Annotated in this window: 109 protein-coding genes and 2 tRNA genes (1 of these 111 running past the window's edge); 69 read left to right on the forward strand and 42 right to left on the reverse strand. The window is 38.7% G+C overall.

Annotated features, from left to right (window positions below; genetic code table 11):
- Together ABJN95_RS17330 and ABJN95_RS17335 are read right to left on the reverse strand one after the other, a co-directional pair.
- On the reverse strand, nt 1-2,179 hold a 2,179-nt coding region (locus tag ABJN95_RS17330), incomplete at its 3' end, for an alkaline phosphatase PhoX (protein ID WP_348372260.1).
- Between the two features lie 349 nt (nt 2,180-2,528).
- Nucleotides 2,529-3,017 (reverse strand): OmpA family protein, encoded by a 489-nt coding sequence (locus ABJN95_RS17335; protein WP_348372262.1) that lies wholly within the window; start codon nt 3,015-3,017, stop codon nt 2,529-2,531.
- 355 nt (nt 3,018-3,372) lie between these two features.
- Between ABJN95_RS17335 and ABJN95_RS17340 the strand changes: the two genes are divergently transcribed.
- Nucleotides 3,373-4,743, forward strand: a complete 1,371-nt coding sequence (locus tag ABJN95_RS17340; RefSeq protein ID WP_348372263.1) for a sugar transferase — start codon at nt 3,373-3,375, stop codon at nt 4,741-4,743.
- Nucleotides 4,744-5,061: 318 nt separating this feature from the next.
- On the opposite strand, the gene ABJN95_RS17345 is transcribed toward ABJN95_RS17340, so the two are convergent.
- From ABJN95_RS17345 to mutS, 8 genes are all read right to left on the reverse strand, one after another.
- Nucleotides 5,062-6,402 (reverse strand): DUF3526 domain-containing protein, encoded by a 1,341-nt coding sequence (locus ABJN95_RS17345; RefSeq protein WP_348372265.1) that lies wholly within the window; start codon nt 6,400-6,402, stop codon nt 5,062-5,064.
- The gene (locus ABJN95_RS17350) at nt 6,403-7,842 is read right to left on the reverse strand and encodes a DUF3526 domain-containing protein (protein ID WP_348372266.1); all 1,440 of its coding nucleotides are present in this window, start codon (nt 7,840-7,842) and stop codon (nt 6,403-6,405) included.
- A gap of 3 nt (nt 7,843-7,845) precedes the next feature.
- Complete coding sequence (locus tag ABJN95_RS17355) at nt 7,846-10,344, reverse strand: TonB-dependent receptor (protein WP_348372268.1); 2,499 nt, start codon at nt 10,342-10,344, stop codon at nt 7,846-7,848.
- Nucleotides 10,345-10,437: 93 nt separating this feature from the next.
- Nucleotides 10,438-11,127, reverse strand: coding sequence for an ABC transporter ATP-binding protein (locus tag ABJN95_RS17360; RefSeq protein ID WP_348372270.1), 690 nt, complete (start codon nt 11,125-11,127; stop codon nt 10,438-10,440).
- Nucleotides 11,128-11,368: 241 nt separating this feature from the next.
- Nucleotides 11,369-11,674: a hypothetical protein gene (locus ABJN95_RS17365; protein ID WP_348372271.1), complete on the reverse strand. Its 306-nt coding sequence runs from the start codon at nt 11,672-11,674 to the stop codon at nt 11,369-11,371.
- Nucleotides 11,675-11,807: 133 nt separating this feature from the next.
- Nucleotides 11,808-11,891 (reverse strand) — tRNA-Leu (locus ABJN95_RS17370).
- Between the two features lie 56 nt (nt 11,892-11,947).
- Nucleotides 11,948-12,019: transfer RNA gene (locus ABJN95_RS17375), tRNA-Gly, on the reverse strand.
- Nucleotides 12,020-12,131: 112 nt separating this feature from the next.
- Complete coding sequence (mutS, locus tag ABJN95_RS17380) at nt 12,132-14,714, reverse strand: DNA mismatch repair protein MutS (RefSeq protein ID WP_348373215.1); 2,583 nt, start codon at nt 14,712-14,714, stop codon at nt 12,132-12,134.
- 198 nt (nt 14,715-14,912) lie between these two features.
- On the opposite strand from mutS, the gene ABJN95_RS17385 reads away from it, so the two are divergent.
- Entirely contained in the window at nt 14,913-15,443 is a 531-nt protein-coding gene (locus ABJN95_RS17385; protein ID WP_348372273.1) for a TrmH family RNA methyltransferase, read from the forward strand.
- Nucleotides 15,444-15,556: 113 nt separating this feature from the next.
- Here ABJN95_RS17385 and folK read toward each other — a convergent pair whose 3' ends face one another.
- Entirely contained in the window at nt 15,557-16,702 is a 1,146-nt protein-coding gene (folK, locus tag ABJN95_RS17390) for a 2-amino-4-hydroxy-6-hydroxymethyldihydropteridine diphosphokinase (RefSeq protein WP_348372275.1), read from the reverse strand.
- A gap of 229 nt (nt 16,703-16,931) precedes the next feature.
- Between folK and sppA the strand changes: the two genes are divergently transcribed.
- The 3 genes from sppA to ABJN95_RS17405 all read left to right on the forward strand — a co-directional run bounded on the left by sppA (nt 16,932) and on the right by ABJN95_RS17405 (nt 22,215).
- Nucleotides 16,932-18,692, forward strand: coding sequence for a signal peptide peptidase SppA (gene sppA, locus ABJN95_RS17395; protein WP_348372277.1), 1,761 nt, complete (start codon nt 16,932-16,934; stop codon nt 18,690-18,692).
- 3 nt (nt 18,693-18,695) lie between these two features.
- Nucleotides 18,696-19,406: a queuosine precursor transporter gene (locus tag ABJN95_RS17400; RefSeq protein ID WP_348372279.1), complete on the forward strand. Its 711-nt coding sequence runs from the start codon at nt 18,696-18,698 to the stop codon at nt 19,404-19,406.
- A 64-nt stretch (nt 19,407-19,470) separates the two neighbouring features.
- Nucleotides 19,471-22,215, forward strand: a complete 2,745-nt coding sequence (locus tag ABJN95_RS17405) for an AsmA-like C-terminal region-containing protein (protein WP_348372281.1) — start codon at nt 19,471-19,473, stop codon at nt 22,213-22,215.
- 1 nt (nt 22,216) lies between these two features.
- On the opposite strand, the gene ABJN95_RS17410 is transcribed toward ABJN95_RS17405, so the two are convergent.
- Complete coding sequence (locus ABJN95_RS17410) at nt 22,217-23,011, reverse strand: DUF2797 domain-containing protein (protein ID WP_348372282.1); 795 nt, start codon at nt 23,009-23,011, stop codon at nt 22,217-22,219.
- Between the two features lie 112 nt (nt 23,012-23,123).
- On the opposite strand from ABJN95_RS17410, the gene ABJN95_RS17415 reads away from it, so the two are divergent.
- Together ABJN95_RS17415 and ABJN95_RS17420 are read left to right on the forward strand one after the other, a co-directional pair.
- The gene (locus ABJN95_RS17415; protein ID WP_348372284.1) at nt 23,124-24,638 is read left to right on the forward strand and encodes a GH3 auxin-responsive promoter family protein; all 1,515 of its coding nucleotides are present in this window, start codon (nt 23,124-23,126) and stop codon (nt 24,636-24,638) included.
- Nucleotides 24,639-24,911: 273 nt separating this feature from the next.
- The gene (locus ABJN95_RS17420; protein WP_348372285.1) at nt 24,912-25,481 is read left to right on the forward strand and encodes a hypothetical protein; all 570 of its coding nucleotides are present in this window, start codon (nt 24,912-24,914) and stop codon (nt 25,479-25,481) included.
- A 39-nt stretch (nt 25,482-25,520) separates the two neighbouring features.
- Here ABJN95_RS17420 and clpX read toward each other — a convergent pair whose 3' ends face one another.
- The 7 genes from clpX to ABJN95_RS17455 form a co-directional block, all read right to left on the reverse strand.
- Complete coding sequence (gene clpX, locus ABJN95_RS17425; RefSeq protein ID WP_348372287.1) at nt 25,521-26,756, reverse strand: ATP-dependent Clp protease ATP-binding subunit ClpX; 1,236 nt, start codon at nt 26,754-26,756, stop codon at nt 25,521-25,523.
- Nucleotides 26,757-26,855: 99 nt separating this feature from the next.
- On the reverse strand, nt 26,856-27,536 hold the full coding sequence (gene clpP, locus ABJN95_RS17430) for an ATP-dependent Clp endopeptidase proteolytic subunit ClpP (RefSeq protein WP_348372288.1): 681 nt from the start codon (nt 27,534-27,536) through the stop codon (nt 26,856-26,858).
- Nucleotides 27,537-27,621: 85 nt separating this feature from the next.
- Nucleotides 27,622-28,944 (reverse strand): trigger factor, encoded by a 1,323-nt coding sequence (tig, locus tag ABJN95_RS17435; protein ID WP_348372290.1) that lies wholly within the window; start codon nt 28,942-28,944, stop codon nt 27,622-27,624.
- A gap of 96 nt (nt 28,945-29,040) precedes the next feature.
- Nucleotides 29,041-29,391 carry a phage holin family protein gene (locus ABJN95_RS17440; protein ID WP_348372293.1) on the reverse strand — a complete coding sequence of 117 codons (351 nt, stop codon included), beginning with the start codon at nt 29,389-29,391 and terminating at the stop codon, nt 29,041-29,043.
- 90 nt (nt 29,392-29,481) lie between these two features.
- Complete coding sequence (locus ABJN95_RS17445) at nt 29,482-30,987, reverse strand: SGNH/GDSL hydrolase family protein (RefSeq protein ID WP_348372294.1); 1,506 nt, start codon at nt 30,985-30,987, stop codon at nt 29,482-29,484.
- A 130-nt stretch (nt 30,988-31,117) separates the two neighbouring features.
- Nucleotides 31,118-31,891: an alpha/beta fold hydrolase gene (locus tag ABJN95_RS17450; protein WP_348372296.1), complete on the reverse strand. Its 774-nt coding sequence runs from the start codon at nt 31,889-31,891 to the stop codon at nt 31,118-31,120.
- A complete protein-coding gene (locus tag ABJN95_RS17455) occupies nt 31,888-32,604 on the reverse strand; it encodes a pyridoxine 5'-phosphate synthase (protein WP_348372297.1) in 717 nt (238 codons plus the stop codon). The genes ABJN95_RS17450 and ABJN95_RS17455 overlap by 4 nt, the downstream gene beginning before the upstream one ends.
- Nucleotides 32,605-32,695: 91 nt before the next feature.
- Here ABJN95_RS17455 and ABJN95_RS17460 point away from each other — a divergent pair, with 91 nt between their 5' ends.
- The 7 genes from ABJN95_RS17460 to ABJN95_RS17490 all read left to right on the forward strand — a co-directional run bounded on the left by ABJN95_RS17460 (nt 32,696) and on the right by ABJN95_RS17490 (nt 40,153).
- Nucleotides 32,696-33,352: a CBS domain-containing protein gene (locus ABJN95_RS17460; RefSeq protein ID WP_348372299.1), complete on the forward strand. Its 657-nt coding sequence runs from the start codon at nt 32,696-32,698 to the stop codon at nt 33,350-33,352.
- 5 nt (nt 33,353-33,357) lie between these two features.
- On the forward strand, nt 33,358-34,239 hold the full coding sequence (locus ABJN95_RS17465; RefSeq protein ID WP_348372301.1) for an NAD kinase: 882 nt from the start codon (nt 33,358-33,360) through the stop codon (nt 34,237-34,239).
- A gap of 114 nt (nt 34,240-34,353) precedes the next feature.
- Nucleotides 34,354-35,052, forward strand: a complete 699-nt coding sequence (locus ABJN95_RS17470) for a DUF6089 family protein (RefSeq protein ID WP_348372302.1) — start codon at nt 34,354-34,356, stop codon at nt 35,050-35,052.
- Between the two features lie 188 nt (nt 35,053-35,240).
- Nucleotides 35,241-35,981, forward strand: a complete 741-nt coding sequence (locus ABJN95_RS17475) for an isoprenyl transferase (RefSeq protein ID WP_348372304.1) — start codon at nt 35,241-35,243, stop codon at nt 35,979-35,981.
- A gap of 4 nt (nt 35,982-35,985) precedes the next feature.
- Complete coding sequence (locus ABJN95_RS17480; protein ID WP_348372305.1) at nt 35,986-38,610, forward strand: POTRA domain-containing protein; 2,625 nt, start codon at nt 35,986-35,988, stop codon at nt 38,608-38,610.
- 93 nt (nt 38,611-38,703) lie between these two features.
- On the forward strand, nt 38,704-39,537 hold the full coding sequence (locus ABJN95_RS17485) for an OmpH family outer membrane protein (protein WP_348372307.1): 834 nt from the start codon (nt 38,704-38,706) through the stop codon (nt 39,535-39,537).
- Nucleotides 39,538-39,643: 106 nt separating this feature from the next.
- Nucleotides 39,644-40,153 (forward strand): OmpH family outer membrane protein, encoded by a 510-nt coding sequence (locus tag ABJN95_RS17490; protein ID WP_348372309.1) that lies wholly within the window; start codon nt 39,644-39,646, stop codon nt 40,151-40,153.
- A 55-nt stretch (nt 40,154-40,208) separates the two neighbouring features.
- Here the strand turns inward: ABJN95_RS17490 and ABJN95_RS17495 are convergent, their stop codons facing one another.
- The 4 genes from ABJN95_RS17495 to gcvP form a co-directional block, all read right to left on the reverse strand.
- Nucleotides 40,209-41,060 (reverse strand): glycosyltransferase family 2 protein, encoded by an 852-nt coding sequence (locus ABJN95_RS17495; RefSeq protein ID WP_348372310.1) that lies wholly within the window; start codon nt 41,058-41,060, stop codon nt 40,209-40,211.
- A gap of 65 nt (nt 41,061-41,125) precedes the next feature.
- Nucleotides 41,126-41,659, reverse strand: coding sequence for a methyltransferase (locus ABJN95_RS17500; RefSeq protein ID WP_348372312.1), 534 nt, complete (start codon nt 41,657-41,659; stop codon nt 41,126-41,128).
- A gap of 86 nt (nt 41,660-41,745) precedes the next feature.
- The gene (locus ABJN95_RS17505; protein WP_348372313.1) at nt 41,746-42,804 is read right to left on the reverse strand and encodes a ketoacyl-ACP synthase III; all 1,059 of its coding nucleotides are present in this window, start codon (nt 42,802-42,804) and stop codon (nt 41,746-41,748) included.
- A gap of 162 nt (nt 42,805-42,966) precedes the next feature.
- Nucleotides 42,967-45,819 carry an aminomethyl-transferring glycine dehydrogenase gene (gene gcvP / locus ABJN95_RS17510; protein ID WP_348372315.1) on the reverse strand — a complete coding sequence of 951 codons (2,853 nt, stop codon included), beginning with the start codon at nt 45,817-45,819 and terminating at the stop codon, nt 42,967-42,969.
- A gap of 129 nt (nt 45,820-45,948) precedes the next feature.
- Here gcvP and ABJN95_RS17515 point away from each other — a divergent pair, with 129 nt between their 5' ends.
- A complete protein-coding gene (locus tag ABJN95_RS17515; protein WP_348372317.1) occupies nt 45,949-46,803 on the forward strand; it encodes a hypothetical protein in 855 nt (284 codons plus the stop codon).
- A 197-nt stretch (nt 46,804-47,000) separates the two neighbouring features.
- On the opposite strand, the gene ABJN95_RS17520 is transcribed toward ABJN95_RS17515, so the two are convergent.
- Complete coding sequence (locus ABJN95_RS17520; RefSeq protein WP_348373216.1) at nt 47,001-47,555, reverse strand: sigma-70 family RNA polymerase sigma factor; 555 nt, start codon at nt 47,553-47,555, stop codon at nt 47,001-47,003.
- Nucleotides 47,556-47,671: 116 nt separating this feature from the next.
- Between ABJN95_RS17520 and ABJN95_RS17525 the strand changes: the two genes are divergently transcribed.
- On the forward strand, nt 47,672-48,022 hold the full coding sequence (locus ABJN95_RS17525) for a rhodanese-like domain-containing protein (protein ID WP_348372318.1): 351 nt from the start codon (nt 47,672-47,674) through the stop codon (nt 48,020-48,022).
- A 27-nt stretch (nt 48,023-48,049) separates the two neighbouring features.
- On the opposite strand, the gene ABJN95_RS17530 is transcribed toward ABJN95_RS17525, so the two are convergent.
- The 3 genes from ABJN95_RS17530 to ABJN95_RS17540 all read right to left on the reverse strand — a co-directional run bounded on the left by ABJN95_RS17530 (nt 48,050) and on the right by ABJN95_RS17540 (nt 51,914).
- Nucleotides 48,050-50,080: a M3 family metallopeptidase gene (locus ABJN95_RS17530; RefSeq protein ID WP_348372320.1), complete on the reverse strand. Its 2,031-nt coding sequence runs from the start codon at nt 50,078-50,080 to the stop codon at nt 48,050-48,052.
- Nucleotides 50,081-50,150: 70 nt separating this feature from the next.
- Nucleotides 50,151-50,642: a 5-(carboxyamino)imidazole ribonucleotide mutase gene (purE, locus tag ABJN95_RS17535; RefSeq protein ID WP_348372322.1), complete on the reverse strand. Its 492-nt coding sequence runs from the start codon at nt 50,640-50,642 to the stop codon at nt 50,151-50,153.
- A gap of 81 nt (nt 50,643-50,723) precedes the next feature.
- Nucleotides 50,724-51,914 (reverse strand): 5-(carboxyamino)imidazole ribonucleotide synthase, encoded by a 1,191-nt coding sequence (locus ABJN95_RS17540; RefSeq protein WP_348372323.1) that lies wholly within the window; start codon nt 51,912-51,914, stop codon nt 50,724-50,726.
- Between the two features lie 87 nt (nt 51,915-52,001).
- On the opposite strand from ABJN95_RS17540, the gene ABJN95_RS17545 reads away from it, so the two are divergent.
- The 6 genes from ABJN95_RS17545 (at nt 52,002) to ABJN95_RS17570 (ending at nt 57,880) form a co-directional block, all read left to right on the forward strand.
- A complete protein-coding gene (locus ABJN95_RS17545; protein ID WP_348372325.1) occupies nt 52,002-53,108 on the forward strand; it encodes an adenylate kinase in 1,107 nt (368 codons plus the stop codon).
- A 2-nt stretch (nt 53,109-53,110) separates the two neighbouring features.
- Complete coding sequence (locus tag ABJN95_RS17550; protein ID WP_348372326.1) at nt 53,111-53,635, forward strand: GNAT family N-acetyltransferase; 525 nt, start codon at nt 53,111-53,113, stop codon at nt 53,633-53,635.
- A gap of 37 nt (nt 53,636-53,672) precedes the next feature.
- Nucleotides 53,673-54,674: a GTPase ObgE gene (gene obgE, locus ABJN95_RS17555; protein ID WP_348372328.1), complete on the forward strand. Its 1,002-nt coding sequence runs from the start codon at nt 53,673-53,675 to the stop codon at nt 54,672-54,674.
- Nucleotides 54,675-54,938: 264 nt separating this feature from the next.
- Nucleotides 54,939-55,286, forward strand: a complete 348-nt coding sequence (locus ABJN95_RS17560; protein WP_348372330.1) for a hypothetical protein — start codon at nt 54,939-54,941, stop codon at nt 55,284-55,286.
- Nucleotides 55,287-56,081: 795 nt separating this feature from the next.
- Nucleotides 56,082-57,152 (forward strand): histidine kinase, encoded by a 1,071-nt coding sequence (locus ABJN95_RS17565; protein ID WP_348372332.1) that lies wholly within the window; start codon nt 56,082-56,084, stop codon nt 57,150-57,152.
- Nucleotides 57,149-57,880 carry a LytTR family DNA-binding domain-containing protein gene (locus ABJN95_RS17570; protein ID WP_348372333.1) on the forward strand — a complete coding sequence of 244 codons (732 nt, stop codon included), beginning with the start codon at nt 57,149-57,151 and terminating at the stop codon, nt 57,878-57,880. Before ABJN95_RS17565 ends, ABJN95_RS17570 begins: the two co-directional genes overlap by 4 nt.
- 61 nt (nt 57,881-57,941) lie before the next feature.
- Here ABJN95_RS17570 and ABJN95_RS17575 read toward each other — a convergent pair whose 3' ends face one another.
- The 5 genes from ABJN95_RS17575 to ABJN95_RS17595 form a co-directional block, all read right to left on the reverse strand.
- Nucleotides 57,942-58,316: a DoxX family membrane protein gene (locus ABJN95_RS17575; RefSeq protein WP_348372335.1), complete on the reverse strand. Its 375-nt coding sequence runs from the start codon at nt 58,314-58,316 to the stop codon at nt 57,942-57,944.
- 95 nt (nt 58,317-58,411) lie between these two features.
- Nucleotides 58,412-59,425 (reverse strand): transglutaminase domain-containing protein, encoded by a 1,014-nt coding sequence (locus ABJN95_RS17580; RefSeq protein WP_348372336.1) that lies wholly within the window; start codon nt 59,423-59,425, stop codon nt 58,412-58,414.
- On the reverse strand, nt 59,425-59,913 hold the full coding sequence (locus tag ABJN95_RS17585) for a carboxypeptidase-like regulatory domain-containing protein (RefSeq protein WP_348372338.1): 489 nt from the start codon (nt 59,911-59,913) through the stop codon (nt 59,425-59,427). The genes ABJN95_RS17580 and ABJN95_RS17585 overlap by 1 nt, the downstream gene beginning before the upstream one ends.
- A 134-nt stretch (nt 59,914-60,047) precedes the next feature.
- Nucleotides 60,048-66,176, reverse strand: coding sequence for an MG2 domain-containing protein (locus tag ABJN95_RS17590; protein ID WP_348372340.1), 6,129 nt, complete (start codon nt 66,174-66,176; stop codon nt 60,048-60,050).
- 151 nt (nt 66,177-66,327) lie between these two features.
- The gene (locus ABJN95_RS17595; RefSeq protein ID WP_348372341.1) at nt 66,328-66,645 is read right to left on the reverse strand and encodes a cupin domain-containing protein; all 318 of its coding nucleotides are present in this window, start codon (nt 66,643-66,645) and stop codon (nt 66,328-66,330) included.
- Between the two features lie 90 nt (nt 66,646-66,735).
- On the opposite strand from ABJN95_RS17595, the gene ABJN95_RS17600 reads away from it, so the two are divergent.
- Nucleotides 66,736-68,094 (forward strand): Mur ligase family protein, encoded by a 1,359-nt coding sequence (locus ABJN95_RS17600; RefSeq protein WP_348372343.1) that lies wholly within the window; start codon nt 66,736-66,738, stop codon nt 68,092-68,094.
- 252 nt (nt 68,095-68,346) lie between these two features.
- On the opposite strand, the gene ABJN95_RS17605 is transcribed toward ABJN95_RS17600, so the two are convergent.
- The gene (locus tag ABJN95_RS17605) at nt 68,347-68,787 is read right to left on the reverse strand and encodes a DUF1569 domain-containing protein (RefSeq protein ID WP_348372345.1); all 441 of its coding nucleotides are present in this window, start codon (nt 68,785-68,787) and stop codon (nt 68,347-68,349) included.
- 73 nt (nt 68,788-68,860) lie between these two features.
- Here ABJN95_RS17605 and radC point away from each other — a divergent pair, with 73 nt between their 5' ends.
- The 6 genes from radC to ABJN95_RS17635 all read left to right on the forward strand — a co-directional run bounded on the left by radC (nt 68,861) and on the right by ABJN95_RS17635 (nt 74,671).
- The gene (radC, locus tag ABJN95_RS17610) at nt 68,861-69,559 is read left to right on the forward strand and encodes a DNA repair protein RadC (RefSeq protein WP_348373218.1); all 699 of its coding nucleotides are present in this window, start codon (nt 68,861-68,863) and stop codon (nt 69,557-69,559) included.
- 28 nt (nt 69,560-69,587) lie between these two features.
- Nucleotides 69,588-70,883, forward strand: coding sequence for a polysaccharide deacetylase family protein (locus ABJN95_RS17615; protein ID WP_348372347.1), 1,296 nt, complete (start codon nt 69,588-69,590; stop codon nt 70,881-70,883).
- Nucleotides 70,876-71,565, forward strand: coding sequence for a YjjG family noncanonical pyrimidine nucleotidase (locus ABJN95_RS17620; protein WP_348372349.1), 690 nt, complete (start codon nt 70,876-70,878; stop codon nt 71,563-71,565). Before ABJN95_RS17615 ends, ABJN95_RS17620 begins: the two co-directional genes overlap by 8 nt.
- Nucleotides 71,566-71,624: 59 nt before the next feature.
- Nucleotides 71,625-72,173 carry a hypothetical protein gene (locus ABJN95_RS17625; protein WP_348372350.1) on the forward strand — a complete coding sequence of 183 codons (549 nt, stop codon included), beginning with the start codon at nt 71,625-71,627 and terminating at the stop codon, nt 72,171-72,173.
- Complete coding sequence (locus ABJN95_RS17630) at nt 72,170-73,600, forward strand: DUF5723 family protein (RefSeq protein ID WP_348372352.1); 1,431 nt, start codon at nt 72,170-72,172, stop codon at nt 73,598-73,600. Before ABJN95_RS17625 ends, ABJN95_RS17630 begins: the two co-directional genes overlap by 4 nt.
- Before the next feature lie 126 nt (nt 73,601-73,726).
- The gene (locus tag ABJN95_RS17635; RefSeq protein WP_348372354.1) at nt 73,727-74,671 is read left to right on the forward strand and encodes a hypothetical protein; all 945 of its coding nucleotides are present in this window, start codon (nt 73,727-73,729) and stop codon (nt 74,669-74,671) included.
- Here ABJN95_RS17635 and ABJN95_RS17640 read toward each other — a convergent pair.
- Complete coding sequence (locus tag ABJN95_RS17640) at nt 74,661-75,944, reverse strand: replication-associated recombination protein A (RefSeq protein ID WP_348372355.1); 1,284 nt, start codon at nt 75,942-75,944, stop codon at nt 74,661-74,663. The genes ABJN95_RS17635 and ABJN95_RS17640 overlap by 11 nt on opposite strands.
- Nucleotides 75,945-76,034: 90 nt before the next feature.
- Here ABJN95_RS17640 and ABJN95_RS17645 point away from each other — a divergent pair, with 90 nt between their 5' ends.
- Nucleotides 76,035-76,781, forward strand: coding sequence for a rhomboid family intramembrane serine protease (locus ABJN95_RS17645; RefSeq protein ID WP_348372357.1), 747 nt, complete (start codon nt 76,035-76,037; stop codon nt 76,779-76,781).
- A 9-nt stretch (nt 76,782-76,790) separates the two neighbouring features.
- On the opposite strand, the gene rlmB is transcribed toward ABJN95_RS17645, so the two are convergent.
- The 7 genes from rlmB to ABJN95_RS17680 all read right to left on the reverse strand — a co-directional run bounded on the left by rlmB (nt 76,791) and on the right by ABJN95_RS17680 (nt 88,677).
- Nucleotides 76,791-77,531, reverse strand: coding sequence for a 23S rRNA (guanosine(2251)-2'-O)-methyltransferase RlmB (gene rlmB, locus ABJN95_RS17650; protein WP_348372358.1), 741 nt, complete (start codon nt 77,529-77,531; stop codon nt 76,791-76,793).
- A gap of 113 nt (nt 77,532-77,644) precedes the next feature.
- Complete coding sequence (locus tag ABJN95_RS17655; RefSeq protein ID WP_348372360.1) at nt 77,645-78,400, reverse strand: hypothetical protein; 756 nt, start codon at nt 78,398-78,400, stop codon at nt 77,645-77,647.
- A 161-nt stretch (nt 78,401-78,561) separates the two neighbouring features.
- Nucleotides 78,562-79,305: a hypothetical protein gene (locus ABJN95_RS17660; RefSeq protein WP_348372361.1), complete on the reverse strand. Its 744-nt coding sequence runs from the start codon at nt 79,303-79,305 to the stop codon at nt 78,562-78,564.
- A 51-nt stretch (nt 79,306-79,356) separates the two neighbouring features.
- The gene (locus ABJN95_RS17665) at nt 79,357-82,737 is read right to left on the reverse strand and encodes an FG-GAP-like repeat-containing protein (RefSeq protein WP_348372363.1); all 3,381 of its coding nucleotides are present in this window, start codon (nt 82,735-82,737) and stop codon (nt 79,357-79,359) included.
- Between the two features lie 93 nt (nt 82,738-82,830).
- On the reverse strand, nt 82,831-83,694 hold the full coding sequence (locus tag ABJN95_RS17670; RefSeq protein WP_348372366.1) for a hypothetical protein: 864 nt from the start codon (nt 83,692-83,694) through the stop codon (nt 82,831-82,833).
- A 17-nt stretch (nt 83,695-83,711) separates the two neighbouring features.
- Complete coding sequence (locus tag ABJN95_RS17675) at nt 83,712-85,385, reverse strand: SusD/RagB family nutrient-binding outer membrane lipoprotein (protein ID WP_348372367.1); 1,674 nt, start codon at nt 85,383-85,385, stop codon at nt 83,712-83,714.
- 28 nt (nt 85,386-85,413) lie between these two features.
- Entirely contained in the window at nt 85,414-88,677 is a 3,264-nt protein-coding gene (locus ABJN95_RS17680) for a SusC/RagA family TonB-linked outer membrane protein (RefSeq protein ID WP_348372369.1), read from the reverse strand.
- A 452-nt stretch (nt 88,678-89,129) separates the two neighbouring features.
- Here ABJN95_RS17680 and rpsL point away from each other — a divergent pair, with 452 nt between their 5' ends.
- From rpsL to ABJN95_RS17875, 39 genes are all read left to right on the forward strand, one after another.
- Nucleotides 89,130-89,504 carry a 30S ribosomal protein S12 gene (rpsL, locus tag ABJN95_RS17685; protein ID WP_031445118.1) on the forward strand — a complete coding sequence of 125 codons (375 nt, stop codon included), beginning with the start codon at nt 89,130-89,132 and terminating at the stop codon, nt 89,502-89,504.
- Between the two features lie 24 nt (nt 89,505-89,528).
- On the forward strand, nt 89,529-90,005 hold the full coding sequence (gene rpsG / locus ABJN95_RS17690) for a 30S ribosomal protein S7 (protein WP_121062855.1): 477 nt from the start codon (nt 89,529-89,531) through the stop codon (nt 90,003-90,005).
- A 6-nt stretch (nt 90,006-90,011) separates the two neighbouring features.
- Complete coding sequence (gene fusA, locus ABJN95_RS17695) at nt 90,012-92,144, forward strand: elongation factor G (RefSeq protein ID WP_348372371.1); 2,133 nt, start codon at nt 90,012-90,014, stop codon at nt 92,142-92,144.
- A gap of 10 nt (nt 92,145-92,154) precedes the next feature.
- Entirely contained in the window at nt 92,155-92,460 is a 306-nt protein-coding gene (gene rpsJ / locus ABJN95_RS17700) for a 30S ribosomal protein S10 (protein ID WP_007094989.1), read from the forward strand.
- A gap of 193 nt (nt 92,461-92,653) precedes the next feature.
- Nucleotides 92,654-93,271 carry a 50S ribosomal protein L3 gene (gene rplC, locus ABJN95_RS17705; RefSeq protein WP_348372373.1) on the forward strand — a complete coding sequence of 206 codons (618 nt, stop codon included), beginning with the start codon at nt 92,654-92,656 and terminating at the stop codon, nt 93,269-93,271.
- Entirely contained in the window at nt 93,271-93,900 is a 630-nt protein-coding gene (gene rplD, locus ABJN95_RS17710; RefSeq protein ID WP_348372374.1) for a 50S ribosomal protein L4, read from the forward strand. Before rplC ends, rplD begins: the two co-directional genes overlap by 1 nt.
- Before the next feature lie 7 nt (nt 93,901-93,907).
- Nucleotides 93,908-94,198 carry a 50S ribosomal protein L23 gene (gene rplW, locus ABJN95_RS17715; protein WP_348372376.1) on the forward strand — a complete coding sequence of 97 codons (291 nt, stop codon included), beginning with the start codon at nt 93,908-93,910 and terminating at the stop codon, nt 94,196-94,198.
- 9 nt (nt 94,199-94,207) lie between these two features.
- Complete coding sequence (gene rplB, locus ABJN95_RS17720) at nt 94,208-95,032, forward strand: 50S ribosomal protein L2 (protein ID WP_348372378.1); 825 nt, start codon at nt 94,208-94,210, stop codon at nt 95,030-95,032.
- 12 nt (nt 95,033-95,044) lie between these two features.
- Nucleotides 95,045-95,323, forward strand: a complete 279-nt coding sequence (gene rpsS / locus ABJN95_RS17725) for a 30S ribosomal protein S19 (RefSeq protein ID WP_138656055.1) — start codon at nt 95,045-95,047, stop codon at nt 95,321-95,323.
- 3 nt (nt 95,324-95,326) lie between these two features.
- The gene (gene rplV / locus ABJN95_RS17730) at nt 95,327-95,734 is read left to right on the forward strand and encodes a 50S ribosomal protein L22 (RefSeq protein WP_348372380.1); all 408 of its coding nucleotides are present in this window, start codon (nt 95,327-95,329) and stop codon (nt 95,732-95,734) included.
- Between the two features lies 1 nt (nt 95,735).
- On the forward strand, nt 95,736-96,455 hold the full coding sequence (rpsC, locus tag ABJN95_RS17735; protein ID WP_348372382.1) for a 30S ribosomal protein S3: 720 nt from the start codon (nt 95,736-95,738) through the stop codon (nt 96,453-96,455).
- Nucleotides 96,456-96,474: 19 nt separating this feature from the next.
- Entirely contained in the window at nt 96,475-96,900 is a 426-nt protein-coding gene (rplP, locus tag ABJN95_RS17740; protein ID WP_348372383.1) for a 50S ribosomal protein L16, read from the forward strand.
- A 12-nt stretch (nt 96,901-96,912) separates the two neighbouring features.
- The gene (gene rpmC, locus ABJN95_RS17745; protein WP_348372385.1) at nt 96,913-97,104 is read left to right on the forward strand and encodes a 50S ribosomal protein L29; all 192 of its coding nucleotides are present in this window, start codon (nt 96,913-96,915) and stop codon (nt 97,102-97,104) included.
- Nucleotides 97,105-97,117: 13 nt separating this feature from the next.
- Nucleotides 97,118-97,378: a 30S ribosomal protein S17 gene (rpsQ, locus tag ABJN95_RS17750; RefSeq protein ID WP_348372387.1), complete on the forward strand. Its 261-nt coding sequence runs from the start codon at nt 97,118-97,120 to the stop codon at nt 97,376-97,378.
- Nucleotides 97,379-97,380: 2 nt separating this feature from the next.
- A complete protein-coding gene (gene rplN, locus ABJN95_RS17755) occupies nt 97,381-97,749 on the forward strand; it encodes a 50S ribosomal protein L14 (protein ID WP_013993867.1) in 369 nt (122 codons plus the stop codon).
- Nucleotides 97,750-97,762: 13 nt separating this feature from the next.
- Complete coding sequence (rplX, locus tag ABJN95_RS17760; RefSeq protein WP_348372389.1) at nt 97,763-98,077, forward strand: 50S ribosomal protein L24; 315 nt, start codon at nt 97,763-97,765, stop codon at nt 98,075-98,077.
- Between the two features lie 2 nt (nt 98,078-98,079).
- Nucleotides 98,080-98,631: a 50S ribosomal protein L5 gene (gene rplE, locus ABJN95_RS17765; protein ID WP_348372391.1), complete on the forward strand. Its 552-nt coding sequence runs from the start codon at nt 98,080-98,082 to the stop codon at nt 98,629-98,631.
- Between the two features lies 1 nt (nt 98,632).
- Nucleotides 98,633-98,902, forward strand: a complete 270-nt coding sequence (gene rpsN, locus ABJN95_RS17770; protein WP_138656048.1) for a 30S ribosomal protein S14 — start codon at nt 98,633-98,635, stop codon at nt 98,900-98,902.
- Nucleotides 98,903-98,969: 67 nt separating this feature from the next.
- Nucleotides 98,970-99,368: a 30S ribosomal protein S8 gene (rpsH, locus tag ABJN95_RS17775; RefSeq protein WP_348372393.1), complete on the forward strand. Its 399-nt coding sequence runs from the start codon at nt 98,970-98,972 to the stop codon at nt 99,366-99,368.
- Between the two features lie 20 nt (nt 99,369-99,388).
- Nucleotides 99,389-99,931: a 50S ribosomal protein L6 gene (gene rplF, locus ABJN95_RS17780; protein WP_348372394.1), complete on the forward strand. Its 543-nt coding sequence runs from the start codon at nt 99,389-99,391 to the stop codon at nt 99,929-99,931.
- Nucleotides 99,932-99,943: 12 nt separating this feature from the next.
- Nucleotides 99,944-100,300: a 50S ribosomal protein L18 gene (gene rplR / locus ABJN95_RS17785; RefSeq protein ID WP_348372396.1), complete on the forward strand. Its 357-nt coding sequence runs from the start codon at nt 99,944-99,946 to the stop codon at nt 100,298-100,300.
- Nucleotides 100,301-100,309: 9 nt separating this feature from the next.
- Complete coding sequence (gene rpsE / locus ABJN95_RS17790; RefSeq protein WP_348372398.1) at nt 100,310-100,834, forward strand: 30S ribosomal protein S5; 525 nt, start codon at nt 100,310-100,312, stop codon at nt 100,832-100,834.
- A 12-nt stretch (nt 100,835-100,846) separates the two neighbouring features.
- Nucleotides 100,847-101,026: a 50S ribosomal protein L30 gene (gene rpmD, locus ABJN95_RS17795; RefSeq protein WP_348372399.1), complete on the forward strand. Its 180-nt coding sequence runs from the start codon at nt 100,847-100,849 to the stop codon at nt 101,024-101,026.
- 13 nt (nt 101,027-101,039) lie between these two features.
- On the forward strand, nt 101,040-101,492 hold the full coding sequence (gene rplO, locus ABJN95_RS17800) for a 50S ribosomal protein L15 (RefSeq protein ID WP_348372401.1): 453 nt from the start codon (nt 101,040-101,042) through the stop codon (nt 101,490-101,492).
- Nucleotides 101,493-101,504: 12 nt separating this feature from the next.
- A complete protein-coding gene (gene secY, locus ABJN95_RS17805; protein ID WP_348372403.1) occupies nt 101,505-102,842 on the forward strand; it encodes a preprotein translocase subunit SecY in 1,338 nt (445 codons plus the stop codon).
- A 3-nt stretch (nt 102,843-102,845) separates the two neighbouring features.
- Entirely contained in the window at nt 102,846-103,061 is a 216-nt protein-coding gene (gene infA / locus ABJN95_RS17810; protein ID WP_013305172.1) for a translation initiation factor IF-1, read from the forward strand.
- 105 nt (nt 103,062-103,166) lie between these two features.
- Nucleotides 103,167-103,283, forward strand: coding sequence for a type B 50S ribosomal protein L36 (gene ykgO, locus ABJN95_RS17815; RefSeq protein WP_013305171.1), 117 nt, complete (start codon nt 103,167-103,169; stop codon nt 103,281-103,283).
- 2 nt (nt 103,284-103,285) lie between these two features.
- Complete coding sequence (gene rpsM / locus ABJN95_RS17820) at nt 103,286-103,660, forward strand: 30S ribosomal protein S13 (protein ID WP_348372404.1); 375 nt, start codon at nt 103,286-103,288, stop codon at nt 103,658-103,660.
- 105 nt (nt 103,661-103,765) lie between these two features.
- A complete protein-coding gene (gene rpsK, locus ABJN95_RS17825) occupies nt 103,766-104,158 on the forward strand; it encodes a 30S ribosomal protein S11 (protein WP_348372406.1) in 393 nt (130 codons plus the stop codon).
- A gap of 96 nt (nt 104,159-104,254) precedes the next feature.
- Nucleotides 104,255-104,860 carry a 30S ribosomal protein S4 gene (gene rpsD, locus ABJN95_RS17830; protein ID WP_348372408.1) on the forward strand — a complete coding sequence of 202 codons (606 nt, stop codon included), beginning with the start codon at nt 104,255-104,257 and terminating at the stop codon, nt 104,858-104,860.
- A gap of 17 nt (nt 104,861-104,877) precedes the next feature.
- Nucleotides 104,878-105,870 (forward strand): DNA-directed RNA polymerase subunit alpha, encoded by a 993-nt coding sequence (locus ABJN95_RS17835; RefSeq protein ID WP_138656037.1) that lies wholly within the window; start codon nt 104,878-104,880, stop codon nt 105,868-105,870.
- A gap of 59 nt (nt 105,871-105,929) precedes the next feature.
- Nucleotides 105,930-106,460: a 50S ribosomal protein L17 gene (gene rplQ / locus ABJN95_RS17840; protein WP_348372410.1), complete on the forward strand. Its 531-nt coding sequence runs from the start codon at nt 105,930-105,932 to the stop codon at nt 106,458-106,460.
- Nucleotides 106,461-106,555: 95 nt separating this feature from the next.
- Nucleotides 106,556-107,683: a glutamine-hydrolyzing carbamoyl-phosphate synthase small subunit gene (carA, locus tag ABJN95_RS17845; protein ID WP_348372411.1), complete on the forward strand. Its 1,128-nt coding sequence runs from the start codon at nt 106,556-106,558 to the stop codon at nt 107,681-107,683.
- Between the two features lie 102 nt (nt 107,684-107,785).
- A complete protein-coding gene (gene eno / locus ABJN95_RS17850) occupies nt 107,786-109,078 on the forward strand; it encodes a phosphopyruvate hydratase (protein ID WP_348372412.1) in 1,293 nt (430 codons plus the stop codon).
- 104 nt (nt 109,079-109,182) lie between these two features.
- Nucleotides 109,183-110,718 carry a glycogen/starch synthase gene (locus ABJN95_RS17855; RefSeq protein WP_348372414.1) on the forward strand — a complete coding sequence of 512 codons (1,536 nt, stop codon included), beginning with the start codon at nt 109,183-109,185 and terminating at the stop codon, nt 110,716-110,718.
- Nucleotides 110,719-110,846: 128 nt separating this feature from the next.
- Complete coding sequence (locus ABJN95_RS17860) at nt 110,847-112,133, forward strand: citrate synthase (RefSeq protein WP_348372415.1); 1,287 nt, start codon at nt 110,847-110,849, stop codon at nt 112,131-112,133.
- A gap of 97 nt (nt 112,134-112,230) precedes the next feature.
- Entirely contained in the window at nt 112,231-113,142 is a 912-nt protein-coding gene (locus ABJN95_RS17865; RefSeq protein ID WP_348372416.1) for an arginine deiminase family protein, read from the forward strand.
- 10 nt (nt 113,143-113,152) lie between these two features.
- A complete protein-coding gene (locus tag ABJN95_RS17870) occupies nt 113,153-114,082 on the forward strand; it encodes an arginine deiminase-related protein (RefSeq protein WP_348372418.1) in 930 nt (309 codons plus the stop codon).
- Between the two features lie 55 nt (nt 114,083-114,137).
- Nucleotides 114,138-115,265 (forward strand): hypothetical protein, encoded by a 1,128-nt coding sequence (locus ABJN95_RS17875; protein ID WP_348372419.1) that lies wholly within the window; start codon nt 114,138-114,140, stop codon nt 115,263-115,265.
- A 23-nt stretch (nt 115,266-115,288) separates the two neighbouring features.
- On the opposite strand, the gene ABJN95_RS17880 is transcribed toward ABJN95_RS17875, so the two are convergent.
- Nucleotides 115,289-115,343, reverse strand: the 3' portion of a protein-coding gene (locus tag ABJN95_RS17880) for an outer membrane beta-barrel family protein (protein ID WP_348372421.1). Its footprint extends 2,336 nt past the window's final position; the window shows 55 of its 2,391 coding nt (coding positions 2,337-2,391); its start codon lies off the right edge, out of view — the gene reads right to left on this strand; it ends in the stop codon at nt 115,289-115,291.

Consider the following 115,343-nt stretch of genomic DNA (forward strand, 5'->3'; position numbering starts at 1 on the left):
CGGTAAAGGTCGGTGCAAGTGCAGTGAGGTCTGTTCCAAAAGGAACACTGATATCTACAGTGTGTCCTACTGCATCGATAACAGCGGGTGCCGACTCCTCGGTCATGCTGAAGGTTACAATATCGTTCTCTGCACTCAATACTACCTGTTCTTCAATACTAAAACTGTCAAAACTGGTATTAAACTGTGGCGCGTTTCTGCTCGTGCTGTAAATACCGGCCAAAGTCAAGTCTCCTGTACCAACAGTTCTTCCGGTGAAATAATCAGCAGGTACTGATAAATTTCCTAATAAGGTCCTTGTACCAGTACCAATGGTGTAATAGGCCTCGGCTGTTAAAGCATTGGGATCCATTACAAGTTCGAGTTCTAAATTTTGACCAGAAATACCGCTCAATATTACCTGTATCTGATTTGCTGCTGTTGAAAGGCCACCAGATTCTACGCGCATTTCTATATTATTGTTGTTATTTACATTGAGCTTTACAAAATTATCTTCGTCGTAACCATACCAGATTCCCGCCTGGGCACCACCAGTGCCAGTTACAACATTTAATAGAGAAGATCTTATCACTATGGGGCTGCTAACATTATCTAAACCAAGACCAAGACTATTTACCTGATTGTTATTATTTGAACTGGCAGGTGGATCTAGATAAGCAATTCCTCTTTGAGAAGACAATTGCAGGGCACCTCCACCCAAAGTTAATAGCGTGGGTTCGTAACCATTAATGTTCGTATCAGATACCGGTAAGTCTCCAGCTCCTCTGGCTTCGGAATGCTCCAATACTGCCGTAAAACCTGTTCCTGATCCAGTTCCATCAAGAAGGGTATTGGCAATGGAACCATTGAAATCTAAGTTCAACGGTAAAGTCACTGCAATGTCATTACAGTCTAAGGTACTAATTGGAGAGCATAGTACGGGGCTACCTAAATCTTCCGAACGTGCCAAAACCAAGGTTGTGGAATTATTGAATGAAATCGTGTTTCCGGCTGCGTCAACTTGTGCACTATTATTTGTGCCGCTCGGATGTTGAATCGACATAAACAGGAAGCGGTAATCTGGTGAAAATGTAATTCCCGTTGGTTCAGAACCTGTAGGAACATTTCCAAAAATCCTAACATTTGGTGCTGCTTGTGTATGTGTGCTACCAACAACCCAAATATAATTTTGCGTTCCCCCATCTTGAAGTACCCACAGATTACCATCTCCATCAAAAGCTAAATTGTCATTTCCGTTACTCCAATTCACTGAAGTCGCACCATTTCCATGCGCAATCGTATAAGAAGTATTGCCGACAAAAGTTTCCATTGTAGGTACAGTAGTTCCTACAAGAGGGTCAGAATCTTGAAAACGATATACTTGGTTTTCATCCTTCACCGCGAAGTAAACCATGCCGTCAGGGCCTATCTCTACATCTTCAATACCACTAAAAACAGTAGCTCCCGCCAAGGCACTTTGGTCGATGGTTGTATTGCGTTCTGCTATTGTGGTATTGTTTAGAAGAATCCAGTTACCGGAGCCATTCTTAGCACCACTGTAAACATAAAGTGAACCACTACTTAAATCTTGTGCAACGTCAGCAACAAATTTGTACAAATAGCCGGGTGTAGAATCTGCCCCTTGGTATACCGTTCGCTCATTTGAATGAATGACTACGTTTTCATGAGCCATATTACCCATTGCCCATAATTTGTTGCCATTTATAACCGTTTTAGTAACGGGGTCTATTTCAATATTCCAACCGAAATCATTATACCCATCGGCATTAAGATCTACAAATGGGTTGTTCACTTCTTCACTTGAAATAATGGTTCCCCAAGGGGTAACCGTACCAGAACAATTCGCTATTGTATTTGCTACACCACTAAAATCAACTGCTTCTGATGCCGTTGTTTGCCATAAGTTGGTGGTGCTATTGTAATTCATATCCAAAATACTGACACCCCCCGGGGCGGTCTCCGCATTAATACTCAAGTAACCGTTTTCACTACTTCCTCCAATAGGAACGTAGCCAGCAAAATCGTTGTTGGCAGGAAGTACTCCCCCTTGTGTAAGCGGGTCTCCCGATTCAATAATTACCTGAAAAGAGTGGGTAGATGGGATAACGAAATCGCTATTTTGGGCAGCAGGAGTAATCGAGATGAAATCTCCTATTTCCTGTGCTTTTACCTTTTCCATTGAAAAAATGAAAAAACAAAGTAAAACAAATGATAATTGAGTAATTTTTTTCATATTCGGTTCGGTCTTGATTGAAACAGCTGAATCAATGTGTATTTAAAAATACTTTTTGGGGAGAAGTACTGGTATTGAAATTGCCCTCTTTTGTAAAGAATGACGAGCCGAAAGTTATTAAAACCTCTTGTATCCAATTAGTTCTAGATACCATATTTGATAAAAGGTTGTATTTAATCGATTAAGTGTAGAAAATATTGATCAAGTAAGAGGTAGTCAGGGCAAATATTAGAAGGGTTTTACTATTGAATATGGTGTGTTCAAAATCGTTCGAAAACGACAATTAACATAAAAACTAATCACTAAAAACCACGAACTCTACACGCCTATTTTCACGATGCAAGGCTGCATCACAAACGGCGGTTTCGTCACATTTGTTTTTAGGTCTATTTTCCCCAAAAGATTCTATGTAGATTCTATTTTCGGAGACTTTACCTTTTATTAAAAAACGTTTCACTATTTCCGCCCTCTTTTCCGACAGTTTCTGGTTGTATAATACGGTTCCCTTAGTATCAGAATGAGCAACAACTAAGATTTCAAAAGTTGGATGGTTATCAAGAATTTGAACCAGCTTATTTAGTTTGAATTCGTTTCTTTTGTCTAATTCAAACGATCCAGAATCAAAATATATGTTTCCGATGTCGGATACCATTTTTTCCACAGCGTAATTGACAGAGTATTGCATCAAAGAATCTTTGGAACGCGATACTGTCTCTTGACCAAATAAATCACCTGAAAAAACTAAACAGAGGCATATTGCCACTATAAATGCTAAAACTTTCATTTCGTATCAGAAATTGGTGAGCAGTCAAAACTACACTGAATTAGGGCAAATCACGAAAAAATAGCATCAGATGATAGTATTTATCGTCGAAAAACATAAACTTGGTTGTTAAAACAAGAACACTACTTTCGCTTGTTATAAAATCTAGCACTGTTTACAATGGAATCAAAATTTATGCAATTGATCGTTTAATTAACGAATTCACCGATACGAAATTCTTGCTTTTACCAGTTCAAATTTGCCATGTTTTGATCGTATATCTGATTTTTAACTACTTCTAACTAATATCAGATGATCAAGTATTGTGATTTCAATATTTATTGTATACTTACGGCAACCAAACCATATTTTTTGAATGACAAGTTCGATTATCTTAAATATAAATGAGCGAAAGTTCATTTTGTTAGTGGGAGATTTATTGATAATAGGATTGGCTCTTAGTCTTTTTGTGAATAGAGCGGTTGACAAGGAATTTTTAGAGTTAACTACGCAAGTAGTTCTTTTTATTATGGGTTTTGTGTTGTATCTGGGTTACGCCTATATACTAGAAAGCTATGATATAGAAAAGGCAAACCTGAATGCGGGTTTGACCACCATGAAATCGATAGTAACCTCACTCCTTTTTGTTGTGTCTTTGGTGGTTTTTTCAATAATCGTATTCGACCTGAGTTTTTGGAGAAAATCGTTACTTGCTTTTTTACTGTTTACGCCCTTACAGTTTTTTATCTGGAGATTACTTTTTGAGTCAGTTTTTAAGATAGTTCATCTTACCAAAAATGTAGTTTATATATATGATAAAGAGACTAGTGAAAATATACAGGGTGATGTGCAGAAGATTAATGGTGAAGACTTCCAAACGTATTATAATGTGGTAGAAACGTTTTCAATTGAAAACGATCTGCCGCAATTTAACGATAAGATATTAAGAATAGATAATCAAATTAATGCGTGGATTGTTAACATTAAAGATTATAATGAACTGCCATTGCCGTTGGAGAGTAAATTATTGAATTCAATTATTGAAGGAAAGGATTTATTAACTTTCACCTCCTTTTATGAAAATGTATATGAAGCATTGCCCATAAAATCGAGAAACGATAGTTTCTATGAGATTTTGAATTTTCAAAGCATTCGAATACGCTACCTGCAAGCCATAATGAGCTTCCTTTTAAATTTCATTTTGTCGGTTGTAGTGGGATTTGTATTTCTGCTTGTATCTCCTCTGGTTTTTATCTTAAATCTTATGTTTAACAAAGGCCCATTGTTTTATTCCCAACATAGGGTGGGCAAGTACGGTAAGGATTTTAAAATATATAAATTCAGATCAATGGTGGTAAATGCAGAGCAAGATGGGGCAAAAATGGCAACAAAGGGAGATGCTAGAGTAACAGCTTTTGGTCGTATTTTAAGAAAATATAGAATTGATGAATTGCCTCAGATTCTATCTGTAATCAAGGGCGATATGCAGTTTATTGGTCCACGGCCGGAACGAAAAATATTTGTTGATCAACTCAAGGAAATGATTCCGATCTACAATGTTAGACATCTTATTAAGCCAGGTATCACAGGTTGGGCACAGGTTAAGTTCAAGTACGGTGAAACACTTCAAGATTCTATTGGTAAACTTGAGTATGACTTGTATTATATAAAAAATAAATCTGTGATATTAGATTTTAAAATTATTTTTAAAACAGTATCCACTGTTCTTTTTTCAAGGGGAATTTAATTTTAGCAACCTCCAAGATTTTTAGGCATTAGACGGTGCAAACAGTTAAATAAAGTATCGCAATTAAGTTGATTCTGTATCAATTTATTTAGAGATTCTAGCGAAAACCAAACAAAAAGCCGGCGCATTTGCTCTGGCCTTTCCGTACTTGAGATGTGACTTGAACCTTTACAGACTAATGTACTTTCAATTTTACGTCCATCTTATTTCATGTCATTTCGGTTCAAAAGAGTTCATAATGCATTGCGTTAAACTAACCAAAGGGCGATTATCTTGGTTTTTAAAAAGGCTAGCTACGCATTCTACGTCATTTGGGATTTATAATTTTCGAAGATTCACTAATGTCAAAATTCCAATTAAGGATACCATTAAAAATAGTGGCAACAACAAAGTAGCCCAACTAAAACCAGAAGATGTCTTATAAAACTTGGCCGAGTGCATTTTCCAATTGATCGAATCTGCCTGATTTTTGTCAAAGACTTTTGGGTAAAAGTTGAGGCGTAAACCTTCGTGAAATTCTGTTAGGTTTTTCAAAAAGTCCAAATGACTTACCATATCCGTACCGGCCAAACTATTGAAACTTAGTTGTGTATGCATTGTTGGGATAAAAAGTGCAACTTTTTCACTTACCTTATTCCGCAGCATTATTTTTTCCATCATTTCCATGCTGGTATCTTCCGCCGTCAAGTCTCCAGCGTGTTGCATGCCATAATACCAAATCCAACTAAATTCGTCTTCAGGAACAGGATATTCTTTATACTGAGGATAGGCCTCAAAAAAAACAGTCATCGTAGCATCTTTCTCCAAGTCCCATTTTTCATGATAGCCATCGCGCTGTTCAACCATAGCTTCAAGCGCTTCGGGCACTTGATATCTATTGAGAACATAGTTGTTAACCGTGGCGGGAATTAAAATCGTTAAAATAACCCAGGTCGAAATTAACGCTAAAGCGTTAAAGCTAGAGTTTTTTTGAAACGACACTATAAACAAGCATAAAATACTCCAAAAGAAGACGTACAAGATACTTTGTAGCAATATGGCCCAAAAATTTTGGTTTATAGAAATGCTAAGAATCCCACCGGCTAGTAGGAATAGGAAAATCAGAACGCCGAATACAAAAAGTATTCTTACACCTAGTTTTTTAAGCAAAAATTGCGCTCTTCCCGAGGTTTGGGCTGCCAAAATTCTCCAAGTTCCCAGTTCTTTCTCTTCGGAATACAAGTTAAAAGTCATGGCAATAATTACCAAGGGGAAAAGATAAATGATGACAAACCCCAAGTCTAAATTCCCCGACATTAATAAGGATGGGTTTTCAAAATCGGTATCGTATTTCTGCCCTTCAAGCCCCCGAATAGTCACTGCCTGTAACAGAGGATTTACATCACTCTGACCAATTGAAATTGCACCAAGGTTGCTAGGTTGCTTTATCAGTGTAAAGCGCAAATAATATAACAATAAGCCCAAATCATCATTGTGGTATTCAATATTTCTTGCAATGCTCTCTTCTTGAAATGCTTGTGCGGCAATTATGGCCTTTTCTTGTTTTACCAAATACTGTTTGCCAATCAAAATACTGATTACCCCAACGGTGACTAACAAGACCAAGCTTATTAAAAATATTTTTGTTCGAAAAAATGATTTAAACAGCAAACTATACATCTAAATGGCTTTGAGGTTAGTAGACATTCTTGACAATCCGAGAAGGGCCAATAGTCCCCATAGTACCAGGGCCAAAATGGAAATATTCTCGTTCTGAACAACCGTGGAAACTGTTAGAAAGCTGTATTCGAAAGGTGGAAATTCCTTCCAATAGCTATTGGAAATCACTTCAGGTCCAGCTTTTACCATATTCGGAATCAAATCCATCTGCAATTGATTCATTTCTTGGGCCAAATGATAACGATAGGCCTCGGCTTTTGCTTTGAAATGCAGAAATGACCTAAAATCCGTTCCGGAAAAAGCCATGGACAAGTTTTTAATTGCCGTATACGGATTTACAAAGGCAGAATAGCGTTCCAAGTCGTTTTGTTTCTGATAGACTTGATACAACCGTTCCTCGTGCTTATTGTAAATTGTAGTACTTAATTTTTCGCCTTGGGCCATGATAAATCCACCGTAGTTAAAAGGTAAGTCTTCCACCTTGTCGACTTGGTGCACCAGTAATACAGAATCTTTCAAGGCTTTAAAATGTGGATCATCTGGATTATGACTATCACCTTGCTGAATTAAATCGTGCTCCACGGAAGTTTCCATTTCTATTTTAGAGGGAGTAGGATATAGATAATACCCCATAGCCTGAAGCGATTTGGGTACGATGATTACAAACAACAACCAAATACCCAAAAGTTTTACCAAGGCGCCCTTAGCTGTTTTACTAAGGGCAGATACCAAGATGGTAATAGCACTTAGAATTGCAAAAAATAGCGCATAGGAAACGAATAACACGACAAACCTCAATACGCTATCGGCGAATAAGCCACCGTGTGATTCTATAAGTACAAAAGAAAAAACAACTATAAAAATCGAAAAAAGAAAAATCATTGATAGTCCGAAAAGACCCAACCATTTGCCGAATGTAATTTCCTTTCTCTTAATACCTTGACCGATTAGTAGTTTGAGTGTGCCATTTTCTCTTTCACGGGCAATGGTCGCAAAACCCAAATAGAAAATTAAAAGCGGTACAATAACCTTCAATAGCATCGCTAAGCTCACTTCACCAAAACGCAACAGCCCGGTAGACATGCTCGCTTCTGAAAAATTAACAGTATTCTGTTTGTGGGCTTCCAAGAATACAGCGTTGCCAACAAAATTTTCCATTCCCAAATCAAAAGCACTCAGTACATGTTTTAGTCGCAAAGCGAACGAACCATAATGGGCCATCCTGTGCGGATGCTTATCAGGATTGTTCTCCCAACTTTCTTGAACCTCATCTTGAATTAGGTCACGACTGTAGTTTTGGTCATGATAGTTTTCCCAACCGCTGTAAGCCGAAAAAACCAACAAAAAGATCATTAGACCCAAAGCAACTTGCATTACTTTTGACCTAAAGGCATCTCTCCATAGTTGGGTACCTAACAAATAGATTACTCTTTTTCGCATTTTTTAAAATTTATAGGTTGCATTTAGCAAGAAATTCCTTGGTGCTCCCGGGCCTAACCTAGAGGGGTTGAGACCACCCAACCAATACGTTTCATCAAATAAATTGTTCAACTTAAGTGTTAATTGAATGCCCGTATTGTCTGGCTTGTAATATACGGCAGCATCAAAAACCGTATAGCTTGGCAATAGCACTCTATCCGTAGCGTAAGTGGGGTTGTACCAAGTAAATCTTTCGTCTACATATTGAGCACCAAGGCCGAATCCAATGCCTTTTAAGGTATTGGTAATGAAATCGTAACGTCCCCAAAAATTTGCCGTATGCTTTGGAGCTCCCCCTATAGGTTCTCCAATGAACGCTTCAATGGCATCTTCTACAATTTCAGCATTAGCAAAGCCATAAGACGCAGTAAGGTTAAAGTTTGGCGTTACATAACCAGAAATATCCATTTCAAAGCCGGTACTTTTTTGCTCTCCTCGGGTTGTTAGGTTATCTAAATCATAGGTGTCACCCAATAATATGTTCTTTTGAGTGATATTAAAAATGGAAAGGTTGGCAAATATTTTTCCGTTTAAGAATTCTCCTTTTGCACCTACCTCAGTTAGGCTACTTTCTAGAGGGTCAAATCTGGCCGGTGAAGCGGCCCAAAAGAAACCTTCAGCCGTTGGGGATAATGAAACTGTATTGGTATGTGGTTGAAACCCTTCCAGATAGGTGGCATATGCGCTTATACTATTTGAAACTTCATAGGTTATACCTATTCTGGGCACAAATGCATTGGTTTTAAATTCTTCTTCATCACCTTTATAATCAAAAATATCTGTGAACGATTCATATCGCAAGTTCAATAAGGCTGAAAATTTACCGACTTTAAATTGGTTTTGAATATAGAAACCGCTTGAAGTATTCAAATTTGCAGGTATTGATAATTCAGAAAGATTGTAATCACTGACATCTCTAGCACCATTAAAAGGACTTTCTAAATTAAAGAAAGCTGCAGCTGGTTTTGGTATCGTAACACCGTCAACTACGATTTGTTCAAAATTATCCGCATTAGCTGGGTCAAAATTAGATTGACCCCCACTGACGGTTAAATATCTTCTGGCACGCAAGAATCCCGCTCCGATTTTTCGTTCCCAACGCGAAGCATCATAGCCAATTAATATTTTATTAGTAACCTTATCACTTTTGATATCATATGTAAAGTAGGTGCTGAAATTATCTGTTTCCCAAAATTGTTGTCTTTCATCATATCGCAACCTTGCCAGGGTAGGAATCACATTACCATCAATATCTACTACGGTACCACCAACTCTATGTTCGGCTAAATCTTCATCCCAAGTTTGTTTCATAAACTGGGCATTGAAACCAAAGTTGTCAGCAAACTTTTTACTGAAATTGGCCATGAAAATAAACTCCTTATTTTTGTAATGGTCACTAGATGCACCAACATTTCTTGTAACAGGGGTACTATTCAAATCAAATTCACCATTGATTGAACCAAAAATAGGTTGTCCTCTATCTAAATTGCCTTCAGCATCACTATAAATCATTTCTACATTCAATGATGTACTTTCATTAGGAATATAGCTTAAAGATGGCGCAAATAGAACCGCATTGTTGTTTACAACATCTCTAAACGAATCTGCCTCTTGAAAAGCAGCATTGAAGCGGTACAAAAGCGTTTTTGACTTATTTAAAGGCCCCGTAAAATCGGCCGTAGCTCTTAAGGTTCCAAAACTTCCTGTCGTTAAAGACACTTCACTGCGTTTTTCCGTCAACGGTTTTTTGGTTACCATATTTACTGTACCTCCTGGATCTGCACTGGAAAAAGTTACCGATGATGGCCCCTTTACTACTTCAACACGCTCTAAATGAGAGGTAATTGGCTGTAGAAAGTAGTATTGGCGGGTTCGCATTCCATTGAGTACTTGACCGTCGTCAGCCTGGGTAATACCACGTATGTTATAATGATTATATAAACCTGTTGCTGTAACATTACTAACCGTCTTAACCGCATCTGGTAGCTGAAAAGCTAATCGGTCTGCTATCAGTTCTTTAGTAACTGAGGTTATTGCTAGTGGCAATTCTTTATTGGCTATGGCCACTTTTGTTGCTGAAAACGAATAGTCACTATTGTAATCAGTTCGGGCTCTACCGATAACTTCGACCGATTGAAGTTGTTCAACGCCTTCTTCCAATACGAGCGTACCTAAATCATAGGTCTGATTTTGGTCAAATGGTTGCTGCAAACGCAATGACCGTAACCCCACATAACTGACATCAATTTGATAATTTCCGCTTTGAGAAAGTTCAAAAGTAAAGCTTCCATCGTCTTGAGATACCGTGCCGTTCCTTGTTCCTGAATCTTGGTTTGTAAATGAAATGGTTGCTCCCAAAATGGACTGACCATCGGTATCGACTATTTTACCCTCAATTGCAATTTGGCCAAATGAGGTATGAATTGTAATTAGTATTATTAGTATTGATATATAGTGTTTCATCTGTTTATTTTTAATGTTTTTTATCTGTCAGATGTAATTCGCCAATAACCATCACGATTAGAATCGAGCATGTTTATGGCTCATTTCATGATTCTAAATAGTTTCTAAGTAAAGTTGATTTAATTGTCCAGCGTCTATGTCACTAGCTTTCAGTTGTTGTGCAAGTACGCCTTCCTTCATTATGCCTATAGTAGTACCCAGTTCTACAGCATTGAAAATATCATGGGTAGCCATAAATATGACCTTGCCCATATTGGCCAATTCCTTGCAGATTTTTGTGAATTCAGAAGTGGCTTTTGGATCTAAACCAGAGGTAGGCTCATCCATAAAAATAACTTCGGCGTTTTTGGCTAGTGCCACTGCAATACCGACTTTCTGCCGCATTCCTTTGGAGTAGGCCGATAGCCTTTTGTGCTGCGCATCTGATTGCAATCCTGTTTTGGTTAGAAATGCCTCTAATTCTGCTGTTGTGTATTTGAATCCCGCCAGACGACTAAAGAAATCGAGGTTTTCTACACCACTAAGATTGCCATAGAGTTGCACCGTCTCAGGTATATACGCCGTGAGTTGGTTGGTATCGTCTTTACCTACTTCTTGGGTGCCAATAAAAGCTTGACCTCCATCCTTATCGATAAAACCAAGAAATATATTGATGGTTGTTGTTTTTCCCGCACCATTCTGTCCGAGTAAGCAGAAAATTTCGCCTTTGGATACTTCAAAGGAAACATCTTTTAAAGCCACTTTTCCCTGGTAGGACTTGCCTATGTTTGTTGCTTTCAACATAAGGTTTATTGAATTTAAATTATTAGTAAATCTTACAAACACCCATACATACTGTGGTTAACAATAATTGGAAGTTTGAACTTGTTGAAGACGAACCCTGCAAAAAGGGAGTAGCCCATAGCATGTCAAATACCTAGAAAACCTTGATAAACCCACAAAGAGGGAGTCACCAAATCATTCAAAGGGTGAGTTAAAAGCACCTATCCCATAAAAGGGAGTAGGGTACTACATTTACAATGGACTATGAGAATTGTGGGGGAGGGCGAGTAAATTGATTACTCGATAAAAATTTGTTATTAAAAACAACCTTGGGAGCTGTACTATTGAGTTTTTGTTCTAATAATAAATGCTCTTTTTGAGGAACAACAGTGGCATCTGATTCAATAAGTGGTATAAAACTAACCGCTGTAGTGATGTGACAAATCTCACAGTGTTGCACATCGGTATCATCATTGTGCGGGGTAAGTGCATGTAAGCCAGCAACCTTGAAGAATAAAATCAAGGCAACATAAAATAGGGCGATATGGTGCTTACTATTTTTAATCACGAGGATAAAAATAGATAATATTTTGAACCCTGATGCAATAAAATACAGCTATTTATTAGCAAGGCTTGAAAAAGCAGAATTTGTTGTAGCTGAATAAAAAAGCCAAGATTCTAAAATCTTGGCTTTCCTTTTGTACTCGAGATGGGACTTGAACCCATACGGACTAATGTCCATTGGATTTTAAGTCCAACGTGTCTACCAATTCCACCACTCGAGCCTCAATGTACTCGCTAGTACATGAATAAAAAAAACGCTGACCAGCAGCGTTTTCTGAGCGAAAAAAGGGATTCGAACCCTCGACCTCCACCTTGGCAAGGTGATGCTCTACCCCTGAGCTACTTTCGCGTATGGTAATTTCAATTTAAAAAGAACTTGCATTAGTGGCTAATGCGGATGCAAATTTAATACATTTCTATAAAATCCAAAGGAATTTCTTTTAAAAAAAGCTTGGCTAGCTTCAACTCGTCGCCTTTTTGTTTTTTGTCAGTAAACGCTTTATTTCATTCAATTTCATCAATGCCTCTACTGGGGTTAGGGTATTGATGTCAAGATGCGTTATCTCCTCTTTTATCTGCTCTAAAAGGGGGTCATCTAAATTGAAGAAACTCAATTGCATTTCGTTTTGTGCAGCATTTAAGGTATCGGTAAGTTCTTCATTGGAATGTGATTTCTCAAGCTTTTTTAAGATCTTATTTGCCTTTGTAATCACGGCCTGGGGCATACCAGCCATTTTAGCGACATGTATTCCAAAACTGTGTTCACTTCCACCTTCGGTAAGCTTGCGCAAGAAGAGCACATTGTCTTTCAATTCCTTTACGGAAACGTTGAAATTCTTGATACGCTCAAAAGTGGCCGCCATTTCGTTCAACTCATGATAGTGCGTAGCAAAAAGGGTTTTCGCGCGTGCAGGATGTTCATGTAAGTATTCCGAAATCGCCCAAGCGATTGAAATGCCGTCATAGGTGCTGGTTCCGCGTCCAATTTCATCGAGCAACACTAAACTTCTTTCTGAGAGATTGTTTAAGATCGATGCGGTTTCGTTCATTTCAACCATAAAGGTTGATTCACCCATTGAAATATTGTCACTTGCACCAACTCTTGTGAATATCTTATCGACGTAACCTATTCGAGCATACTCGGCAGGAACAAAGCTTCCCATTTGAGCCAATAGAACGATAAGGGCCGTTTGTCTCAGAATAGCCGACTTTCCACTCATGTTTGGCCCTGTAATCATAATTATTTGCTGATTGTCACGATTCAAAATAACATCGTTAGCTATGTATGCCTCTCCCAATGGTAATTGCTTTTCAATAACAGGATGTCGACCATTTCGAATTTCGATTTCCGTGGAATCATTTAGAATTGGTTCAGTGTATTTGTTTTCCTTCGCCAATTGGGTAAACCCGCATAGGCAATCGAGTTGTGCAATTTGATGGGCATTGTTTTGTACAGGAGCGATGTATTCTTGCATCCAAACCACCAATTGCGAAAACAATTGTTGTTCAAGACTTAAAATACGTTCCTCAGCACCTAATATTTTTCCTTCGTATTCTTTTAGTTCTTCAGTTATGTATCGCTCTGCATTGACCAAAGTCTGTTTTCGAATCCATTCTTCTGGCACTTTGTCTTTATGGGTATTTCTTACCTCAATATAGTAACCAAATACATTATTGGACGCTATTTTTAAAGAGGTAATACCAGTTCGTTCGGTTTCTCGATCTAACATTTTAGACAAATAATCCTTTCCTGAAAAGGCCAAGGCACGCAAGTCGTCAAGTTCTTCCGAATAACCATCAGCAATCGTTTTTCCTTTTGAAATCTGAATCGGTGCTTCTTCGTTCAGCATCTCCTTTATCTTCGAGCGTAAGCTATCGCAAGAATGCAATTGATCTGCAATTAATTGTAGGGCATCGCTATCTTGCTGTGAAGCCACTTGCTTGATAGGAACAATAGCCTCCAGCGAATTCTTCAACTGAACAACCTCTTTCGGATTAATTTTTCCTGTAGCAACCTTTGAAATTAGACGCTCAAGATCACCCATTTGTTTGATATGGTGTTGCAGTTTTTGTAATACCGGGTCTTCTGTGGTCAAATGCGCAATTACTTGATGTCTTCTCCTGATTTTCTCTACATTCTTCAAGGGGAGTGCCAACCATCGTTTCAACAACCTCCCACCCATAGGCGAAATGGTTTTATCGATAATATCACATAAAGTAACGGCATTTAGGTTGGTGGAATGATACAATTCAAGATTTCGAATTGTAAAACGGTCCATCCAAATATATTCCTCTTCGGCAATCCGTTTTAAAGAACTAATATGCTGAAGTTGTCGGTGCTGAGTTTCAGACAAATAATGCAAAACCACGCCAGAGGCAATGATTCCATAGGTCAAATGATCAACACCAAAACCTTTTAAAGTCTTCGTTTTGAAATGATTTTTAAGGGTTTCTTGGGAATAGTCTTCCTGAAATACCCAGTCTTCTATAAAGAAAGTATGGAAGCGTTTTCCAAAAAAATCTTGAAAGTCTTTTTTGTGCGCTTTGGAAACCAAAACTTCATTTGGGGCAAAGTTCTGAAGCAATTTGTCTATCTGTTCGGCATTGCCTTCAGCGGTTAAAAACTCTCCAGTTGAAATATCAACAAAAGACACCCCAATTAGATTACGACCAAAATGTACAGCAGATAGAAAATTGTTTGTTTTGGTGTCAAGAATATCGTCGATCATCGCTACCCCAGGAGTCACTAATTCTGTTACCCCTCGTTTAACGATTGTTTTCGTCATTTTTGGATCTTCTAGCTGATCACAAATGGCGACGCGTTGCCCGGCTTTCACCAACTTCGGTAGATAGGTGTTTAAAGAATGGTGCGGAAAACCTGCCAGTTCGGTTCTATCGCCGCCATTATTTCTGTGGGTAAGAATGATCCCCAAAATTTTAGATGCCTTAATCGCGTCTTCTCCAAAAGTTTCGTAAAAATCACCAACACGAAACAATAATAAGGCATCAGGATACTTTGTCTTGATGGTATTATATTGTTGCATTAAAGGGGTTACCTTCTTGGGTTTTTGCGTTTTTTTCAACAGACAGTTTTTAAGACGATTTAATGTAAATAGCGCTTAAAACGAATGTACTATTTTTGCTAAGGAATTTACCCAATTGTTGATATTATGGGGATAACTTTTAAAGTTGAAAAGCAAGTGTAAATTCAAAATAATTGTTTCTAACTACGAATCTTTTTCATGCGAAAATTAACGAACGAAGAGTTACCGCGATTGGATGTTGATGCCTTTAGAAAAGAGAAAAAAACGCCTATTGTGATTGTTTTAGATAATATTCGAAGTCTTAATAATATCGGCTCGGTGTTTCGAACTGCTGATGCTTTCTTGATCGAAAAAATATACCTCTGTGGCATTACCGCAATACCTCCCCACAAAGACATTCGGAAAACGGCTTTGGGAGCCACGCAAAGTGTTGCATGGGAATATCGAGAAAACACCCAAGCGCTAATTGAAGAATATAACGCAAAGGAATACGAAACGATAGCGATAGAGCAGGTTGAAAAGGCGATGATGTTAAATGACTTTAAGATCGATGCTTCAAAACGGTATGTTTTGGTTTTTGGCAATGAGGTAAAGGGGGTAGCTCAGGGCGTAGTTGATGTTTGTGGACAAGTCGTTGAAATTCCTCAGTTTGGAACTAAACACTCTTTAAATATATCGGTCAGTGCGGGCGTGGTAATCTGGGATTTTTGGCAGAAATTGAACGCATAAAAAGGCCCGAAACAATCGGGCCTAAGGTATAGTTTGAGTTAGTTAGTTGCGTTTTAGCAATTGCTAATTAAACAAATCCATTGGTTCTATGCAACATTTTCCTTAAAATTAACTTAAAATGGCAGTTGAACCGCGAATTTTAAAATTTGGTCCACGATGCGATCATAGTCATCTGAGTTTTGAACAAAATCCATTTCACCCAAATCGATGACTAAATTATTTTGCTCAGGGTAACTCTTTATGAAATCGAAGTATCCTGAATTGATTTTTTCTAAATATGCGGGTTCAATATTTTGTTCGTACGCTCTACCGCGATTTTTAATGTTCTTTAACAGCTGCTCGGTAGTTTGGTATAAGTAAACGTAAATTTTAGGCTTCTTTACTTCCTTATACATCAAATTGAACAGCTTCCGATAGAGCGCAAATTCTTCCTTTTGTAAGGTGACATGAGCAAAAATCAATGATTTATAGATATCGTAATCGCTGACCATAAAGCTTTTGAATAAATCGTATTGCGAGGTGTCATCGGTAAACTGTTGATATCGATCTGCTAAAAAAGACATTTCCAAAGGGAAGGCATAACGGCTTTGGTCCTCGTAAAATTTCGGTAAAAAGGGGTTGTCGGCAAAACGTTCGAGTACCAATTTGCCGTTGAAATCTGCAGCTATTTTGTTGGCCAAAGTGGTTTTCCCGGCACCAATATTACCCTCGATCGCGACAAAATTAGTGTGGGCAAAGAGATCACTCTTGTCCTTAAAAAGGCGATATGCGGTTTTTTCGAGTTTTCCCTTATCTCTACATTCCTGTAACAGGTTGCGGGTATCTTTACTTAGTACAGGATGATAGAACTGCGGAGCAATGTCGGCCAAAGGCCTCAGTACAAATTTGCGGAAGGGAAGCTCAGGATGTGGAATGACCAAATGCTCATTGAATACCGTTTCTTTATCATAATACAAGATGTCGATATCTATTTTACGGGCTTGGTAACCCTCTTCTTCAAAACGTGCCCTCCCCAAAGTAGTCTCAATTTTCAAGAGGACTTCTAGTAGTGCCTCTGGAGGTAATTCGGTTTGAATTGACATACAGAGGTTGAAAAAATCTTCCGCTTCAAAACCCCAGGCACTCGTTCGATATACGGGTGATATGCGTAGCACCTTACCAGCTTTTTGATGAATCGCAAAGATGGCATCCTGAAGGTTATTCAGTTTGTCGCCAATATTGCTTCCTAAGGAAAGGTATATGGTTTTGGTTGAGTTCATAATCGGGATTAACAAAGTAAATAAAACAAAATCACTTTCATTGAACTCGCTAAGACTTTTTGTTGTGAACCGATATTTTCAGCTCAATGAAGGATTATTCGAACGACATAACCTTAGCTTAGGTTTGAGAATAAGACAAAATTTGTATGCAAAAGGTAAAAATAGAGGTAAAATAAAAAATCAATAGGAGTTCATTATCTTTGAAGGATATTTATAACACAACATTTTTATGAACTTTTTGCGAAATTTTTTGGCAGCCATTTTAGGTTGTCTTGTTGCCTTCGGCATTATTTTCTTTATGTTTTTCTTGTTTGCGAGTTTGCTGAGTAGTTCAGAGGATACCGTTGTGGTTAAGAAAAATTCCGTTTTAGAACTTCAGCTGCAACTCCCTATAACAGATTATGTTGGTGCCAATGCTGACGACCCTTTTGCGAGTTTGTTCAAGGCATCTCAAGGCCTAGATGAAATTCTGAATGCTATTGAAGTGGCCAAAGAAGATGACGATATCAAAGGTATTAGCATAAATAACAATTTTACGCTCGCAGGATATGCCCAAACACATGAAATTCGAAGAGCGCTGCAAGATTTTAAGAAAAGCGGCAAATTCATCTATACCTTCGCCGATTTTTATATGCAGAAAGACTACTATTTGGCAAGTGTTGCTGATTCTATTTTTATTAACCCCGTTGGGGCATTAGATTTTAAAGGTTTAGCTTCTGAAGTCTTATTTTATAAAGATCTTCAGGAAAAAACGGGTGTTAAGATGGAAGTTATACGACACGGAAAATACAAAAGTGCTGTTGAACCGTTTTTGGAAAATGAGATGAGTGATGCCAACCGAACTCAAATTAAAGAATTGATAAGTTCTTTATGGAATTCAATCATTGAAGAGATTTCTGATGAACGCAATATTCTTCCACGAGATTTGAACAGTATCGCTGATACCCTTGGTGGAAGAACTCCGCAAATGGCGAAAACAGCCGGACTTATTGACGAGATTGTTTTCTACGATCAGTATGAACAAAAATTAAAATATGCTGTTGACCCGGTTTTAGATAACGGTTTGAATATTATAACCCTTGAAGATTATTTTGTTCGTTCAAATCGGAAAATGAAAAGAAAGGGAAAAGATAAGATTGCCATTATTTTTGCACAAGGTGAGATCATTTATGGAGAAGGTGGTCCTGACATGATTGGTCAAGGTTTAATGAATGAGGCGATAATCAAGGCAAAGGAAGATGACCAGGTCAAAGCGATAGTTTTGAGGGTAGATTCTCCTGGTGGAAGTGCACTTTCATCCGATATTATTTGGCGAGAGCTCGAATTGGCCAAAGAAAAGAAACCGGTTGTTGTTTCTATGGGTAATGTTGCAGCTTCCGGGGGGTATTACATAGCCGCTGGTGCCGATAAAATTTATGCAGAACCAACCACAATAACCGGTTCAATAGGTGTTTTTGGTACAATTCCGAATATAAGTGAATTGGCTGCGGATATAGGTATTAATGCTGAGCAAGTAGGTACCAATAAAAATTCCGTTGATTATTCGCTTTTTGAACCGATGACCGATGGTTTTAGAAGTACGGTGCAAGAGGGTATTAAAAAAACTTACGATACCTTTCTAGACCGTGTTTCTCAAGGAAGGAATATGTCGATTTCAGAGGTTAATGATGTGGCTCAAGGTAGGGTTTGGAGCGGAGTCGATGCCAAACGTATCGGTTTAGTAGATGAATTGGGCAATCTTAATGATGCCGTTCAAGAAGCTGCTAAAATGGCGGAGATTGAGGAATTTGGAATCAAAAAATATCCTCGGTATAAAACCGGTCTAGAACGTTTCATGGAAGATTTTGGTGGAGCAAGCGCCAAAACAAAAAAGAGCCTTATCGAACAAGAGATAGGGGTAGAGGCTTACACTATCATAAAACAGGTAAAATCTGCAATGGAACAAAAAGGCCCTCAGACAAGAATGCCATTTGTTTTGAATATCAAGTAATTCATGACCCCTGAAAACAAAAAACTGGCTTTTAGAATATACCTCTATCTAGGTGCCTTGTTCATTACCTCCTTAGTGGTGTCAAACCTGATTTTTCAAAAGTTCTTTTACTGGAATCCCTTTGGTGATGTCAAGGTTTTTGGTGCTCCTCTTTTTGAAATATCTGTTGGTATTTTACCCTATCCTATAACCTTTTTGATTACAGATTTGATTTCTGAAATTTTCGGAAAGAAAAAAGCGAATCAAATTATTATAGCAGGGATTTTTGCTTCTGTGTTCTCTATGGGTATTGTTTATGTAGCTTCTGTTGTTCCTGCAACAAGTTGGTCTCCAATTGAGGATGATATATTTCTTGAAGTATTTGGCAAGACTATTTTAGCTGTGGGAGCTTCAATGATCGCTTATTTATTGGCTCAGTTTGTTGATGTTCATTTATTTCATTTTTGGAAAAAACTCACAAAAGGAAAGCACCTATGGCTTCGGAATAACTTTTCAACGTTCTTATCTCAGTTCGTAGATACATTTACTGTTCTGACCTTACTTTGCTATTTTGGTGAAATAGAATGGCAGAGATTTAGCGGCTTACTTGTAGGAGGCTTTTTATTTAAAGTTTTAGTTGCCTTCTTCGACACCCCTTTCCTCTATTTCTTCGTATATCTCTTAAGAAAACGATTTGGTCTTAAAATGGGGGAGGAAATTAACTTGGATATTTGATTCAAGTTTTAAAATATTCTGTCTTCCCGAGAGTTATAGTTATACACTAAATAAGCACGGAGGTATGGGAAAGAAAATCTTAAAAATTTTTGGTGTTCTTTTGTTGTTGGTAATCGGAGTTTTAATCGCTGCACCTTTTATTTTAGAGGCTAAGATTGGCGATATCATCAAGAACAATGTGAACAATAATGTCAATGCTTCTTTAGATTTCTCGAATGCCAGTCTGAGTTTGATACGAAGTTTCCCAGATGCTGAAGTTTCCCTTGAGAACCTTTCTTTGATCAATAAGGCACCATTTGAAGGCGATACACTCTTTGCAGCTCAACAGGTAGATTTAAGAATGGGCATTCGTCAACTTTTAAAAAATGAAAACGAATCTATTGCTATCGAAAGCTTATTTATCGATGGAGCTAATCTTAATATCATAGTAGACGAGACGGAAAGCGCCAATTATGACATCGAGAAAGATTCGGGTGTTCAAGGCCAGGCCAAGGAAGAATCTACCGGATTTCAGCTTGCCATGAAATCCTACGAAATAATTAACTCTTATATTTCGTATCTAGATAAATCTTCAGGAATATCTTTTAAACTTTCCAATCTACAACACGAAGGAACCGGAGACCTTTCACTAGCCGCCTCTCAACTAGATACACATACCGAAGCACTGGTTACCCTTGAAATGGATAGCACGAACTACATGAATGAAAATCGAGTACTGCTAGATGCCATCATCGGAATAGATTTAGCTGAAAGTAAATATAGTTTTCTAAAGAATGAGGCGGTAATTAATCAGTTGCCTTTGGTTTTTGATGGCTATGTCAAAGTAAATGAGAACAGTCAAGAAGTGGATATTAACTTTAAAACTCTTTCTTCAGAATTCAAGAATTTTCTAGCTGTCATTCCTCAAGAGTATTCCCAGAACATTGAAAATGTACAAACGACCGGAAATTTTATAGTTGAAGGAGAATTCAAAGGCATCGTTGATGATTCCTATATTCCAAAATTCAATATCGGTATCAATTCTGAAAATGCTTCTTTTAAATATCCTGATTTGCCAAAGTCGGTACGCAATGTGTTTATCGATGTTGATGTCATCAACAAAACAGGAGTTACCGAAGATACATATGTCGATGTTGGAAAACTCTCTTTTATGATTGACGACGATACCTTCAATATGGTCGCTAAAATCAATGAGTTGATGGGAAATGCCAAGGTGAACGCTCATGTAGATGCGAAGATAAACTTGGCAAATATAGAACAGGCCTATCCTATTCCTGCAGATTTGGATTTAAGGGGTATACTAGAGGCCGATATCACAACAGCTTTCGATATGGCATCGGTTGAAAATCATCAATATGAGCGCACTGAGACAAGCGGTAAGATGAGTCTTAAAGACTTTCAATATGATTCCGAAGAACTGGTGCACCCCATAATATTAAAAGCTACTGCACTTACTTTTAATCCGGAAACGGTAACCTTAAACGAACTAGAAGGGGCTACGGGTAGCACTGACTTCAAGGCAACCGGAACTATAGATAACCTCCTGGGTTATATGTTCAACAAAGAAAAGATAGCAGGCAATTTTGATTTGAAGTCCGACACTTTTGCGCTGAATGATTTCATGGTAGCTGATGAAGACTTTGAAGCGGGTGAGACCAACGAAAATGGAGAACCAATCATTGGAGATGAACAACTCAAAATTCCAGCGTTCTTAGACGCCAATATCAACGCGACCGCTAACACCGTTTTATATGATGATTTGGTTTTGAAAGATGTAAAAGGAAACCTCCGAATAAAAGATGAGAAAGCGATATTAAGTAATATGACTACCGCCGTCTTTGATGGCAAAATGGCTTTTAGTGGAGAAGTATCTACTAAAAGCGAAACACCAACCTTCAATATGAAATTAGGTATGACCCAGTTACAAATTGGGGAAACCTTTAAATCTCTAGAATTGTTCAAAGTACTGGCCCCCGTAGCTGAAATTTTAAAAGGAAAACTCAATTCAGATATTGAACTTTCAGGAGCGCTTAGCGATAACTTCACTCCAGATTTGCTTTCCCTTAGTGGCAACATGCTTGCTAATATTTTCACCAAGAATTTTGAGACGGAGTCATCACCATTAATGACCGCCTTGGCCGGTAAACTAGATTTTATTGATTTAAAGCAATTGAATCTTAACGATTTAAAAACGAAGCTCTCCTTTAAAGACGGTGTGGTGAGTGTAAAACCGTTCACGCTAAACTATAAAGATATTGCTATCAATGTGGATGGCGGCCATACCTTTGACCGTAAAATGAACTATATCGCAACCATGGAAGTACCGGCCAAATATTTGGGAAGCGAGGTAAACAATTTAATCGCTAAAATTGATGATCAGCAATTGCAAAATTTAACGATTCCGGTAATAGCCAATATTGGAGGTGATTACAGTAGTCCTAATGTTACCACCGATTTGACCTCGGGTGTGAAGACGTTGACCTCAAAATTGATCGAAGTTCAAAAACAAAAACTAATCAACACGGGGAAAGATAAAGCCAAAGATTTATTAAATGATGTATTAAGTGGTAATTCATCAGAAGCAGATTCTAGCCGAACTAACGATCCTGCTCAGGATGCTGTAAAAGATGTTTTAGGAGGAGTTTTAGCAAGTGGCAAAAAGGATAGTACGGCAACAAAAACCGATTCTGTTGTTGTGACCTCAGAAGATGATGTAGTAAAGAAGAAGGCCAAAGATATCATAGGTGGATTCCTTGGAAGAAAGAAAAAGAAAGATACGGTTAAGGCTGAGCAAGATTCAATTAACTGATTTAGGAAATCGCTAAACTGACATAATACCCTTCGCTACCGCGAACATTAAAAACGGTATTATCCTCAAAAATCAGATATTGCCCTTTTATCCCTTTGAGAACTCCTTCAAATTCTGGGGTTTTTGACAGGTTCAAGCTTTTCACTTTTTCAGGATACTGCAAAACAGGAAACTCCAAATTAGTCTCGGTATTATTGTCAATAAAGTATGCCGCGGCTTCCTGAGGAACATAAGGTTTGAGTTTATTTCTCCATGCCACCAAATTTTCATCTTCCACTGAATTGGTAAGCATTTTACGCCAATTGGTCTTGTCGCCAATATGATCTTTTAGGGCCACTTCGGTGATACCAGCTAAATAGCGGTTCGGTACTTCAACAATTTCAATTGCTTCGTGTGCCCCCTGGTCTATCCATCGCGTTGGTACCTGCGTCTTACGGGTTACTCCAACTTTGATATTACTAGAATTGGCCAGATACACAATATGAGGTTGCAGCTGTACTTTTTTTTCATATTCCAAATCGCGATCTTCCTTTCCTAAGTGTGCTGTACTAAGTTCTGGACGCATAATCCAATCTCCGGCCGATGGAATTTCATAAAAGCAGCTTTTGCAGAAACCTTGGCGAAAAATAGGCCTGTCATTGCCACAATTCAGACATTGATGTTTGATAAAGGTGATTTTTAGACGCTTGTTGAGCACCTGGTTCACATTTAAAAAATCACCTTCGAAAATCATATAATACTGAATAGGACTACCTATTTCAGTAGGCATTTTTTGTAATACACCTTCGTACTGCATAAAAGTATTTGTAATTTGAAAATGATAACTATTAAACCTATTTTTAGCTTTAAACTTGTACGGTTCAAAGCAAAAAGATGATACAAGTTGTATATAGCCAAAGATACCCAAAATGCCAATACCTTTATTCAATTCAATTGCTTCCTGGTTGCTTAAAAAGCGTTATCATCAAATAGAGCTTTTTTTGAAATACCCAGGCGAGGTACAAGATGAGGTCTTAGAGCAACTATTGGAAATCGCAGAAGACACAGAGATTGGCAAACGCTATGATTTTGAGTCGATTGAAAATTACAACACCTTTCGTGAACGCGTTCCTATTGTATCTTATGAAGACATCGAACCCATGATAGAACGTACCAGACGTGGAGAGCAAAATGTGTTTTGGCCAACTTCAATAAAATGGTTTGCAAAAAGTAGTGGTACCACCAATGCTAAAAGTAAATTTATTCCTGTAAGCGCTGAGGCTTTAGAAGATTGTCACTACAAATCGGGTAAGGATTTGTTATGTCTTTATTTAAACAACAATGAGAATTCGCAACTGTTTACGGGTAAAAGCTTGCGCCTTGGAGGTAGTAAACAACTGTACGAGGATAACGGTTCATTCTTCGGTGACCTTTCCGCAATTTTAATCGACAATATGCCACTTTGGGCAGAATTCAGCAGTACGCCCAGCAACAAGGTTTCCTTAATGAGCGAATGGGAATCAAAGCTGATGGCGATTATTCAAGAAAGTACGCAAGAAAATGTTACCAGTTTAGCGGGTGTGCCATCATGGATGTTGGTGCTTCTAAATAATGTTATCGAAGAAACTGGGAAAGATCACTTATTTCAAGTCTGGGAAAATCTAGAGGTATATTTTCACGGTGGCGTAAGTTTTAATCCGTATAAAGAACAATATCAGAAATTACTTCCAAGGCAACGCTTTAAGTATTATGAGATATATAATGCCTCAGAAGGATTTTTTGCGATTCAAGACCGTAATAATGCCGATGATTTATTGTTGATGCTTGACTACGGTATTTTTTACGAATTTGTTCCTATGGATACTTATGGAACGGAATTGGAGCAGGCGATTCCTCTTTGGGAAGTTAAAACCGATGTCAATTACGCTATTATTATTACTACAAATTCGGGCTTGTGGCGGTACAAAATTGGTGATACGGTACGCTTTACTTCTTTAAACCCTTATCGGATCAAAGTTACCGGACGAACCAAACATCATATCAATGTATTCGGGGAAGAATTGATCATCGAAAATGCAGAAGAGGCATTGCGAAGTGTATGTAGTAAGACCGGTGCAGAAATCAAAGATTATACGGCTGGGCCAATTTTTATGGTAGATACTGAAAAAGGTGCTCACGAGTGGATTATAGAGTTCAGAAAGCCACCTGAAAAGCTAGACTATTTTACAGAAATATTCGATAATGCACTGAAATCGTTGAATTCTGATTACGAAGCAAAGCGTTATAAAAACACTACCCTAAATATGCCGTCGGTGCACATGGCCCGTGAAAATCTTTTTTATGATTGGCTTAAGTCAAAAGACAAATTAGGTGGGCAGCATAAGATTCCAAGATTATCGAACAAGCGCGATTATCTTGAAGAGTTGTTGGCGATGAATGGCTAATACCGATACCTACAAATTTGGACTCGCTTATCGATTGTATTAACACCGGGTAGAAAAGAATGTACTTTAGCGGTTATATAGGTCGTCCAGCCTGCAAAATGCGATCTCCTCAACTATCAGAACCCTTTAGAACCTAATAAATACGCGGTTTATCGGATAAAGAGAACTACATCGAAGAATTCCCTCACATAAACAAATAAATAAGGAATTCGAACGTTTAATGCTCAAATTAGCTGCTCAGCTTGACCGAACAACTAAAATAAACTTAGTATTATGGCAGAAAAACTAGTAATATTATCCGATATGTGGGGTGCAAAAAAAGGCCTTTGGATAACTTCTTACTTAGGATATTTACAACAATACTTTGATATAACCTATTACGATATACAGCAACTTTCGAATCTTGATGTAACGGTACATACTACTGAAAATGTACATAGAGCTTTTGTGGAGGGAGGAATAGATACTGCTGTTGCTCATCTACTCAAAAAAGAATCAGAACCTGCACACTATCTCGGTTTTAGTATGGGAGGTACTATTGCTTGGAAAAGTGGTTTATTGGGGCTACCAATGAAGTCGTTATACACCGTTTCTTCAACTCGTATCAGGGCAGAAGAAACAAAGCCAGATTGCAAAACAATAGCTTTGTTTGGTGATCAAGATGTATACCGCCCTAAATTAGACTGGCATCAAAAAGTAGGTGTGAAGTCTGAACTTATTGAAGGATTCGGGCATACGATGTACGGTGATGAGAAGATTATTGGCAAAGTTTGCCTAGATCTTTTAAATGCAGTTACACAAAAACCAAAAGAGGAAAAAACAATTCAAATCAGAATAGCTTAATTTCTAATAGCTATGCGATATAAAAACTAAAGGCGGTCTTTAAGAGACCGCCTTTAGTTTTTTAATAGTTTCATGAGAGAGTTTATCTTCGGCATACGGTTTGGTTACTTTAAACTCGGTTTCACCAGTACTTGGCATTTCGAACATCGCATCGGTGAAAATAGCTTCACATAACGATCGAAGTCCTCTTGCACCTAATTTATACTCAATTGCCTTCTTTACGATGTATTCCAGAGCCTGATCAGTAATGGTGAAGCTAATACCATCCATATGAAACAGCTTTTCATACTGCTTAATGATTGCATTTTTCGGCTCTGTTAGAATCGCACGTAGTGTTTTTTCATCTAGCGGATTCATATGTGTAAGAACCGGAAGCCTACCTATAATCTCTGGGATTAATCCGAAATCCTTCAAATCCTTAGGAATGATATACTGTAAGATATTGCTCTCATCTAAATTTTCGTCTGCTTTGGAAGCACTATAACCAACAGCCTGCATGTTGAGGCGTTTGGTGATGGCCCTTTCGATTCCGTCGAATGCTCCTCCTGCAATAAATAGTATGTTCTCGGTATTTACCTCAATGAATTTTTGATCTGGATGTTTTCTACCACCTTTGGGTGGTACATTTACTACCGTACCTTCCAAAAGTTTTAGCAAGCCTTGTTGAACTCCTTCACCAGAAACATCTCTCGTAATAGAAGGATTGTCGCTCTTACGGGCAATTTTATCAATTTCGTCAATGAAAACAATACCCCTTTCGGTTTTTTCAAGATTATAATCAGCAGCTTGTAACAAACGCGTTAAGATACTTTCAACATCTTCCCCCACATAACCAGCTTCAGTTAGTACCGTTGCATCTACGATCGCTAACGGAACATTAAGCATTCTGGCAATAGTTTTTGCCATTAGAGTTTTTCCGGTACCCGTTTGCCCCACCATAATGATATTGCTTTTCTGAATTTCAATATCATCTTCTTTGGCTTTTGGCTGCAACAACCTTTTGTAATGATTGTACACTGCCACTGACATTACCTTCTTGGTGCGTTCTTGACCGATAATGAAAGTGTCGAGAAATTCTTTAATCTCCAAAGGTTTTTTTAAAACTAGCTCAGAAGATAGGTCGTTGGTTTTTGTTTGTTTCGATTCTTCAGCTACAATACCATGCGCTTGCTCTATACAACGGTCGCAAATATGGGCATCTAAACCTGCAATCAATAGATTGGTTTCAGGTTTTTTTCTTCCACAAAACGAGCACTCTAAGTTTTCTTTTGCCATAATAGTTGCAGTGGTATTACTAGATACTAACGCTAAAATTCTCTTTTTGGTTTACCAAATACGCGTCAGCTACTTACATTTTTAGGTTTTTGGTCGAGATTAGTCTTTATCTCTTACTAAAATCTCATCAATCATGCCATATTTCTTGGCTTCTTCAGCCTTCATCCAATAATCTCTATCGCTGTCGTCGTGTACTTTATCGACGGTCTGACCAGAATGGCTGGCTATTATTTGATAAAGCTCCTCTTTGAGTTTTAATATTTCACGAGCCGTAATTTCAATATCACTTGCTTGGCCTTGTGCCCCACCCATGGGTTGGTGAATCATCACGCGAGAATGTGTGAGACCACTTCGCTTGCCTTTTTCTCCAGCACATAGCAGAACGGCGCCCATAGATGCTGCCATGCCGGTACAGATTGTTGCCACATCAGGTTTGATGAATTGCATGGTGTCATAGATGCCTAGACCGGCATAAACACTTCCACCAGGGGAGTTGATATAAATCTGTATATCTTTCGCGGCATCTGCGCTTTCTAGAAACAAGAGTTGTGCCTGTACTATATTGGCAACCTGATCATTTATTCCAGTTCCTAGAAAAATAATACGATCCATCATTAGTCTTGAGAAAACATCCATTGCAATAGCATTTAGCTGACGTTCTTCAATAATGTTTGGAGTCATATTCGTAGGGTACATACTGCTCATGATCTTGTCATAATACATGCTATTTATACCCTGATGATTTATAGCGTAATTCTTGAATTCTTTTCCGTAATCCATTTTGGTATTGTTCAATTTTTTAGACAAAAAAGGTGCCGAAAAGAACATTCCCGGCACCGTAAAGATACTTATTATTTTTCGGAAATTATCCGTAGACCTCCTTAACAAAGTTTTCGTAAGTAACCTCTTTCACCTTCAAGTTTGCTTTCTCTTTATACAGATTCAAAAGCTTTTGACTCATCAATTGTTCAGAAAGTCTTTTCACTTCATCTTGGTTGCTCATTACACGCGCGGCGATGTTATCCAATTCTTCTTCCGCAGGATTTAATTGTCCGTATTGGGCCATTTGAGATTTGATGAAACCTTTTGCAAATTCCTTCAATTCATCAAACTGTATTTGAATATCATTATCCTTAATAACTTTTCCTTCAATTAGTTGATAGCGTAATCCTTTTTCCGATTTCTCGTATTCTTCGCTTGCCTGCTCATCAGTTAGCGGATTTTCACCGGTCATTTGAATCCATTTTGTTAGGAAGCCAGTGGGTAAATCAAATTTGGTATTTTCTATAAAATACGTGGTAATGTCATTTAGCAATTTCTGATCTGATTGTTGTTCAAACTGCTTTTCCGAATCTTCTTTAATGCGTGCCTTCAATTCCTTTTCGGAAGTGATTGCATCTGGGCCAAACAATTTATCAAAAAGCTCTTGATCTAATTTTGCAGGCTCTCTTTCATTGATCTCTTCAATTGTGAAAGAAACTTCGATGTTTAATTTTTCAGCCTTTTCTGCGGAAATTCCCAAAACACTTGTAAGGAAGTTGTCTTCTTTACCAAGTCCCTTTGTCTTTAGTAGAACAACATCTCCCACTTTTTTTCCAACCAAGTTATCAATAGCTTTTTTGCTTTTTAGCATGCTGAACTCCAACGTAGCTTTATTGTCAACCTCTTCGTCTTCGTTTTTGAACGTACCAGTAACCTCATCATTCTTGCTGACTTCGGTTTTACTTACAAGTTTTCCGTATTGCTTTTGAATACGTTCTACTTGCTCGTCAACCATTTTTTTATCGGCGACAATATGATAATGGGTAATGGCTTTTTTCGTTTTAAGCGGAACCTCAAAATTTGGAGCTAAACCTAGTTCGAATTCAAAGTCGAATTCTTCCTTGTCCCAATCGAAGCCATCTTGCTGCTTGGGTAGCGGATTGCCTAGAACATCTAATTTTTCTTCCGTCAAGTATTTGTTCAAATTGTCTTGTAGTAATTTGTTTACTTCGTCGACCAAAACAGCCTTACCGTACTGCTTTTTGATAAGACCCATAGGAACTTGACCTTTTCTAAAACCTGGAATGTTTGCCTGTTTCCTATAGTCTTTGAGAATTTTATTTACTTTGTCTTGATAATCATCTTTGGTAATGGCTACTCTCACTACAGCATTTAACTCGTCAATCTGCTCTTTGGTAATATTCATTTCTTACTAGTATTATTGCTTAAATAAATGGGTTGCAAAAGTAGTACAAATTCTATATCCTACCAAGTTTTTAAGTTACTGGAATACAATCGTTTTCTAGCGCTTTTTATCGCTTTTTAAAACGGAAAATAAAATAGATTGGAGTAAAGATAGCAGCAGACTGAATACGATGGCCCATAGCCATCCATCAACGACGAACCCATCAACGAAATGATCTGCCAGCTTTATAATTACGGCGTTGATAACTAATAGGAACAGGCCAAAGGTTACGATGGTGACCGGTAGGGTAAGAATTACTAAGATAGGTTTAACAATAAAGTTTAAAAGACTCAATGCTATGGCTACAATGAGGGCAGTAGTATAGGTGTCAACCGATACGTTGGGAAGTACGTTAGATAATACCACTACGGCAAGTGCACTTAAAAGCAACCTTAGAATGAATTTCATGACCTTTATTTTTAATTGAATACTGATTGATGCAAAAAAGGTACCGAAAAATTTCGATACCTTTTATTAAAATCTTTGATATTTATGCGGCTACTCTATGTAAACCCCTGTAAAGGCCTCTGGTGCGACTTCTGGTAAGGTGGCTCCATATTTGTTTTCTATTTCCTCCATAAATTTGTTTGCTAGCAAAGCGTATCCTCGTGGCGAAGGGTGAACTCCATCAAGAGAGAACCCACCACCGGTACCATATGTCGCAGTAACCGTGGTGCCGTCATCAAGTTGGATTCCAGAAGCATTCAATTCTTGCAAGAAAGCATTGGCATCAACGAATGCCAAATCAAAAGTCGTTGCAGCATCTGCAATGGTTTGGTTGAAGGCAGCTGCGGCCTCAGCTACCATAGCTTGTTCTTCTGGAGTTAAAACCCATTGATCACCTAAAGGAACCCCAACGCCATTTACCGAAGAGGGATTATTAGGATCTGCTAATGTACCAATAAAAGAAAGTCCTGGAAGTACCATTAAATCTTCAGCAGTGGCCTGCCGCATGTTAATCAAAGCCGGGTTAAAAGAGGTAAGATCAGTTAGGTCTTCATCTATAATTACAGCCGCATTTGTCGCGCCTTCGCTAAACGAAATGGTTCTTCTCGCTAGTTCGTCTGCAGAAATTGCACCCGCCATTTGTAATTGCGCCAAACCTCCATTGTAGGCCGCGTAAGCGGCATTAACCGCCCCAGCCGTGGCAGCGTCTAAGGGAATAGGGTTGTGCGGAACCGTGGTAAAGTAAGGAATTGAGGTAACATCAGGAATGTTTGCGACAACACCTTTTGCACCACCAGCGGTCAATGCTTGAAGAATTCCATTGTAAGTTGGTCCGAAGGCTAAAGGAGAAGTAATGTCATTTCCTCCATAAGTACTCGGGTCGGGGTTTAATTTTTGATCAACACCTGCACCTCCGGAAGTGGCAAAACTTAGAATATCGTTGTTTCCAATCCAAAGAGAAAAGAAAGTTGGCGCTTGAGCAGCGGCATCACCTAGTACAGTTGCATTAGGATCTGAAGCAAATCGCGCATAATACGGATTAGCGGCTCCAAGTGCTACGCCAGCGACATTTCCATAACCAGGAGCTAACAAATGAAAGCTTTTGGCACCAGGTACGCCCATATTATTAAAAGGACCGGTTAAAACAGTTGATATCTCCGTAGTGCCAGTGCCACTTACCGCTTCTGGTAAGGGACTGCCTGAGGCGAATGATAGAAACAATCTATTTCCTAAAATGGGCTGTCCTCCTAGGGTTGCTCCGCCTAAATTATCAGCCATTAGCGGAATGGTAAACTCACCACCACCTACTTGCGCAAAACTAGAGGCCATCATATTGGGAAAAGAAGCAGCTTGACCGTCGATAAACAAGGCCCCATCTGAGAAACCTGCTGTTAACGAATTTCCAACAGAAACATATTTTGAAAAATCAGCTTCACCACTGGTATACGTAATAGGAGTTGGAGTCGGGACATTAAAAACGGGAGGTTGCGCATCATCGCTTAGACAAGAAACGAATAGAAAACTTGAAAATGCTAGTAATGCAAGGAACTTTTTCATCTGTAGATTTTTGAGTTTAGTAGAGTTAAGTAATGGTTATTACTGTGTAAATCCAAAATTAACCAAAATTATCAGACGCACAATAATTTGGGCCAAAAAATTATGCATGCATAATAAATTGTATGTTTTTTTACGATTCTATAAAAACCATCGATTTTTCAAAAAACTGCTCCGGATTTTCCGCATGTAACCAATGCCCTGCATTTTCAATTGTTTCCAATGTCGCCTTAGGAAAATTCCTTTTGATTTCGGAAAGGTCAGCAGAGACTACATATTCTGATCGGTCACCTCTTAAAAAAAGTGTAGGGCCATTGTAATTGGACGTAGCGCTTATGTTTTCTCCTATCTCCTCCATTTTAGTGCTCAGCACTTCAAGATTAAACCGTAAGCCTAGCCTCCCCTTTTCTACCCAATACAAGTTTTTTAACAGAAATTGTCGTATACCATAGTCGGTAATATGTCTTGCAAGCTCATCATCAGCTTGACCACGGGATGTTATTTCATCAAAATTTAGGGTGTTCAGGCCATTGATAATTTCATTATGATGTGGCGGATAGTATTTAGGAGCGATATCTGCCACCAATAACTTTTCCGTTAAATCTGGATAGTCGCAAGCGAACTGCATTGCTGTCTTCCCACCCATAGAATGTCCTAAGAGAATGGCATTTTCAATTTGATGGTGCTCGAAATATATTTTTAAATCTTTAGACAAAAGGCTGTAATCAAAGTCTTCTGAGTGAAAACTTCTTCCGTGGTTCCGTTGATCGACGAGGTGTACTTGAAGTCCGTTATCTGCATATTTTCGCCCTAGGGTTTTCCAGTTGTCGCTCATCCCCAGAAAACCATGTAATATGATCATGGGCTTACCCGTACCTAGAATCTTAGCATGTAGTAATGCGCTCATTTCAGTTTATTTAGATACATACTAATAACATTCTCCAAACCAAAATAAAGCGACTCGCAAATAAGGGCATGCCCAATTGATACCTCTAACAAATGAGGTACCTTGTCTTTAAAGTACTTGATGTTGTCTAAACTCAGATCATGGCCCGCATTGATTCCCAAACCTAGGGAATGAGCAACAGTGGCAGCTTCAATAAAAGAAGCTATTCCATCTTGTCTATTGTTTTCATCATAGGCTTTCGCGTAACTTTCTGTATATAATTCAATACGATCGGTACCGGTTGCAGCGGCTCCTTCTACCATTTTAGTAGTTGCATTGACAAAGATCGAAGTTCGAATTCCCTTTGCTTTTAGGGTGGTGATGATATCTTTAAGAAAGTCTTTATGAGTAATCGTATCCCACCCGGCGTTCGACGTTAAGACATCAACAGCATCAGGAACCAAGGTGACCTGTGTAGGCTTTGTCTCCAAAACCAAATCAATAAACTTTGGATTGGGATTGCCTTCTATATTGTATTCTGTCGTTACCACCTTAGTTAAGTCTCTTGCATCTTGATAGCGAATGTGCCTTTCATCTGGTCTTGGGTGTATCGTAATGCCTTCGGCACCAAATCTTTCGATATCTGCTGCGACCTTCAAAAGGTTGGGCATATTGCCCCCACGGGCATTTCGTAGGGTGGCAATTTTGTTAATGTTTACGCTTAAGTGTGTCATAAAATCGTTGTCTTGCTGAGCGCTTGTAAAAATACAAATTAGGCACGCCTTTTGATATTATTAATTAGTATTTTGCGTTATATTTTGAGCTATGCAGATCCATACCCACATATTACCTAATATTCCGGTTTTTAAAGTTGAAGACCCTCTCGAAAAAGTAATTCAGTTTTTCAAGGATCATACATACTCGCATGTTGCTGTTGTTGAGAAGGATAGATTTTTAGGAGTGTTAACTGAAGATGACCTCGAAAATTTTAAAATAGAAGACAAAATAGAGGATTATCGATACAATCTTGAAACCTTTTTTGTTCGTCGTGATACAAATTGGCTAGATGTACTAGAAACTTTTTCTCGCAATGAAGCCAACTTATTACCAATTTTAGGTGCGAATGAATCGGTGATAGGATATTACGATCTAACCGATTTTATGGGTGTTTTTATTGATACCCCTTTCTTTACCGAACCTGGCGGAATATTAGTCGTTTCGAAGGGAGTGAAAGACTATTCCTTTAGTGAAATCGCCCAAATAGTTGAGAGCAACAACGCTAGATTTATTGGTGGATTTATCACCGAAATGCAAAATGATGTTGTACAAGTAACGATTAAGGTCGGAACAACGAATTTCAATGAGATTACACAAACGTTTAGACGTTACAACTACAATATTCTCTTTGGAAACAACGATGATCAATTCCTTGAGGATTTAAAGCAACGTTCTGATTATTTAGATAAATATCTAAACGTTTAAGGGTTATGAAAGTTGCCATCTACGGTCAAGCTTATCAAGATAATGCCATAGACTATGTTTTTGAACTTTTAGACGAGCTTCAAAAAGTCGAAGCCGAAATAGCTATTGAAGAAAGTTTCGCTCAACTATTATCTAAAAGTAGAAATACCAACACCAGTTTAACTTTTACAGATTCTGAGGGGTTGAATTCCTCATTCGATATGCTCGTCAGCTTTGGCGGTGATGGTACCATTTTAAGAGCGACAACTTTCGTAAGAGACACGGGTATACCCATAGTTGGTGTAAATACCGGTAGGCTAGGTTTTTTATCTACTTTCAAAAAAGAAGATGTGCGCAAGGTGGTACAAGAGTTCGTTCAGGGCGCTTATACCATAGTAGAAAGAAGTTTGGTTGAGGTTTCCAAAGATTCGGGTATTCCTGAATTCAACGAATTAAACTTTGCTTTTAATGAGGTGACCGTAAGTAGAAAAGATACTACTTCAATGATTACTGTCGAAACCTACCTAAATGACGAATATTTGACTTCTTATTGGGCAGACGGACTTATCATTTCGACTCCCACCGGTTCAACCGGTTATTCGTTGAGTTGTGGCGGGCCTGTAATTGTTCCTACTGCAAAATCTCTCGTCTTAACGCCCATTGCTCCTCACAATTTGAATGCAAGGCCTTTGGTGATTTCAGACGAAACTGAAATTCGTTTGAAGGTGTCGGGTAGAGAGGAGCATCATTTGGTTTCATTAGATTCTAGAATTGCTTCTGTAGCCAACGGCACGGAGCTTACTATAAGAAAAGCCCCATTTACTATCAAAATGATCGAATATACTTCTGAGAGCTTTTTGAAAACACTTCGCAATAAATTGCTTTGGGGCGAAGACAAGCGTAATTGAACATCCCAAAACAATAAAAATCACTAAATGCTGTTTATCAAGTGAGAACAGTACTATGGCAAATGTACTAGCCCAGGCTATTGCAATAGTTATATTTGCAAACTTTAAAAATTTATGAGAAGTTGTCTCTTTTATATTCTTCTTTTGGTGTGCATGGGCGCGACTGCCCAGACCTATGAGATAGGTGCTTTTGGTGGCGGAACCAATAATATCGGCGATGTAGGTAGAACCAATTTCATATTGCCTTCAAATTATGCTGTTGGCGGTTTGTTTAAATGGAATAAGAGCAAGCGATATGCCTGGAGGGCAAGTGCTATCTATGGTAAGTTTACCGCTGATGACGCTAAATCAAATCTTTCATCGAGGCAACAGCGAGGCTATGTGGTTGATAATTCAATATTGGAAGTATCCGCTGGATTGGAGTTTAACTTTGTAGAATACAATCTTCATAAACTTGGTCCGGCATTCACTCCTTATCTATACACAGGGTTAACCTATTTTAGATACGATTATGACTACTTCGATGCGGGAAGGTTACAAGATGGGCTCAATCAAAGAGACGGTTCTTTCGCTATTCCAATGACGGTCGGTTTTAAATATCGTATCAGTCAACTTTTTATTTTAGGGGCCGAAATTGGCGCCCGGTATACTTTTACTGATAATCTTGATGCCAGTAATCCTGAAAAGTCTACGGTTGCTCAACAGATCAACCCCGCATTTGGAAATATCTTTAGCGATGACTGGTACGTTTTTTCTGGTATTACCTTCACATATACCTTCGGAAGAAAGCCTTGTATGGATTGTTTTGAGTGATTTCTTCGTAATCATTACGCTTCCGTGACCTCTTGTCCAAAATGTCTGCTTATATTTGCACCGCTTTTTATTAGGGAGTAAAAGTAAATTTAGCCTCTCGATTTGTAAGCATAGTCTCAATTCAATTCCTCAGAAACTTTGTGGTTTCTTTTGGAATTTGTTTTTTTGAATTTTGGAATTTGTTCTAAATGAGCACAATAGAAGACATTACGGGTAAAAACCTACCACGACATATTGCTATTATTATGGATGGTAATGGCAGATGGGCAAAACAAAGAGGAAAACTTCGCGTCTTTGGCCATGAAAATGGCGTTAAAACTGTTCGAATAGCTGTAGAAAATTGTGTTCGTCTTGGTATAGAATACCTAACGCTTTACACATTTTCTACTGAAAACTGGAAAAGACCGAAACTTGAGGTGGATACATTGATGCGACTTTTGGTTTCATCTTTGAAGAAAGAACTTAAAACTTTCACAAAAAACGACGTTCGTTTAAACACGATTGGTGATATTGATTCCTTGCCAGAAAAAGCACGAAAGGAGTTAATTGAGGTTATGGAAAAAACCAAAAAAAACACTGGTATGACCCTAACTCTGGCACTTAGCTATGGAGCTCGTGAAGAGCTGAAAAACGCTGTAAAACAGATAAGTATCAAAGTTAAAAATAATATAATTTCTCCCGAAAGTATTGATGAAACCATTATTAATACTCATCTTTACACGCACGATTTGCCTGATGTAGATTTGCTGATACGTACAAGCGGGGAACACAGAATCAGTAATTTTTTACTTTGGCAAATTGCATACGCCGAATTATATTTTATTGACGTATTTTGGCCCGATTTTAGTGAAGAACATTTAGTACAGGCCATTCAAAACTACCAGAACAGAGAAAGACGATTTGGAAAAACTAGCGAACAACTCAACTAGCGGTATGAAAAAATTCATATCTCTTGAACTCTTATTTACCCTCCTACTACTTTTTACCTCCATCAGCTTAAGTGCGCAGGATGACACTTCCTATGAGAATGGTAAAAAATACATTCTAGGAGGACTAGAAGTTACCGGACTTCAAAGTTATAACGAACAAACGGTTAAAACGTATACGGGTTTGCGAGTTGGGCAACCCATCACGATTCCTGGAGACCAGATAAGTGCAGTGCTAAATAAACTTTGGGGCCTAGAGCTTTTTAGCAACCTCGAATTTTATGTTACCAACATTGAGGGTGAGAAGATTTTTCTAGAACTTACAATTACTGAACGACCTACGCTGTCAAAGGTTACCGTATATGGGGTCAAAAAAAGAAAGGTCGATGAGATTCTTGACGATACTGACCTTAAAAAAGGGAAAAAGATTACCGAAAGCTTGATTGCAAATACCAAAAATTACCTTCAAAACAAGTATAAGAAACAAGGCTTCCTCAATGCCAAAGTTAGCATTGCCACTGCGAAAGATACTTCTGAAACCAATGCGCGCAGTATGGTTGTCAATGTCAAAAAAGGAGATAAGGTAAAAATCAATGATATTGTTTTTGAAGGAAATCAAAAATTGCCAAGTAAGAAATTAAGAAGGGCATTGAAGAAAACCAAGAAAAAGCAGTTGGGTCGTTTCTGGAAAAAATCTAAATATATTCAAGATGACTATGACAATGATCTTGATCTTCTGGTAGATAAGTACGCAGAGAATGGTTATAGAGATGCAAGGGTCTTGTCAGATACTATTCTTAATGTTGATGAGAATAATATAGATATTAAAATAAAAGTTGAGGAGGGCAACAAATACTATTTTGGTGATATTGATTTTGTTGGAAATAGTGTATATACCGATCGACAATTGCATGCACTATTAAGAATTAAAAAAGGATCTACTTACAATGGTGTACTCTTAAGAGAACGTATTGCTGATGATTCTAAGCCAGATGCTATTGACGTTACAAGCTTGTATCAAAATAATGGCTACCTTTTTTCTAGTATTAATCCTGTTGAGGTTTCTGCAGAAAACGATACTATCAATTTTGAGATACGGATTATTGAGGGCAAGGAAACCTTTTTAGATCACGTCACCGTTACTGGAAATGACAAAACGAACGACCACGTAATTTATAGAGAACTACGTACACGACCGGGCCAAAAGTATAATAAGTCTGACATTATTCGCAGTATACGTGAATTAGGTCAGTTGGGTTATTTTGATGCAGAACAAATTAAACCAGACATTCAAAACCCTAATCCGAATGAGGGTACGGTAGATTTGGCGTATAGTTTGGTGGAATCAGGCTCTAGCCAAATAGAGCTGCAGGGAGGCTATGGTGGAGGCGGCTTCATTGGTACTTTAGGCCTCTCTTTTAGTAATTTCTCGATTCAGAATATCTTAAAAGGCGAAGCCTATAAGCCAGTACCTATGGGTGATGGGCAAACCTTTGCCCTACGCTTACAAGCAAGTAGAACTTTTCGAGTGTATAGTCTCAACTTTTCTGAACCTTGGTTAGGGGGTAAAAAACCGGTACGCTTCAATTTATCGGTTTCTAGAACACAACAGTTTGGAGTCACCAGAGATGATCGAGGAAGATTTCAACCCAATAAAGATCAGCAGTTTTCTATAACAGGGGCGACTCTGGGCCTTGCAAAACGGGTACAATGGCCTGATGATTTCTTTACAATTTCTCACTCTTTGGGGTATCAACTCTATGACTTTAGGAACTATAATATCGGTTTGTTTAATTTCGGTAACGGTAAATCGAACGCCATATCGTACACGCTTGGTATCTCAAGAAATGCCACTTCAGGGGGTCGTATTTTCCCCAGAGGAGGTTCAAATTTTGAAATAACGGCTAAGTTTACACCACCTTACTCGCTATTTAGTGATAAAGATTTTGAATCGTTGAGAGATCGTAGTGAGGAACTTAATATTAAAAGGGCGAATTTGTCCCAGGGCGAATCTTTGACTACCGAGGAGCTTGCCGAACTTGAAAATTCAGATCAAGAGCGTTTTCGCTGGTTGGAATATTACAAAATAAAATTCAAAGGAGATTGGTATACAACCTTGGTTGGGAGTGCAGATAAATCGTTGGTTCTGCGAACGAATGCAGAATTTGGATTTTTAGGCAATTACAACAATGACGTTGGCGATGTACCTTTCGAAAGATTTTTTGTTGGTGGTACTGGTCTGGGTAATTTTACTTTAGATGGTAGAGATATTGTTCAATTAAGAGGTTACGATGAGCAAACCCTTACACCTATCGATCCACTTACAGGTCAGCAAGAAGGAGCTTTGGTGTACAACAAATTTTCTTTAGAATTAAGATATCCACTGACTTTAAAACCTTCCGCTTCAATTTATGGACTTGCTTTTTTAGAAGCTGGAAACGCTTTCAACAATTTTCAAGAATTTAATCCGTTTCAATTAAAACGATCGGCTGGAGTGGGGCTTCGTATCTTTATGCCTGCATTTGGCTTACTGGGGATTGATTTTGGTTACGGGTTTGATCCTGATAACACAGGTCGAGAGACGGGAGCACATGGATGGGAAACGCACTTCATTATCGGCCAACAGTTTTGATTTAACAGCTTCGTATCAAAATCTAATGCGCTCATTTATATAGTTTTAGTATTTTTGGCACGATATTTTCTATTGGATTAAACGAAATCAAAAATGAAAGCAAAAACACAAGTTCTTATTGTATTGATTGCAGTACTGTTTTCATCGTACACCTTTGCACAAAGGGGAGTCCGAATAGCGTACGTAGACATGGAATATATCTTAGAGAATGTAGAAGAGTACCGTGATGCTACCTCACAATTGGAAACAAAAGTGCAAAAATGGAAGGTTGAGATAGAACAAAAGCAAAGTGAGGTTGAGCAAATGAAGAAAGATCTCATGGCGGAGAAAGTATTGTTGACCGATGAATTGATTACCGAACGTGAAGAGGAGATTCAGATTCTTGAAAAGGAAATGTTCGATTACCAACAAGATCGTTTTGGGCCGCAGGGAGATTTGGTTTTGCAAAAACAACAGTTGATACAACCTATACAAGATCAGGTTTTCAATGAAGTACAGAAAATAGGAAGTAATAAAAAATATGATTTTATTTTCGATAAATCAGCGGATGTTGTAATGTTGTACTCCCAAAAAAGGCACGATATTAGCGACCAGATCTTGAGAGGTATTGCTCGAACGCGAAAAGTGAGTGCTCCAAAGAAAAAAGCACCTAAGAAAAGCCGCTTTGAGGATGTCGAAGGAGAAGAAGTTGAAGCAATTAGTGAGGCGTTAAAAAACCGCAAGGAGCAAGCCGAGCAAGCGCAGGAAGCCAGAAGTAAGTCGGCTGACGAGAAAAGAGCTGAACAGCTCAAATTGAGAGAAGAACGAAAGAAGGCATACGAAGAACGAAGAAAGAAGTTGTTGGAAGAGCGGGAGGCTAAAAAGAAGGCCAAACAAGAGGACCGAAAAAAGAACACAGAGCAGGAAGACGATAATTCAGAAATCTAAAACGTTTCATCCCATGGATTTTCAGATACGGACGACGCAGATTTTTATAGCATATGAACAAATTTTTACTAACATAAATTAACACTCAAATTTTAAAATTAAACTCATGAAACACTTAAAAAAGATAGCTGTAGCACTAGTATTATTCGTAGCGGCATCAAGTTTTGTAAATGCACAGAGTAAAGTGGCACACATTGACGTTCAGAAATTATTATCTGATATGCCAGCAATGAAAGCTGCAGAATCAGAATTGAAAAAACTTTCAGAAACATACCAGGCAGATATTCAGGCTTCAATGACTGAATTGCAAAACAAATATACTTTGTATAAGAACGAGGCTGGAGCTAAATCTGAAGAGGAAAATCAAAAAAGAGCCTTAGAACTTCAAGGTTTTGAAAAAAACATAGGAGAAGCACAACAAGCTGCACAACAGGAAATTCAGAAAAAGCAAGCTGAACTTTTCGGTCCAATCTCCGAAGAGGCGAAAAAAGCTATCGAGAAGGTAGCCGCTGCTCAAGGTTTCGACTATGTACTCGATTCGCAGCCAGGAAGTGCTGCTATCGTAACTAAAGGAAAAGACTTACTTGCCGATGTAAAGCAAGAACTAGGTTTCTAAGAAGCCTCACGATATTGATAAAAGAACATCCTGCCTGTCGGCGGGATGTTTTCGTTTACAAGAGTTTTCTTTTTATGTTTTTCCAACGTAATTTACGAATGAACTGACCTTGTTTTTCGGATACTAAAAAAGAAGCTCTTTCTTTTCTAGCCGTATAGTAACCTTCGAAGTTGTCAAAGAATACTTTCCAATTTTTATGATTTAAAGCCATTTTCGCAGAGGCTATAAACGTAATCCAAAAGCCATAACGCATGGTATACATTGCCTTCCCCTGAAGTAATTTTGCCTTTTCATTATAAGATAGCCCGGTAGGGCGAAGGTGTTTCGCATTCAGACCATCATCTGTAAAGATTTCAAAGCCGTTGTATTGGGCAAGGAGTTCATCTACCGTATCCCATCCCATTGCGTTTTTAAGTCCGCCCATAGCCTTGAAACAGTTCTTTGAATAGGCTTTGAATGCACCGCGTACATGATTTTTGTTCATCGGGTGGTTTCGCTTCCAATGCCCATTTGAATCTTTTTCGCTTAGGAAACCTCCCGCAATGCCCACTTTAGGATTTCCGGTGAAAATATAGGCAATACGTTCAAAGTAATTGTCGGGTAAAATGATATCCGCATCCAACTTTACAAGAAAGTCAAATTCATCATTTAAAACACTTAATCCCTTGTTGAATGCATTTACTACTTTACTTCCAGGCATATGCAAGGTAGAAGATGTAATGTTCAGTTTTTTAAAAATCGAACTTAAGCCTAAAAATGTATCTATTATGGCTTCCGTGCCATCAGTAGAATTGTCATTTACCACCACCACCTGTTCTGGTTGTAGACTTTGCCGCAAAACAGAGTTCAAGGTATCTGCTAAAAATGCTTCCTCGTTATGGGCTGGAATTACTATGTAATATCGCATATTAATGGAGCCAATTTTCGAATGACAAATTCAAATATCCTTTTAGACCGATAATCATTAGAATTTCACTTTTGTATATTTTTTCGTTCCGCGTAAACTATATAGTACCGTGGGGTAAAGCTTCTAAGCAAAGGACGTAGCCCAATTTTTTTTACAGGGTTGGTCCACTTTGCCCGGTCTTTTATGTTCCAACCGGCTTTCTCCAGTAGCCAATCGAATTGCCAGTCTTCGAATTCGTGATAATGTCTATCCCATGGGTCTGTTTTACTCTGATAGGCAGGAGAAAACCACAATCGCATCGGTATACTAGCCACTAGTTTATTCGCTTTGATTTCTCTTAATACATTGAAAGGGGCAATTAAATGTTCAAAAATTTCAAAAGCAGTTACCACTTCCGCATTTGAATTTCGAACCGTAGCAAAGTCCAAATCCAGATCTTCTCCATCAGTATTTGCTACCTTGTATCCATTACCCTCCATAATCTCAGAAAAAGGATTTCTAACCCCTAAATCTAAAATAGATTCATTCGTAACAATATGCTTTTGAAGAAAGGAAAGGGTGTGTTGAAAACGTTTATTCGGAAAAGTCTTTTCGTACATCAGCAAGGTTTCAAGTTTAGGTTGTCAAGTTCAGGCTAACTAAAATCAAGAATATTAAAGCGCGAAACAATAGCCATATGAAACTTTTAAACCCTGTATACAATGGCGTTTATATTCATACCTGCGCCAACACTTGCAAAGATAATAACATCTCCCTTGCGAATAGATTGATTTTCTAATTTTCCATTGCGAACCATATCTAAAAGTGTAGGAATGGTGGCAACAGAACTGTTTCCTAATTTCTCGATATTCATGGGCATAATGCCAGATGGCACCTCCATATCATAAAGACCATAAAAACGTTTTACAATGGCCTCATCCATTTTTTCATTCGCCTGATGTATAAAAATCTTGCGTACCTCGGATATTTCTACACCACTATTCTTTAAACAATTAGCCATGGCTTGGGGAACGCAGGTGACCGCAAACTCATAAATTTTTCGCCCATACATTTTGATGTATTTGGTGTTGTCTTTGGATGGACTTTTATACGATTTTCCAAAAAATAGAAAGTAGGCTTCGTCATGAGCGTATGTTGCAGTTTCGTGAGATAAAATCTGGCCTAAATTTTCGCTCGCTTCAATAACCGTTGCGCCGGCTCCGTCAGAATAAATCATGGAATCTCGGTCATACGGATCTACTATTCGTGAAAGTGTTTCGGCGCCAATAACCAAACACTTTTTGGCAATTCCACTCTTTATAAAAGCGTTTGCCTGAATTACGCCTTCAATCCATCCTGGGCAGCCAAAAATCAGGTCATAAGCAACACATTTCGGATTTTTAATACGCAGATGGTGTTTTACACGGGTAGCCAAACTGGGTAGCGTATCACCTTGATATTGACCATGAGCAACATCGCCGAAATTATGTGCAAGAATTATATAATCTAAGTCTTCTTTGTCAATACCAGAATCTGAGATTGCCTTTTCGGCTGCAAGAAAAGCAATATCGGAAGCATTTAGACTTTCCGCTACATACCGCCTTTCACCAATGCCGGTAATTGCCTTGAACTTTTCAATGATAACCGCATTGTCTTGTTTAAAAATTGAACCATCGGAATTTAGAAACTCTTGTTTTTCAAAATCTTGATTTTCAACTACAGTTTCAGGGATGTAGCTTCCAGTTCCAGTAATTGCAATTCGCATAGACTATGGTTTTTGGTCGAATAAACTTACCCATAATAAAAAGAAATATTATGCATGCATAATATTTAATACGATGCTCAAAAACCCTTTCTTGAACAAGAAATAATTAAAAAAGCCTTTCTCGAAATGAAGAAAGGCTTGAAACTACTGTATTTATTGCTTTTATTCGACTTCTTCGTAGGCTTCAATAGGCGTGCATGTACAGATGAGATTACGGTCGCCATAAGCATCGTCGACACGACGAACAGAAGGCCAAAACTTGTTTTCTGAAATATAGGGTAGTGGAAACGCCGCCTTTTCTCTACTATAGGGAAATTCCCATAAATCGTTCGTTACCATACCCAAGGTATGCGGAGAATTTTTTAAAACATTGTTGCCATCATCTGCTTGGGCCGTATCGATCTCTTCCCTGATGGAAATCATGGCATCACAAAAACGATCCAACTCCTCTAAGCCTTCACTTTCTGTCGGTTCTATCATCATGGTTCCAGCGACGGGAAATGACACTGTTGGGGCGTGAAAACCATAATCCATTAAACGTTTGGCAATATCAGTCACTTCGATACCATGCTGTTTGAAAGGGCGACAATCGATAATCATTTCGTGGGCAGCACGGCCCTTTTCACCAGTGTAGAGTACATTGAATTTGCCTTCCAATCTGTTTTTGATGTAATTGGCGTTCAATATAGCAATTTCGGTAGAGCTTGTTAAGCCGCTTTCGCCTAACATTTTAATATATCCATACGAAATCAAACAAGCTAATGAACTTCCCCAAGGAGCGGCCGAAATAGCACTAATAGCATTTGTACCCCCTGTTTCAATGACTGGATTTCCAGGAAGAAACGGAACCAATTGAGGGGCTACGCAAATGGGCCCAACCCCAGGTCCACCACCGCCATGTGGTATGGCGAAGGTTTTATGTAGATTCAAATGACAAACATCTGCACCAATTGTGGCGGGATTGGTAAGCCCTACTTGAGCATTCATATTGGCACCGTCCATATACACTTGTCCGCCATGATCGTGAATCATTTTGGTGATCTGCTTTATAGACGATTCAAAAACGCCATGTGTTGAAGGATAGGTAACCATCAAAGCGGCCAGATTTTCAGAATGCAGCAGCACCTTTTCTTCTAAATCTACCACATCAATATTACCTCTTTCATCGGTCTTAGTAACTACAACTTTCATACCCGCCATAACTGCAGATGCGGGATTTGTTCCATGTGCAGATGCTGGAATAATACAAATCGAACGATGACCCTCACCTTTGGATTCGTGATAAGCCCTTATTACCATCAAACCTGCGTATTCACCTTGTGCCCCTGAATTTGGTTGCAAAGAAGTAGCCGAAAAACCGGTTATGACACTCAAATCGTTGGCCAATTCTTTTAACACAATTTGATATCCTTCGGCCTGATTTATTGGTACAAAAGGATGAATATTGCCCCAATTGGCCATGCTGAGCGGTAGCATTTCTGAAGCTGCGTTTAATTTCATAGTACAGCTTCCCAATGAAATCATGGAGTGATTTAAGGCCAAATCTTTGCGTTCCAATTTTTTGATGTACCGCATCAATTCGGTTTCAGAATGATAGGAATTGAAGACGCTATCTTCTAGGAACGGAGTTGTTCGCCGTAAACCATCGACTATGGTAGATTTCGAACTGGTATCCGTTATAGCTATTGCGTCTTTTTCCAACGCCTCGGCAAAAATGGAAAGAATTTCTTGAAGATCTTTCAAAGTGGTAGCTTCATTTACCGCAATGGAAACGGTTTGCGCATCCACATATAAAAAGTTCACCTCTCGCGCTTCTGCAATGGGCTTCAACGTGTTGGCATCAATTTTAACAGTTATGGTATCAAAGTAAGATGAATTCACCTGATATAGGCCTAATTGCTCTAGGCTTTCTGAGAGCGTGACCGCTGTGGAATGAACTTTGTCTGCAATATATTTTAGTCCTTTTGGGCCATGATAAGCAGCATACATGCCAGCCATGACAGCTAACAATACCTGAGCGGTACAAATGTTCGAAGTCGCTTTATCTCTTTTGATATGTTGTTCGCGAGTTTGTAGCGCCATGCGCAATGCACGCTTCCCGTCAGTGTCTTTGGTCACCCCAATAATACGGCCTGGAATGTTTCTTTTGTAAGCTTCTTTGGTAGCGAAGAATGCAGCATGTGGTCCGCCATATCCTAACGGAATTCCGAAACGTTGTGTCGTACCTACTACCACATCAACCCCAAACTCTCCCGGAGGTGTTAGGAGTACAAGGCTTAAAATGTCAGCGGCAACTGCCACTTTGATATTGTTCTCTTTAGCATTGGCTACAAAATCTGAATAGTCATGTACTTGTCCATATTTCCCAGGGTATTGTAAAATAGCACCAAAGAAATCATGCTCAAAATTGAAATCTTCATGGTTTCCAATCACCAATTCAATATGCAAGGGGTTTGATCGGGTTTGCAGCAAAGAAAGTGTTTGAGGCAATATCTCCTCTGAAACAAAAAATTTTAAAACTCCGTTTTTCTTTTGTTCTCGACTACGAACATCAAAGAGCATCGTCATGGCTTCAGCTGCCGCCGTACTCTCGTCTAAAAGAGAGGCATTTGCTAATTCCATTCCAGTTAGGTCTGAAACTACGGTTTGAAAATTTAATAACGCTTCTAAACGTCCTTGGGCGATTTCCGCTTGATAGGGGGTATAAGCCGTATACCAGCCTGGGTTCTCAAGAATGTTTCTTTTGATAACCGAGGGAGTTAGGCTTTCATGGTATCCTAAGCCGATATAAGATTTGAATACCTTATTCTTTTTGGCTAATTCTTGAATATGGTTCAAAAACTCATGTTCGCTCATTGGATCATCAAGTTGCAGGCGTTCTTGAAGACGAATATCTTGTGGAATGGTTTCCGAGATGAGTTGTTCTAAATTTTCAACTTCCACCTTTTCCAGCATATGGTGAAGGTTCTCTTCTCGAATGCCAATATGGCGAGTAGCAAACACATCGGTTCTCATAAAGTCATATTCAAATTAGTCAGGCAAAATTAGCGATTAATTGACATAAAATAGTGCTATTGTCGATGAACAGCATGAAAGTTTTTAACTAAAAATGTGGGTTATAAACAGTTTGGCTACTTTTGTTTAATGAAGTGGCTTAAAAGCATTTTTGACTTTTACTTAGATGCTAGCATTCACGTTGCATTCGCCTTGTATGCGCTGCTTCAACTTACCTTCCAAACCTTAAACATTTCTTCTAATTATCATCTGTCTTTTTTTGTCTTTTTCGGGTCGATAAGCTGCTATAATTTCATCAAATATGGTGTAGAAGCTGAAAAATATGTTTTGGTAACCAACCCCTACTACAGAGGAATTCAGTTCTTAAGTATAAGCGCTCTGGGTTTTGCACTCTATCACGGTTATTTTCTAAACTTTGAAGTATGGTCAGGGGTCTTTGCGTTGGTATTTCTAACGGGGCTTTATGCTTTGCCTGTTTTGCCCAAAGCAAAGAACCTGAGAAGTTGGGCAGGAGCCAAAATATTTGTGGTAGCATTAGTCTGGGCGGGAACAACTGTTTTACTACCCGTACTTTCCGCTAAGCAATCTGTTTCTTGGGATGGTGCTGTAGCGATTTTTCAACGTTTTGTATTGACCCTTATTTTACTGATTCCATTCGAAATACGTGATCTTGCCTTTGATAAACCCGAATTAAGAACTATGCCGCAGCGTTATGGAGTTACAAATACCAAAATTTTTGGAGGTTTAGCCACGTTAGTTTTTTTCTTTAGTACTTTTTTGAAAGATGATTTAAGCCTAGAGGAGTTATTGCTAAATGGAATTCTATTCTTGGTGCTGGGGAGTATGATATTTATTACAAAGAGAAATCAATCGAAATACTATGCTTCCTTTTGGGTAGAAGCCATTCCTATTTTTTGGTACGGCCTGGCCCTAGTGTTGGAAAAATCATTCAGTACTTATTCTGAAGTTGCTCTTTCATTTTAAGTTTATCTTGTTCAGAAAGACTTTGCAGGTTCGCTTTTTCGCAGAGTGTAGTTAGTTCCGTATTCTTTTTTGTGAATGCAGAACAGGTCTTGCACATCAAAAGATGGAATTGAAGCTTCAATTTTTCAATGAAAGTAGCTTCTCTATATTGTGTTTTGTTGCAAATTATAGCTGCTTTTTCGCAAGAAATCATAGTTTTAGAACCAATTTTCGTTAAGGCAACCCATCAAAGCAGTTCGTGATCGATGAATCATTACCCAAAGGTTTGACGGATTTATTCCTAGTTCATTACAAATATCTTCAGTACTTACTCCTTGAATGGTCTTCATTTTAAAAACTAGGGCTTGTTTTTTAGGTAATTTAGAAATACACTCTTGAATCGCCATGCCCAATTCCTCATTCTCAATGGGGCTATTTTCCAAGTTACTGAATGGATCCGCAACTTGCTCCTCCAACCAATCGCCTTCTGAATCACTACTTGAACTGTAGCTCATCCGAACCTCTGCTTTTCCTTTTTTGGAATTGATTTTTCGGTAATGATCGATAACCTTTCGCTTTAAAATAGCAATAAGCCAAGTTCGTTCGGCGGCATCTCCCTTATAATTTTTTGCCGACTTTAAGCCTGCAAAAAAAGTTTCCTGTACTAAATCCTTCGCAATTTCCGCATCACTTACGCGAGCGACTGCAAAATTAAATAGATAGTCAGCGTATTGATCTACCCACTTATCCGGATTTAGTTGATGTGTTACCATTTTTTTTGAATCGGTATCAAAAGTAACTGAATTTGATTTAATTACCTTAAAATTTTCTTGCTGTTCGGTGAACTTTAATGCTGCCATAATTTTATCTTTGATTAAACTTCTATGTTATGCGATATCACTTTTTAGTTGCCCTAGTGTTCTTATTTTCAATGGGCTGTGCCCAAAGTAAATCAAAACCTATCACAGAATTTTCACAAAACGATATCAAAAACGGGATATTGATTGATGTAAGAACGCCTGAAGAATATGGCTCAGGTCATATAGATAATGCCATGAACATCAATTGGTATGATGAAAATTTTACGAAACAATTCGAGTCAGTCGATAAAGAAGAAACTATCTATTTATATTGTAAGAAAGGCGGTCGTAGTGCAAAAGCAGCTTATTTGCTAGATTCCTTGGGCTATAAGAACGTTATTGATTTGGAGGGTGGGTACGATGCCTATTCGAATAAATAATTGGGCCTTTTTTTTATCACAATATGTTTATCCGACTTTTAATAAGCCTGCTCTTTCTAACAATGCTTCAACCTTAGGCTCCGCCCCACGGAATCTTTTGTACAAAACCATTGGATTTTCTGTACCCCCTTTTGAAAGTACATATTCCTTAAACTTAGTAGCAACTTGCTTGTTAAAAATTCCCTTTTCTTTGAAATAAGCAAATGCATCAGCGTCCAATACTTCGGCCCATTTATAGCTGTAGTACCCCGAGGAGTACCCACCCTGAAAAATATGGGCAAAAGCCGTACTCATACAAGTTTCAGTCGTGTCAGGATATAAATTTGTACCGGCAAAAGCCTTGACTTCGTGTTCTTTCACATCGGTAATGCCTTTGGGGTTGGCTCCGTGCCATGACATGTCTAATAGCCCGAAACTTAACTGGCGAAGCGTAGCCATTCCCTCTTGGAAGGTGGCAGATTCTTTTATTTTTTGCACCAATTCCATGGGTATTACCGCTCCTGTTTTATAGTGTTTGGCAAAGAGTTCCAAGGCCTCTTTTTCATAACACCAGTTTTCCATAACCTGCGAAGGAAGCTCTACAAAATCCCAGTAAACAGAAGTGCCGGAAAGGCTAGGGTAGGTGGTATTGGCCAGCATACCGTGCAACCCATGTCCGAATTCGTGAAATAAAGTGGTTACTTCGTTAAAGGTTAACAAAGATGGTTTGGTTTCAGTAGACGGAGTGAAGTTGCAAACATTGGAGATATGCGGACGCACATTTACCCCATTTTTTTGGTATTGTGATTTGAAAGAAGTCATCCAGGCACCACCACGTTTTCCGGGGCGTGGGTGGAAATCTGCATAAAATATGGCAATGAAATTCTTCTCTAAATCATAGACCCGGTAGGTTTTGACTTCTTCATGGTACTTGTCAATATCCGATACTTCTTCGAATTGCAAGCCGAATAGCTTTTGCGCAACTTTAAAAACGCCATCTATGACATTTTCCAATTTGAAATAAGGTTTTAACTGCTCGTCGTCTAAACTGAACATTTTTTGTTTTAGTTTTTCAGCGTAATAGCTACCATCCCATTTTTGCAGTTGGTCAATGCCATCTACGTCTTTTGCAAAATCTTCCAATTGTTTGAATTCACGTTCGGCCGCGGGTTTTGCTTTCTCCAACAGTTCGTTCAAAAATGAATAGACCTTTTCTGGGGTTTCCGCCATGCGTTCTTCCAACACGAAATGGGCATGCGTTTTATATCCTAAAAGAGTAGCGCGTTCATGTCTTAAATTGGCAATTTTTAGAACAATTTCTTGATTGTCTAGATTATCTCCTTTGAACGCTTTACTTCCGAAAGCTAGGGAAAGCTCTTTTCTCAATGCTCTATTCTTGGCATATTTCATGAATGGAATATAGCTAGGGTAATCTAATGTCAGTAGCCATCCTGTATCTTTGCCTTTGGATTTTGCCAATTGCGCCGCGGCTTCCTTAGCGCCCTCCGGTAATCCATCTAAATCAGCTTCGTTAGTGATATGCTTTTGAAATTTGTTCGTTTCGGCTAAAACGTTTTCCCCGAATTTTAATTTTAATTTCGAAGATTCAGCATCGATTTCTCTAAGCCGCTTTTTTTTGTCTTCGGATAAATTTGCCCCATTGCGGCTGAAACTTTTATATTTTTTATCGAGAAGGGTCTGTTGTTCTACCGACAGGTTTAAATCACCCTTTTGGTCGTAAATGGTTTTTATCTTAGTAAACAAATCCTCGTTTAAGGTGATATCATTACCAAATTCAGAAAGCAGGGGAGAAACTTCCTGTGCAATCTTTTGAATCTCTTCATTCGTTTCAGCGGAATTTAGATTGAAGAACACACTTGAAATTCGGTCTAGCTGCTGACCCGAAAACTCAAGAGCTTCAATGGTATTCTCAAAAGTAGGAACTTCTGTATTTGAAGTTATGGCATTGATTTCAGCCCGCGCATCTTCAATTCCTTTTAAAAAAGCAGGTTTAAAATGGGCATTCTTGATTTTTGAAAAGGGCGCTAAATCGAATTCTTCTAAAAGCGGGTTGCTCATTGTATATTTATCTATTGAAAATTGATTTTCGACTCGGTTCACACAGGCAGCAATGTGTGCCTTAGGATTTTTACTTTGTACTTCTTACTTTTTTTGCTCCGTCAATGACTTTCTGCTTCAATCCCTCTTTATAAAGAATAACCTTATCAAGAACACATTTGTCTGAAGCTCCGATAATCTGTGCAGCGAGAATACCGGCATTTTTAGCACCATTTAATGCAACAGTTGCAACGGGTACACCTCCGGGCATTTGAAGAATGGAAAGAACAGAGTCCCAACCATCAATGGAATTACTGCTTTTCACCGGAACACCAATTACGGGTAGAGGAGACATTGACGCTACCATGCCAGGTAAATGTGCCGCCCCGCCTGCTCCGGCTATTATAACAGTATAGCCATTGGTATGTGCATTCTTGCTGAAATCGAAAAGCTTTTCAGGCGTGCGGTGCGCCGATACGATATCAACATCAACTTCGATGTCGAAACCTTTTAAAATATCAATGGCGTCCTGCATTACAGGCAGATCGCTTGTGCTTCCCATGACTACGGCTACTTTACTCATAAAATTTCAATTTATACATTCCAATTTCCAATTCTTGACTTTAGAAATTTGCCCCGAGTGCTATCGAGTTAGTTTTATGTTTTATTTGCTAATCACCTGTATTGTTTCTTTTACTTTTTGTGCAATGCTTCTCGCTTTTTCAATGTCCTTGTTTACTATGGTCACATGACCCATTTTGCGAAAAGGGCGGGTCTGGTTTTTTCCGTAAATGTGCGGAGTAACGCCATCCATGGCCATGATTTCAGCAATGTTTTCATAAATCACAGCACCGGTATGACCTTCAGCCCCGACCAGGTTGACCATGATTCCGGCTGCCTTGCTCTCAGTGCTACCCAAAGGTAAATCTAAAATTGCTCGAATATGTTGTTCAAATTGATTGGTGTAACTAGCTTCTATACTATAATGGCCGCTATTGTGAGGTCTGGGAGCTACTTCATTAACCAAAATCTCATCTTCCTGTGTCTGGAACATTTCTACGGCTAAAATACCTACATGCCCAATTTCTTCAGAGACTTTTAAGGCAATCTCAATTGCTTTTTTGGCGACTATCTGATCTATTCGGGCCGGACAAATTACATACTCTACCTGATTTGCTTCAGGATGGAACTCCATTTCAACTACTGGATAGGTACACACTTCACCGCTGGGGTTTCGAACTACGATTACAGCGAGTTCGTTCTTGAACGGAATCATTTTCTCGGCGATGCATTCTCCCGCTGGTAGCGCCTCGATATCATCTATAGAGCGAACCACTTTCACACCTTGACCGTCATAACCAAATTGAGCCGCTTTCCACACAAATGGAAATTCTAATCCACCGTTTTCGACGCTATCCTTGATTTCGCTTGCGTAGGCGAAACGTGAAAAATCTGCCGTGGGAATTCCGTTGTCTGTATAAAATAATTTTTGGGTCGCCTTATTTTGAATAGTTCGAAGTGTTTTTGTTGGCGGATAGACTTTGATACCTTCCTCTTCTAATTTTTCTAAGGCGTCGAGATTAACGTTTTCAATTTCAATAGTTAATACATCGACTTGCTTTCCAAAATTATATACATCGTCAAAATCCATCAAACTCCCTAAGACAAATTCATTGCAAGCAATACGACAGGGTGCTGCTTCCGTGCTCTCCAAAACCTTGGTGTAGATGTCAAATTTTCGGGTTTCGTAGAGAAGCATTTTACCCAATTGACCACCACCTAAAATTCCCAATTTAAAATTAGAAGAAAAGTAGTTATTTCTATTAATCACTGAAGCCTTTTTTTTTGTTCCCACAAAAATACATTTAAATAGTAAAACCAAGGTCATAGCGGTAAAAAAGAGAAATCAAAACGTTATATTTGCCCCTTTATAAATTGAAAGGTGATAAAGCTCCACGACAAATATTTCAAACCTTTTTTGAGTACAGCTGAAATTCAGGCTGCGGTTGAAGGCTTAGCCATAAAGATTGCGGCTGACTACAAAGATGAAACTCCCATTTTTATTGGCGTTTTGAATGGGGCATTTATGTTCGTTTCCGATTTTCTAAAAGCCTATGAACATCCTTGTGAAGTGTCGTTCGTAAAGTTGAGCTCTTATCAAGGTTTGACCTCCACGGGTATAGTCGAAACGCTATTAGATCCACCGGAAAATATAGAAGGCCGAACCGTAATTATTCTCGAAGATATTATAGATACGGGGCGTACTTTGAAAGAGCTTGTACATCTGTTTTCACACACGAACGTCAAAGAGTTCAAAATAGCGACCTTATTCTATAAGGCTGAAATTTATAACGGTGAATATAGTATTGACTACGTGGGCATTGAAATACCAAATAAGTTTATCGTAGGTTATGGGCTTGATTACAATGAACTAGGCAGAAATTTAAAAGAAGTATACCAACTAAACCAAAAACATATGATTAACCTTGTACTATTCGGAAAACCAGGCGCCGGAAAAGGCACTCAGGCCGAATTTTTAAAGGAAAAGTATAATTTAAAGCATATTTCTACCGGAGATCTTTTTCGATACAATATGAAGAATAATACAGAATTGGGGCAATTGGCCAAGTCTTACATCGATAGAGGTGATTTGGTGCCTGATGAGGTTACAATTAAAATGTTGCAAGATGATGTAGAGAATAATCCTGAGGCTAGCGGCTTCATATTCGACGGCTTCCCAAGAACAACCACTCAAGCTGAAGCCTTAGACGCTTTTTTAGCAACAAGAGGAATGAAAATTGACGCTACAATAGCCTTAGAGGCCAATGAAGAAGTCTTAATTCAGCGACTTTTGGAACGCGGAAAGGTAAGCGGTAGATCAGACGACCAAGATGAAGCTAAGATTCGCAATCGCTTCGAAGAATACAACCAAAAAACAGCCCCCTTGCGTTCTTTCTATGAGGCTCAGGGAAAATTTCATAGTGTTGATGGTATAGGTGAAATAGATGATATCACGTTTCGTTTGGGAAAGGTTATCGAGGAATTGTAAGAATGAACTTTGATATTCAACCTGTTCTTGAGGATGATTTGCTGTTGATAAGGCCCTTAAAGAATGAAGATTTTCAAGCGCTGTACAAGGCTGCTTCAGACCCCTTAATCTGGCAGCAACACCAAAACAAAAATCGATATACCATAGAGAATTTTACGAAGTTTTTCGATGAAGGGATAGCGTCAAATGGCGCACTTGCCATTATCGATAAGAAGTCCAAACAACTTATTGGTAGTTCACGATACAAGATGCTAAGTGAAGCAGAAGGAGTCGTAGAAATTGGTTGGTCATTTCTATCTAGGAAGTATTGGGGAGGTCATTACAACAGGGCGTTCAAGAAATTAATGATTAACTATGCATTGCAATATTGTAATCATATCGTTTTCTATGTGAATTCGAAGAACTACAGATCTCAAAAGGCGGTGGAGAAACTTGGGGGAAGGAAAATGAACTATCTTGATAAGCCATGGGTATTGCATACAGATGTTGGCCAAACCTATGTTATAGATAGACCGCTAATAGGATAAAATTCAACTACCTTTGCCCAAATTTTAATATCCTGCAATGACCGAAGGTAATTTTGTAGACTACGTAAAGGTTTTTTTGACCTCTGGTAACGGGGGCAAAGGTTCTGTACATCTACATCGCGAGAAGTATATTACAAAAGGGGGGCCAGATGGTGGAGATGGGGGCCGTGGCGGTCATGTTATACTTCGTGGAAATCAAAACCTATGGACTTTAGTTACCTTTAAATTCAAAAAACATTTTAAGGCAGGGCACGGCGGTCATGGCGCAAAGAGTCGCAGCACAGGTGCCGATGGAGAGGATGTTTATTTAGATGTGCCCTTGGGCACTATTTTGAGGGATGCCGAAACTAACGAAATCATCTTAGAGATTACCGAACACGGTGAAGAAAAAATTGTTGTTGAAGGTGGTATGGGCGGACGTGGAAACTGGCATTTCAAGACCTCAACAAATCAAACACCTAGATATGCTCAGCCTGGGGTTGAAGGCCAAGAAGGTGTTTTTATTTTAGAATTGAAAATTTTGGCTGATGTAGGTTTGGTTGGCTTTCCAAACGCTGGAAAGTCAACATTACTTTCTGTAATCACTTCCGCAAAGCCCAAAATCGCAGATTATGAATTTACTACCCTAAAACCTAATTTAGGGATCGTTGAGTACCGTGATTTTCAAAGTTTTGTTATGGCCGATATCCCCGGAATTATAGAGGGAGCGGCTGAAGGTAAAGGGCTTGGACATTATTTTTTGCGCCATATTGAACGAAACGCCACACTTCTGTTTTTAATTCCTGCTGATAGCAACGATATCAGTAAGGAGTACGAGATTCTTTTAGATGAGTTGCGCCGCTATAATAAGGAGTTATTGGATAAGGAAAGACTAATTGCAATTTCTAAAAGTGATATGCTCGATGACGAATTGATGGCAGAGATGCGCTTAGAACTCGACAAAGATTTGGATGGTACGCCATACATGTTCATCTCTTCCGTTGCTCAACAAGGAATTCAAGAGTTGAAAGATCGCCTATGGCGAATGTTGAATATGTAGTATACTTTCTGCCTTTGCAATATGAACAATTATATTGTTGGTAAGAAGCCCGCTTTTGTTAAAAACTTTCGTTTGCAATAGTGCTAAAATTCCATAATTTGCTTCTGCAAAACAAATGTGCTATTTGTTTTGATACCCAAACCTATCTAGAACATTGTAGTAATAGTGATTAACCTCACTAGCGTTTCTTCAGGTTTTTTAGTAAGCTGTGTTCCGCGCACAAAATAGTTAAACTAGAAAAACAACCTTATGGTAATATGTGCTATGTACTATATTGAAAACCACAAAATTGAAGTGGTAAGTACGTTTTTAGGAAAAGAAAAAATTCTACTGAACGGCAAAACCGTTTCAGAAAAGAGCTCAAGTATTGGCACCTCCCATACGTTTACAATCGGCAAAAACGAATATCGAATTGCACAACGCGATAAAAGCTATAGAAAAAGAGGAAATATTTTCGAAATTAGGAAAAATGGCATGCCAGTTTCCCTAGTAAACATTCGCCCAAAAACTTCAACACAACTACTTTTCTTGGTTATCGTTATGGGGCTTGCCTTTGGTTTTACCCTTGGTGTGCTTTGTTATAATCTATTTTGGCCGGCTATGGGGGTCTAAAAATTCAAGAGTAGGCGTTAATATCCTAGCTTGCCAACGTTCTACGGTGTAACCCGATGTACTTTTCATCTCTTTTCAGCAAATTAGGAACCCAAATTGGTCTGATTGCGCTGATATTCTTTCGTATACATATTGGTTTTGGTCCTTTCAACCGTTTAAGAATTGAATTTTACCGTTCATCATAGGACCTCTAAGTACTCCTACCATTTGCTTTTCGAAATTTACCGTTCATCATAAACTCGTTTCGGACTCAAGCGTTCTGTTTTACTTTTACTTCAGAAATCAATACAAACAATTAAAGCAAGATATCATGAAAGCAACAATGTATAAGGAGAGTATCATACAAAAGGAAATCGTAAAAGCAATTATTTTTCTGGCAGTAGGTCTGGCTTATTTTTTTATTCAGCTAGGCAACCACCTTATAGGTCATCTATAAAATTAGCAGGGGTTGCCGTTCGAGGTAGTAATTTTACCGCTTGTACTATTTTACCTCAAACAGCCTAGATAACAGTATATATTAGACGAGTAATTAATCTTAAAACAAATAATGATGGTAGTACTAGTTAAAGTTGTATTGGCAATAATACTAAGTGTAATTTTTTAAACTGAAGCAGTATGGAGCCAAATGAGCATAATCTGATTGCGATTGAAAGAAAATTAACGAAGGGGCTTGTTCTCTTATTTGTAATTCTTGCCTTGTTAGTTCTGGGTTATTTTTCAGGGCGAGCATTATATGATCTAACACACTAGCAATGTTTTCTATTCGAACTATATTTGAAAATATCTAGCGTCTAAATGAAGAAACAAAAATCAAACACAAATTGGAATCTTGCCTTTTGGTCAGTTCAACTTATCGGATGGGGAGGCATATCCTATTTAGGTTATTTGTTTACGCCGACAGAAGGGGGTTGGAGAGATAGCTCCTATTTTGTATTCGCGATGTGGGCAGGCTTGTTCATCGGACTATGCGTTACCGCACTGTTGAGAGCATATTTAAAGCGAAAAGTATTGCTCGATAATTTTGACTCTAAAGAATTAATAAAGGTCATAAGTGCTGTAGTTGTCGCAACCATTCTTTATGCCGGATTGAGTTATGGTACTGGTTTTTTAAAGGGATATTTTGATTTAGAGAAGGTTGAAGTACCAAAAATGTACGAGAACCTAGGTCTGGGATTTGTCATATTTAATTCTTTGATGACTATTCTTGTATGGACGATGTTTTATATGTCAGTCAAAATTGCATTTAAACTCAATGCAAACCGTTTGGAACGTGCGGAGTTAAACGCTACCCTGCGACAAGCCCAGTTGAATACCTTAAAAGGACAAATAAACCCTCATTTTATGTTTAATAGTTTAAATAACATTCGGGGTCTGATGCTAGAAGATGTTGAGAAGTCTCGCGATATGCTTACCAAACTTTCAGAAATGTTAAGGTATTCTTTAACAAAGAATGATGTCAACGCAATTGATTTAGAGGAGGAACTCGAAATGGTCGACAACTACATCGCACTTTCGAAGATTCAATTTGAAAAGAGACTTGAATTTATAAAGGAAATAGACCAAAAAACCCTTAAAATTCCTATTCCCCCTATGATAGTGCAACTACTCGTAGAGAATGCAGCCAAGCATGGTATTTCCAATCTCAAAGAAGGAGGAACGATAAAATTAATTGCTAAATTGGTAGATAGTAACCTTCAAATCTGTGTTAGTAATTCAGGGAAACTCCTTATTGATAGCCGGTCAACTCAATTAGGACTGAACAATATCAAACAAAGATTACAACTGTTGTATGGCAAAGCAGCTACCTTTTCTCTAGAAGAAAAAAATGATGAAGTGATGGCTAAGATCAAAATTCCTTTAGCATGAAAAATATCAAAGCCATAATTGTAGAGGATTCTCGCTTAGCGCGTAATGAACTCAAGGAACTGATAAAAAAACATCCGGAGATCGAATTAATAGGTGAGGCTGAAAATGTAGATAAGGGCTATGAACTTATTCAAGCCACACAACCTGATTTGCTATTTCTTGATATAAATATGCCCGAAAAAGATGGTTTCGAATTACTGGAAATGCTCGATGAGGTACCAATTACAGTATTTACCACAGCCTTTGATGAATATGCCATAAAATCATTTGAGTACAATGCCTTGGACTATCTTTTAAAACCAATCAATGAAAAGCGCTTTGCATTGGCAATGGAAAAAGTGCAATCTAAATTAGATGATAGTGCGAATGAAAATGATGTGGCTAGAGAACGTTTAACGGGCAATAGTCAAATCTTTATCAAAGACGGCGAAAAATGCTGGTTGATAAAAATTGGTGACATCTCACATTTAGAAATTGTAGGTAACTACACCAGAGTCTTTTTCGAAGAAGAACGCCCTATGCTTTATAAGTCTTTGAATCAAGTAGAAGAAAAACTACCAGAAAAATATTTCTTTCGCGCAAACCGACAACAGATCATAAATACGAATTTCATTCAGAATGTGGTGCCATGGTTTAATGGAAAATTGAAATTGACCATGGTGAATGGCGAAGAAGTAGAGGTCTCAAGAAGGCAGTCTTACCTCTTTAAAGATAAAATGAGCTTATAGCACAAATTAAAAACGCTCTTGTAATTTTACAAGAGCGTTTTTAATTAAGATTACCCTTTATTTAGGCAGCAAGTAATCCGGCATATTTGTCTTTGTATCCAAATAGGACCGCAATATTAAGTACGATTAAGACTAAAGCTCCGGCAATATTAGCAGAATCTAATGTTGCATGAAATAGCACTGCGCAGACCGATACGCTCATCAAAATCAAAGCCATCAACGCCCCAAATTTGTTAAAGATTAGCGCTAGGCCGGCAAGTATTTCAACCACCGCAACAAGTATCAAGGTTTTACTGCTTGCTAGGGCTCCGAAATAGGTCGCTGCATCTCCTGTAGGAGCTTCCATAGGAATAAAATGAAAAAATTTGTTTAGTCCGAAGACCAATACAAAAAGGCCAAGAAATATTCTTAGCACCATAAAAACTTTTGAATTCATGACTATTGGTTTAGTTGTTACTTTTAAATGTAACAAGAAATCTACAAAATCAGAAGCTGTCGGTATGCTTTAACGTTTGGCTGGCGGCTATCAAACTAGCCTTTTTTCACCCTTACTACATAGGTGGCAATGTACGTATCATCGACTTTAATATGAACGTCGTACGAGCCTGTTTTTTCGAAGGAATATTTCAGGGTACATTCATTTTTAACTGATACAATTTGAGGATGAATAGTTTGGTCACTTCCGCTTTTGTTGACTGCTAGACTTATAGTTTCACTTTTTATGTCATTAGGAACCCGGAGTGTAAACGATAATGCTTTATTTTTTTTGGCTTCCAGTTTCATCTTAGCTGGCTGCAAAGGAAAAACTTCGAGCACAAAAGCTTCCTTGTAAATTACCGGTCCCTCAATAAATTGATTGAAGGTCGGTGGTTGAGGTAAAAACGAAGAATTAATTTCGAGTGGGTAATGATTTCGAATGAACAATTCAGGGTCAGCCAAAAAATAACTATCAAAGTAATCAGGTTCAAATTTTGGACCTGCGTCTTCTAAAACAATTCGTCCGGCGGACCAAGTAGGGTCGCATAGGTACCATTTGCCATTTAATTCAACGGCATTCCAAGAATGATTGGGAATGCTATTTTCATTCAAAATCAAGGTGGCTGTTCGACCATAACCGTTGATGATTTTGCAATTGATGTCAGCCAAGTTTGCCAATTCACGAGTCAAAAACGCGTATCCCGTACAAGCTGTTTTACGGTGAGTCACCAATTTTTTAAAAACCTTTGGTGTGAAATTATTGTTCCACTCAGTAAGTGCTTCCTTATTCCCTGATAGTTTTTTTCGTTTTTTTACTGTTTTTTGATAGGCACCGTAATCGTTTTCGATATTGGTGCAGACCCATGTATAGATGGCCCTGAACTTTTCCACGTCAGTGGTTAAATTAGCGGTTAGGTTATAGGTCAACGCGGGTAAGTTTTTTAAGCTAGCTCCTTTGAAGTGTAACGCAATACTATCAGCTTTTTTAAAGCCCGTACCATAGAAGTCGGAACGCTGCCCGTAGCCAAGTGTTCCGACTAGGAATAGTACGATTGGAATGCATTTCATTAGTTGAAGATTCCAATAAGTTTTTGAAAAATCGAACGTTTAGAACTATAAACTCCTTCAACTTCAACAGCTCCCATTAGCGAAATGTCGGAAGCTTGAAAAGTGATGGTAATCTCAATGGATTTAGACTCACTTTTTTGTACTTTATATTCTTTGGGCTTGTAGCCGATGTAGCTGAATATCAAAATATCATCGACCTCAAGGGCCTTTGGGAATTCAAATTTTCCATCTAAATCGGTCACTACACCTTCTTTGGTGCCTTTCAGTACTACATTGACGCCGCCCAAGGGTAAATTATCCTGGTCGCGGACCATGCCTTTAACAGTGTAGGTTTCAAGAATGACCTTCGTCCTCTCTGTTTTTTGGATTTCATTTGATTCAGGCTGAACAATTGAGCTAAGATTGACTACCTCTTGCGCTTTCACATTGGCTATTGAAGCCAGGAAAAGACAAACAGCAATTACCGAAATTCGTGATACATTTTTCATAATTCAATGGTTTAAAGTTACACCCCTAAACTATGTCCTAGCTATTGCTTACAAAACCAGTATTTAGGGTACTACCACTTTCAATACGTAAACCAATACTCCCGATGAGGATAAATATGCAATTTAATAATTTCCTAGTTTACTTGTACCCTGATACCCTCAGAGTGACTGCTAAACTCTGGAGCATACATACTTTGTATTGTTGTTATTCCATTGCTGAAATTTCCAGAATTATTGACTCGCAAGTCATATTCAAAAACGTATACTCCTTTGGGCAAGTAATCGAAAAAGAAGTTGGTGCTTGCATCCTTGGTGCTTTCATAATAACCTAATCCATCTTGCCATTTGTACTTCGAGAGGACATTTATGGCTTCAAATCCAGCGGCCCTCATATCTTTCATGTGGACGAATTGCATAGACCGATCCGCTCTTAATTCAATACGTACTCGAACCAAATCACCAACCTTTAAATCGGTCTTATCGTTGATTTCTGCAATCTCTTCCCCCATATCTGTATTCTTTTTAAGGAAGAGTTTCTTCTTTAGTTTCAGAGGGGTTTCCGCTGTCGTGATTTTATCTAAATTCTCAAAATACTGCCAGTACAAAGTACCCCAAGCAATGCCTTTTCCTTTCTTACTGATTTGCACCTCCGCCATTTTAGGTACTACTTCAGTACCATTCCAAGCCGTTTTGTAGTAGCCCGTACCAGCTTCTACTTTTACACTTTCCAACTTGGAAGGTTCGATTTTTTTACCTCCGACCAGAACATCGACGGCATCAGTCACTGATAGCCAATCGCTGCCTTGCAATAATAGGGCATATACCGCCTCGGAGGTCGCTTTTGTGGTTTTCCATTGGTTGGTCTGCTTTTGCTTTAACAACCAAATTTTGAGGTTATCAACGGTATCAATGTCATCAGGTGTAATTTCCGAAAACGCTTCTATCAGTAAAGATTGTGTTTCGACCGGAGCTTGATACCAGTACCAGGAGCTTGTATTCTCTTTCCAATACATTCCCAGTTCTTCTGAAGTAATACTATTCTCTTTTAGCGCTCTAAGAATCTTACTTGAGGTTGCGCCCTCGTTCATACGATGCATAATTAAAGCCAACATCCCTTGGGAGTATAATCCTCTATCTTTCCAGTACTTCTGGGTCTGACCTTTATAATAAGCTGTTATTTCGTCAACTCTCTTTGAAGTTTTGATACCCTCAAAAAAGCTCCGCATATACAAATAGTGTATTTGCGTACGGCTTAAGTGGTCGTCGTTGAGGTTCGATGCATGTCTTTTCATGTATTCGTACTCTTTGATGAACTCGCTGTCTAAGTATGCAATTGCTTTCTGAATTACATCCTGCATTGCATCTGAGCTTTTGCCAAGTTCAGTCGAGGGACTCGATATAACATTCAGCTTCTTTAAATGTCCTAAACCTGTGATGATGTGTTGGGTTATAAATCGATTGTCGGGCCCTCCATTGAACCATGGCCATGCTCCAGAACCTTTTTGGTTCTGCTTTAGTTTCTGAATAGCTGTTGCCTGTTCATTCTTCATTTTGTTCAAATTGAACAATAATGCAATACGTTTTTTCTGTGCAGTTTCAGACTGTGCATCACGCAGCCATGGGGTTTCCTGAATCAATAGGGATTTCAGTTCGTCGTTTTTCTCTAAGTTACTGATCAAAGCATCTGAATTGGCCCACTGCCTGAAAACCTCCCGAATTCTTGGATTGCTATTTGCGATATGAGTCGCCAATGTATTTGCATAGTATTTCGAAAAGGTCTGCTCATTGCATTCATAAGGATATTCCATTAGGTAAGGAAGCGCCTGAACCGCATACCACGCGGGGTTAGAAGTCATTTCAAGGGTTAGTTTATGGTGTTTGAGCGTGGTCGAAGATGTCGTTTTCAACTTATCTAAACTGAAAGTTTTCGCCTGGTTGCTTCTAACCCACATAGGTAAAGTTTCGGTAACCAGCATTCTATTTGTAAGTACTGGCAATACATTTTGTTCGCCATCACTAAAATCTCCAGCTTTTGCCGTGACGGTGTATTGAATCGCTTGCATACCGTCGGGAATTTTCAATCGCCATGAAACTTGGGTATTGCCCATAGAATCGACCTCAAAAGAGCGAATGCCAATAGCGTTTGGTGTTTCTCCTTGCGGGGTTTCCATTAACTTACCTACAACATCTGCACCAGTGAAAGCATCTACTAATGCTAGCTTTGCCTTTCCGTTGAGTCTACCCTCAGTCAAGTTTGCTATTTTAGTACTGATAATGATCTCATCGCCTTCTCTCAAGAAACGGGGAGCATTCGGAATCACCATCAACTCTTTTTGAGTCACTGCTTGTAGGTTTTGAACCGAACTTTCCAAGTTTTTAGTATGTGCCAATAATTGTACATTCCATTTGGTAAGCGCTTCTGGTGTTGTAAAACTAAAAGACACATTACCTTCTTTGTCTGTGTGTAATTGTGGAAAGAAGAAGGCATTCTCTTTTAGGTTTTTACGAATTTGGACGTCGCCACTGAATTCGTCTTTTTGATCATTTGCTACCCCTTGCTTCTCTGTTTGATCTGCAGCGTATTTCAATAGCAACTTGTTTTCTTCCTTTGGCACGGCTGCGGCCTGCCCAACTATGGTTTTTTCTAGTTCCATGTCAACAGTATCCATTTCCATAGCTGAAGGAGCTGCTACTGGAGCACCCTCCTTTTTCATCATTCGACTGCGACGGAGCCCTCTTCCATAATAGCCGCCGTAACCAAAGTATAATCCATACCAATTAAGCGTATCAAAATATAAACTTGAATGGCTATAACTTTGATTATCTATATATGTATTGAAGGAACTTGTTCCAAAACAATTATAGGCGTTGGCGGTTCGGTTCGTATAATATGTGGGTTTTACCAGCGGATTAAACCCCCAGTAATGCCCGCGAAAAGCATCAAGAGAGGCATCGTACATATTCGCCAAAAGCTCAGCGGCAACCTTGTCACCTCTTGGGCCTTTGATTTTGAAGGACCAGGTTTCGTCCGTTCCGGGTTGAAGTTTATCACGAAAGGTCAGGGTTTCGATTTCCAGTTGCGAACTTGGGTAGGGCACTTGAATATTGATACTATTCGCTTGAAAATAATTATAGGCCGCAAAACTATAGGTAATTGCAAATCCCCCTAAATCATCAGTAGTAACGGGTACAGTAAAGGATTCAGAATTGTTGTTTAAGTGAATCAATTTGGTGTCAATAATCTTATGGTCTTTTTCAAGGTGTACGGTTACATGCATATCTTGGGCGCTTGACAGCAAGGTTACTTTCACTAGTTCACCTATAGCATAACTACTTTTATCGGTCTTAATCTCGAAGAGCTGATTATCAACCAACTTCGTATCATTCTCACTAAATAGAGTGGTTTGAAGTAGGTCTTTAACCGGCTGGCCGAATTTATCTTTAGTTTCCAATTCTAATACATACTGTCCTGACGGCCATTTTTTAGTCTTCCCAAAAGAAAGTTCTTTTGATTTGTTTGTATCAAAACTAGACTGCCAAACCAGTTCTCCTTTTTCCCAAGTGGAGACATCGTGCTCATTAGCGAAAGCATCATTTGGGAACATTTTTTTAAACTCGGCTTTTGACCAGCCCTCATAATCTGGAGCGGCCCAATTTCGCGGTCGATTCACAGTTTCAGGGGCTTTTAACTTGTACATCTTTACCATTCCCTGTGCCGGAACAAATTGGCCATTGAGGTTATTTGTAGCGATGGTGAGTTTATTTTCTTTGGAATCCTTATTAAAGGGATTGGCGATATACATATTCGCGTTCAACGTATGATAACCAACGGTAACAAAAGTTGTTGCACTATGTGTTTCGCCATTGATATCGGTTACATCTGCGGTCACTTCATAACTGAAGGTGGGCAAGTTTTTTTTGTCGACTTGGTTATCTGGTATCGCCTTAAAATCAATTTCATATGTTCCTGAAGCATCGGTGGTGGTTTCGCCATGGCCAATTTCTTGTGGCGAATTGTTAAGGTTTGGATAATACCAATAGCACCATCTTGGATAGTATACCACGCGCTTTACACGATATGAAACTTTGGCATCGGTAATATTACTTCCCGCGTAGGCCTTAGCAGTTCCATTTACGGTTACACTATCATTAACCTTATAAGTTTCCGTGACGGGTTCAAATGAAGTCTCGAATTGTGGACGTTTGTATTCCTCAACAGAAAAATTCGCATATCCGCTCAGTGCAATTTTGTCTGAGCGTACGCTAAGCGAATATTGCCCCGTTAAACCCGTGTTGGGTAATACAAATTCTCCAGAAAAAGAACCATAATCGTTCGTAACGAATGCTGAAGTTTTAACTACTTGTCCGTTTACGTCTTTAAGTTCTAGCGAAACCTTTTCGTTTTCCAAAATGGAGGAAATACCCTTATCTTGTCTTATAGCAATTCCCTTGAAATACAAGGGTTGGCCTGGGCGATAAATACTTCTATCTGTAAATAGGAAGCAAGAATAGCTGATGGCATTTTCATTCTGGTAGTACCTTCTGTTTACATAATAATCCTTAAAGTATGCGCTGTCTTTTGCATTGGAAATGGTAATGCTTAGCTCGCTCCAATTTTCATTGTTCAAAGCAATAGCAATGTTCCCCATCGTATCGGCAACAAAGTTTTTGCTCAAACGAGGGCCGTCATAATTCATTCGGTAGCGAAAAGTAAGTTTGGCCCCAGCAATAGGTTTTCCGTTGTGTCGATCAACCACTTGAAAAGTGTGATGTGTATTCGTACGGGTTTCTGCAAGAGCCAAATTGGTTACCTGAACCGAGCTATAGGCAAACGTTTTGTTCGTTTTATCCTTTATTTCGGCAAGAATAACATACTGTCCGTTATCTAATGGAGGCAGGGCAATCTCGGTGCTGTGCGATTGGTAATCACTTTCATTTTTTAAAGCTGCTTCCCATTCTTGAGCAACCGATAACTTCTTTATGAAGGCTAATTTTTTGTCCTGTTCGTAGATGTCGTTTAGCGTATTTAGCTCGCGCTGAGTCACACGACGCGCTGTTAGGTTTAGCCCGCGAAGGTTTTTATAATTCACAAGAATTAGAGAAGTTGAACGAATAGGAATGTGCCGTTCTAAGGTTAATTGTAAACTTTTCTGAAGTATTTGTGTTTTCAAAGATTTGCATTGTTCGGCACCTCTGCTATCAGCTAATTCTCGTATTACCGATTCACAAACCGCGAGTGCTTCCTTGGTCTTCCATTGGTTTTCTTCTTTGATTTTAGGTTGATAAGTATTTCCCTGACTATTCAATAACCAAGCAATTTGATATTGATACAGGCTCGTGGCCAAACTGCCTTTTTCAGTTGATACCGCATTCTGCAAAACCTCTAGAAATTGCTGCTCCTTGTTTTCAAAAACCGCATTTTCATAGATAAAATTTAAACGCTCAATATCGATTTCAGCATAGGTATAAGGTTTGGTAGTAGGTTGGTGTAACAGGAGTAATTTTTGATAAATACAAAGTGCTTTGGCCTGCAGGGAAGTTTCATCTTCTGTAGCTATCGTTGTATTGATAAAAGCATTGGCATCACACAGTAATTCAGGATCATCAATTTCAAATTTGTCTGCGGGTCGTATAATGTTGTTTTCACTGGTTTTATAAAACCGCAATGCATTATGTGCCAAAAGATCAAAAAGAGTAGGGCGATATTCCTCGGTATCTGCTTGCTGATTTAGAATCGCATCGAATTTTGAAACCAGGGTTTGCTTTAGATCCTTTTCATTTTCTAATGAGGCTTCATAGTGAAGGCTTATCTCTTTGAACAAAGTGTTTAAATCCCATGTTCTGAAATCTGTCGAATCGACTTTTACGTCCGTTTTAGTTCGGTTGTAGAATTGATACCGATTTTGCTGGAAATATTGCCAGAAAAGATTCGCTAAATAACTCTCCAACACATTTTTAGTGGGAAATTCGCCCTTTTCAATTTCGGCTTTGAAATCATTGATAATTTTCAATTGCGCATCTTCCTCTAAGGTCAATGCATACTTTGAGGTATATAGCAGGGCCTTTACAATTTGCGCCGAATTCTTCTCCTTATTCGCTTTTTTGGAAATGGTCGTCACAACTTTTAAGGCAGACTTTGTCAACGCCTCGCTTTCAAGTTTTTCAACCTGCTTCCAGAGTGTTTCGAAAGTAGTATTGTTTTTCTGTGATTGCGCCATTTGTGAAAATAGGATTATCGTTAATAAGATTACGATACGTTTCATTTCTTAATTTTTTCGCGATACCCAATTTTATGATGATTTACCATTATTTTAGGTACGCTATTACAAAATTATTGACAAAGATGATTCCAAACCCCCCTGAAAACAATGAAAAATGAGTAAGTCGGTATTTTCGGTTAGCGAAAGGCCCTTTTTATTTGTATTCTTCCCTGGCCGGACTGAAAACATCCATTAATTTACATGATGTAAGTGCTTTTCCACTATGTGGAATATTGGAGGCAATAGGAACGATATCTCCAGGCAAGTAAATTTTGGTAACACCATCAAGCGTAAATTCAAATTCCCCTTCGATAACATACATAATTTGTTCATGAACATGATGATGTTCAGGTACAACGGCGTCTTTTTCAGCATCCCAAAAAACCAAGCTCATGGTTTCTGTATGCACTAGTTTGCCATGGTAGCCCGGCATAATTTCTTTAGATTGAATATTGGAGAGGTTAAGATTCATAATGTTTCATTTGTTTTACTAAGATAATTATAATGTGGTGGTTTTCGAAGCTAACTGCAATTCCTATCTTTACATTATAATTTCTACTTCATGCAAATTCATTTTATTGCTATTGGCGGCAGTGCAATGCACAATCTGGCTTTGGCGCTTCATCATAAAGGATATATTATCTCCGGCAGCGACGATGTTATTTTCGAACCTTCAAAAAGTCGATTGCACGACAAAGGAATTTTACCAGAGACCTTTGGATGGTTTCCAGAGAAAATTCATAATGATTTAGATGCGGTTATTTTGGGAATGCACGCCAAATCTGACAACCCAGAATTGTTAAAAGCCCAAGAATTAGGTGTCAAAATTTATTCCTATCCAGAATTTCTTTACGAACAATCGAAGAACAAAACAAGAGTGGTAATAGGTGGAAGTCACGGTAAGACTACCATTACATCAATGATTCTGCATGTGCTGAATTATCACGGCAGGCCAGTTGATTATATGGTAGGTGCGCAATTGGAGGGTTTTGACCGAATGGTACACTTGACTGAGGAAAATGATTTTATCGTTTTAGAGGGAGATGAATATTTGTCTTCACCTATTGATAGGAGGCCGAAATTTCATTTATACCAACCAAATATCGCTTTGTTAAGTGGTATCGCTTGGGACCATATCAACGTATTTCCAACTTTTGAAAACTATGTGGAGCAATTCCGGATTTTTGTAGATGGCATAGTGAAAGGTGGAAGCATCACCTATAATGCAGAAGATGAGGAAGTAAAAAAAGTCGTTGAAGCTTCGGAAAATGCTATTCGCAAATTACCATATCGAACTCCCGAATATGCTGTGGAAGATGGGCAAACCCTTTTGGAAACCCCTGAAGGTCCCATGCCAATTGAAGTTTTCGGAAAGCATAATCTTAGCAATTTGGCTGGCGCCAAATGGATTTGCCAAAATATGGGTGTTGATGAAGACGATTTTTATGAGGCGATTACAACCTTTACAGGAGCTTCTAAGCGTTTAGAGAAAATAGCCGAAGGAAAGACGTGTGTAGCTTACAAAGACTTTGCACACTCTCCAAGTAAGGTGGCTGCGACTACCATGGCCGTAAAGGAACAATATCCAGATCGGACTTTGATAGCCTGTTTGGAATTGCATACTTATAGTAGTTTTAATCCGCAATTTTTAAAGGAGTATAAAGGCGCCTTAGACGCTGCCGATATTGCCGTGGTTTTCTATTTACCTGAGTCGGTTGCGATTAAAAACTTGAAGGCTGTCAGCGCCGAACAAATTAAAGAAGCTTTTGAGCGTAACGATCTAGAAATTCATACCAATGCGGATGCATTTAAAAGCTATGTTTTTAGTCAAGATTTTGACAATTCAGTAGTATTGCTAATGAGTTCAGGTAACTATGGTGGTTTGGATTTAGAAGAGGTGAAAGCAAGAATAGAATCTTAAGCCATTGATTTCTAGCTGAATATTTGTCAGGTTGAACATATCTGGAATGTATTTTGACTGTCAGTAAGTATGACCCAGGAGCAAAAAACCACATTTTTGAGATCTATGTATCGATTATTTAGGCGATTTTTTTCACTTTTACTAACCGCAGCAATGCTGGGTGTATCAAACGTTATCTTGGAGGAAGATAGAATGGTGCATGATACTAAGCCTAAAATAGAACATCAAGATGTTCAGTCGGAAGATGACTAACTATACCCCGAATTGGGTCAAGTGATGGTCTAAATGTTTGTACTGCATCTTACCCCATTGATCATGGGTTAATTTTCCAAACAATGGATGAGGATTCCAGTCTTTTCTGGTTTTGCAGTTGTAAAAATCAGTGACCAGTTCTCTTAATTTAGGTTTTTCAACGCTTAAGTTCTTCTCTTCCTTCGTCTTCAGATTTGGCGCCGTTGGTAGGTTCTTTCGAAAAGGTGTATCACTGTACATCTGTTTTTTGAAAAATAGCCTAACAAAAAGGTTTCCATTTCCCTTATTCTTGTTTTTGATGGCTATTAGGAATGGAAATTGACAATGCCAAACCATTTGTGCAACGGTCATTTTACCCCATTGCCGATCTGAATTTTCATTAAGAGCATCGATTCGGGCTAGAATTTGGGTATAGGTAGCTTCTTCGAAGATAGATTTCATGTTATCGTTGTATTCATTAACCTAAGACTTATTCTTTGTTTTTAAATATATGAGATTTATCCTATTTTTAGGAATGCAACAAAAATTAAAGTCCCTTTCCATTAAAAATTGGTCCGACGATGATAAACCAAGGGAAAAGTTGGTCCAAAAGGGTAGGGGTATTTTGTCAGATGCAGAACTAATAGCTATTCTGATCGGTTCAGGAAGTCGGAATGAAAGTGCGGTACAACTTTCCAAACGCATTTTAGCATCGGTGAGCAATAACCTGAACGAACTTGGCAGGCTTTCGATAAAACAATTCATGGAATTCAAGGGAATTGGAGAGGCCAAGGCAGTCACCATTGCAGCGGCCTTAGAAATTGGCAGACGAAGAAGGGGAGAAGATGCTCAAAAAATAACCAAGATTGAAAGTAGCCAAAATGTTTTTGAATTGTTGCAGCCCATTATGGGAGAACTGCATCACGAAGAGTTTTGGATTATTTTTTTGAACAACTCAAACAAAGTACTGCATCGGGCACAGCTAAGCAAAGGGGGTATCACCGGTACTTTGGTCGATGTACGATTGGTCATGAAACAAGCCCTTGAACTTGGCGCTGTAGCATTAATTTTGGCGCACAACCATCCCTCCGGAACACTTCAACCAAGTAAAGCTGATAGGCAAATCACTCAAAAGTTAATAATTGCTGCCGAAGCACTTGATATAAAAGTTTTGGATCATTTGATTATTACCCAAAAGGAATATTTTAGTTTTGCAGACGAAGGCGTTTTGTAAAATCTTACTTTTTTGATTTAAGAAATTCATGCTATTGATCTATACCCATAAAATTACCCCTCGCTTCAGTTATACCATGAAGCAGGTTTTTACTAGAATTTTGGGTATAAAAGTTACGTTTACAACTAAGGTCGAAGATTTTATAAAACACTCGGGCCCGAAAATAACATACACCAAACAGCCATTGCAAAATGAGTTTTTCGTTAGAAGTAATGATTTGTTATTTGAACAGGGTATCAACGATCTTCAAATAAATGTGGGTGAATGGGAAGGCCTTCCTTGTTTCTTTATTGCCGGCGAACGTAGTACCATACCATTTGATATATTTTCCGCCAGTTTTTACTTGCTTAGTAGGTATGAGGAGTATTTACCACATGTAAAGGACTTGCATAGTAGATTTCCGCCTAAAGAAAGCCTTGCCTATCAAAACGGATTTTTACAGCAACCTGTAGTTGATCTGTGGGCATTTAAATTGTTGGAAAAATTAAAAGAACGTTTTCCTGATTTAGCATATAAACAAAGAACCTATAATTATACCTCGATAGTAGATGTAACTACTTCTCATGGATTTGCTCACAGGGGGTTTGTAAGGAGTGTTGCAGGACTATTACTCGATTTAAGTTCATTTAAAATAAGAAGAATTGCCAGGCGAATTGGCGTCTGGTTTAATCCGAGGAAGGACCCCTTTAACAACTATGGCTATTTGATCAATTTGCATAAGAAGTATACGGTAAAAAGCATGTTTTTCTTCCAATTTGCTTCCTATTCTACCTATGACAAAAATGTTTCGCCAAACAACAATAAGTTTAAATTTTTAATTAAATCAATTGCCGATTATAGTACGGTTGCACTTGCGGCTTCTTATAGTTCTTTTAGTGATACTGCGCTCTTGAAGAAAGAGAAAAAAACGCTTGCTGATGTAATCAACCGAGATGTAAATTCCTCGCGAATGCGCTATAACCGTGTTGATGTGCCTAATACTTATCGAAATTTGATAGAAACGGAGTTTACTGATGATTATACAATGGGTTATACGCATGAAATAGGTTTTCGAGCCGGTACTTGCACGCCGTTTTATTTTTATGATATTAATCTTGAGCTACAGCAACCCATACGGGTTCATCCATTTAGTTTTCATGATTACGCTTTGGTGAATATGGCGTCTAAGGAAGAAATATCGGAAAAGATAGGTGCCCTGTATGAAAGGGTTAAAAGTGTAAAAGGAGATTTTGTATCAATTTTTTCTATTGAACTCCTAGGAGGAAGTAAAAAGAAAGATTGGAAAAAGTTATACGCAATGGTCATAGATAGCTATAATGTTTAAGGATTTTGTAACAGATATTTTCTTTGATTTAGATCACACCCTTTGGGATTTTGAAAAAAATTCGGCGCTTACCTTTGCGAAAATATTATCCGAAAACAATATTCCAGTGGCACTTTCTGACTTTTTGGAGGTGTATGTTCCGACCAACCTAACCTATTGGAAGCTATATCGAGAAGAAAAAATCTCTAAAGAAGCCTTACGGTATGAACGGTTAAAATCTGTTTTCGATAGATTAGGTATTTCGATTTCAGATGAAATTATTCATAAGTTATCTGAAGAGTACATATTGTATTTATCATCCTATAACCACCTTTTTCCAAATACCATAGAGGTTTTGCAGTACCTAAAGCCCAAATACAAACTACATATTATTACTAACGGTTTTGAGGAAATTCAAGGAAAAAAACTTCGAAACTCAAATATAGATAGCTATTTTGAACATGTTATTAATTCTGAAATGGCAGGAGTAAAAAAACCAAATCCGATAATTTTCGAGTTGGCTCTTAAAAAGGCAAAGGTCGCTCCAAGAAATGCATTGATGATTGGTGATAGTCTTGAAGCTGATATCTTAGGCGCTAGAGATTCTGGCTTGCATACCTTGCATTTTAACGCTCATAATGATCCTTCCCACGAATTTTGTCCCATGATTCATGATTTAGGTGAAATAAAAATCTTTTTGTAGAGTTATATCTAGTATGGCAAGGGCCTTACTTACGGTCCTTTGACAAAAGGGTTTATTCAATGAAAAGACTACTTCATAGCGTGTTTTTGATTCTGTTGCTCGCTGGCAGTAACCTTTCTTGTACTGAGGATCTCGATTTTACGCAATTCGATGATTTGGAAGCGACCCCCACTTACGAAGCGGGAATTCTTTATCTGGAAACCACCGAGGAATTAATAAATCTTATTTCTGGAACCAATGTGTTCAGTCAAAACTTCAATTTTGATGCTTTTAGCTCCGATGTTTTTGCAGAAAGAGTCCTTGACGGAACGATCACCTTTGTTGTTGAGAATACTACAAGTAAGGAAATAGAGTTAATCGTTGAATTCTTAGATGAAGGCAATACTGTAACTGATAGGGAAGTATTTTTAATACAACCTGCACCATCAGCCATCATAAGACGTGAGATTGCCTATGGCGATACCGGACGAAGTATTGATATCATTAGAACTCTTACGACGATACGTGTCACTGCCACAAACTTAGGTGACAATACCAGCGTGTCGAACCTCCCAAACCCACTTATTACGCTGCAATCTAGTGGTAGGTTCAGAGTCCGTTTAAAATGAGAATTCCCAAGATCTTATACTTTACCATTTTTTGGGTATGCACTGGTGTGTTTGCCCAAAATAAGCAGTTGTTGTATGATTTCACAGAAATTCCCCAGTCATTACTTGTCAATCCCGGGGTAGAAGTTGATTTTAAATGGTATACAGGTATTCCGGTTGCATCGGGTATTTCGTTTGCAGTGGGTTCTAGCGGTGTTTCTGCCTATGATCTTTTTGCTGCCGATGGTGTGGATTTTAACACCAAAGTAAGAGACCTTCTGTTAGGGGGGATGAAGGCCAGAGATGTAATCAGTGCTACGCAACAACTCGAACTTTTCAACATAGGCTTTAGAAGCGTTGATAGTGATCTTTTTTATTCCCTTGGGGTTTACCTTGAAACCGATGCAATTTTGTATTGGCCTGAAGACTACGTTGTTTTGGCAATAGAAGGAAACGTAGACCGACTAAACCAGCGCTTTGATCTGGGAGACCTTAAAACTAGGGGCGAAATGATGAATGTGTTTCACTTCGGAGTCAATAAAAAAATGAACAATAAGCTGACCCTTGGGGCAAGAGCTAAAATTTATTCGAGCATTTTTGACTATAACTCTACTAGAAACAAGGGGTTTTTTATTACCCGACCTGGTCAAAATAATGAACTTGCTAGTACCTTTAATTCCGATATGAAATGGAGAACATCGGGTATAAATGCTTTAAAAGCGGCATCTGACGAAGATAACATTCCTTCGACCATAATTAAGAGAGGATTGTTTGGAGGGAACCTGGGGCTGGGTATTGACTTAGGTTTTACCTATCAATTAAATAAACAAACGGTTTTTACCGCAAGTCTTTTAGATCTAGGATTTATTTATCATACCAATGATGTGGAGAACTTTACTTTAAAAGGTGATATTACCACCGAAGGAGTTGAGGTAATTTTACCTGCAGATCTTTTGAATCCTAATCGTGATTTTTGGCAAGAACTTGTTGACGATATTGAAGAAATTGTTCCTTTTGAAAACAACTTCAAAAATTATATAACTTTTAGGCCTACCAAACTCTATGCTTCCTTACGTTACAATTGGGGAGAGCAGGAACTCAAAGGTGCTGATTGTGAATGTGGCCCAAATGTTTCGGGCAGCAATAGAGTGCCAAAGTATGTTAATGGGGTAGGTGGACAATTGTATATGATAAATAGACCCCGCGGCCCGCAAACGGCGCTAACCGCTTTCTATCAAAGAAGGCTTGGTAATGTAATGGCAATAAAAGCTACCTATACCGCAGATAAGTTTACATATACGAATATTGGTTTCGGGCTCAGTTTGCAGGCTGGTCCTATAAATTTATATGCCATGGCTGATAATCTGCTGGCGTATCGGAACATTGCAGACAGCCGATATGCTTCTTTTCAATTAGGATTAAATATCATATCTTGGGGCAAGAAATGATATGATTTACGAAGCACACCATCTCAATTAATTTCTTCTTTGGCATGCTTTTTTCATATGATATTATAATTAATCAGAAATTGTCTTAACAACGAGCTTTAAGACAGTTTTGAAAAACATAGAATTTTGAAAAGTATTGTTTTATCTATTTTTTTAATGGCAGGTTTTGCTAGTGAGGCACAGGTTAATTTGAATGAGTTCAAATACATTGTTGTACCAAAAAGATTTGATGGCTTTAAAAAAGAAAATCAGCATCAGACCAGTACCTATATAAAATATATGTTCAGTAAAAAGGGTTTTGCAACGGTTTATGACGATAATTTGCCAGCAGATTTGGCAAGCAACAGATGCTTGGGATTATACGTTGATTTGATTAATAATTCTTCAATGTTCACCACAAAGACTGTTCTAGAATTAAAAGACTGTAACAATCAAGAAGTGTTTCTGACGCAAGAAGGTAAGAGCAAGAAAAAAGATTATAAAGATGCTTTCACTGAAGCAATTTCTAAGGCATTTGGCTCTTTTGACACACTCAATTATGTTTATGAACCAAAAGAAGAAGTAAAGGAAGAGCCCGTTACCATTAGTTTCAAGAATGACGTAAAAACTCTTGATGATAAGCCTGAAGTTACAGACGATCACGATCCAATGGTAGCGCAAATCGCTACCGAAGAAGTTCAGTCTTATAAAGATCGTAGACCTGTTGAAACCGATTATAAGAAGGCGAACATCTCAGAAGAAAAGAATATGGTAGAGCAGCAGGCAACCAAGGAAGACCAAAGCTTTAAGAATGTGGAACCCGTTCAAACTGATTATGGCAAAGGGCCTACTGTTTCGGTGTCAAAAGTAACTAGCGAAACCTTGTATGCCCAGGCACTTCCCAATGGATATCAATTGATAGATAGTACCCCAAAAATCCGATTGAAGATTTTCAAAAGTTCTATGCCCAATGTTTACATTGCCAAGGCAGATGGGCAAGATGGGGTAGTGTATTCTTCAGATGGAAAATGGTTTTTTGAGTATTATGAAGGAGATAAGATCATCAAAGAAGAGCTTCGTATTAAGTTTTAGGCTGATACTTGTCTTTCCATCTATTTTTTAGAAATTCTTTAATGGCATTTTCCCGTTGGTTGATTCCTGGTTCGTAGAATGATGTACCAACTAGTTCTTCAGGCAAAAATTCTTCCTCAACAAAATTGTTTTGATAGTTATGGGCGTATTTGTAATCTTCTCCATACCCTAAATCTTTCATTAATTTTGTAGGTGCATTGCGTAAGGGCAAGGGAACCGAAAGATCACCTGTTTGTTTGACCGTTTGCTGAGCTTTGCCTATGGCCATATAACTTGCATTGCTTTTTGGTGAAGTAGCTAAATAAATAGCACATTGGCTTAATATGATTCGAGCTTCGGGATATCCAATAGTGGTAACGGCTTGAAAGGCGGAGTTGGCAATTACCAACGCTGTGGGATTGGCCAAGCCTATATCTTCAGAAGCCGAAATAAGCATTCGACGCGCTATGAATTTTACATCTTCACCACCCTCGATCATACGGGCAAGCCAATATACGGCACCATTTGGGTCGCTGCCTCTTATCGATTTTATAAAAGCAGAAATGATATCGTAATGTTGTTCTCCGGTTTTATCGTAGCGCACAGTATTTTTCTGTACTTTTCCCATAACCAGTTCATCGGTTATGGTTACTGTGTTTGATTGCTCAGAGTTTATGACAAGTTCAAAGATATTGAGCAATTTTCGCCCATCTCCTCCAGATAGTCTTAAAAGAGCTTCTGTTTCTTGAAGCTTGATTTTTTTTTCTTTTAGCAAAGCATCTTGCACCAGCGCCCTTTGTAATAAGGCTTCCAAATCTTCTTTTCCAAAAGCGTCTAAAATGTAAACTTGACATCTTGATAATAGTGCCGGTATAACTTCAAAACTTGGGTTTTCTGTTGTGGCTCCAATCAAAGTAACCCATCCCTTTTCAACTGCAGCCAAAAGTGAATCTTGCTGTGATTTGCTGAAGCGATGAATTTCATCAATAAATAGAATGGGGTTTTTCGAAGTAAACAACCCACCGCTCTGCTTCGCCTTGTCGATTACCTCACGAATGTCTTTAACTCCACTATTTATTGCACTAAGGGCATAAAAAGGCCTTTCGCTTTCATTTGCGATAATATTTGCAAGGGTAGTTTTACCCGTTCCAGGAGGACCCCAAAGAATAAGAGAGGGAATTATTCCTTTTTTGATTTGATGTGTCAACGACCCCTTTTCACCCACCAAATGGTTCTGGCTGATGTATTCTTCCAGCGTTTTGGGGCGTACACGTTCGGCAAGTGGTTCATTCATTTGGTAAAAGTAATGAATAATATAAATGACAATCTTTCCGTTTTTACCATTTTGGCTTGTTTATTGACTTTATGAGTTAATTTTAAGAAAATGTCTGATCAAAACGAATTTAAGTTTTCCAATGCGGTATTAGTGGCGCCCCTTATGGCAGTCTTGCTCATTTGGTTTGTTTTTTGGATGGAACTGCATTTTAAGATCAACCTGAATGATTTCGGACTCTATCCAAGGAGATTTTCAGGTCTACAGGGTATATTCTTTGGGCCGTTTATTCATGGCTCTTTAGAGCATTTGTACAACAATACAATTCCTTTAGCGGTGTTGTTGGCCTCACTCTTCTATTTCTATCGCCAAGTTGCTTTTAAGGTAATACTATTTGGACTGCTTTTTTCAGGATTGATTACCTGGGTAATTGGCAGGCCGTCCTATCATATTGGAGCCAGCGGAATCATCTATCTCTTGGCTAGTTTTATATTTTTTAAAGGCATTTTCACTAAGCATTATCGCCTGGTGGCGCTGTCATTGGTCGTGGTTTTTGTTTATGGAAGTTTATTGTGGTATATCTTTCCGATGAAAGATGGTATTTCTTGGGAAGGTCATTTAGGAGGATTTCTTACAGGTCTTGCTATGGCATTTTTTATGAAAGCCTCTATTCCTCAAACTAAGAAATTCGCTTGGGAACAAGAAGATTACAACGAAAAGGAAGATGAATTTCTACAACATTTTGATGAAGACGGCAACTTTATCGAAACCACTGATCAAGAATCTAAACTGGAAAGTGAATCTTTGAAAGTTACCTACCTCTATAAAAAAGATGCAAAAGATACGAACCAAGACTGATGAGTTCAGCTAGCTCTTCATTCGCTGCCTTAGGGCCTCATATAAGAAAACGCCGCATGCCACTGAAACGTTCAACGATTCGATTTCACCTACAAGGGGTAGTTTGGCTGTACGATCAGAAGCTTTTATAATTGAGGGTGATATACCGCGATCTTCTGCGCCCATTACAATAGCAGATGGTATTTTAAATGACACATCGTATACGGTATGATCTGTCTTCTCCGTGGCGGAGATCACTTGTATACCCGAAGCCTGCAGGTAATAAATAGCATCCTTAATATGATCAACCTTCGCAATGGGCACTTTGAACGCAGCTCCCGCTGAGGTTTTGATGGTGTCGGCCGTTACAGGGGCTGAACCTTTCTTTTGTATGATAATGCCATCAACACCAGTACACTCGGCGGTTCTAATAATGGCTCCAAAGTTTCGTACATCTGAAAGCTGGTCAAGTAATAAAAATAGGGGTAGTTTCTTAGTTTCCATTACCTGTTCTACTAAAGCTTCGAGATCATAAAAAGCAATAGGGGAGATGTTTGCAACAACACCTTGATGATTGTTTTTAGTCAATCGGTTCAGCTTTTCAACGGGTACATATGACACATTGATCTGGTTTTTACGCAGAACATGCTCTAGTTCTTTGAATAAATCGCCTTTAAGTCCTCTTTGAATAAAAACCTTATCAACAGGTTCCTCTGAGTTAATAGCCTCTAAAACGGCTCGTATACCATAAATTTGGGTGATCTTTTGCATTTGGCAAAGGTATATAAAAAACCGCCCTATTGTGGTGGGCGGTTTACAGTATTATAGCTCAGTTGAGCGCTATATAATATAGCGTTCTACTTGGCAATTTTGATGGTAAGGGTTTATTTCTGATCAAGAAATTCGAAAACTTTAACCAAATCGTATTCATTTTTCAGGTTCAAGTTGTTTTCGTTTATATAGTTCTTCACATCTGAAATCATCTCACCGTCGAGTTGCTTCAAAAACTTGCCATTTTTCTGGTGGATTTGGTCTATGCGGTTAACGTCTTTCTTTTTAAAGTAATACTCTGTAAACTGTGTAAATCTGGCTGGTACGGCCGCAACAAAAGAATTTTGTGCATCTTGCCCTTCGGTATATTTGACCATTATGCGTTTATAGAGCTTGTATTCCTTTCCTTTGTATAGTTCTGCCAAGTAACCGTTTAGCGTTCTGTTTTTAGACGTGATGAAGGTATTGAAGGCCAATTTATTGCCTTCTACTAGAATATTGATGTTTTTATCTTTTGCCAAGGCCCGATACCCCTCTTCCGGCGAAAGTGTTTTCTTGACTTCAATTTCCTCGTTTAAGGCGTTATAACGATAATATACGTCACGTACTTTGTCTTCTCCATAGAATAAGGTGGTTGACGCAAATTCATTTGAGGTATATGGAGATCCTTGAATACTGCTCAATTCGAGCTCTTTTCTTTTGTTTTCAGCGTCATCAATAGATCCGAGTAATTGTGCAAATACTCGGGCAGAAACAGAATTGGTTTGACCACCAATAGCAGCCGAATTCGGCACGCCTCCACCTGCGTACTGAGCTTGTAAAGCGCCGCAAGCTAAAATGGATACGAACACAAGGTATAATTTTTTCATAATCTAATTTTTATGGGTTTCACTCATAAGTTACAACATTTATTCTATTCAGAAGGAGCTTACATAAGGTTCTTTTGCGGTAATCAGTAGGTTTCTAACCAAAAAAAACCGCCTCATTCTTTGAGGCGGTTTAATTCAAAATTGTTTTATAAATACTTTAATCAATTCTCGTTTAAAAACTCAAAAGCCTTAACCATATCTGCTTCGTTCTTGATGTTTAAGTCATTCGCCTTTAGAAAAGCTTTGGTCTTCGCTTTAACATCATCATCAAGTAATTTCAAAAGTTTAGTGTTTTTGGCGACCACTTCATCGATTCTATTCACACCTTCTTTTTGATAGTAGTACTCCGTAAATTGAGTAAAGCGAGCAGGTACGGCCGCAACAAATGAATTTTGCGCTGGCGTACCTTCTGTAAATTTAACCAATGTACGTTTGTACAGGTCGTATTCCTTTCCATCTAACAGTTGCGTTAGATAGCCATTAGTCGTTCTCTTTTTGACCGTAATAAAAGTTTTGAAACTCATTTTCTTGCCATTCACACGAATATTCAACTCCTTATCTCTAGCCAAACTGCGTATTAACTCGCCTTCGACATTAGCTTTCATAATTTCAACTTCTTCATTAAGGGCATTATGCCTGTAAAACAGAGAACCGATTTTTTCGTCTTTGTAATACAGCGAGGTGGGAAGAAAACTATTGTTTACGTATGGAGAACCTGAAAATTCACTAGAATCATAATCCCCTTTTTTGGCTCTTGCACTACCTAAGGCCCCATCAATTGTGGCAATCGCTCCAGCAGTTGTAGTAGCACCTACTCCCATATTGGTAGCTATTTCACCAGCTAGTTGTGCATTCATTAGGCCAGCAGTTAAAACTGCAATCGTAAAAGTCAATATATTTTTCATATGGATAAATTAAAATGGGTTCAAATATACAAATTGCACTCTAAAAACGTATTAATTCTCGGTTAAGATATAGGTTTCAACGTTGTCATCATTTTTTCCTACTACAAGTATTTGTTGTTCTGATGTGGTCAGGATTTCAAAACTTTTGACATTTCCCTTCGGGTATAAACCACTTTTCGAGTTCTTTAACGGAATATATGCATCACTTCCATTCGACAGCAAAATAAGGCCAGATATTGCATCTAATCTAGGGGTTTCTACTTCTGTTTCATAGATATTGCCTCCAACGATACAATCTTCAAAACCATCTTTGTTAAAATCAGAAATAGAAATATCAAGAATTGGAAACAGTTGTGCTTCAATAGGTAAGGATTTTTGAACAAAACTGCCATCACCATTGTTGACAAGCATAACAGATTCAAATGTATTTACTTCTTTTGTATAAGAGGCTTTCAGTTTTTCACCGTAAATGTCTGCGAGGGTTGCACTTGCAAAAGAGGTATAGTTAGGAAATTTACTCTTTATAAAGGGCATTTGCTGCGATGAACATTCTCTCCCACGCACAGGAACGTACTCACCCTGATACTTTTTGCTTAGTACAATATCATGGGTGCCGTTTCCGTCAAAATCATCAGCATAAATCTTAAACGGTTTATTTGGGCTTGCCTGATATTTTAAATTAAGTCCGGCGTTTCCAACTATATAATCAGGAGCTCCATCATTATTGATATCGGTTTCTTTAATTGAAAACCACCAACCTTTAGATTTCGCCGTTTTTACTACATTTTCCTTTTTGACGAACTTACCCTTGTTATTTTCTAAAAAACCAATTGAGGTCCATTCTCCAACCACAATAAGATCTTCCCATCCATCACTATTAAAGTCTGTGGCAATAACACTATTGACAATGCCAAATTCTTTTAAAACCGGGGCAATTTTATCACTCACATTTATTAACTCATTCCCGATATTTTCATAAAGAATAGAGGAGCTATGTCTTGGATAATTCTTTGGAATTATTCGATTTCCCACTAGAAGGTCATTGTCGCCATCTTTATCAAAATCTATTGCGGTTACGGTTTTGCCGCTGGCTGCATTTTTCCCTAATACCGTGTTTTCCCATTTAGAGAATTTCGCTTTTCCATCATTTATGTAAAGACGATCGGTATAGTAAGATGAGCCAGTATCAAATGCATTTCCACCGCTGACCACGTACAAATCTAAATCATTGTCGTTATCAAAATCGAAAAATACCGCTTCCATATCCTCATAGCCTGAATCGGTATTGAGCGCTTCTGACTTTATGGGTTTAAAACCATTATTTCTTTGGAGGTATAACTGACCTGATTGACCAGAAGCCCCACCGATGAACATATCTTCTTTTCCATCACCATCAATATCACCTTTTGCAATGAAAGGCCCAAAATTTGATTGTTTGTACGGCAGTAATATCTCACGCTCAAAATCATCATACAGGTTTTCTTTATGACGAAAGTCAAGTCCAAGCGCTACTGGACTGATAGTTTTAAAAACAGAATTTGAGGGTTTTTTTGATATTTTACCTAGTTGAGCATCTTCTTCGTGAAACTCTAGCGTGGTATTTGCGTTTACGACAAATCGTTCTTCAATTTTTCCATTGGGCCACTCAACATGAACGGTATCAATTGTTGTTTCCTTGCCCAGCCCAAAATGAGCTGTGTTATCTTGCGCTGACATATAGCCTCGAACACGTTTGGTTTCGATAAACTGTGATTTGCCTTTGTATGATATTTTGACCTTTGCAAAGGTTTCAGAACTTTTACCGATGGTTTTGACTTTAAGAAAATTACCCAGTTTGTGTTCGATGGCGTTATTTTTATATAAAAATGCATTTTCATCGATGTTGTTAATTACCAAGTCTAGGTCACCGTCATTGTCAAGGTCTCCGGTTGCCGCACCGTTGCTGAAGGAAGGGGTGGCTAATCCCCATTCTTGGGCATAGCTTTCAAAATTCAGATCGCTTTTGTTCTGATACAATATATTTGGCAGTTTTTCCGAAGGCATTTGATCGTAGAGCTGTTGTTTTATTTTCAAGGGAACTTTATTGCCAAATTTCCTTCTCGCTTCAAAGACCTTTAACTGGAGGTCATTGTCGAGAGCATACCTCCTGTATCCGTTGGTAATGAAGATGTCCTTATCTTCATCATTGTCAAAGTCTGAAAGCAAAACCGACCAGCTCCAGTCTGTATTGGCCGTTTTAGTAAGTTGGGCAATATTATTGAAATTCGTATTTCCCATATTGAGTTGTAGGGAATTAAACATGTACTGATGCTGAAAATTTTCTTTATCAACCAAATAGGAAAAGCGATCTGTACTCATAGAGGCCATAAGCGTTTTGGCGCGAAAGTGATCGGTTGAAGCCATGTCTAGGGTGAAAATATCTTGTAATTTGTCGTTATTGATGTCTGCTATGTCAACACCCATTCCATAAAATGAAATTTGACTTATATTGGTCTTTATCTGATCTGTAAATGTTCCATTTTTATTATTTATAAATAGCGCATCGGGTAAGTAATAATCACTAGCAATATAAACATCAAGCCAGCTGTCATTGTTAATATCACTTACACTTAAGCCCAGACCAAAGATGGGTCGTAGTAAACCGGCATCTTTGGTAATATCTTTAAACTTACCGTTATCGTTTCTGTATAGGTGAGAACTGTTGAAATAGGCGGTTTGATCGTCTTTGCCTACCATTTTTTTTAGATTGATGGGGTCAACTCCATACAACTCATTTTCGTTCATTACAATGCAATCTAAATCACCATCTTTATCAAAGTCGAAGAAAGCAGATTGCGTGGAAATACCTTTATCTGCAATACCGTAGGTTTGTGCCATTTCGGTAAAGGTCAAATCGGTATTATTTATGTATAGTAAATTATCGCGGTTATTTCGGTTGTTGGGCCCTCCTTGTGAAACGTAAATATCTTTAAAACCATCGTTATTAATATCTAAAAAGGTAACACCGTTTGACCATTTTTTTCCTTGGTTAATTTTGGCCGTTTCCGAGATATCTTCAAAAACAAGATTTCCTTTGTTTAGGAACAATTTGTTGGGTACTTGATTGCCGCAAAAAAATATGTCTAGAAGGCCATCATTGTTAAAATCTTCAACACCAACGCCGGCTCCATTGTAGAAGTAATCAAAGTTGAATAAATTATCAAGGGTAGCAACATTCTCCTTTATGGCATTGTTAAATTTCAAATTACTTGAATCACTAGAAACGAGCTCAAATAAGGCTTTGCTCTGTTGCTCTGTTGATACGATAACCGCTTTCGTATTCTTTGTTTTTTCCTGAGGGTTACAGGAAAAATTTAGCACTATAAGCACTAAGAGAATTAAGACGCTACGATAGGTCTTTGACGAATGAATATGTAAGAAATTAGGTTTCAAGTTTAAATCAAAATTGTTAGAGAGGTCAAAAATAAAAAAAACTGACCGATGAAGTCATCGGTCAGTTTTAAAATTATACTAGTTGACGGTCGCTTAGCCGTTACAGATGTTTAATACAACTTCTCCAGTTGCTGGCCCAGGTCCATCTTCGATGGCTGTTTCTCCAGTTGGAGCTGTAATTACATAGCTATGCTCTCCTTCAAAGTTACCTGCGATATAGGTGAAAAAGAACTCCGTTGTTCCATCAGGAACATTTACTGTGAATGAAGCTTCACTTCCTGAGGTGAATGTATATTCAGTCACTGTACCGTCTATGGTTGCTGTTAGTTTAGCGCCATCCCATCCGTCACCAAAACTATCAGCTAATTCAAGCTGGTAATCACCAGGTACTGGTGCTGGTGGTATACATTTGATAGTTTGTTGATATTGAAACGGAGATGCAAAGAATGATCCTGTCAGCGTATTGGTGTTTGTATCATTAGAATACGTATTACCATCGGTTAAAGTCAGCTGCAATCTGAATAGGATATAATCACCACCGTCAAATTGACCTTCGACTACCCCCAAAGCAGCGAGTGCTTCCGCGAAAGTAGATGAGAAAGTTGCTCTTGGAAGACCAAAAGGACCTATTTCAAAATCACTTGCTTGGTAAGTTTGCACTAACACCTCTGAAACAGAGGTTTCACCGTTAGCATCAGTATTATCGACAAAGTTTACAAAAACATCAACTTTATCTAAAAGACCACCATCTTCTACATCTTGTTCCTCAAAAGTAACTGAGAAATTAGTCGAAGTATCAAATCGGTTGTACGTGCCTGAAGATTCTATGGTTCTTAAAACCGCTCCACGTTCTGTTGTTGCCAGAATATCATCTATGATTTTATCGCTATCCTCACATGAGGTGATAAAAACACTTGTTAAAGCAACAAGGGCAATAGTTTTAATATTTATTTTCATTGTCTTATCGTTTTATTTTAGTTAGATGCTGGGAATGCAGGTCCTGGAGGGTTTGTATCCCAGAATACTTGAGTATTCATGTCGGTACGCTGCGTTAAATTGGTATTCGTAATAACCTCGTTTTGAGGGTATAGGAATGTTCTTGGAAGTGGACCAGGGTTTTCCTCCCAGTTTGGCGATAAAGTGGTTGGGAAACCTGTTCTTCTATAGAAGTTATAAGATTCCGCACCTCCACCATATAATGCAACCCAATATTGCTCAGCAAAAATGTTCATTTTATCGTCACCAGTTGCTGCTGTATAGTCAGCAATGATTCCATCAACAAAAATAGTTACTGCAGCTTCTGTAGGCTCGAAGGAACCATCAGCACCACCATCTTTGTCAACAAAGCTCTGTACCTTGGCAATTGACTTTTCTATACCTGCTTGTAAGAAAGGTGTTGCATCTCCTCCTGTAGCAATGGCATTTTGTCCTTGCCAGAAATCTATATAGGAAGCTAAAACAATTGGTTCAATACCGGCACCTCCACCGCCAACGCCTAAGCCGACGTTTGCAAAGGTATCGTCATCGAATCGACCTCCGATAGGATATACACCTGACACCGTTCTTAAGAAGTTATCTGGTGGGCCACCTTCATTGTTACCATGAGATCTACCCCAATAGCCTTCTTCTAAATGACAATAGTCAAAACCTGCATAGTGCAAAGGTGGTACTGCAAGTGAACAAACTAAGGTTTGCTCATCAGGACCGTCAGAATCGTCTGCACCTGGAGTTTTAGGTTCTTGGCGATAAAAGTAATATCTAATTCGAGGATCACTTTCACGTTGCATTTGAGCCATCAACCAATTTGATCGATACTGTCTTGCTCCAGTTGGAGTGTATTGAACTTGATAATCTGGGTGACGAAAATCAGGTTGAAGTTCGTTAGTACCAAACTGCCATTCAAAATCATCATCACTATCAGTAATGTAGTTTCCGCCGGCTATAACATTGTTGAAACCTGCTGAATTACCAGTAGTTACATAAGCCTTTAAACGCAAACTGTTTACAAGCTTACCCCACTGATCGGTATCTCCTCCGTAAAAGAAATCATTAGCTCCTTGATCGGCAGGTTCAGCGGCGAACAGCGCCCCCGCTTCATCTAATAACGCTAAAGCACCAGCGTAAACCGTTGCACCATCATCAAGCATTGGTGCAGGAAATTCTGGGTTGTTAGCTTGACTTAAAGCAGCTTCTCCTAAGAAATCAACCATTAACAATAGCATATGTGCTTGCAATGTTTTACCTACCGCTACGTGAAAGGAATAGTCGGTTGTGGTAGTAGCATCAATTTCCTCTAAAGCGGAAACATTCGTGAATATACCAACATCGGTATTTGGGTCACCAATTAAGTTGGTTCCACTACTGTACAATCTATCCCAAGTACCGTTAAAGGTGTTTCCTGGGTAGTTATTAAAGTAGTTTCTACCAAACATATAGTCAATTCGTGTCAATTCGGCACCTCTATTGTTAAAAATTTGAATGTTTGAACCGTAAGCCAATTGAATTGAATTCAAAATTAGATTTGGATCACCTTGCGTAGGCGAGAGTTCATTCGGACTCACCTGTAGATTTAAATCCGTCGTTTCACATGAGTTCAGAAAGGAACCCGTGAATGCGACTAGCATTAAATATTTTACAATTTTTTTCATAATCTTTTGTAGTATTAAAATCTTTAAATTAGAATGATGCTCTTAAACTGATACCGTAACGTCTTGCACTAGGTCCGTTTAAGTAATCAAAACCAGCACTGTTACCTACACCCGCACCTTGTACGTTAGGATCAAAATTCGCCCCATCAGGTGTATTGTAAGCATCATACCACAGGTTAAAGCCTTGTGCCGTAATGGTCAAAGAACCAAATGGAGTTTTGTCTAAGTACTTAGATGGGAATGAATACCCTAGTGAAAGTTCTTGCAGACGTAAAACTGAAGCATCATAAATTTTCAATTCAGCAGGGCCGAAAAGAATGTTGTTGAAGAAATATGTAGAGTTGTTAATCTGTCTGGTATTTGTATTTCCAGTACTTTGACTAACACCAGGTAAGATATATGTATTCTCTCTATCAACCGTTTCTTCGATTATACCTCTACCTAATAGGGTTGCTACCGTATTAGACATGATATCACCTCCTTTGATGTGACTTAACTGGAAACCTAAATTCCAATTCTTGTAAGACATTGAGTTGATAATGTTCATTACATAATCGGGGTTTGGATTACCAATAATTGGAATATTTCCGTCAAGATCTTGCTCTGCAATTACGTAGTCACCACCATCATCAACTAAGTAGTTACCCGCAGCATCACGTCCAATCGCTGTTCCTACAATCACACCAAGTTGTTGACCTTTTATCGCGGCGTTACCTGCACGTGAGAGAAGGCTACTACCTGCATAAATGATTATGTCTTGTTCTTGTTCTGTAACGATGAATTTGTTTGTAGTGAAATTCAATCGGGTATTCCAATTGAAACCATCACTTTCTTGACTTCGAGCCCAATCAACTCCTAAATCAACCTCAACTCCATCTCCTTCAATCTTACCTACGTTACTTTGCGTAAAGGTAAAACCGGTTGAAGGTGATAAAGGCTCTCTAACGATCAAATCTTTAGTTGTACGATCGAAATATGTGAAATCTAAACTTACTCTATTGTTAAGGAATTTAGATTCAAAACCAAATTCGATTTCAGAAAGTAATTCTGGTTTTAAACCAGGATTTGCTCTAAAACCAGCGATTTGGTTTGTAGTAATTTGTCCGGCATCTCCTGCAACTTGAGTATTTTGCTCAACAAAACCTAAAGTAGGATACCCCGTTGGGAATGTTGCCGATTGTCCAATACCAGCACGTAACTTCAAGAAGTTCAGCCCTTTTTCAGACTTGATGCCTGGGAAAGCCGCCGTTGGCAAGAAAGATAAACTTGCACTGGGGTAAGTTTGACTGTTGTTTTCTGAAATCAAGTTAGATACCCAATCCGTTCTGGTTGACAACGTAAGGAAAAGCATGTTGTCATAATCAAATGTTGCTTGACCCAAGACCCCAGCGATATTTCGCTTTTGGTTGAATTGAATTGGAGTTTGGTTAGAGTAATTGAAGTGTCTTTTAACTCCGTATACAATCTGCCCTGTACTTCTAACCCCTTGTTGATCGAATTCAGTTGAACGGGTTGTAGCACCAACGTTAAAGGTCATTCCCAGTTTTTCCGAAAGGTCATAGTTACCATTTAAGGCAAGATAGTGATCCCAAATAGTATTGTTGTTGTCAAACGTATTCAAGAATCCAAAGATAGCATCGTTGAATCGAACCCCACCTTTATTTGACGCTTGCGTATTTCGCTCGTTGTAGAAGTCCATACCACCACGATACGTTACGTTCAAGTTGTCACTAATATCATAGGTTAACGAAGCATTCCAAAAGAAACGATTGGTCAACTGGTTGTTGCTGATATTCTTCTCAATCCATCGTGGGTTGATAATATCATTACCATTTCTATAGTATACACTCGAGTTGTCAATAGGATTTTCAAATGGTAAGCCAAGTAAATCAATACTACGTGGTGTAAAGAAGATGTTGGCGAATAACGAAAGCCCCTCTGTACCATTACCTCTACTCGCTGCAATCGGAGGAGAAGTGTAATCTGATCTAGAGTAGTTCATAGTTGCAGCAACCGTAAACTTATTGGAAAGTTTTGATCTACCACCTACAGACAAGGTAGTTCTACTTAAATTATTACCAGGAACAAAACTGTCATCATCAAGATAACCAAAGTTTACGTTATAACTTGTGTTACCATCAGCCGTCGCTCCGTTTATGTTAATAGAAGTACTTGATGTACCGCCATCTGATAAGTAAGCGTCAAGAGAATCGTAAGGTCTCCAATCGTATCTAGCACCTTGTAATTCAGGAAATGCTGCCCTAGTGGCACCAACACTTGTAGTAGAATAGGGGTGCTCTAGTGTTCCGTTCTCATCAATTAGAGGTTGTCTTCCCCAACCGGCTACTCCACCTTCGTCAAAACTTGGACCCCAGTTACTAAAGAACCAACCAAAGTTTTGATCAAAACCGTTACCGTACTGATTCTGTAAATCGGGAGATGAAGCAAATTGATTCACAAAATAGGACTGATTGATTGTAATTTCAGTCTTTTTTGGTCCAGTAGCTCCTGCAGCTCCTGCTTTGGTAGTTATTAAGATAACTCCGTTCTTTCCTTGAGAACCATAAAGGGTTGCTGCTGCAAGACCTTTAAGTACTTCAACTTTGGCAATGTTGTTTGGATCTAAATCTAAAAACCTTGATGAACCTGTATTACCAGTTCTAAAAGCAGGATTATCAACATCGTTGGCGTCAGTACCATTTGTGCTACCAGCATTGGTGTCACTACTAAATGGAACCCCATCAACAATGAATAAGGCTTGGTTACTGCCACTAAAGGAACTTAAACCTCTAATAACAACGTTTGTTGCAGAACCGGCCATACCACCAGCGGAGGTGATTTGAACCCCAGAGGCTTTACCAGAAAGAACACGCGCAACATCACCTTCTGCTCTCTGTTGCAAGTCTTCCTCACCAACAGAGGAAACAGCAAAACCAAGTGCTTTTTTCTCTCTCTTAATACCTTGTGCAGTTACAACAACCTCTTCCAAGGCTTGTGCATCTTCCTCCATTTGTACATTCATGGTATTCCCTGCACCGATAACTTGTCTCACATCTTTCTGACCAATGTAGGAGAAAAGAAGTGTTTGACCTTCACTACCATTAATGGCGTAGTTTCCGTCAAAATCAGTTTGGGTACCAGTAGTTGTACCTTCTACAACGATATTAACACCAGGTAACGGGAGACCATCTTGATCGGTAACCGTACCGGTAATCGTCTTGTCTTGTGCAAAAGATAAATGCACAACAAACGCCAATAATAGCGTTAAGATTCCATTTAATTTTGTTCTCATTTTTTAATTATTTGAATTAGCTAAGCGCAAAAATCATAATTTCATGTTAATAATCCAAACTAATATTAATAAAACTTTAAGAAAGCAATTCTTTTTTGATGGTTACATATAAAACATTTTCATAATATATCAATGTATTATGTAACAGGCTGCGTTTTTGATGATTTGATAATAAAGCTGATTTTAACACACTTCAAAAATTGAGCTTAGGTCGGCGCAAGATTGCCGAGTAAAATGAGGTAGATTTTTAGACACCATTTAAGCTTTTAATCCACAATTGACTTCTACTGATTTTAAGTTTTTTTGAATGCCTAGCACAGCGCTGAGCTTAGGGGGAGTTTGGATTTAAAAAAAATAAAAGAAATTTAATGGCTAAGGATTTGAAATATTATGAAATAGTATTACATTTGCCAGCCCTTAAACAGGGGTAAAGTTTTATACATATATAAGGTATGCCAACAATTTCACAATTAGTACGAAAAGGAAGAGTCACAATTACTAAGAAGAGTAAATCGGCTGCTTTGGATTCGTGTCCTCAAAGAAGAGGGGTTTGTACGCGTGTTTATACCACTACGCCTAAGAAGCCAAACTCTGCTATGCGTAAAGTAGCAAGGGTAAGGTTGACGAATGGCAAAGAGGTGAATGCTTACATCCCAGGTGAGGGTCACAATTTACAAGAGCACTCGATAGTATTAGTAAGAGGCGGAAGGGTAAAAGATTTGCCGGGAGTTAGATATCATATCGTTAGAGGTGCTTTAGATACTGCAGGTGTTGCAGGAAGAACCCAGCGAAGATCTAAATACGGAGCAAAACGCCCTAAGAAGTAATCATAACTTTGTAAAGAAGCAGTAATGAGAAAAAAGCAGGCAAAGAAAAGGCCATTATTACCAGACCCGAGATTTAACGATCAGCTAGTTACACGTTTTGTGAACATGATGATGTGGGATGGTAAAAAATCGGTAGCCTTCAGTGTATTCTACGATGCCATTGATATTGTAGAGGAAAAGAAAACAGACGAGGAGAAAACAGCTCTTGAGCTTTGGAAGGATGCATTATCTAATGTAATGCCCCACGTTGAAGTAAGAAGTAGACGTGTAGGTGGAGCGACCTTTCAGATTCCAATGCAGATAAGACCAGACCGAAAAATTTCAACAGCTATGAAGTGGTTGATCAGTTATGCAAGAAAGCGTAACGAAAAAGGAATGGCGCAAAAATTAGCAGCTGAGGTTCTAGCGGCTTCTAAAGAAGAAGGTGCTGCTGTTAAGAAAAGAGTCGATACTCACAAAATGGCTGAGGCCAACAAAGCATTCTCTCACTTCAGATTTTAATCAAAAATGGCAAGAGATTTAAAATTTACAAGAAATATTGGTATTGCAGCGCATATTGATGCTGGAAAAACCACTACGACTGAACGTATATTGTTCTACACAGGGGTTAGTCACAAGATTGGTGAAGTGCATGATGGTGCAGCAACAATGGACTGGATGGAGCAGGAGCAAGAGCGTGGTATTACAATTACCTCCGCTGCAACTACTTGTGAGTGGCAGTTTCCAACAGAAAATGGAAAACCTACAGCAGATGCAAAGGGCTACCACTTTAATATTATAGATACCCCAGGTCACGTAGATTTTACCGTTGAGGTAAATAGGTCGTTACGTGTACTTGATGGCTTGGTATTCCTTTTTAGTGCAGTTGATGGCGTTGAGCCACAATCTGAAACAAATTGGAGACTTGCTGATAACTATAAGGTGCCGCGCATCGGTTTTGTAAACAAAATGGACCGTCAGGGTTCTAACTTCTTGATGGTTTGTAAGCAGGTCAAAGAGATGTTAGGTTCAAATGCAGTACCTATTGTATTGCCAATTGGTGAGGAAGCTGATTTCAAGGGAATCGTTGATCTGGCAAAAAACAGAGCTATCGTATGGCATGATGATAATTTCGGTTCTACATTTGACGTAGTAGATATTCCTGAGGAAATGAAGGCTGAGGTTAAGGAATATAGAGCAGCTTTGATCGAGGCGGTAGCAGAGTATGATGAGGAGTTAATGGAGAAATTCTTCGAAGATGAAGAATCTATTACAGAAGAAGAAGTACATGCTGCTTTAAGAGCTGCGGTTATGGACAGAGCTATAATTCCAATGATTTGTGGTTCTTCGTTTAAGAATAAAGGAGTTCAGTTTTTGTTAGATGCGGTATGTAGATATTTGCCTTCTCCAATTGATAAAGATGCAATTGTAGGTACCGATCCTAATACTGGCGATGAAATAAGCAGAAAGCCAGATGTTAAGGAGCCTTTTTCTGCATTGGCATTCAAAATTGCCACTGATCCATTTGTTGGTCGTTTGGCATTCTTTAGAACATATTCTGGTCGTCTAGATGCTGGTTCTTACATCTTGAACAACCGTTCAGGCAAGAAAGAACGTATTTCACGTATCTATCAGATGCATTCCAATAAGCAAAATGCAATTGATTTCATCGAAGCTGGAGATATTGGGGCTGCCGTAGGATTTAAGGATATTAAGACAGGTGATACCATGTCATCTGAAAAGCATCCTATTATTTTGGAAAGTATGGACTTTCCTGATCCGGTAATTGGTATCGCTGTTGAACCTAAAACTAAGGTTGATGTGGATAAATTGGGAATGGCTTTGGCTAAATTGGCTGAAGAAGACCCTACTTTTCAGGTAAAAACAGACGAAGCATCAGGTCAGACCATTATTTCTGGTATGGGTGAGCTTCACTTAGATATTATTGTTGACCGTTTAAGACGTGAATTCAAAGTTGAGGTGAACCAAGGTGAGCCGCAAGTTGAATATAAAGAGGCGCTTACAAAGATGGCTGCTCATAGAGAGACGTATAAGAAGCAATCTGGTGGTCGTGGAAAATTTGGTGATATTGTCTTTGAAATGGGGCCTGCTGATGAGGATTTCGAAGGAACTGGATTGCAGTTTGTAGATGAAATCAAAGGGGGTAGAATTCCAAAAGAATTTATTCCTTCTGTAGAGAAAGGATTTAAGACTGCCATGCAAAATGGACCATTAGCTGGTTACGAAATGGATACAATGAAAGTTGTATTGAAAGACGGATCGTTCCACCCAGTGGATTCAGATGCTCTTTCTTTCGAATTGGCTGCCAAAATGGGTTACAAAGCTGCTGGAAAAGCTGCTGGTGCCGTAATAATGGAACCAATTATGAAGCTTGAAGTGCTTACTCCTGAGGAGAATATGGGTGACATTGTCGGTGATTTGAATAGAAGACGTGGAACCATAAGTGATATGAGCGATAGGGCAGGTGCCAAAGTTGTAAAAGGTACGGTGCCACTTTCGGAAATGTTCGGATATGTTACTTCATTGAGAACATTGTCGTCAGGTAGAGCAACTTCGACCATGGAGTTTTCACATTATGCCGAAACTCCATCTGGTATTTCTGAAGAAGTAATCAAGGCCGCTAAAGGTGTAACCGCTTAATTTTTAGAAGATGAGTCAAAAAATTAGAATAAAACTAAAATCTTACGATCACAATCTAGTGGACAAGTCTGCTGAGAAAATCGTAAAGACGGTAAAGACAACCGGAGCGGTAGTAACTGGCCCTATTCCTTTGCCAACACATAAAAAAATATTTACGGTTTTGCGTTCACCTCACGTGAATAAGAAATCTAGAGAGCAGTTTCAATTGAGTTCTTATAAAAGACTCTTGGATATTTATAGCTCTTCATCGAAAACCATTGACGCACTTATGAAGCTTGAGCTTCCAAGTGGGGTTGAGGTTGAGATAAAAGTATAAGTGCAAAACCTATTCGAATAGGATAGGTGACATGTCCTGAGCCGCGAGCAAGGGAAAAACGGAAGAAAACAAAATTCAGGGTTGAATTAGTTTTTGACCCTGTTTTTTTGTGTCTAGTTTAAGAGTAATACGAATTAAATATAAACGGAAGGAAGATTTAGTATTAAATCGGAAATCCAAAATCTAAAATCAAATGTCTGGGTTAATAGGAAAAAAAGTAGGTATGACCAGTATTTTTGACGAGAATGGAAAGAATATTCCATGTACCGTTATTGAAGCTGGGCCATGCGTAGTTACCCAAGTCAGAACCGAAGAGGTTGACGGGTATAGTGCCCTTCAGCTTGGTTTCGATGACAAGGCAGAGAAACGTGCTAATAAGGCTCAATCGGGTCACTTTAAGAAGGCAGGTACATCTCCCAAGAAAAAAGTCGTAGAATTCCAAGATTTTGAAGGTGAGTTTAAATTAGGTGATACCCTTGGGGTTGATCTTTTTGAAGAAGGTGAGTTTGTTGACGTAGTTGGTACGTCTAAAGGCAAAGGTTTTCAGGGGGTTGTTAAAAGACACGGGTTCGCTGGTGTCGGTCAGGCGACTCACGGTCAACACAACAGACTTAGAGCTCCTGGTTCTATTGGTGCCGCTTCGTATCCTGCGAGAGTTTTCAAGGGAATGAAAATGGCCGGTAGAATGGGTGGTGGTCAAGTGACTGTTCAAAACCTTAGAGTTTTAAAAATAGTTCCAGAGAAAAACCTTTTGGTGGTAAAAGGATGTGTACCTGGTCATAAGAATGCTTACGTAACTATTCAGAAGTAATGAAAGTAGCAGTTTTAGATATCAAAGGAAAAGAAACAGGTAGAAAGGCAGACCTTTCTGATGCTGTTTTCGGAATAGAGCCCAACAATCATGCGGTTTACTTAGATGTGAAACAATATCTGGCACATCAACGACAAGGAACGCATAAGTCTAAAGAAAGAGGTGAGATTGCGGGTAGTACTAGAAAGATAAAGAAACAAAAAGGTACAGGTACGGCGCGTGCTGGTAGTATCAAATCGCCAATCTTTAGAGGTGGTGGACGAATTTTTGGCCCAAGACCTAAAGACTATACACAAAAATTAAACAAAAACTTGAAGCGTTTGGCACGTAAATCAGCCTTAAGTATCAAGTCAAATGAGAAGGCGATTTTGGTGGTTGAAGACTTCAATTTTGAGTCGCCAAAAACAAAAGATTTTGTACAAGTTTTAAAGTCTTTGGGGCTAGAAGACAAAAAGTCTTTGTTTGTGTTGGGCGATTCAAATAATGGTGTATATTTGTCTTCGCGTAATTTGAAGCGCTCTGAAGTTGTAACTAGCTCAGAATTAAGTACTTACAAAATATTAAACGCAAACAATATTGTACTGTTGGAAGGTTCATTAGAAGGAATCGTATCGAACTTAAATAAATAAGAAAACCATGAGTGTGTTGATAAAACCAATTATAACGGAAAAGATGACTGCTGATAGCGAGTTGCACAACCGTTATGGTTTCATTGTTGACCCAAAGGCCAACAAGATTCAGATCAAGGAAGCTGTAGAATCGGCTTATGGAGTTTCTGTTAAGAAAGTTCGTACCATGAATTATGGTCCAACAAGAAAATCGCGGTATACCAAAACTGGTATTCAGCACGGCAAGACCAACGCTATTAAGAAAGCGATAGTTGATGTTGCCGAAGGAGATATTATTGATTTTTACAGTAATCTATAAAGACAAACAATGTCAGTTAGAAAATTAAAACCAGTAACTCCTGGACAGCGTTTTAGAGTCGTAAATGGGTTTGACGCCATTACGACTGATAAGCCGGAGAAGAGCTTGCTCGCTCCGTTAAAAAAGTCCGGAGGTAGAAACAGTCAAGGAAAGATGACCATGCGCCAGAAAGGTGGAGGTCACAAAAGGAGATATCGTGTAATCGATTTTAAAAGAGATAAGCAAGATGTTGCTGCAACGGTAAAATCAATTCAATACGACCCTAACAGAACGGCTTTTATCGCATTGTTGGAGTATACTGATGGTGAGAAAAGATATATTATCGCTCAAAATGGATTACAAGTAGATCAATCGGTAACGTCTGGTAAGAATGCAACACCAGAGATTGGTAATGCACTTCCTTTAAGCGATATTCCTTTGGGAACCATCATTTCTTGTATTGAGTTGCGTCCGGGTCAAGGAGCTGTAATGGCAAGAAGTGCAGGTACTTTTGCTCAGTTAATGGCAAAAGAAGGGAAGTTTGCAACCGTCAAGATGCCTTCTGGAGAAACAAGATTGATTCTTTCAGCTTGTTTGGCAACCATTGGTGCTGTTTCTAACTCAGATCATCAATTATTGGTATCTGGTAAGGCGGGTAGGAGTAGATGGTTGGGAAGAAGACCTAGAACTAGACCAGTAGCGATGAACCCTGTCGATCACCCAATGGGTGGTGGTGAAGGTAGAGCCTCGGGTGGTCACCCAAGATCTAGAAATGGTATTCCGGCCAAGGGTTTTAGAACTCGTCAGAAAACCAAGAGCACAAATAAGTATATTTTAGAACGTAGAAAGAAATAAAAAGAAGAAAAAATGGCACGTTCACTAAAAAAAGGACCTTACGTTCACTATAGCTTGGAGAAGAAAATCCAGCAAAATGCATCTTCTGGAAAGAAGAGCGTTATAAAAACATGGTCAAGAGCTTCTATGATAACGCCTGATTTTGTAGGCCTTACGATAGCTGTACACAACGGGAGACAATTTGTTCCTGTATTCGTTACGGAGAATATGGTAGGACACAAATTAGGGGAGTTTTCTCCGACACGATCTTTTAGGGGTCATGCGGGAGCAAAGAATAAAGGTAAAAAGTAAGCTATGGGAGTTCGAAAAAAACAGATGGCCGAAAGAATTAAGGCTGAAAAGAAACAATTAGCGTTCGCAAAGTTGAACAACTGCCCTACTTCTCCTAGAAAAATGCGCATTGTTGCGGATTTGGTAAGAGGTGTTGAAGTAGAAAAGGCTTTGGCGATTTTAAGATTTAATCCGAAGGAGGCTTCTCGTAAGTTAGAAAAGCTTTTGCTTTCTGCCTTGGCGAATTGGCAAGCTAAGAACGAGGATGCTAGTCTTGAAGATGCAGATCTCATTGTAAAAGAGATTCGTGTTGATAGCGCAGCCATGTTGAAAAGATTGCGTCCGGCTCCGCAGGGTAGAGCGCACAGAATTAGAAAACGTTCCAACCATGTAACATTGGTTTTGGGGTCTAACAATAATATAGCAAGCTAGAATGGGACAGAAAACAAATCCGATAGGAAATCGTCTAGGAATTATCAGAGGATGGGAATCTAACTGGTACGGTGGAAACGATTATGGTGACAAACTAGCTGAGGATAGTAAAATCCGCAAGTACGTTCATGCACGTTTGGCAAAGGCGAGCGTATCAAGAGTTATTATCGAACGTACATTGAAACTGATAACAGTAACTATTACTACAGCCAGACCGGGTATCATTATTGGTAAAGGAGGTCAAGAAGTAGATAAGCTTAAAGAGGAGCTTAAGAAGATTACTGGAAAAGAGGTTCAGATCAATATCTATGAGATCAAAAGGCCTGAATTAGATGCCAATTTGGTAGCGGCGAGTGTAGCGCGTCAAATTGAAAGTAGAATCTCCTTCAGACGTGCAATCAAAATGGCTATTGCCGCCGCCATGCGTATGAATGCAGAGGGTATTAAAATTCAAATTTCTGGTCGTTTGAACGGCGCTGAAATGGCACGTTCAGAATCTTATAAAGACGGTAGAATTCCATTATCTACTTTCCGAGCAGACATTGATTATGCATTGCATGAGGCTCAAACTACCTATGGGAAGTTGGGAATCAAAGTTTGGATAATGAAAGGTGAGGTATACGGAAAGAGAGAGCTTTCTCCATTAGTTGGTATGACCAAAGGTCAAGGCGATAAAGGTGGAAAAGGTGATGGTCAGAGAAAACAACGCCGTAGAAAGTAATTTTTTAAAGAAGTAAAAAATGTTACAACCGAAAAGACAAAAGTTTCGTAAGATGCAAAAAGGCCGGATGAAAGGTATTTCCGGTAGAGGACACCTGCTTTCTAATGGTATGTTTGGTCTTAAATCTTTGGAAACTCGTTTTATAACAGCACGTCAAATAGAGGCCGCTCGTATCGCTGCCACTAGATACATGAAAAGGGAAGGACAATTGTGGATTAAAATATTTCCAGACAAGCCTATAACCAAAAAGCCATTGGAAGTACGTATGGGTAAAGGTAAGGGTGCTCCTGAATATTTTGTAGCTCGTGTTTTGCCAGGAAGAATTATGTTTGAAGTTGCCGGAGTACCTATGGACATTGCGAAGGAAGCATTGCGATTAGCGGCCCAAAAGTTACCGGTTAAGACAAAATTTATTGTTGCCAGAGATTATACCGCTGTTGACTAATTGAAGGAAATCATGAAAAAAAAGGAAATAAAAGAATTATCTGTTGAAGAGCTAAAATTGAAGTATGCTGAGTTTAAAAAGGAGCATGCTGATTTAAAAATGGCCCACTTTGTAACTCCTTTGGAGAATCCTCTTCAAATTAGAAAGGTGAGAAGAACAGTAGCGCGATTGGCAACGGAATTAACTAATAGGGAAAACCAATAACTGGTTCTGCTTTATGGAAGAAAAAAGAAACTTAAGAAAAGAGAGAATAGGGGTTGTTACCAGCAACAAAATGGAGAAATCTATTGTGGTTGCAGAGGTAAAAAGAGTAAAGCACCCTATGTACGGTAAGTTCGTTTTAAAAACGAAAAAGTACGTTGCACACGACGAACAGAACGATTGCAAGGAAGGCGATACCGTAAAAATTATGGAAACCCGTCCTTTGAGCAAAACCAAATGTTGGAGGTTAGTAGAAATCTTAGAAAGAGCTAAATAATTATGTTACAGCAAGAATCAAGATTAAAAGTAGCGGACAATACAGGCGCAAAGGAAGTTTTAACCATTCGTGTTTTGGGTGGAACAAAAAGAAGATATGCTTCCATTGGTGACAAAATTGTTGTTACGGTCAAAGAAGCAACTCCTAACGGAGGTATCAAAAAGGGAGCTGTATCTACCGCGGTTGTAGTGCGAACCAAAAAAGAAGTAAGAAGACCTGATGGTTCTTACATCCGATTTGATGACAATGCATGTGTTTTGCTAAATCCAACGGGTGAAATGAGAGGAACACGTGTTTTCGGACCGGTTGCTAGAGAGCTTCGTGATAAGCAATTCATGAAAATTGTTTCATTGGCCCCGGAGGTACTATAATTTATAGCAAAGAATGAAAAAGTTAAAAATAAAAACAGGAGATCAGGTGCGTGTTATCGCTGGAGACCACAAGGGTTCCGAGGGTAAAGTAATGCGTGTCGATATAGCGAAGAATAAAGCTATTGTTGAGGGTGTGAACATGGTTTCGAAACACGAGAAGCCAAGTGCAAAAAATCCTCAAGGTGGTATTGTTCAAAAGGAAGCTTTGTTACATGTTTCCAATTTGTCGTTGATTGATGCTAAATCTGGTGATACTACCAGAATTGGTTATGAAGTGAGAGATGGAAAAAAGGTTAGAGTTTCTAAAAAATCCAATGAAGTAATTTAGTTATGGCTTACGTTGCAAGATTAAAGAAAGAATATGGTGAACGCATTGTTGGTGCGTTGACTGAGGAATTTGGTTACAAGAATGTAATGCAAGTACCTAAGCTACAGAAGATAGTTGTAAGCCGAGGTGTTGGTGCTGCAGTTGCTGATAAGAAGCTGATTGACCATGCTGTTGATGAGATGACAATGATAACTGGGCAGAAAGCAGTTGCGACAATATCTAAAAAGGATGTTGCTACCTTTAAATTACGTAAGGGGATGCCGATTGGTGCCAAAGTTACACTTCGCGGTGAGCGTATGTATGAGTTCTTAGATCGCTTGGTAACAAGTGCCCTTCCACGAGTTCGTGATTTTCAAGGCATCAAAGCTACTGGTTTTGATGGCAGAGGAAATTATAGCTTGGGCGTTACGGAACAAATCATTTTTCCTGAAATAAATATTGACAAGATCAATAGAATTAACGGAATGGATATCACTTTCGTAACTACGGCTCAAACCGATAAGGAAGCGAAGTCATTATTAACAGAACTAGGATTACCTTTTAAAAAGAAATAGTATGGCTAAAGAATCAATGAAAGCCCGTGAAAGAAAAAGGGCGGCGACCGTAGCTAAATACGCTGAAAAGAGAAAGGCTTTGAAAGAAGCTGGAGACTATGAAGGCCTGCAGAAATTGCCAAAGAATGCTTCACCGGTTCGTATGCACAACAGATGTAAGATTACCGGAAGACCTAAAGGTTACATGAGAACTTTTGGTATCTCAAGGGTTACTTTCAGAGAGATGGCGAATCAAGGATTGATTCCAGGTGTTAAAAAGGCCAGCTGGTAGGATAAAATTGAATAACTGGTTTCAGGTCTGGCAACAATGCTAGAAACCGTTACCGAAATAGATAAGAATGGTTACAGATACTATAGCAGATTACTTAACAAGACTCAGAAACGCAAATAGCGCAGGTCATAGAGTTGTTGAGATTCCTTCATCAAAAGTGAAGAAAGAAATAACTAAAATATTGTTCGATCAGGGCTATATTTTAAGTTACAAGTTCGAAGAAGATAAAGTTCAGGGTAGCATCAAAATTGCCTTGAAATATGACAAGTTCACGAAGGATCCTGTTATCAAGAAGTTGCAGAGAGTGAGTAAGCCTGGTTTACGTAAATATACCGGAGCTGATAGTCTGCCAAGAGTTTTGAACGGATTAGGCATTGCGATCGTTTCTACATCTCACGGTGTAATGACAAGTAAGCAAGCCAAAAATGAAAATGTAGGTGGCGAGGTTCTTTGCTACGTATATTAATCAGTATAAAGATTTAGAAAATGTCTAGAATAGGTAATAATCCGGTAGCGATTCCTGAGGGAGTTACGATAGAGGTAAATGAGAATGTAATTACCGTAAAGGGTAAGTTGGGAGAATTGACCCAAGAGTTTTCAGGAGTATCTGTAAAGGTAGAAGACGGGCAGGCTTTTGTAACGAGACCTTCTGATTCAAAAGAGCATAAAGCAAAACATGGTCTGTATAGATCTTTGATTTTGAATATGGTAGAAGGGGTTTCTAAAGGCTGGACCAAAGAATTGGAATTGGTAGGTGTAGGGTACAGAGCCAGTAATCAAGGTCAGAAATTAGATTTGGCATTGGGATACTCGCACAACATCGTTTTGAATCTGGCACCAGAAGTTAAGGTCGAGACCATTTCTGAAAAAGGAAAGAATCCAATAGTAAAACTGACTTCTTTTGATAAGCAGTTGGTTGGTCAGGTAGCGGCAAAGATCAGATCTTTCCGCAAACCAGAGCCGTATAAAGGAAAAGGAATCAAGTTCGTTGGCGAGCAATTGAGAAGAAAAGCAGGTAAATCCGCATAATATAGTAGTGTTATGAAATTATCGAAGACACAAAGAAAATTAAGAATTAGAAGGAGAATACGTAAAGTATCTGCCGGAACTGCAGAAAGACCAAGACTGTCGGTATTCAGAAGTAATAAAGAAATTTATGCTCAAGTAATTGATGACGTTCAAGGAAAAACTCTAGTGGCTGTTTCTTCAAGAGATAAAGATCTAGCAAAAGCTAAAGGAACTAAAAGCGAGATCGCTGCGCTTGTAGGCAAAACAATAGCTGAGAGATCTACCAAAGTCGGTATTGAAAAAGTAGCTTTTGATAGAGGTGGTAACTTGTACCACGGAAGAGTAAAAGCACTGGCTGAAGGAGCAAGAGAAGCAGGATTAAAATTCTAAAATAAGAGCATGTACCAGAAATACAAAAACGTAGAAACTGTTAAGCCGGGAGGTTTAGATTTAAAAGATAGATTGGTCGGTATCCAAAGAGTTACTAAAGTAACTAAAGGTGGACGTGCCTTTGGATTCTCTGCAATTGTTGTTGTAGGTGATGAAAATGGAGTTGTAGGTCACGGTTTGGGTAAATCCAAGGAAGTGGCTACTGCTATCGCTAAAGCTATTGAAGATGCTAAGAAGAATTTGATTCGTATTCCTTTGAATAAAGCTACTTTGCCGCATGAGCAAAAAGGTAAGTATGGAGGAGCACGTGTTTATATTCAACCTGCATCACATGGTACAGGGGTTATTGCCGGTGGGGCCGTGAGAGCCGTATTGGAAGCCGTTGGTGTGCACGATGTATTATCGAAATCACAAGGTTCTTCTAACCCTCACAATGTTGTAAAAGCTACTTTCGATGCCCTTTTACAATTGAGAGGAGCACATACGATTGCAAAACAAAGAGGTGTTTCCTTAGAGAAAGTTTTTAAAGGATAATTCAAGCAGACAATGGCAAAGATCAGAGTAAAACAGTTAAAGAGTGCTATCAAGAGACCACAAAACCAAAAGAGAACTTTAGAGGCTCTTGGTTTGAAAAGAATTGGTCAGGTTGTAGAACATGAAGCTACAGCCAGTATTGTTGGTATGGTAAATAAAGTTAAACATTTAGTTTCTACAGAAGAAGCTTAACACATATACTGTAATGAATTTAAGTAATCTAAAACCAGCTGAGGGATCTGTCAATAGAGACGGAAAGCGCTTGGGAAGAGGCCAAGGGTCAGGTAAAGGTGGAACAGCTGCAAGAGGACATAAAGGTGCTAAGTCAAGATCGGGTTATTCTAAGAAAATCGGTTTTGAAGGTGGTCAAATGCCATTGCAAAGACGTGTACCCAAATTTGGGTTTACGAACATAAACCGAAAAGAATACCAAGGTATCAATCTCTCTAAATTACAGGAGTTAGTTGATAAGAAGGTTGTTAAGGATACAATCACCTTAGAGACGCTTGTAGAAAACAGATTGGCGCGTAAAACCGACTTGGTGAAAATATTGGGTGGTGGAGAATTAAAGGCATCCTTAAAAATTTCTGTGCATAAATTTACTGCTACAGCAAAAGCGGCAATTGAAGCTGCGGGTGGAGAAGCAATAAGTTTATAAGCAAAACAAACTATGAAGAATTTTTTCGAAACAATATCCAATATTTGGAAAATAGAAGAGCTAAGGAACAGAATTGGTGTTACCCTAGGTCTTCTTTTGGTATACCGTTTTGGTTGTCAAATTGTTCTTCCAGGTATTGATACATCGCAATTAGGTGCTTTGGTTGATGGTACTGATCAAGGTATATTTGGTTTATTAAATGCATTTACTGGAGGAGCTTTTGCGAATGCTTCCATTTTTGCTTTGGGAATTATGCCATATATATCTGCATCGATTGTTGTTCAGTTGATGGGTATTGCTATTCCTTATCTTCAGAAGTTGCAGAAAGAAGGCGAAAGCGGTCGAAAAACCATTAACCAAATTACAAGATGGCTAACCATTGGCATCTGTATTGTGCAGGCACCGGCTTATTTATATGGCTTAGAAGCTTTCGGTGTACGTGATAGTGCATTCTTACTAGGTAAGGGTATTGACTTCATGGTTCCTGCAGTAATCATTTTGGTAACAGGTTGTGTTTTTGCCATGTGGTTGGGAGAAAAAATTACAGATAAAGGAATAGGTAACGGTATTTCACTATTGATTATGATAGGTATTATCGCGACCCTTCCGCAATCATTTGCCCAAGAAGTTGTTTCAAGACTTGACGGTGTTGGTGGGCCGATGTTGATCTTAGTTGAGGTCATCGTTTGGTTCTTGGTTATTCTTGCCAGTGTACTTTTGGTAATGGCTACGCGCCAGATTCCAGTTCAGTATGCCAGAAGGACTGCTTCAGGAGGTTATGAAAAAAATGTGATGGGATCTAGACAATATATTCCATTAAAATTAAATGCATCGGGGGTAATGCCTATTATCTTTGCACAGGCAATTATGTTTGTACCTGGGTTGATAGGTGGCGCTATTGAAGGCGAAGTGGGAACTTGGATTCAAACACAATTCTCTGATATTTTTGGATTGGCCTACAACTTATTGTTTGCCTTTCTAATTATCATCTTTACCTATTTCTACACGGCGATTACAGTTCCGACGAACAAGATGGCCGATGATTTGAAGCGTAGTGGAGGTTTTATTCCAGGCATACGCCCAGGTAAAGAAACGGGAGATTTCTTAGACAAAATCATGTCGTTAATTACCTTGCCGGGCTCAATTTTCTTGGCACTATTGGCTGTGTTGCCTGCAATAGTGGTGAAATTGTTAGATGTGCAGGCAGGATGGGCATTGTTCTTTGGAGGCACTTCACTTTTGATTATGGTAGGTGTGGCCATTGATACGGTGCAACAGGTAAACGCATATCTATTGAACCGTCATTACGATGGTTTGATGAAAACAGGAAAAAACAGAAAAGTAGCATAGATTATGGCTAAGCAAGCAGCGATAGAGCAAGATGGATCCATAATTGAAGCATTGTCGAATGCAATGTTTCGGGTCGAATTAGAAAACGGTCACGTGGTGACAGCACATATCTCAGGGAAGATGCGTATGCATTACATTAAATTACTACCTGGTGATAAGGTGAAGTTAGAAATGAGTCCGTACGATTTGACAAAAGCAAGAATTACTTATAGATATTAAGATAGACTAGAGTTGAAACCGATATTTTATTAGAATCTTTATTTTGTAAGATTATTAAAAATTAAGGTTACATGTGACGGTTAGACGTCAATAAACAAGTATCACATGAAAGTTAGAGCATCAGTTAAGAAAAGAAGTGCCGACTGCAAGATTGTTCGCAGAAAAGGTAGGTTGTACGTAATCAACAAAAAGAATCCTAGATTTAAACAAAGACAAGGGTAATTATGGCAAGAATTGCAGGTATAGACATACCAAAACAAAAAAGAGGCGTCATAGCGCTAACCTATATTTTTGGAATTGGTAAGAGTAGAGCTAAAGAAATTTTGGCAACCGCAAAGGTGAGTGAAGACACTAAGGTTTCAGATTGGAACGATGATGAAATTGGTCGTATTCGTGAGTCAGTTGCTGGTTATACAATAGAGGGTGAATTGCGTTCTGAAACACAATTGAACATCAAACGCTTGATGGACATCGGATGTTACAGGGGTATTCGCCACAGATCTGGTCTTCCGTTAAGAGGACAACGTACAAAGAACAACTCTAGAACGAGAAAAGGAAAACGTAAAACTGTTGCTAACAAGAAAAAGGCAACTAAATAATAATTTGATAGTAGTCATTAGTATTTAGACGTTAGAAGAATCTGTTCGAAATGTAAAAGTTTAGGATTCCAATAACTAAGAGCTAACACTAGAAACTAAAAAAATATGGCAAAGACAAGTACTAAAACAGCAAAGAAACGTAAGGTTGTTATAGAATCTGTTGGTGAGGCTCACGTAACAGCATCTTTTAATAATATCATCATTTCATTAACGAACAAAAAAGGAGATGTCATCTCTTGGTCGTCTGCTGGAAAAATGGGTTTTAGGGGTTCTAAGAAAAACACACCTTACGCTGCACAAGTTGCGGCTGAAGACTGTTCTAAAGTAGCTCATGAAGCCGGACTTAGAAAAGTAAAGGTTTATGTAAAGGGGCCTGGTAATGGAAGAGAATCAGCAATACGAGCAATCCATAACTCAGGAATTGAAGTAACCGAAATCATTGATGTTACTCCAATGCCGCACAACGGCTGTAGACCTCCTAAAAGAAGAAGAGTTTAATAAATCACTATATAATTTCAAATTTCACAGAAGTGTATTTCAAGATTATCGAAGGAGGAAGCCTTAATTCATAATCACACTTCAAACTAAAAGAAAATGGCAAGATACACAGGACCAAAAAGTAAAATCGCCCGTAAGTTCGGAGAAGCGATTTTCGGAGACGATAAGTCTTTCGAAAAAAAGAATTACCCACCAGGACAACACGGAAACGCTAGACGTCGTGGCAAAAAATCTGAATATTCTGTTCAGTTAATGGAGAAGCAAAAAGCAAAATACACCTATGGTATTTTAGAAAAGCAGTTCCGTAACCTATTTACCAAAGCAAATAGAAGTAAAGGTGTAACTGGTGAGGTGCTACTTCAATTATGTGAAGCTCGTTTAGATAATGTAGTTTACAGAATGGGTATCTCCCCCACAAGAAGTGGTGCTAGACAATTAGTTTCTCACAGACACATTACAGTTAATGGTGAGTTGGTTAATATTCCGTCGTATTCTTTAAAAGCAGGAGATGTTGTCGGTGTACGTGAAAAATCAAAGTCTTTACAGGCTATTCAAGATGCTCTTGCTGCCAGTAGTAGCGTTTACGAATGGATCACATGGAATAGCGAAAAGAAGGAAGGAACTTTTGTTTCAATTCCAGAAAGAATGCAAATTCCTGAGAACATCAAAGAACAATTAATCGTCGAGTTATACTCTAAATAAACAACACCAATCCAATTATGGCATTATTTAATTTTCAGAAGCCCGATAAAGTAATAATGATCGATTCCTCAGATTTCGAAGGGAAGTTTGAATTCCGTCCTTTGGAGCCTGGTTATGGATTAACTGTTGGGAACGCCTTACGAAGAGTATTGCTTTCTTCATTAGAAGGTCATGCAATTACTTCGGTAAGAATTGATAAAGTAGAACACGAATTCTCTGTGATTCCAGGTGTTGTTGAAGATGTTACTGAAATCATTTTGAATTTGAAACAAGTACGTTTCAAAAAGCAAATTGAAGATTCGGAAGCGGAAACGGTTTCTGTTTCTGTAAGTGGCAAAGATCAGTTGACCGCTGGAGATTTTCAAAAATTCATTTCTGGGTATCAAGTATTGAACCCCGATTTGGTGATTTGTAACATGGAGTCAAAAGTTAGCATCAATATGGAGCTAGTTATTGACAAGGGTAGGGGTTATGTTCCTGCAGAAGAGAACAAGAAATCGGGTATGCCAATGGGTACCATTGCTATCGATTCAATCTTTACACCTATCAAAAATGTGAAGTATAGCATTGAGAATTTCCGTGTAGAACAAAAAACAGATTACGAGAAGCTGGTTTTCGAAATCGTAACGGATGGTTCAATTCATCCCAAAGATGCATTGACAGAAGGTGCCAAAGTTTTAATTCACCACTTCATGTTGTTCTCTGACGAGCGCATCACGCTAGAGGCTGATGAAATTGCACAAACTGAAACTTATGATGAAGAATCTCTTCACATGCGTCAGTTATTGAAAACCAAATTAGTTGATATGGATCTTTCTGTTCGTGCATTGAACTGTTTGAAAGCTGCCGAAGTAGACACCTTAGGTGACTTGGTTTCTTTCAATAAGAATGATTTGATGAAATTTAGAAATTTCGGTAAGAAGTCATTGACCGAACTTGAAGAGTTGGTCATTAACAAAGGTTTGAGCTTCGGCATGGATCTTTCAAAATACAAATTAGATAAAGATTAAGTAATCATATTTTGCTCCTCGGTCGAACGAGTTTGGTAGCAAGATGATAAATCAGAAACATGAGACACGGAAAAAAAATAAACCATTTAGGTCGTAAAACAGCGCATAGAAAAGCGATGTTAGCCAATATGGCTTGCTCGTTAATCGAGCACAAGAGAATCAATACTACAGTTGCCAAAGCCAAGGCCTTGAAGCAATTCGTTGAGCCTTTAATAACAAAATCTAAGGCTGAGAACAATCAATCGGCGGAAAAAGGTACGCACAATCGACGTGTTGTATTTAAAAGCTTGAGAGATAAAAACGCAATCACTGAGTTATTTAGTGTAGTATCTGAGAAGGTCGGTGATCGGCCTGGAGGTTATACTAGAATTATCAAGTTGGGTAACCGTTTAGGTGACAACGCTGATATGGCAATGATAGAACTGGTAGATTTCAACGAGCTGTATAATGCCGATAAGCCAAAGAAGAAAACTACTAGAAGAAGTAGAAGAGGCGGTGGAGCTAAAACAGAAACACCACCAGTAGCGGTAGAAGCGAAAACAGAATCTCAAACTGATGCAGAAGTAACAGCAGATGATTCAGAAGAATAAAATTGTTAAGAGATTTTAATAATTGAAAAAGGATAGACTTTAAGTCTATCCTTTTTTTATGTTTATTTGTCAAATTAAAAATTCGAGCGTATCACATGAAGTATCAATCTAGAAAAAGAGCATTTATTTTATTGGCAGACGGCACCATCTTTCATGGCAAAGTAGTTGGTGAAAAGGAAGGAACAGCTTTTGGCGAAGTTTGTTTTAACACGGGAATGACTGGGTATCAAGAGATATTCACAGACCCTTCGTATTTTGGACAATTGATGGTTACCACCAATGCACATATTGGTAATTATGGTACCAATGAGAATGAAGTAGAATCGGAATCCGTTAAAATTGCGGGGCTCATTTGCAAAAATTTCAGTTATAATTATTCTAGAGATGATGCGAATGAGAGTTTAGAAGAATTTTTAGCAAAAAATGATTTATTTGCTATTTCTGATGTAGACACTAGAGCGCTCGTAAGTTATATACGTGACAACGGTGCTATGAATGCTGTAATATCTACTGATGTTGACAACATTGAAAAATTGAAAGAAGAATTAGCCGAGTTTCCAAGTATGGAAGGATTGGAGCTTTCGTCAAAAGTATCTACAAAAGAACCTTATTACTATGGTAATGAAAATGCCAAATATAAAATTGCCGCTTTGGATATAGGAATCAAAAAGAACATTCTAAGAAACCTTGCAAAGCGCGATGCCTATATCAAAGTATATCCTTACGATGCCACTTTTGAGGAACTCAAAACATGGGAGCCCGATGCCTATTTTATCTCTAACGGACCCGGTGACCCAGAACCTTTGACACAAGCCATTGCAACTGCTAAAGACATTATTGCAAGTGATGCTCCGCTATTTGGAATTTGTTTAGGTCATCAGGTTATTGCGTTGGCAAACGGTGTTTCAACCTACAAAATGCACAATGGTCACCGAGGCATTAACCATCCTATTAAAAATTTGCTTACGGGAAAAGGTGAAATTACATCTCAAAATCATGGCTTCGCGATAAATAGAGCCGAGACAGAAGCCAATCCTGAATTGGAAATTACGCATGTGCATTTGAATGATCAGACTGTTGCGGGTATCCGTATGAAGAGTAAAAACGTCTTTTCGGTCCAGTACCACCCCGAGGCTAGTCCGGGGCCACATGATGCCGAGTATTTGTTTGACCAGTTTTTTGAGAATATCGCAAAATCGAGCAAGAAAGCCATCTCAATTTAACAAATCGTTATATTTTGTCAATCCATTCATTTTCAGAGGGCAAACAATAGGCGCTTTCGTATATTTGTGGGCTTAAATCAAATAGTAATAAAATAGTTAATAATGAGTATAATCTTAAGCGTTCACGCAAGACAAATATTAGATTCAAGAGGAAACCCGACCGTAGAAGTTGATGTAATTACTGAAAATGGGGTAATGGGGAGAGCAGCTGTACCTTCAGGAGCTTCTACCGGTGAGCATGAGGCCGTAGAGTTACGTGACGGTGGCGATGCCTTTATGGGCAAAGCCGTTACCAAAGCAGTTTCAAATGTAAATTCAGTTATTGCCGAGGAGATTTTAGGAATGAACGTTTTCGAGCAAAACCTTATCGATCAAATGATGATTGATTTAGATGGTACTCCAAATAAATCAAAATTGGGAGCGAACGCTATTTTGGGTGTTTCTCTTGCAGCTGCTAAAGCTGCGGCCAATGAGTTAGGACTATCATTGTTTAGATATGTGGGCGGTGTTAGTGCGAACACGCTTCCTGTTCCTATGATGAATATCATCAATGGAGGCTCCCACTCTGACGCCCCGATTGCATTTCAAGAATTCATGGTAATGCCCGTAAAGGCAAAAAGTTTTTCGCACTCCATGCAAATGGGAACAGAGATATTTCACAATTTGAAAAAGGTATTGCATGACCGCGGACTAAGCACTGCAGTTGGTGATGAGGGTGGATTCGCGCCTAATCTAGAAGGAGGTACAGAAGATGCACTAGACACCATTGCCAAAGCGGTTGATAAAGCAGGATACAAGCTTGGTGACGATGTAATGATCGCTTTGGATTGTGCAGCAGCAGAATTCTTTGTTAACGGAAAGTATGATTACACGAAATTTGAAGGTGAAACCGGTGTTATAAGAACATCTGAGGAACAGGCGCAATATTTGGCTGAACTATCAGCAAATTATCCTATCATTTCAATTGAAGATGGAATGGATGAAAACGATTGGGATGGTTGGAAGTCGCTAACTGAAAAAATCGGAGATAAGGTGCAGTTGGTAGGCGATGATTTATTTGTCACCAATGTAGAAAGATTATCGAAAGGTATTGAAAATGGTATTGCGAATTCTATCTTGATAAAGGTAAATCAGATAGGAACGCTAACAGAAACTATCGCGGCGGTCAATATGGCCAAGAACGCAGGGTATACTTCTGTAATGTCGCATCGATCTGGCGAGACTGAAGATAATACCATTGCCGATTTGGCTGTTGCCTTAAATACGGGTCAGATTAAAACTGGTTCTGCTTCCCGGTCTGATCGTATGGCAAAATACAATCAGCTACTTCGTATTGAAGAAGAGTTGGGTGATACGGCCTATTATCCACAAGAAAAAGCATTCAAAGTCAAATAGTGCGATTTGTAACAAAAGCCTTTCTAACTAGAAAGGCTTTTTTTTGGCTTCATCATCAAGAATACCTATCTTTTTAACACATAAATCCAAATACCATACCTTATATGAATAATTTCCTCTTTGTTGCTGCTGAAAATGATGCTATCGCGAATTGTAAAGCAGGAGGAATGGGCGATGTGGTGCGAGACGTTCCAAGACAGATTTCAGAACGGGGAGATAAAGCCCATGTAGTGGTTCCGTCGTATTCACGCTTACATCAGAATGGGACCTTCAAAACAAATTTGAACTTTAAACTTAGAGGTACCACCTATACTGCAGAATTATACGAGGTAATTCCCAAAAAGGAATTTAAGAACGTACATCATTACGTTATACATCATCCAGAGATTGAAGCCGGGGGAATTGCACATATTTATCATGATGACCCCACGGAGCCTTTCTTTTCCGATTTTATAAAGTACGTCATTTTCTGTGCTGCCGTTGCTGAAGCGATTAAGAAAGGTGCATTTGGAAAATTAGATGTGGTACACATGCACGACTGGCATTCTAGTTTGGTGCTTTTTCTGAAACAATATCATCCGGCATACAGGTCGCTAAAAAAAATGCGGTACGTTTATAGCATTCATAATTTGGCGATACAAGGTATACGTCCATTTGATGCCAACTATTCATCATTAACAAACTGGTTCCCTGATATTCCGTTGGATCATAAAGGACTTATGGACTACCGCTACCAAGACTGTGTGAATCTTATGGCTGTAGGCATTCGCTTGGCTGATGCGGTTCATACCGTATCTCCATCTTATAAAGAAGATGTGTTAAAACCGAGTTCACCCCCAGAGTTTATAGGAGGAGAAGGTTTGGAAAAAGATTTGCAACAAGCCGATAATGAAGGCCGCTTATTTGGTATTCTCAATGGTTCAAATTATGCCAATATTAGGGCAGCTGATAAAGGACATTTGTATAGGAATACTGTGAAGGCATTATTTAGATGGCTTCAGGAAGAATCAAAAAATTATAAGGCAGATTTTTTGGCCCATACGGGAGAGAAAATCATGCAATATGTAGATGAGCGACCAAAATTTATTGTGTCTAGCGTTGCCCGCTTGACCGAACAAAAGTTTTACTTTTTCAAACGTTCTCCAGATGCCTTTGTTGAGATCTTGAAGAAGCTTGAAAAGATTGACGGCATTTTCATGCTTTTGGGTACTGGGGCTCCAGAATATGAAGAACTATTTCGTCAAATGAGTTATGATCATCACAATTTTATTTTTACAAATGGCCAATCGGAAGACCTCATAGATTCTATATATCTAGAATCTGATCTTTATTTTATGCCAAGCCTTTTTGAACCCTGTGGTATTAGCCAAATGTTGGCTATGAGAAATGGAAACCCCTGTTTGGTTCATCATACTGGTGGACTCATTGATACTGTAGAACACATGAAAACAGGTTTTGCATTCCGCGGGAAAACCTATGATGAAAAAATCAGTAATATGCTTGCTAGTTTTGACGAGGTAATTGAGATTTATGAGAACGACAAACCGAAATGGAAAAAGATTCAAAGCAACGCAAAAAAAGTACGTTTTACCTGGAAGAAATTTGTAGACGAATACTATAAAGTACTCTACTTACTGTAGGTTGATTTCAACCCCATGTCAAGGTCTTTCCCGTAGTTAATATATCTTTAAATAGAAGGCAGGAATTGTTAACGTGCCTTGTTTTTCTTAAATTTGCCATTCACTCTAATTTATAGCAATACATACCAATGTCAGACAAAGCAACTCTACAATATAACGGTCAGAATTACGAATTTCCAGTCATAAAAGGCTCTGAAGATGAGCTAGCAATTGACATTAAAACCTTACGGGGTGCTACAGGTGGTTTAACTACAATCGACCCGGGTTATAAAAATACAGGGTCATGTGAAAGTGCGATTACTTTCTTAGACGGGGAAAAGGGTATTTTACGGTATCGCGGGTATTCGATCGAGGAATTAGCGGAAAAAGCAGATTTCCTAGAAGTTGCCTATTTGTTAATTTTTGGCGAATTACCAAACAAAGAGCAACTTTCGGCTTTTCATATTGACATAAAAAACGAATCTCACGTTGATGAGGAAATGAAAAAGATTTTAGATGCTTTTCCCAAATCGGCGCACCCCATGGGGGTTCTTTCTTCCTTAACCAGTGCCTTGATTGCTTTCAATCCGGTGTCTGTAAATGTGACTTCCGCCGATGAAATGTACGGTGCGATTGTACGTATATTGGCCAAATTTCCGGTATTGGTAGCTTGGACGATGCGAAAGCAAAAAGGTCTGCCTTTAGATTATGGAGATGATAGCTTAGGTTATGTTGAGAACATTCATAAAATGATGTTTAAAAAGCCAAGCAAGGAGTATGTTCCAAATAAGATTGTCATTGAAGCACTCGATAAGCTTTTGATTTTACATGCAGACCATGAGCAAAACTGTTCAACTTCTACAGTGCGCATTGTAGGTTCATCGCATGCAGGCTTGTTTGCTTCGCTATCCGCCGGAATTTCTGCACTTTGGGGCCCACTTCACGGGGGTGCGAATCAAGCCGTTCTTGAAATGTTGGAAGCGATTGTGGCCGATGGCGGGGATACTAAAAAATATATGGCCAAAGCAAAAGATAAAAGCGACCCGTTCAGATTAATGGGTTTCGGACACCGCGTATATAAAAACTTTGATCCTAGAGCTAAAATCATCAAAAAAGCAGCAGATGAGATTTTGGCTGATTTAGGAATCGAAGATCCCATATTAGATGTAGCCAAAGGTCTCGAAAAGGAGGCTTTGGAGGATCAATACTTTGTCGATAGAAAATTATATCCAAACGTCGATTTCTACTCGGGCGTAATTTATCGCGCATTGGGTATACCAACAGAAATGTTTACTGTAATGTTCGCTTTAGGAAGACTACCTGGCTGGATTGCCCAATGGAGAGAGATGAGACTGCGCAATGAACCTATCGGTAGACCAAGACAAGTGTATATCGGAGAAAACCAACGTCCTTTTGTCGACGTTGACTTGAGGTAGATTGCTACCTTAAAAAAAAACAATACAAACTCTTTTAAATTTTTAGAAGGGTTTTTTTTATACCTAAAGCGTTTGGTAATTATCAAAATAGAAGTGCATGTTGAGTTTGAATGTTAATGATGAAATCGCACCCTTAAAGGCTGTGGTTCTAGGAACCGCGAGGAGTTGTGGCCCGACTCCTAAGGCTGAGGAAGCGTATGACCCAAAATCATTAGAGCATATCATAGCGGGAACCTATCCGAAAGAAGAAGATATGATCAAAGAGATGGAAGCCTTTGCCGCTGTTTTCAAAAAGTACGGTGTTGAAGTGTTTCGCCCTGTAGTGCTGGAAGATTGCAACCAGATTTTTTCTAGAGATATAGCCTTCGTTATTGAAAACAAACTTATCAAGGCAAACATACTTCCAGATCGCGAAAAGGAGTTTGAAGCTATTTTACATGTTTTGGAGTATATTGACCCACGGCATATTATTAACGCTCCTGATGAGGTGCATGTTGAGGGCGGTGACGTTATGCCCTGGAATGATTATATTTTTGTTGGTACCTACACTGCTGCAGACTATCCAGATTGGATAACAGCCCGCACGAATAAAGCAGCAGTTGAATTTCTCAAAGAACAATTTCCACATAAAGAAGTAAAGTCTTTTGAATTGCGAAAATCGACAAATGCCAGAGAGAATGCGCTACACTTAGATTGTTGCTTTCAACCCTTAGGGAAGGGGAAAGCCATTTTGCATAGAAATGGTTTTTTAGTCGAGGGTGAATACCAATGGCTGGTAGATTTTTTTGGCCAGGAAAACATTTTTGAAATAACTTCTGATGAAATGTACCATATGTTTAGCAATGTATTTTCTATTTCGCCAGAGGTCGTAGTTTCCGAGCAGAACTTTACACGATTAAATGAGTGGCTTCGAGAGCAGGGCTTTACAGTAGAAGAAATCCCGTATGCTGAAATAGCTAAACAAGAGGGTTTATTACGATGTAGTACATTGCCCTTAGTAAGAGAATAAGAAAAAAGTTATGCAGATTACCAATACCATTTTAATGATTCGCCCCGTCAACTTTCGCATGAATGAGCAGACGGCGGTAAACAACTACTTTCAAGAAGAAGTTGATGGCTCAACTACGGCAATAAATCAAAAAGCCCAACAAGAGTTCGATGCCTTTGTCAAAGTTTTAGGCGCCAAAGGTGTAAACGTTATTGTTGTAGAAGACACGAAGCAACCTGATACCCCAGACAGTATTTTTCCGAATAACTGGATCTCATTTCACAAGAGCGGCACCGTTGCAGTGTACCCCATGTTTGCGATCAATAGAAGGCATGAACGGCGTGAGGATATTTTTGATATTCTTGAAGAAAACGGTTTTGTAATTAAGGATGTCGTCGATTACACTTCAGCGGAGGACGAAGGTATTTTTTTAGAAGGTACCGGAAGTATTTTAAAAGATCGTGTTAATCAAAAAGCATATTGTGCATTATCAGAGCGTGCTCATGAAGAATTGTTTATCGAGTTTTGTGAGGATTTTGATTGCTTCCCTGTAATTTTTACAGCAAATCAAACAGTGAATGGTGCACGAAAACCGATTTATCATACCAATGTGATGATGGCAATGGCAGAAAACTTTGCCGTTATTTGCTTGGATACCATTGATGACAAAAAGGAACGTAAAAATGTGATTGCACATTTGAAAAAAGACGGAAAGGAAATTATTTCCATAACCGAAGCGCAAATGCATGCTTTTGCGGGCAATATGCTCCAAGTCATTGGTGCACATGATAAGCGCTATATGGTAATGAGTTCAGCGGCATATCATAGTCTGCGTGATGATCAAATAAAAGCAATAGAAAAGTATTGTGAAATTATACATAGTTCACTTGAAACGATTGAAACCTGCGGTGGAGGAAGTGCGCGTTGCATGATGGCAGAGGTGTTTTTACCGAGAGCTTAGTACAAATCGCAATAAGGCATACACGACTTCCGTTATTTATAGGAAGTACCGTCTTATGAAACCTATTTATTTCATTCTAACATTCCTTTTATTGGTCTCATGTTCTAAAGATGAGAGCCTTAAGCAAGATCAGGAGCAAGAAGCCGCAACTCGTTCGTTTTATATGGGTTTTACGGCCTTCCCGTATGACTTGACCGTTGAGGCACAGCTAGATACATATGAGAAAGTGGCAGGCCTAAGCGATATTTTTTTAACGCACTTAGATCATGGTGTACCCTGGGATGAAGCTTTGAATGATTTGCCTTTTCCGACAGAAGTGCAGCAAACCTTAGCTGCTACTAAAACAGGTTTGGCCCCAAACACCAAAGTGTTATTAACTGCTACTCCAACTGACCAATACAGGGAAAATCTGAATACCTACTGGAATAACAACGGCAGTCACCAACCCCTGCCTCCGTTTTGGCAGCAGAAGACTTTCGATGACCCAGATGTCATTTCAGCCTATATAAAGTACTGCAAACGGATTATTGACGCCGTGGAGCCTGATTATTTTGCATATGCAATAGAATCCAATGCTGCTTTTAGAAAAGAAGATGTTGCATTTACGAAGTTTTTGAGTCTAGCGGAGGCTGTATATATAAGTCTGAAAAGTGCTTATCCAAATCTTCCTATTTTTCTTACCCTACAAGATCGGTCTTTTGAGAATTCGTACAAGGAGCTTTTGGAAACTTCCAAGATCTTATTGCAATACTCTGACTATATTGCCATGAGTTCGTATCCATTTTTAGACTACAATAATCTAAATAGGGATGCCAATCCTGAGCTATTTGAAGACAATTGGCTTCAAGACTTTAGAAATCTCGATGCGGCTAAGCCCTTCGCTATTTCGGAAACAGGTTTTTGTGCCGAAGATCTGGTCATTGCAAATTTGGGCGTTAATGTGAAAGCATCTGAGGCCTGGCAAAATGATTATATGATCAAACTCTTCGATAGCGCCAATACCCTAGAGGCTGAATTCATAGCTTGGTTTGTTTTTAGAGATTATGACCAGTTGTATGATAAAACTCCGAATCCTCCAGATATTTTAAAGGTTTGGCGTGATAATGGACTTTTAGATGGGCAAGGCAATCAGCGCCCTGCCTATCAAAAATGGCAAGAATGGAAGGCGTTGTCTAAAGATTAACATTCTACATATTCTCCTTGTTGCTATAATCGATTGTTTTCGTCATCTCCAGAAGACTTACGTTGGTAATTGCTCTTT

This window comes from Maribacter sp. (genome assembly GCF_039974175.1).
Classification (GTDB): Bacteria; Bacteroidota; Bacteroidia; order Flavobacteriales; family Flavobacteriaceae; genus Maribacter_C.

Excerpts from the sequence above, each read along its gene's own strand:
- ABJN95_RS17335 (WP_348372262.1), bottom strand. The coding sequence starts at position 3,017 with ATGAAAGTTTTAGCATTTATAGTGGCAATATGCCTCTGTTTAGTTTTT.
- ABJN95_RS17340 (WP_348372263.1), top strand. The coding sequence starts at position 3,373 with ATGACAAGTTCGATTATCTTAAATATAAATGAGCGAAAGTTCATTTTG.
- ABJN95_RS17345 (WP_348372265.1), bottom strand. The coding sequence starts at position 6,402 with ATGTATAGTTTGCTGTTTAAATCATTTTTTCGAACAAAAATATTTTTA.
- ABJN95_RS17350 (WP_348372266.1), bottom strand. The coding sequence starts at position 7,842 with ATGCGAAAAAGAGTAATCTATTTGTTAGGTACCCAACTATGGAGAGAT.
- ABJN95_RS17355 (WP_348372268.1), bottom strand. The coding sequence starts at position 10,344 with ATGAAACACTATATATCAATACTAATAATACTAATTACAATTCATACC.
- ABJN95_RS17360 (WP_348372270.1), bottom strand. The coding sequence starts at position 11,127 with ATGTTGAAAGCAACAAACATAGGCAAGTCCTACCAGGGAAAAGTGGCT.
- mutS (WP_348373215.1), bottom strand. The coding sequence starts at position 14,714 with ATGCAACAATATAATACCATCAAGACAAAGTATCCTGATGCCTTATTA.
- ABJN95_RS17385 (WP_348372273.1), top strand. The coding sequence starts at position 14,913 with ATGCGAAAATTAACGAACGAAGAGTTACCGCGATTGGATGTTGATGCC.
- folK (WP_348372275.1), bottom strand. The coding sequence starts at position 16,702 with ATGAACTCAACCAAAACCATATACCTTTCCTTAGGAAGCAATATTGGC.
- sppA (WP_348372277.1), top strand. The coding sequence starts at position 16,932 with ATGAACTTTTTGCGAAATTTTTTGGCAGCCATTTTAGGTTGTCTTGTT.
- ABJN95_RS17400 (WP_348372279.1), top strand. The coding sequence starts at position 18,696 with ATGACCCCTGAAAACAAAAAACTGGCTTTTAGAATATACCTCTATCTA.
- ABJN95_RS17405 (WP_348372281.1), top strand. The coding sequence starts at position 19,471 with ATGGGAAAGAAAATCTTAAAAATTTTTGGTGTTCTTTTGTTGTTGGTA.
- ABJN95_RS17410 (WP_348372282.1), bottom strand. The coding sequence starts at position 23,011 with ATGCAGTACGAAGGTGTATTACAAAAAATGCCTACTGAAATAGGTAGT.
- ABJN95_RS17415 (WP_348372284.1), top strand. The coding sequence starts at position 23,124 with ATGCCAATACCTTTATTCAATTCAATTGCTTCCTGGTTGCTTAAAAAG.
- ABJN95_RS17420 (WP_348372285.1), top strand. The coding sequence starts at position 24,912 with ATGGCAGAAAAACTAGTAATATTATCCGATATGTGGGGTGCAAAAAAA.
- clpX (WP_348372287.1), bottom strand. The coding sequence starts at position 26,756 with ATGGCAAAAGAAAACTTAGAGTGCTCGTTTTGTGGAAGAAAAAAACCT.
- clpP (WP_348372288.1), bottom strand. The coding sequence starts at position 27,536 with ATGGATTACGGAAAAGAATTCAAGAATTACGCTATAAATCATCAGGGT.
- tig (WP_348372290.1), bottom strand. The coding sequence starts at position 28,944 with ATGAATATTACCAAAGAGCAGATTGACGAGTTAAATGCTGTAGTGAGA.
- ABJN95_RS17440 (WP_348372293.1), bottom strand. The coding sequence starts at position 29,391 with ATGAAATTCATTCTAAGGTTGCTTTTAAGTGCACTTGCCGTAGTGGTA.
- ABJN95_RS17445 (WP_348372294.1), bottom strand. The coding sequence starts at position 30,987 with ATGAAAAAGTTCCTTGCATTACTAGCATTTTCAAGTTTTCTATTCGTT.
- ABJN95_RS17450 (WP_348372296.1), bottom strand. The coding sequence starts at position 31,891 with ATGAGCGCATTACTACATGCTAAGATTCTAGGTACGGGTAAGCCCATG.
- ABJN95_RS17455 (WP_348372297.1), bottom strand. The coding sequence starts at position 32,604 with ATGACACACTTAAGCGTAAACATTAACAAAATTGCCACCCTACGAAAT.
- ABJN95_RS17460 (WP_348372299.1), top strand. The coding sequence starts at position 32,696 with ATGCAGATCCATACCCACATATTACCTAATATTCCGGTTTTTAAAGTT.
- ABJN95_RS17465 (WP_348372301.1), top strand. The coding sequence starts at position 33,358 with ATGAAAGTTGCCATCTACGGTCAAGCTTATCAAGATAATGCCATAGAC.
- ABJN95_RS17470 (WP_348372302.1), top strand. The coding sequence starts at position 34,354 with ATGAGAAGTTGTCTCTTTTATATTCTTCTTTTGGTGTGCATGGGCGCG.
- ABJN95_RS17475 (WP_348372304.1), top strand. The coding sequence starts at position 35,241 with ATGAGCACAATAGAAGACATTACGGGTAAAAACCTACCACGACATATT.
- ABJN95_RS17480 (WP_348372305.1), top strand. The coding sequence starts at position 35,986 with ATGAAAAAATTCATATCTCTTGAACTCTTATTTACCCTCCTACTACTT.
- ABJN95_RS17485 (WP_348372307.1), top strand. The coding sequence starts at position 38,704 with ATGAAAGCAAAAACACAAGTTCTTATTGTATTGATTGCAGTACTGTTT.
- ABJN95_RS17490 (WP_348372309.1), top strand. The coding sequence starts at position 39,644 with ATGAAACACTTAAAAAAGATAGCTGTAGCACTAGTATTATTCGTAGCG.
- ABJN95_RS17495 (WP_348372310.1), bottom strand. The coding sequence starts at position 41,060 with ATGCGATATTACATAGTAATTCCAGCCCATAACGAGGAAGCATTTTTA.
- ABJN95_RS17500 (WP_348372312.1), bottom strand. The coding sequence starts at position 41,659 with ATGTACGAAAAGACTTTTCCGAATAAACGTTTTCAACACACCCTTTCC.
- ABJN95_RS17505 (WP_348372313.1), bottom strand. The coding sequence starts at position 42,804 with ATGCGAATTGCAATTACTGGAACTGGAAGCTACATCCCTGAAACTGTA.
- gcvP (WP_348372315.1), bottom strand. The coding sequence starts at position 45,819 with ATGAGAACCGATGTGTTTGCTACTCGCCATATTGGCATTCGAGAAGAG.
- ABJN95_RS17515 (WP_348372317.1), top strand. The coding sequence starts at position 45,949 with ATGAAGTGGCTTAAAAGCATTTTTGACTTTTACTTAGATGCTAGCATT.
- ABJN95_RS17520 (WP_348373216.1), bottom strand. The coding sequence starts at position 47,555 with ATGGTAACACATCAACTAAATCCGGATAAGTGGGTAGATCAATACGCT.
- ABJN95_RS17525 (WP_348372318.1), top strand. The coding sequence starts at position 47,672 with ATGCGATATCACTTTTTAGTTGCCCTAGTGTTCTTATTTTCAATGGGC.
- ABJN95_RS17530 (WP_348372320.1), bottom strand. The coding sequence starts at position 50,080 with ATGAGCAACCCGCTTTTAGAAGAATTCGATTTAGCGCCCTTTTCAAAA.
- purE (WP_348372322.1), bottom strand. The coding sequence starts at position 50,642 with ATGAGTAAAGTAGCCGTAGTCATGGGAAGCACAAGCGATCTGCCTGTA.
- ABJN95_RS17550 (WP_348372326.1), top strand. The coding sequence starts at position 53,111 with ATGAACTTTGATATTCAACCTGTTCTTGAGGATGATTTGCTGTTGATA.
- obgE (WP_348372328.1), top strand. The coding sequence starts at position 53,673 with ATGACCGAAGGTAATTTTGTAGACTACGTAAAGGTTTTTTTGACCTCT.
- ABJN95_RS17560 (WP_348372330.1), top strand. The coding sequence starts at position 54,939 with ATGTACTATATTGAAAACCACAAAATTGAAGTGGTAAGTACGTTTTTA.
- ABJN95_RS17565 (WP_348372332.1), top strand. The coding sequence starts at position 56,082 with ATGAAGAAACAAAAATCAAACACAAATTGGAATCTTGCCTTTTGGTCA.
- ABJN95_RS17570 (WP_348372333.1), top strand. The coding sequence starts at position 57,149 with ATGAAAAATATCAAAGCCATAATTGTAGAGGATTCTCGCTTAGCGCGT.
- ABJN95_RS17575 (WP_348372335.1), bottom strand. The coding sequence starts at position 58,316 with ATGAATTCAAAAGTTTTTATGGTGCTAAGAATATTTCTTGGCCTTTTT.
- ABJN95_RS17580 (WP_348372336.1), bottom strand. The coding sequence starts at position 59,425 with ATGAAATGCATTCCAATCGTACTATTCCTAGTCGGAACACTTGGCTAC.
- ABJN95_RS17585 (WP_348372338.1), bottom strand. The coding sequence starts at position 59,913 with ATGAAAAATGTATCACGAATTTCGGTAATTGCTGTTTGTCTTTTCCTG.
- ABJN95_RS17590 (WP_348372340.1), bottom strand. The coding sequence starts at position 66,176 with ATGAAACGTATCGTAATCTTATTAACGATAATCCTATTTTCACAAATG.
- ABJN95_RS17595 (WP_348372341.1), bottom strand. The coding sequence starts at position 66,645 with ATGAATCTTAACCTCTCCAATATTCAATCTAAAGAAATTATGCCGGGC.
- ABJN95_RS17600 (WP_348372343.1), top strand. The coding sequence starts at position 66,736 with ATGCAAATTCATTTTATTGCTATTGGCGGCAGTGCAATGCACAATCTG.
- ABJN95_RS17605 (WP_348372345.1), bottom strand. The coding sequence starts at position 68,787 with ATGAAATCTATCTTCGAAGAAGCTACCTATACCCAAATTCTAGCCCGA.
- radC (WP_348373218.1), top strand. The coding sequence starts at position 68,861 with ATGCAACAAAAATTAAAGTCCCTTTCCATTAAAAATTGGTCCGACGAT.
- ABJN95_RS17615 (WP_348372347.1), top strand. The coding sequence starts at position 69,588 with ATGCTATTGATCTATACCCATAAAATTACCCCTCGCTTCAGTTATACC.
- ABJN95_RS17620 (WP_348372349.1), top strand. The coding sequence starts at position 70,876 with ATGTTTAAGGATTTTGTAACAGATATTTTCTTTGATTTAGATCACACC.
- ABJN95_RS17625 (WP_348372350.1), top strand. The coding sequence starts at position 71,625 with ATGAAAAGACTACTTCATAGCGTGTTTTTGATTCTGTTGCTCGCTGGC.
- ABJN95_RS17630 (WP_348372352.1), top strand. The coding sequence starts at position 72,170 with ATGAGAATTCCCAAGATCTTATACTTTACCATTTTTTGGGTATGCACT.
- ABJN95_RS17640 (WP_348372355.1), bottom strand. The coding sequence starts at position 75,944 with ATGAATGAACCACTTGCCGAACGTGTACGCCCCAAAACGCTGGAAGAA.
- ABJN95_RS17645 (WP_348372357.1), top strand. The coding sequence starts at position 76,035 with ATGTCTGATCAAAACGAATTTAAGTTTTCCAATGCGGTATTAGTGGCG.
- rlmB (WP_348372358.1), bottom strand. The coding sequence starts at position 77,531 with ATGCAAAAGATCACCCAAATTTATGGTATACGAGCCGTTTTAGAGGCT.
- ABJN95_RS17655 (WP_348372360.1), bottom strand. The coding sequence starts at position 78,400 with ATGAAAAAATTATACCTTGTGTTCGTATCCATTTTAGCTTGCGGCGCT.
- ABJN95_RS17660 (WP_348372361.1), bottom strand. The coding sequence starts at position 79,305 with ATGAAAAATATATTGACTTTTACGATTGCAGTTTTAACTGCTGGCCTA.
- ABJN95_RS17670 (WP_348372366.1), bottom strand. The coding sequence starts at position 83,694 with ATGAAAATAAATATTAAAACTATTGCCCTTGTTGCTTTAACAAGTGTT.
- ABJN95_RS17675 (WP_348372367.1), bottom strand. The coding sequence starts at position 85,385 with ATGAAAAAAATTGTAAAATATTTAATGCTAGTCGCATTCACGGGTTCC.
- ABJN95_RS17680 (WP_348372369.1), bottom strand. The coding sequence starts at position 88,677 with ATGAGAACAAAATTAAATGGAATCTTAACGCTATTATTGGCGTTTGTT.
- rpsL (WP_031445118.1), top strand. The coding sequence starts at position 89,130 with ATGCCAACAATTTCACAATTAGTACGAAAAGGAAGAGTCACAATTACT.
- rpsG (WP_121062855.1), top strand. The coding sequence starts at position 89,529 with ATGAGAAAAAAGCAGGCAAAGAAAAGGCCATTATTACCAGACCCGAGA.
- fusA (WP_348372371.1), top strand. The coding sequence starts at position 90,012 with ATGGCAAGAGATTTAAAATTTACAAGAAATATTGGTATTGCAGCGCAT.
- rpsJ (WP_007094989.1), top strand. The coding sequence starts at position 92,155 with ATGAGTCAAAAAATTAGAATAAAACTAAAATCTTACGATCACAATCTA.
- rplC (WP_348372373.1), top strand. The coding sequence starts at position 92,654 with ATGTCTGGGTTAATAGGAAAAAAAGTAGGTATGACCAGTATTTTTGAC.
- rplD (WP_348372374.1), top strand. The coding sequence starts at position 93,271 with ATGAAAGTAGCAGTTTTAGATATCAAAGGAAAAGAAACAGGTAGAAAG.
- rplW (WP_348372376.1), top strand. The coding sequence starts at position 93,908 with ATGAGTGTGTTGATAAAACCAATTATAACGGAAAAGATGACTGCTGAT.
- rplB (WP_348372378.1), top strand. The coding sequence starts at position 94,208 with ATGTCAGTTAGAAAATTAAAACCAGTAACTCCTGGACAGCGTTTTAGA.
- rpsS (WP_138656055.1), top strand. The coding sequence starts at position 95,045 with ATGGCACGTTCACTAAAAAAAGGACCTTACGTTCACTATAGCTTGGAG.
- rplV (WP_348372380.1), top strand. The coding sequence starts at position 95,327 with ATGGGAGTTCGAAAAAAACAGATGGCCGAAAGAATTAAGGCTGAAAAG.
- rpsC (WP_348372382.1), top strand. The coding sequence starts at position 95,736 with ATGGGACAGAAAACAAATCCGATAGGAAATCGTCTAGGAATTATCAGA.
- rplP (WP_348372383.1), top strand. The coding sequence starts at position 96,475 with ATGTTACAACCGAAAAGACAAAAGTTTCGTAAGATGCAAAAAGGCCGG.
- rpmC (WP_348372385.1), top strand. The coding sequence starts at position 96,913 with ATGAAAAAAAAGGAAATAAAAGAATTATCTGTTGAAGAGCTAAAATTG.
- rpsQ (WP_348372387.1), top strand. The coding sequence starts at position 97,118 with ATGGAAGAAAAAAGAAACTTAAGAAAAGAGAGAATAGGGGTTGTTACC.
- rplN (WP_013993867.1), top strand. The coding sequence starts at position 97,381 with ATGTTACAGCAAGAATCAAGATTAAAAGTAGCGGACAATACAGGCGCA.
- rplX (WP_348372389.1), top strand. The coding sequence starts at position 97,763 with ATGAAAAAGTTAAAAATAAAAACAGGAGATCAGGTGCGTGTTATCGCT.
- rplE (WP_348372391.1), top strand. The coding sequence starts at position 98,080 with ATGGCTTACGTTGCAAGATTAAAGAAAGAATATGGTGAACGCATTGTT.
- rpsN (WP_138656048.1), top strand. The coding sequence starts at position 98,633 with ATGGCTAAAGAATCAATGAAAGCCCGTGAAAGAAAAAGGGCGGCGACC.
- rpsH (WP_348372393.1), top strand. The coding sequence starts at position 98,970 with ATGGTTACAGATACTATAGCAGATTACTTAACAAGACTCAGAAACGCA.
- rplF (WP_348372394.1), top strand. The coding sequence starts at position 99,389 with ATGTCTAGAATAGGTAATAATCCGGTAGCGATTCCTGAGGGAGTTACG.
- rplR (WP_348372396.1), top strand. The coding sequence starts at position 99,944 with ATGAAATTATCGAAGACACAAAGAAAATTAAGAATTAGAAGGAGAATA.
- rpsE (WP_348372398.1), top strand. The coding sequence starts at position 100,310 with ATGTACCAGAAATACAAAAACGTAGAAACTGTTAAGCCGGGAGGTTTA.
- rpmD (WP_348372399.1), top strand. The coding sequence starts at position 100,847 with ATGGCAAAGATCAGAGTAAAACAGTTAAAGAGTGCTATCAAGAGACCA.
- rplO (WP_348372401.1), top strand. The coding sequence starts at position 101,040 with ATGAATTTAAGTAATCTAAAACCAGCTGAGGGATCTGTCAATAGAGAC.
- secY (WP_348372403.1), top strand. The coding sequence starts at position 101,505 with ATGAAGAATTTTTTCGAAACAATATCCAATATTTGGAAAATAGAAGAG.
- infA (WP_013305172.1), top strand. The coding sequence starts at position 102,846 with ATGGCTAAGCAAGCAGCGATAGAGCAAGATGGATCCATAATTGAAGCA.
- ykgO (WP_013305171.1), top strand. The coding sequence starts at position 103,167 with ATGAAAGTTAGAGCATCAGTTAAGAAAAGAAGTGCCGACTGCAAGATT.
- rpsM (WP_348372404.1), top strand. The coding sequence starts at position 103,286 with ATGGCAAGAATTGCAGGTATAGACATACCAAAACAAAAAAGAGGCGTC.
- rpsK (WP_348372406.1), top strand. The coding sequence starts at position 103,766 with ATGGCAAAGACAAGTACTAAAACAGCAAAGAAACGTAAGGTTGTTATA.
- rpsD (WP_348372408.1), top strand. The coding sequence starts at position 104,255 with ATGGCAAGATACACAGGACCAAAAAGTAAAATCGCCCGTAAGTTCGGA.
- ABJN95_RS17835 (WP_138656037.1), top strand. The coding sequence starts at position 104,878 with ATGGCATTATTTAATTTTCAGAAGCCCGATAAAGTAATAATGATCGAT.
- rplQ (WP_348372410.1), top strand. The coding sequence starts at position 105,930 with ATGAGACACGGAAAAAAAATAAACCATTTAGGTCGTAAAACAGCGCAT.
- carA (WP_348372411.1), top strand. The coding sequence starts at position 106,556 with ATGAAGTATCAATCTAGAAAAAGAGCATTTATTTTATTGGCAGACGGC.
- eno (WP_348372412.1), top strand. The coding sequence starts at position 107,786 with ATGAGTATAATCTTAAGCGTTCACGCAAGACAAATATTAGATTCAAGA.
- ABJN95_RS17855 (WP_348372414.1), top strand. The coding sequence starts at position 109,183 with ATGAATAATTTCCTCTTTGTTGCTGCTGAAAATGATGCTATCGCGAAT.
- ABJN95_RS17860 (WP_348372415.1), top strand. The coding sequence starts at position 110,847 with ATGTCAGACAAAGCAACTCTACAATATAACGGTCAGAATTACGAATTT.
- ABJN95_RS17865 (WP_348372416.1), top strand. The coding sequence starts at position 112,231 with ATGTTGAGTTTGAATGTTAATGATGAAATCGCACCCTTAAAGGCTGTG.
- ABJN95_RS17870 (WP_348372418.1), top strand. The coding sequence starts at position 113,153 with ATGCAGATTACCAATACCATTTTAATGATTCGCCCCGTCAACTTTCGC.
- ABJN95_RS17875 (WP_348372419.1), top strand. The coding sequence starts at position 114,138 with ATGAAACCTATTTATTTCATTCTAACATTCCTTTTATTGGTCTCATGT.